The organism is Curtobacterium sp. MCPF17_046 (assembly GCF_003224295.1).
In the GTDB taxonomy this organism is placed as follows: domain Bacteria; phylum Actinomycetota; class Actinomycetes; order Actinomycetales; family Microbacteriaceae; genus Curtobacterium.
Genome location: NZ_QKLB01000006.1, coordinates 1 through 113,220 on the forward strand (window position 1 = coordinate 1; position 113,220 = coordinate 113,220).

Genomic DNA, 113,220 nt, shown 5'->3' on the forward strand with positions numbered 1-113,220 from the left:
AGATGTGTATAAGAGACAGGGGGCGGGGCGCCCGGGCCTCCTGGGACGACGAAGGGCCCCGGCGCAGTGCCGGGGCCCTTCGAACGAACCAGGAGGTCAGGCGGCGGGCTTGCCCGCGTTGTCCGCGTCGTCGGCGACCCAGAGGTCGTCGTCCGCACGGAGCGTCTGGTACGCGGCGTAGGCAGCGCCCGCGACCGCGACGACACCGACGACGATGAGGGCGACCCCACCGAACCCGATGCCCTTCTTCTCCGGGACGGGAGCCTGCTTGAGGAACTTCCCGCCGCGCTTCTGTGCTTCCTGCACGATCTTCTGCACGCGCGGGTCCTTCGCCAGGTCGCCGACGCTGAGCACGGAGCCCGCGGTCGAGATGAGGCCGGGCACGACCTCCGACTGGAACCGGTGCGAGGCACTCTGCGCTGCAGAGGTCGCGGCGTGCACACCGGTGGCCACCGCGGGACGGAGCCCGTTGTCGATGGCGTTCTGGACGCGGGGAGCGAGGTCCTTCCGGGCAGCATCTGCGGCGTGGCCACGAGCTTCGGCCAGGATCGCGTTCGCGTGCTCCAGGACCTTCCGCTGCTCACCGAGGAGCGTGGCGGTCTTGCCCTTGAGCTTCTTGATCTGCTTCCGACGCTTGCGCGGGATCTCGATCGACATTCGGTACCTCCATGGGTCGACGTGCCCCCATCCTGCCACCAGGACGCCTGACAGGTCACAGATCACCGGCTGTGCGTCCCGTGCACATCCAGCGGCACATGCGAGAATCGGGTCATGTCTCTGCACACCGCTGTCGCAACGATCCACACCAACAAGGGCGACATCCGCGTCAACCTCTTCGGCAACCACGCACCGAAGACCGTCCAGAACTTCGTCGGTCTCGCGACCGGTACGCAGGAGTGGACACACCCCGGCACCGGCAAGGTGTCGACCGACAAGCTCTACGACGGTGTCGTCTTCCACCGCATCATCAAGGACTTCATGATCCAGGGTGGCGACCCGCTCGGCCAGGGCATCGGTGGCCCCGGGTACCGCTTCGACGACGAGATCTCCCCCGAGCTCACGTTCCAGAACCCCTACATCTTCGCCATGGCGAACGCCGGCATCCAGGGCGGCCGTGGCACCAACGGTTCGCAGTTCTTCATCACCACGGTGGCGACCCCGTGGCTCCAGGGCAAGCACACCATCTTCGGCGAGGTCGCGGACGACGAGTCCCGCGCGGTCGTCGACACGATCGAGGGCGTCCAGACGGACGGCCGTGACAAGCCGGTCGAGGACGTCGTCATCCAGAGCATCGACGTCGAGGACGTCTGACCCGAGTGACCGATCCCACCTCGGCGTCGTCGAACACCTGCTACCGGCATCCCGATCGGCAGAGCTTCGTGCTCTGCCAGCGCTGCGGGCGGACCATCTGCCCGGAGTGCCAGACGCCGGCGGCGGTCGGGGTGCACTGCCCCGAGTGCGTCCGTGAGCAGCGGGCGAAGTTCACGGAGAACCGTCGGGCTTCCGGCCCGAGCAGCCTGACCGTCGCGCGGCGCCGCTTCGCGATGCTCGACCAGAAGGCGACGGTCGTCCTGATCGCCGTCTCGGTGGTCGTCTGGTTGCTCGACCGGCTGTCCGGGGGCTTCCTGGCGCAGTGGCTCGCGTACAACTCGGCGCTCCTGCCGACGCAGCCGTGGCGCATCGTCACCGTGCTGTTCGTGCACTCGGGTGTCTTCCACATCCTGTTCAACATGTGGGCGCTGTTCATCTTCGGACGGATGCTCGAGAACATGCTCGGCACGTGGCGGTTCCTGGCGCTGTACGTCATCTCCGGGATCGCCGGGTCGATGCTCGTGACGTTCCTGGCTCCCGGCACGTGGGTGGTCGGGGCGTCGGGCGCCGTCTTCGGTCTGTTCGCGGCGTTCTTCGTCCTGCAGCGCAGCCTGGGGAACAACGCGGTCCAGTTGCTCGTGATCATCGGCCTGAACCTGGTGATCGGGTTCCTGCCCGGCACCAACATCTCCTGGCAGGCCCACGTCGGCGGCGTCCTGGCGGGCTTCGTCACCGGGTTCGTCTTCGCGCGGACGCGGAACGTGCGCCAGCGCGGACTGCAGGCCACCCTGCTCGGCCTGGAGGCCGTGGTCGCCATCGCGCTCTGCTTCGTCGGGTACGCACTCACCTCCGCCTGACACAGCTCGGCACCATCTCGAGAACGCCCCGTCGCCTCGGCGACGGGGCGTTCTCACGTTCGCTGCCGGCTGTCCTGCCCGGCGCACTTCTCCAGAGGGACGGGATGTCGCGGTTGTCCACACCATCCGCAGGACTTCTCCACAGGTGTGGACAAATCAGTGAGTTACAGCGGTGTGATTATCCCCACTGTGGAAGAGGCTGTGGACAACTCCCTGACGGGGGTGTGGAGCGATGTGTGGAGAACCGGCTGATCTGTGGAGAAGCACTGCCGAGCCTCCCGTCCGGCGCGTGAAGAGCGACGAGCTTGTGGAGAAACGACGACGCCCGCCGCACCAGCGGGTGCGACGGGCGTCGATCGGGCAGTGGCGCTCAGCGCCACCGCGTGGTCATCAGGAAGCCGACGAACATGATGCCGAAGCCGATGAGGATGTTCCAGGAGTTCAGCGTCGGGACCGGGAGCGTGCCGCCGGAGACGTAGAAGACGATCACCCACGCGAGGCCGATGAGCATGAAGCCGAACATGACCGGCTTGAACCACACGGGGTTGGGCTGGTCCCCCGCGGTGTCCACCGAGTCGGCTCGGGTCGTCCGGGCGGGCTTGGTGCGGTCCTTGTCCATGGCCATGGCCGGTATCCTACCGTCACCAGGCGTGAGCGCGGGCCGACGGAGGCTGCTCACATCCCCCACGAGTACGGTGAACGGCCCATGACCAAGATCCTCGTCGTCGACAACTACGACAGCTTCGTGTACACCCTCAACGGCTACGTCCAGCAGCTCGGTGCCGACACCGACGTGGTGCGCAACGACGCCTTCCCGGAGGACGAGATCGCGGACCGGATCGCCGAGTACGACGGCGTCCTGCTGTCGCCCGGCCCTGGCACCCCGGCGGACGCGGGCGTCTCGATCCCGACCGTCCGTGCGGCCATCGCCGCCGACAAGCCCCTGCTCGGCGTGTGCCTCGGGCACCAGGCCATCGCGGAGGCGCTCGGAGCGACCGTCACCCACGCCGAGGAGCTCATGCACGGCAAGACCTCGCAGGTGGACCACGACGACAGCGTGCTGTTCTCGGGTGTCCCGCACCCCTTCACCGCGACCCGGTACCACTCGCTGGCCATCGTCGACGGCACCGTCCCGGACGAGTTGACCGTGACGGCACGGACCGCCGGCGGCGTCATCATGGGCGTGCAGCACAGCGGCGCCCCCGTGTACGGCGTGCAGTTCCACCCGGAGTCGGTGCTCACCGAGGGCGGCTACCGCATGGTGGGCAACTGGCTCGAGACGACCGGCCTCGGCGGCGCAGCGGAGCGTGCAGCCGGGCTCGGACCGCTCATCACGGGCCGCTAGTCAGACCGGGCGGTCAGTCGTCCCCGTCGTCGTCGCCCTGGAACCCGGCGCCGTTCCCACCGTCGTCCCCGCCCGACGGTGCCGCGGGTGCGTCCGGCCGACGGGTGGGCTGGACGGACGCCGCGCAGTACGTCAGGACGACCGTGCTGCCCTGTGGGACGTCGCCGCGCGGGACGCTCTGCTGCGTGACGGTGTTGCCCGCGCAGACGTTCGTGGGCGACCCCTGCACCGTGAGGCCGAGGCCGCGCAGGGTCGAGTCGGCCGTGGAGAACGGCTGCTGGGTCACGTCGGGGAGCTGGACCTTGCCGTTCGACACGACCAGGTCGATGACCGAGCCCTTCGGGAGCGTGCCGCCGGAAGCCGGGTCCGTGCTCATGACGGTGCCTTCGGGGATCGTGGCCGAGTAGTCGGAGGTGACGGCACCGACCACGAACCCGGCGTCCTCGAGCTGCTCCGTCGCGGCGTCCTGCGCGGCCGAGCCGACGTCCGGGACGGTGACCTCCTCGGGGCCGGTCGAGTACACGACGCGGACCTCCTGTTTGCGGGCGACCGACGTCCCCGATCCGGGCTCCGACCGGATGACGTCGTTCTTGGGGACGTCGTCGGAGGACTCCCCGACACCCACCGGTGTCAACCCGCGCGTGAGGAGTCGTTGGCGCGCGTCCTTGTAGGTCTGCCCGGCGACGGACGGCACCTTGATCGAGGAGCTGACCGGGGGCTTGCCCGGCTCGAGGTTCACGACGAAGTACGCGACCGCTGCGATGACGGCGATCGTCAGGAGGATGCCGAGCCAGATCCACGCCACCGGCGGGCGGTTCTGGGTGCGCTGGGGCGGCCGTTCCTGCGTCTCGTCGAGCTCACGGAACGCCACGTCGGCGGTGGCCGCGGCTCGCGGGTTGACCCCGAACAGCAGGGAGGCGTCGTCGGCAGCGGCCGCGGCGAGCTTCTTCGACGAGGTGGGCACGTGACCAGCGGCCGCCTGCTGCAGGTCACGACGGAACTCCGCCGCGTTCTGGAAGCGTCGGGTGCGGTCCTTCACGAGGGCGTGCAGTGTGACGGCATCGAGCGCCGGTGACACGGTGGTCGTGATGGTCGACGGCGCGACCGGCTGCTCGCTGACGTGCTGGTACGCGACCGCGACCGGTGACGCGCCGAGGAACGGCGGCCGGCCGGTCAGGAGCTCGAACAGCACGATGCCGGTCGAGTAGAGGTCCGTCCGGGCGTCGACGAGCTCGCCGCGCGCCTGTTCCGGTGAGAAGTACGACGCGGTGCCGAGGATCGACGTGGTCTGCGCCACCGTGGCCGACGTGTCGGTGATGGCGCGGGCGATGCCGAAGTCCATCACCTTCACCTGGCCGGAGTGCGTGATCATCACGTTCGCGGGCTTGATGTCCCGGTGGACGACGCCGGCCCGGTGCGAGAACTCGAGGGCGGTCAGGATGCCCTCGACGATGCGGGCCGCTTCCTCCTGCACGACCGGACCCTCGGCCACGATCTCGCTGAGCGGACGCCCCTCGACGAACTCCATGACGATGAAGGGGACCTGCACCTCCGAGCCCGTGGACTCGCGGACGGTCTCCTCGCCGGCGTCGTAGACGCGGACGATGGTCGGGTGCGCCATGCGGGCAGCCGCCTGGGCCTCCTGCCGGAACCGCGTGCGGAAGGCGGGGTCGTTGGCGAGGCTCGGCTTGAGCAACTTCACGGCGACCCGCCGACCCAGTCGAGTGTCGGTCCCGACGTGGACGGTGGCCATGCCCCCTCGACCGATGACCTCACCGATCTCGTAGCGGTTGGCGAGGAGCGTGATCCCCGCGGTCACACCTTCTGGCACGTACTCCTCCGAATGTCCGTCCGGGCAAGTGTACGGCAGGGGTTTCTGGTGAGACCCTGGCCGGCGGCCCCCCGGAGTCAACCGTTACCGGAACGTTCCGAGGCCCCGACACGGATCGTGTCGGGGCCTCGGAACGGCTCTTCCGTCGCGTCAGTCCTGCGGCGTCTCCGTCGGCGTCGGCGCGTCGGTCGGCTCCTGCGGCTGCACCCACGTGGCGGTCGCCGGGTCCGAGCTGCTGGACGCGGCGAGGTTGCCGCAGGTGACCGTGTACGACAGCGTCACGTCGTTGCCGGGCTGGTCGGCCTGGATGTCGACGGACGTCTCCGACGTGTCGCCGCTCGTCGCGCCGGACCCGTCCTTGCCGCCCGAGACCGTCCAGGAGTACTTCGAGACGGTGTACCCGGTCGGGCAGGTCGCGGTGGACCAGCTGAACGTCACGGCGCCGGTGGCCGAGACAGCGCCCGCGCTCGGGGTGTTCGGCTTGTTGACCGACGGCGGCGCGGTGTACTCCCGCAGGGTCACGAGCGCGCCCTCGGCGAGGCTCCCGGTGGGGCTGATCGACTGCACGGTGTTCGCCTGCTCGGCGGAGGCGGCCGGGTCGCCGTCCTGCACCTGCACGTCGAAGCCGAGCCCCTGGAGCTCCGAGCGGACCTCGGCGGTCGGACGTCCGACGTAGTCGCCGGGGTCGATCGTCGTCCGCACCACGGTCGGCTGGGGTGCCGTGGTCGGTTCCTGGCTGGGTGTCCTCGTCCGGCTGGGCGCCGATGACGGGGTCGGGTCGGGATCGGGACCGGCGTCCTGGTCCCGGTTCGCGAACACGACACCGCCGATGACGAGTGCCGCGACGACCACGGCCGCGATGACCCACCAGATCCAGGCGCGGCTCTTCCGCTCGTCGTCCTCGTCCTCCGGCCCGACGGGCGTCCGAGGGGCGCCGCCGACCACGGGGGCGTTCGGCTGGGTGCCGATCAGGGCCGTGGCGTCGTCGTTCCCGGCGGGCGGGTTGAAGGCGACGGTCCCGGCGCCGGCGAGGGCGGGCACGGCCACGGTCGCCGCGGCGACGTCACCGCGACGGAGGGCCTGGGCGGCGCGCGCGAGGTTCGCGGCCGTGGCCGGACGGTCGGCGGGCTTCTTCGCGATGCAGGACATCACGAGTGCCGCGACCGGCTCCGGGACCGTGCCCGGGAGCGCCGGCGGCTGCTCGTTGATGTGCGCCATCGCGATCGCGACCTGCGACTCGCCCGTGAAGGGTCGGCGTCCGGCCAGGCACTCGTACGCGACGATGCCGAGGGAGTAGATGTCCGTCGAGGGGGAGGCGGGGTGACCGCTCGCCTGCTCGGGCGAGAGGTACTGGACCGTGCCCATGACCTGGCCCGTGGCCGTCAGCGGGACCTGGTCCGCGATGCGGGCGATCCCGAAGTCGGTGATCTTCACGCGGCCGTCGGGGGTGATGAGCAGGTTGCCCGGCTTGATGTCGCGGTGCACCAGTCCAACCGCGTGCGCGGCCTGCAGCGCGTTCGCCGTCTGCGCGACGATGTCGAGGACCTTGTCCACCGGGAGGGTGTGCTCCCGCTCGATCATCGTGGAGAGCGCCTCGCCCGGGACGAGCTCCATCACGAGGTAGGCGCTGCCGTCCTCCTCGCCGTAGTCGAAGACGTTGGCGATGCCCTCGTGGTTGACGAGTGCGGCGTGCCGGGCCTCCGCGCGGAACCGCTCGAGGAACCCGGGGTCGCCGAGGTACTCGTCCTTGAGGATCTTCAGGGCGACGGTGCGACCGATGACCAGGTCGGTCGCCTGCCACACCTCTCCCATGCCGCCGATGGCGACGCGGGACGAGAGCTGGTACCGCCCACCGAAGGTGAGTCCGCTGGTGGGTCTCATTTGTTCAGCACCGCCTCCATGACTTTCTTCGCGACGGGAGCCGCGACCGTGTTGCCGACCCCGGACTGCCCGAGCCCGCCGCCGTTCCCGACGACCACGGCGACCGCGACCTCCGGGTCCTTCGCCGGGGCGAAGCCCGTGAACCAGAGTGTGTACGGGTCACCCGTGCCGCCCTCGGCGGTGCCGGTCTTGCCCGCGACGTCGACCCCGTCGATCTTCGCATTCGTTCCCGTCCCGGCGGCGACGACGCTCTGCATCGCCTCGGTGAGGTCGGCCGCCTGGCCGGACGACAGGGGAGCGCTGAACTGCTGGGGGGTGAAGGACTCGACGGTCTTCAGGTCGCTCGTCTCGATCGACTCGATGAGCGACGGCTTCATCACCCGACCACCGTTCGCGATGCCGGAGGCCACCATCGCCATCTGCAGCGGGGTCACCCGGTCGTTGGCCTGGCCGAACGCGCTGAGCATCAGCTGCGCGGTGGACTCCGGCTCCGGGTACTGGCTCGGTGTAGCTGAGGTCGGGATGTCGATGACGTCGCCGAACCCGTAGGCGTCGGCGGTCTTCTTGATCGTGTCGTACCCGAGCTTCTGACCGAGTTCCGCGAAGGGGATGTTGCACGAGTACTGGATCGCGACGCGCAGCTTCACCTCGTCGCCACCACCACAGCTGCCACCCTCGGCGTTGTTGATCCGCGAGCTCGTGCCCGGGAGCGTCAGGGTCGACGGGTTCGGCAGCGTCGAGTCGAGGGTGAAGTCCCCGCTCGCCAGCGCGGCCGAGGCCACGACGAGCTTGAAGACCGACCCGGGGGTGTACAGGTCACCGGCGATCGCACGGTTCTGCAGCGGCTTGGACGCGTCGGCCTCGAGTGCCTGGTACCGCGCGATCACCTCGTCGGTGTCGTGCGAGGTCAGCGTGTTCGGGTCGTACCCGGGCTTCGACACCATCGCGAGGATCTTGCCGGTCTTCGGCTGGATCGCGACGACCGCGCCGGTGTTCGCGCCGAGGGCGTCGTACGCGGCCCGCTGCACGTCCGGGTCGATCGTCAGGTTGACGTTGTCGCCCCGGACGTCCTGGCCGGTCAGGATCGCGTTGAGGTTCTGGAAGAAGGACTCGTCGGAGTTGCCCGACAGGACGGCGTTCTCGGCGCTCTCGATGCCGGTGTTGCCCTGGCCGATCGTGAAGTGCCCGGTGACCGCGGAGTAGAGCTCGCCGTCGGTGTACTCGCGCTGGTACTGGTATTGGTCGTCGACTGCAGTGGACTGCGCGATGGGCTTGCCGTCGACCAGGATCGCACCACGCCTGGTCGAGTAACTGTCCAGGATGGTTCGAGAGTTCCTGGAGTCCGCGCGGAGCGAGTCCGCCGAGAAGAACTGGATCGACGTCGTCGACACGAACAGGGCCACGAACATGAGCACGATCACGGTCGAGACGCCGCGGAGTTGGCGGTTCATCGGCGCTCCTTCCTGGGTCGGCGGCGGCCGGTGTCGCCCCGCTCGGCGACCGCACCCTGCTGGATGCGCTGCTCGGCGGGGATGGAGTCAGTCAGCCGCAGCAGCATCGCCGCGATGATCCAGTTCGCCACGAGGGACGAACCACCGGCCGCCATGAACGGCGTCGTGAGGCCGGTGACCGGGATGATCCGGGTGATGCCGCCGACGACCACGAAGACCTGCAGGGCGATCGTGAACCCGAAGCCGATCCCGAGCAGCTTGCCGAAGTCGTCCTGCGCCATGAAGCCGACGCGGATGCCGCGGGAGACGAGGACCACGAAGAGCCCGAGGATCGCGAAGACCCCGATGAGCCCGAGCTCCTCGCCGAGGGAGGCGATGATGTAGTCGGCGTTGGCGACCGGCGTGATGTACGGGCGGCCCTGGCCGAGGCCGGTGCCCGTGATGCCGCCGTTCGCGAAGCCGAAGAGCCCCTGCACGAGCTGGTAGCTGCCCTGGGTCTGCCGCAGGAAGATCTGCTGGTCGAACGGGTCGAGCCACTGCTCGAACCGGCCCTGCACGTACACGAGGGCGCTCGCCGCTGCGAGGGCACCGCCGATGAACAGCCCGAGCCCGATGACGACCCAGCCGAGGCGCGCCGTCGCGACGTAGATCATCACGAGGAACAGGCCGAAGTAGAGCAGCGCCGTGCCGAGGTCGCGCTGGAACACCAGCACGCTCATGGCGGCGCCCCAGACGATGAGGATCGGGCCGAGGTCACGGGCCCGCGGGAAGGTCATCCCGAGGAACTTCTTGCCGACGATCGACAGGCTGTCCCGCGCGGTCACCAGGTAACCGGCGAAGAACAGGGCCATCGTGATCTTCGCGAGCTCGCCGGGCTGGAACGAGAACGGTCCGATCTGGATCCAGACGCGGGCCCCGCCGATGTTCGTCCCGATCCCGGGCAGCATCGGCAGCAGGAGCAGCGCGATGGTGAGCAGCATGAAGATGTAGCGGTAGCGCTGCAGGAACCGGTGGTTCCGGACGAGCAGCAGCGTCGCGATGGCGAGCACCATGGCGAGCAGGGTCCAGACGATCTGCTTGACACCGATCGCGTCCCACCCGGTGTCGCCGTTGTGGATGTCGATCCGGTAGATCTCGGCGATCCCGATGCCGTTGAGCACGAGCGCGACCGGCAGGACGAAGGGGTCGGCGTTCTTCGCGACGACCCGGAGCACGACGTGCATCACGAGGGCGAGCCCGAGGATCGCCGCACCGGTCCACAACACCGACGTGTCGAAGACCCTGCCCTTCGTGCCGAGCTGCACCAGGACCATCGCGCCGGCGCAGATGCCGCACGCGATGACGAGCAGCACGAGTTCGAGGTTCCGGGCGCGCGCGGGCTCGCGGAGCTTGATCGTGATCGCCTGGGTCAGCGACGGTGCGGTCGTGGCGCTCATCGTGCGCTCCTGGACGGGGAGGGGGACGGCGACGGGCTGCGCGTCGACGACGGGCCGGGCGAAGGTGAGGACGACGGACGGTCACCGGAGCCGCCGGTGCCGCTCTGGTCCTGGCCGGTCTCGGCCGCGGTGCGCAGTCGCTCGACGATCTCGCGGGCGTCGTCGAGGGACGTCGCGTTGATCGTGGAGCGGACGTTGTCACGCGTGAAGTCGGGGAGTTCGGCGATCGCGATGTCGGTGTCCTCGTAGACCTCGGACAGGGACACCGGCCCGATGGTCTGCTGGACGCCCTTGTAGATCGCGACCGAGCCGCCGTCGGTGCCCACGTAGTAGTGGTCCTGCACGATGCGGTAGCCGATGAACACCGCTCCGACGAGGACCAGGACCGCCACGACGAGCGCGACCGACCACGAGATGCGACGGCGGATGCGGCGACGACGGTCCTCGGCGATGAGCTCGGCGAAGTACTGGTCCGACTCGGGCTCGAAGTGCGAGTCCTCCGGGGCGGTGGACACCTTGAGCGGGTGCAGCAGGATCGTGGGGAGGCGGATCGGCTTCCGGCCGGTGGGCGCCTCGAACGTCAGCGGGGCCGCGGCGGACCCGACGGTGGTGGCGGCGTCGTCGTCCTCGCCGGGCTCGGAGTCGGTGACGTCGAGCACGACGACGGTGACGTTGTCGGGCGCGCCGTGGTCGAGCGTCTCCTTGACGAGGCGCTGCGTCACCTGGTTCGCGTCCATCGAGGACGCGAGGGCGTGCCGGATGCGCTCCTCGGCCAGGTACGAGGACAGGCCGTCGGAACAGAGCAGCCAGCGGTCGCCGGGGCGGATGTCCATGACCGCCGTGTCGACCTCGGGCGCCGCGTCGACGTCGCCGAGGACGCGCATCAGCACGGAGCGCCGGGGGTGCACGGCGGCTTCCTCGGGCGTGATCCGACCGCTGTCGACGAGCCGCTGCACGAAGGTGTGGTCGGACGTGATCTGCTGCAGTTCGCCGTCGCGCCAGCGGTAGATCCGTGAGTCGCCGATGTGCGCGATCGCGAGCTGGTCGCCGACGCGGATCATGGCGCTCACCGTGGTGCCCATGCCGGTGAGCTCCTGGTGCTCGAACACGGTCTCGGTGATGAGCTGGTTCGCGGCGATCAGGGCGGACTGCAGGGCGAACTCGGCGTCGTGCGCGGAGGTGAACTCGCGGTCGACCTCGCGGATGCGACGGATCGCGATCGCCGATGCCACGTCACCGCCGGCGTGCCCGCCCATGCCGTCGGCCACCGCGAACAGGTGCTGCCCGGCGTAACCGGAGTCCTGGTTGTTCGCGCGGATGCGCCCCACGTGGGACACAGCGGCGCTCAGCGTGCGAGCCGGCATCCGGGCCTACCGCCGCAGCTCGAACGTCGTCGTCCCGATGGTGATCGGGGTGCGTTCCGCGACGGTGGTGGGGGCAGTGACCTTCTGTCCGTTGACGAAGGTGCCGTTGGTCGACCCGAGGTCGGTGAGGACCCATGCCCCGCCCTGCAGGTCGAGCCGGGCGTGGTTGGTCGACGTGTAGTCGTCGCGGATCACGACGTTGCTCTCGCTCGAGCGGCCGATCGTGATCGGACCGCCGCCGAGCGGCATCTCCATGCCCTCGCGTGCGCCCTCGGTGATGACGAGGCGGGTGGCGACCGACGCGGCGGGGGCGGCCGGGCCTCCTGTCTGACCGATCAGCTCGGTGAACGCGCTGGCGGAGGAGCTGTTCCGGGCGGCGGCAGCACCGGTCCCGGCGGGCACCGGCGGCGTGGTCGGCCCGGAGGGGCCGGCCTTCGGGTCGGTGGGGATCGCGCGCACACGCTGGCCGAAGAGGTCGCTCCGGAGCGCGAAGACGATCACGAAGACGAACAGCCACAGCACAGCGAGGAACGCGAAGCGCAGCACGAGCAGGGTCAGGCCTGTGGTCATCGCGCACCTCCGTCGTTCTCCGGGATCACCCGGAACACCATACGGGTACGACCGATCTCGATGGTGGAGTCCGGCTCGAGGATCGCCTGCTGGAAGCGTTCGCCGTTCAGCTTCGACCCGTTCGTCGAGCCGAGGTCGTTGACCTGCGCGTGCTTGCCGTCCCACAGCACCTCGACGTGCTTCCGGCTGGTCCCGGTGTCGGCGACCGTGATGTCGGCGTCCGTGCCGCGCCCGATGACCGTGCGTCCGCGGTGCAGTCGGTGCCGCTGGGAGCCGATGTCCAGGACGGCCACCCACGCGACGTCGCGCTGCACGGTGGTGGAGTCGATCTCGAGGATCCCCGTCGACAGCGTGCCGTCCTGCTGGAGGCGGATCGTCACCGGACCGGAGAACGAGTAGTTCTGCGCCACGGCGTGCTGCTGCACCCGCTGCGTGAGCTCGTCGATCAGGGGGCGTCCGACGTCGTTCATGCGCGTGTGGTCCGGCGGAGCCAGGCGCACCGTGAACTCGTTCGGCACGAGGATGCGCTCGCGCGAGACGACGGCCGCCTTGGTGTCGAGCTCGCGTCGGAGGGCCGCAGCGATCTCGACCGGCTGCACACCGGAGCGGAAGGTCTTGGCGAATGCACCGTTGACGGCACGCTCCAACCCTCGCTCGAAGTTGTCCAGTAGGCCCATGGTCTCCACGTTCTCGGTCGCTGACCACTGCATGGTAGTGGTTGGCTCCGGGGGCCGTCTGTGCGTGGTAGTGTTCTCGTCGCTGGCGCGAGTGGCGGAATTGGTAGACGCGCACGGTTCAGGTCCGTGTGCTGGAAACGGCGTGGGGGTTCAAGTCCCCCCTCGCGCACCAGGGCTCTCCGGTGGAGAGCAGCACGACGAAGGCCCCGGTCGGGAGACCGGGGCCTTCGTCGTTCCCGCCAGCCTCGTTCCGGCCGGTCGCTCAGGCTCGTCGGCCGGTGTCAGCGCCGCCGCTCGGCGAGAGCCGCGCTCGTCATGGCGCAGCCCGAGAGGACCAGCGCCAGGAACACGATCAAGACGAGGCCGGTGGCGATGTCGACGCCGGTGTCCTGGGCGAGTGTGGTCCAGACCCGGACGACCATGACCACCAGGGCGACGGCCGCACCGAGGAACGACGCCAGGGCGACGACGAGCAAGCCCAGGGCGCGGCCACGCCACGGCGCCGCTCGATCGGTGTCGGGCGCCGCCGGACGACGGTCTCCGTACGGGGCGGGTGTCCGGTCGCGGGCGTTCGAGGACATGGGCGGCTCCTCTGCGTCTCGGGTGGCAGCACATCGCTGCACGACGAGTCTCCCGCATCGTGGCCCGAGGACGGGCGAGCCCGCGGCAGGGTCCGAGGGCGCGCGAGCCCTGGTCAGACCGTTGCGCTCCCGAGGACACGGTGCGCCACGGAGATCGACTCCCCGGAGACGACCGACAGCGGGGACGACAGGAAGGCGACGAGGTCCGCGATCTGCTGCGGGCTGGACGCTCCACCGGCACCCGGGCGGACGTCCGCGCTCGGGGTGTCGGTGACCGCGCCGGGGTTGACGACGTTCACCGTGACGCCGGTGCCGGCGAGCTCGTCGGCCAGGTTCTTCGCGATGACGTTCGTCGCGGCGTTCCGGAGCGAGGTCGTGATGTTGCCGGTCAGGTAGGCGTTCTGTCCGCTGACGACGACGACCCGGCCGAAGCCCGCGGCCCGCTGCAGGGGCAGGACGGCGTTCGCGACGCGGAGGAAGCCGAGGGCCTTGCCGTCGATCGCGGACGCCACCTGGTCGGGGTCCGAGCGTCGCTCCGGGTCGAGGGTGCCCGCGGCCGGTGCCGCCGTCACGACGAGGACGTCGATGCGACCGTGCTGCTCGAGCACCGTGGCGACGGCGGTGTCGACGGAGGTCTGGTCCGTGGTGTCCACCGTCACGCCGTCCGTTGCGGTGCGCGAGGCGACGACCACCGTCGCACCCTCACGACGGAGACGGTCGGCGACGGCTGATCCGATGTACCCGGCGCCGCCGACGACGAGGGCGACCCGGTCCTGCAGTTGGAGGTCCACGAGCGTGACGGTACGCCGCGGTGCCCGCGGACGGACGGGAGGCCGGTACGGACGGGAGGCCCGGCCGCGTCCGACCGCCGCCGCTGCCCCGGCCGCGTGATCTGAACACTCTTGACGGGCACACAGCGAGCCCGGCCGACCATCGCCCTGGTACGACGAACCACATCCGTCACGAGGGAGCGACATGAGCGATCAGCAACAGCAACCTCCGGGTTCTGAGCAGGCGATGACGCCGAAGCCGGACCACGGCGAGACGAGCTACACCGGCTCGGGCAAGCTCACGGGCAAGCGCGCCGTCATCACCGGCGGGGACAGCGGCATCGGCAAGGCGGTCGCGATCGCCTACGCCCGTGAAGGAGCGGACGTCCTCATCTCCTACCTGCCGGAGGAGGAAGAGGACGCGCAGGAGACCAAGCACTGGATCGAGGAAGCGGGCCGGAAGGCCGTGCTGTTCCCCGGCGACGTGAGTGACCCGGCGTACTGCCGGAGCATCATCGAGACCGCGGTGTCCGAACTCGGCGGCATCGACGTGCTCGTCAACAACGCGGCGTACCAGATGACCCACGAGACGCTCGAGGAGATCTCCGACGACGAGTGGGACCGCACCCTCGCGACGAACCTCAGCGCGTACTTCCACCTCGCGAAGGCGGCACTCCCGCACATGACCGCGGGTGCCTCGATCATCGGGTCCAGTTCGGTCAACTCCGACAACCCGGTGCCGACCCTCCTGCCGTACGACGTGACGAAGGCCGGCATCGCGAACTTCTCGGCCGCGCTCGCGCAGCTCGTCGGGGAGCGCGGCATCCGCGTGAACAGCGTCGCCCCGGGGCCGATCTGGACGCCGCTCATCCCGGCGACCATGCCGCCCGAGCAGGTCGAGCAGTTCGGCAAGCAGACGCCCCTCGGTCGCGCCGGACAGCCGGCGGAGCTGGCTCCGGTGTACGTCCTGCTCGCGAGCGACGACGGCAGCTACGTCTCCGGTGCGCGGATCGCCGTCACCGGCGGCACGCCGATCCTCTGACCGCCCACCAGAACCGACACAGAAACAGGAGAACGATTTGTACTTCCACAAGCAAGAGCTCCAGTTCAAGTCCACCCCCGACAAGCCCGACGCGGTCTACGCCCGCAAGCTCCAGGAGGTGCTCGGCGGCCAGTACGGCGAGATCTCCGTCGCGATGCAGTACCAGTTCCAGGCGTGGAACATGCACATCCCGGGCAAGTACCGCGACATGGTGTTCGGCATCGGCGCGGAGGAGATGGGCCACGTCGAGATGCTCGCGACGATGATCGCGCAGCTGCTCGAGAAGGCCCCGCTCGGCATCACCGGCGACGCGGTGCAGGACGACCCGACGGTCGCCGCGGTCCTCGGCGGCACCGACATCCAGCACGCGATCGTCGCCGGCGCCGGTGCGCGCCCGGTCGACAGCATGGGCAACCCCTGGCAGGGCTCGTACATCACCGCCAGCGGCAACCTGCTCGCCGACTTCACGGCGAACGAGAACGCCGAGATGCAGGGCCGCGTCCAGGCTGCCCGGCTCTACCACATGACCGACGACCACGGCGTGCGGGACCTGCTGAAGTTCCTCATCGCCCGCGACACCATGCACCAGAACATGTGGGCGACCGCGGCTGCGGAACTCCGGGAGTCCGGTCTCGAGACCATGCCGGTGCCGAGCAACTTCCCGCAGCACAAGGAGAACCAGGAGGTCAACTACCAGTACCTCAACTTCTCCGACGGGGCCGAGGCGAAGAACGGCCCCTGGGCGAGCGGCCCGTCGTTCGACGGCAAGGGCGAGTACTCGTACCACGACGGCCCCACCACGTCGTCGCCGATGCCGCCGCCCACGCACCCGGACTCGCGCTTCTACGGCACGACCGAGCTGCCGAACACGATCGAGAAGATCGCCGGCACGGTGCAGGACAAGCTCAACAAGGAGTAGTCCGACCCCGGTCCACGCACGAGCCCCTCCTCACCACGAGGAGGGGCTCGTGTCGTTCCACCAGGCCGCCTGGTGGTTCGGCGCGCGAAATGTACAACGAGCCGAAAAGTTCGTTGACCACATAGTTCACAGTGTGAAAGAGTTTCCTCGTCCAGACGGACAGCAGTCTCTCGACGAGGAAGGCGCCATCATGCAGAGCACGTACCACACCACGTCACTCGACACTCGCTTCGGCGGCTCCCACCCACGCGTGGGCCTGACCGACCCGGCCGTGATCGAGGCCTACGTCGCCCGACGGATCCAGGACCCGTCGCTGCTGTCCCGCCGCTCGGAGGTCTCGTACGCCGACTTCTTCGTCGCCCCGGCCGCCTGAGCCGAGCACGGAGCACCAGCACGACCGCCCGAGTGGGTGAGGGAGACCACGACCCATGCCGTTGACCGTCGTCCGACGCGAACACGTCCACCTCTACGCCCGTGAGCCGCGCACCCGGTCCGCGAAGACCGCCGTCGACGCGCTCCTCCGCCTGCAGCACGCGGAGGAGGACCAGCTCGAACGCGCGCGGGTCGAGAGCGGCCTGACGAAGAACGAGTTCCTCACCGTCCGCTACATGCTCCAGGCGCACCGCGACGGCCGGAGCATGGGACCGAAGGACCTCGCCGTCATGCTCGGGGTGTCGAACGCCTCGGTGACGAAGATCGTCGACGGGCTCGTCGAGAAGGGCGACCTCGTCCGGTCGCCACACCCGACCGACCGTCGTGCACAGGTGCTCGAGCCGACCGTGCAGGCGGCGCGCAAGATCGACGTGTCGTACGAGACCTTCCACCAGGCCGTCGTCGAGGTCATCGACCACCTCTCCGCCGAGGACAACGAGGTCCTGACCCGGTGCCTCGGTCAGATCACGGCAGCGCTCGACGCGGGTGCGCCGAGACCGGTGGACGAGTACACGGTCGACGGGGTCGCCGTCCGCTCCCTGCCGGACCCGACGGCGGACGACGGCTCCTGACACGCACCGGACGGGAGGCCCGGCACCCGTGGTGATCCGGGCCTCCCGACCGGCACTGGCCGCGAAAACCTTCCAGCGGTAAGTTGGCAGGATGACCCACCCCGCCGACGAGGACGACGCGGCTCCGCCGCGCCGCGGCGGGTACCGCAAGGGCACCGAGCGACGTGCGCAGATCCTGGACGAGATGATCCGGATGGTCGCGGAACAGGGCGTCGACGCGTCCTCGCTGCGGTCCGTGGCGGACGCCCTCGGCATCACGCACGCGGCGCTCCGGCACTACTTCCCGAGCCGCGACGACCTGCTCCTCGCCGTCTACCGCGAGCACGAGGTCCGCGAGCAGGGTGCTCCGGAACGGATGAAGTCCGCGATCGGGGACATGCGGGAGAGCGCCGCCCGCAACCGAGCCGTCCCCGGACTCGTGCAGCTCTACACGACCCTCTCCGCCGACGCCGTGCAGGAAGGGCACCCGACCACGCGCGAGTTCATGCGTGACCGGTTCACCCGGTTACGCGCGGACCTGAGTGAGCTCATCCGCCGGGACCAGGCCGCCGGCCGGATCCGCGACGACCTCGACCCCGAAGACCTGGCGAGCCTGAGCATCGCGGCCTCGGACGGGCTGCAGGTGCAGTGGCTGCTCGACCCGGACGCCGTCGACGGGGAGCGGGTGCTGCGCCTGCTCGAGCGGATCGTGCCCGCGGGTGGCGCGGAGGAGCAGGCACCGCGCTGACCGGCCTCGACGGCCGTCGTCCTGCTCCGGGTCGACGGGCCGTGGAACGCGGAACGGCCGGCCCCCGGAGGGAGCCGGCCGTTGGCGTCGAGGAGCGGTGGTGCTACGCGGTGAGGACCGCGGCGGCCGGGTCGAAGTCCTCCGGCAGCGGCGGGACCGCGTCGACGGACGACGTGATCTCGACGGCCGACCCCGACTCAGCGGCGTCACGGATGCCGAGCAGCACGTCGAGGACGTGCAGCGCGACGGCACCGGAGGCGCGCTCCGGGCGGTCCTCGGCGATGGCGCGGGCGAGCTCGACGACACCGGTGCCACGGCCCCAGGTGGAGCCGACGGCCTCGAGCGTCTCGGGCTCCTCCTGGCCGTAGCGCCAGAGCTGCGAGGACCCCTCGAACGTGTTCGGGTCCGGGAGCGAGATCGTGCCGAGCGTGCCGTTGATCTCGACGAAGCCCATCCGCGGCAGCGCGTGCTGGAACGAGAACGTCGACTGGGCGGACTGCCCGCCGGCGAACTCGATGAGCGCGGCGTGGTGGGTGGGCACCTCGACGGGGAACGTCTCACCGGCGCGGTCACCCGACGCGATCGTGCGGCGGTCGAGCGACTTCGACGACACGGCCTGCACGCGGCTGGCGGTGCCGAAGGCGTGCACGAGCGTCGTGACGTAGTACGGCCCCATGTCGAACAGCGGGCCGGCACCGGTGGCGAACAGGAAGTCCGGGTTCGGGTGCCACGCCTCGGGTCCGGGCACGTGGAACAGCGTCGTCGCGGTGAGCGGCTCACCGATGTCGCCGCGGGCGATGGCCCGGAGCGCCGTCTGGATCCCGGCGCCGAGCACGGTGTCCGGGGCGGTCGCGACGCGCAGGCCCTTCGCCTGCGCCGATGCGAGCACGGCAGCGGCCGAGTCGTGGTCGGTGGCGATCGGCTTCTCGCTCCACACGTGTTTGCCGGCGTCGATGATCTGCTGGTCGACCTCGGCGTGCGCGGCCGGGATCGTCAGGTTGATCACGATGGCGATGTCCTCGCGGGCGAGGAGTTCCTCGACCGTGCCGGAAGCGGCGACGCCGTAGGCCTCCGCCTGGGCGGCGGCACGGTCGGTCAGGACGTCGGCGACGAAGCGGACCTCGACGTCGGCGAACTGCGTGAGGTTCTCGAGGTACTGGGTGGAGATGTTGCCGGCACCGATGATGCCGACCCCGACACGGCTCACGCGGCGTCCCCGGCGGTGTCGTTGGCCTGCAGCCAGGTGAGGGACTCGGCGATGCCCTCGAAGACGTCGCCCTTGTACGCGTCGAACTCGACGACGCGGATGGCCTGCGGCGCCGCGGCGAGGATGCCCGCCACGTCGACGTCGCCCTGGCCGGCCGGCGTCTGGTTCTCGAAGGCCCGCTGGAGGGCCTCGGGCACGATGAGTGCGCTCTCGGACGAGGGCAGCGCGGTGCGGATGTCACCGTCGACCTTGCCGTCCTTGACGTGGATGGCGACGACGCGCTCGCCGAGACCGCGGAGCACGGCGGGGGCGTCCGCACCGCCGACGGTCGCCCAGAAGGTGTCGACCTCGAGGACGGTCTCCGGGGACAGCTGCGACACGAAGAGGTCGTAGACCGTGCGGCCGTCGACCTTGTTCGTGAACTCCCACTGGTGGTTGTGGTACCCGAACTGCAGGCCGCGGGCGGCGGCCTCGGCGGTGAGGACGTTGACGCGCTCCGCGATGGCCTTGACGTCGTCGGCGGTCTGCCAGCGGTCGGTCGGGATGAACGGGTCGATGACCGTGCGGATGCCGAGGCGCTCGGCGGCGTCCCAGATCGGCGCGGTGTCCTCGGCGTCGATCACGGCGACGTGACCCGACGGTGCGTGCAGGCCGGTGGCGGCGAAGGCACGTTCGAGGTCGGCGGCACGCTCGACGAACGCGTAGGGCTCGACGTTCTCGTAGCCGATCTCGCGGACCCGCGCGATGGCCGCGTCGAGGTCTTCGGCGATGGCGTCGCGCAGTGAGTAGAGCTGCACAGAGGTGGTGGGCATTGCAGAGGCTCCTTCGATCCTGACTGGTGTGCGGCCGACGGAGACACTGCTCCACGGCGAGACGATGACGACGCTACCGCAGAAACCACCCGCTGTGTAGTTTTCGCTGTCGCGGAGTTCTCGGTGGCATGTATGCTCGCCCTCGAAAAACCGTGCGAGGTATGGTTTTCATCGACTCAAGGAGGCGTCATGAGCACACCCGAACCCGCGGAGACCCCGGTGCTGGTCCACCCGGAGCAGGGCATCACCCAGCCGGTCAGCACCCTGCGTGTCAGCGTCGGCTACCAGATCGCACTGTTCCTCGGGCAGTTCGGCCTGTTCGTGGCCCTCATGGCGCCGGTCTACGTGAGCATGCAGCTCAAGGCGGAGGCACTCGTCGGCAGCGACGCCGCGAACGTCATCGGCTCGGTGCTGCCGATCGGCGCGTTCGGCGCGCTCATCATGAACCCGCTCGCCGGCGCGCTGTCCGACCGCACCCGGACGCGCTGGGGTCGGCGGCGTCCGTGGATGCTCACCGGCGTGGTCGTCTTCGCGGTCGCCCTCGCCTGGATCGCGTACGCCCCGGACACCCTGCAGCTGACGCTCGGGTGGCTCCTCGCACAGCTCGCGGCCAACACCGTGCTCTCCACGCTCACCGCGAGCTTCGCGGACAACGTGCCCGAGTTCCAGCGCGGGAAGTCGTCGAGCATCATCGCACTCGCCCAGAACACCGCGGTCCTGGCCGGCACGTACCTGTCCGTGTTCTTCGTCGCGAACCTGCCCGTGCTGTTCATCGCGCCGGGCATCCTGGCGATCGTGCTCGTGGTCGTCTACGCCGTCGTCGCCCGGGACGAACTGCCGACGTACCCGCTGAAGAAGTTCACGTTCCTGAACCTGATCTCGTCGTTCTGGACGAACCCGGTCAAGAACCCGGACTTCGCGTTCGCGTGGTGGTCGCGCTTCCTCATCATCTTCGCGACGTTCATGTTCACCACGTACCGACTGCTCTACATGAAGGAGCACATCGGCCTGTCGAGCGACGCCGAGGCCACCGCCGCCGTCGCGTTCGGCGTCCTGCTGTACACGATCGCGCTCCTGGTCAGCGCTGCCCTGTCCGGCTGGGCCTCGGACCGGCTCGGGCGCCGGAAGGTGTTCGTCGCCGGGTCCACCGCGCTGTTCGCGGTCGGGCTCATCGTCCTCGCCCACGCCGAGACGGTGAACGGGTTCTACGTCGCCGAGGTCATCATGGGCTTCGCCTACGGCATCTACTCCGCGATCGACACCGCGCTCGTCGTCGACGTGCTGCCGAACGCCGACCGGCCGGGCAAGGACCTCGGCGTCATCAACATCGCGAACGCCCTGCCGCAGTCCCTCGCCCCCGCCGCGGCGCTGTTCTTCCTGAAGTTCGGCACCGGGGGCACGCCCGACAACTACGAGCTCATGTGCTGGGCGGCAGGAGGCGTCGCCATCATCGGCGCACTGGTGGTGCTGCCGATCAAGCGGGTCCGCTGACGCGACCCGGACCGGACGGGAGGCTCCCCACCGGTCACGGCCGTCCCGCCGCTGGCGCGTCGGTCCGGGACCGGCCGGCGAGGGCCCGGCGGCCACGCGGCCACGGGCCTCCCGTCCGTCATACGGTTGCGGGATGACCACCGCGCCGACCCGCACCTTCACCGCCCCCGTCGGCCGGATCGTCGGCCACCACGACGGCGCGGTCGTCCGCGCGCTCGGCATCCCGTACGCCCGGTCGGAGCGGTTCGCGCGTCCGGAGCCGGTGCCGCCGTCCACGGAGGACTTCGTCGCCGACACCCCCGCCCCTGTGCCGCCGCAACCGTCGACGCCCGTGCTCGAGGCGCTCATCCACCCCATCGAGGCCGAGGTCTCCGAGCAGTGCCAGGCGCTGTCGGTGACCGTGCCGGCGGACGTCCGCGACGACGAGCGGCTGCCCGTCATGGTGTGGATCCACGGCGGCTCGTACGTCGTCGGCGGCGGGGACATCCCGATCCACGACCCGCGCGCCCTCGTCGAGGAGCAGCGCGTGGTCGTCGTGGCCGTGACCTACCGGCTCGGGGTGCTCGGGTTCCTCGGCGACGGGGAGTGGGTACCGGCGAACCTCGGGCTGCTCGACATCGTCCAGGCGCTCCGGTGGGTGCGCGGGAACATCGCGGCGTTCGGCGGCGATCCGGAGTCCGTCACCCTGTTCGGCCAGTCCGCGGGCGGCGACGCGATCGCCCACCTCATGGCGGCAGACGGCACGGCCGGGCTCTTCCGCCGGGTGATCGTGCAGAGCGCGCCGCTCGGGTTGTCCCGCCGCCGTGCCCGGATGAACCGCGCCATGGTCCGGGCCGTCCGCACGGTCGGGCCGGAGACCGGACTCGACGAGGTGCTGGCGCTGCAGGCGGCGGCGGAGCGGGTCGCGCTGCCGTACGGCCTCCGCGGCGGGATGCCGTTCGGCACGCAGTACGGGCACGCGCCGCTGCCGGCCGAGCGCCACCTCGACGCGGCCTGGCGCCGGGCGGCACCGCACGTCGAGGTCCTGATCGGGTCCGCGTCGGACGAAGCCGCGCTCTACATCCCGATGATCCCCGGCCTGGCGGCGCTCTGCCGGACGCGCACCGGCCGTGCGCTCGTGCGCTGGCTGCTCGTCCGACCCCTCACCGCGGTCATCTACGGCCGGGACGCCCGGGCGTTCGCCGCACGACACCGAGCTGCCGGTGGCCATGCCGTCGTCTACCGGCTGCACCGCGGGGTGACGGTCCGACCGACCGGGGCTGTGCACATGAGCGACGTGCCGCTGCTGCTCGGCGACCGTCAGGCCTGGGCCGGCAGCCGCTTCGTGCCGGAGCGGGACTGGGCAGCCGTCGAGCGACGGGGTCCGGGGATCCGGGCGGTCTGGGCGGAGTTCGCCCGCACCGGACGCGTCACGGTCGCCGACGACGAGACGCTGACGTTCGACCGGGGCTGACCCGCCGCACCCCTCGAACTGGCGGTCGCGCCGTCGCCGCCCGCGACGGATGATCGTCCTCATGCCCGACGCCGATCTCCGCCACCGCATCGTCACGGCAGCGGTCGAGGCCTTCCGGCGGTCGGACTTCCACAGCGTCGGACCGGCCGAGGTCGCGGCGCTCGCCGACGTCACCGTCGCCCAGGTCACCGACGCGTACCCGGTCTGGGAGCTGCTCGTCGTCGCCGTCATGGACCGCTGGGACAACGGGGACCGCCGGCGGCTGTGGCACCTGGCCGAGGAACAGGGGGCAGCCGCCTACCTCCGCGCACGCCTGCAGTCCGGTCTCGCCGACCCCGCGCTCGTCCGGATGCGCATCGCCACGCTGAGCGCCGCCTCCGCGCCGTCACACCCCGCTGCCGGGTGGTTCCACACCCAGTACGAGCACGCGTTCGACGACGTCACCCTGGCCCTCGTCCGCGACGTCGTGGCCGGACGCGAACCGCGCGGGACCTCCCCGAGACACGCTGCCGAGCAGCTCGTCGCCCTGTACGAGGGGTTGCAGCTGCAGGCCATGCTCCGGGACGACGCGGACCTCCTCTCCGGTTGGGACCGGGCCGTCGCCCGGATGCGCGCCGGCTGGGGCGCGGTCGCGCTGGTCTGACCGCGCTACCCGGAGGCGTGCGGCTGTCGGAGCGCCGCGCCGAGGGCGGGAGCGTCCGCCTGCTCCCGCTCGGAGAGCCTTGGCCTGACGGGCCACTGCGGCAGCAGCTCGGCTCGGACTCCTCCGGCTTGCCGCGGCCGAGGTGGATGCGCTCCGGGACGACGTCAGTGCCGGCCGCGCTTCGCCGAGTCCACCGACCGCGTCCGCTGACGTGATCGGCCAGCAGCGCCTCAGTCCAGCGGGCGACGCTCGCCAGCGAACCGTCGCTCGAGGACCGCGCCACTCTCGGTTCCGTCGAGGTAGGTCCGGAGCGCGCTGACCAGACCGGTCATCTCGCTCCCGTCGAACATCACTCGTGCGCCGTCGTCCATGACCTTCTCGATCTCGCGGAGACGCGGGACGAGTTCGTGGCCTTCGTCGGTCAACCGGAGTGCGACGGCTCGCCGGTCCGACGCGTGCGTGGAGCGTTCGATGTAACCCCGACGGACGAGTGTGTCGACGATGCGGCTGGGGCTCGCTGTCTCGCACACGATGAGCTCGCCGAGCTCCTTGAGCGTGATGGGTCCGTACTGGGAGAGGACGAGGATGATCTCGAACTGCGAGGTCGTCAGTCCCAGGTCGGCGAGCTGACGGCCGAGCGCCCGGTTGCCCTCCCGCTGCGCCGCGAGGACCAGGTAGCGCAGCTCGAACTGCGCGAGCGTCGGCGCAGTGGGAGTGTGCGCTGGTACCGGAGTGGTCATGTGCGATCCAGTCGTGACGGGAGCAGAGGATGCTGCTCCCGTCCAGTTTGTCAGGTCGTCGCCCAGGGCCTGCGATCGGTCTGCGGGCCCTGGGCACGGGCGGCTGATCAGGTACCGACGAGCGCCCCGGACTCCGCCGGCGTCTCGGACGACGGCTCGCCCACCGTCGTGTCCGGCGCGGGTCGTGCTCGGCCGAAGGCCCGCGGACCGATGGCGCGCAGCACGCTCGGCATCACGACCATGCGGATGACGACCGCGTCCAGCGCGACGGCGATCGCGAGTCCGATCCCGATCTCGCGGACGATGCTGATCTGCGCCGTCATGAAGGAGAGGAACACGGCGACCATGATCAGCGCCGCACTGTTGATCATGCTGCGGGTCCGGTCCGCGCCCCCGAGGACGGCCTGCTCGTACGGGATGCCGGCCCGGTACATCTCCTGCATGCGGGACATGATGATGACCATGTAGTCCATGCTCAGGCCGAACATCACCGCGAACAGCAGGATCGGGGTCACGGAGTTGAGCGGGGCGTCCGAGACGGCGTGCTGCACCAGGGTCAGGGATCCGACGCTCGCGCCGACGACGAGGAGGTTGAAGAGGAGCGCGAGAGCCGGCAGGACGACCGAGCGCCAGGCGAACGCGAGCATGGCGAACGTCAGGAGCAGGACGACCGCTGCGACGAACGGGATGCTGCGGACGATGGTGGTGTCGAAGTCCACGCCCTGAGCGGTCGCGCCGGTGACCGCCACGCGCGTGCCGTCGGTCAGTTCGGCAGGGAGGTCTGTGCGGACCTCCTCGACCAGGTCGTGAGCGCTGACGGAGTCCGGACCCTGGGCCGTGGTGACCAACACCCGCGCGGTGATCACGTCGTCCCGTGCGTCCCACAGCTTCCGGAGGTCAGCGGGTGTGTCCGCCTGGTCGAGCAGGGTGGTGAGCTGTCCCGCGGGGAGTCCGAGGGAGGTGACAGAGGTGACGTCATCGGCACCGGGCCGCTGTGCGAGCCAGGTGCTGGCACGCTCGACCTGTCCCAGCGCCGCCGCGGTCCCGACATCGGCCGGGAGGGTGAGGACGACATCGACGGGGAACAGTCCTTCCTGACCGATCCGCTCGTCGAGGGTCTCCAGTCCCTGTCGGGCCGGGTCGGAAGCGGGCAGGACGGTGGCGCTCGCCACGGGGGACTGCAGGGAGAGACCAGCGATCGGGACGGCGCACGCGGCGAGTGCCATGATCCCGACCGTGCCGACGAGTGCCGGGCGCCGGATGCGCGACCGCACCGTGCGGACGGCTCGAGGCGCCGCAGGGCGCAGGAACGGGACGGCGAAGCGGTCGATCCTCGGTCCGATCAGGGTGAGCGCGGCAGGCAGGACGAGCATCGTGATGACGAGCGCGACCACCGCGACGACGATGCCACCGAGAGCGATGCTCGTCAGCGCCATCACCCGGGGGATGAGCAACGCTGCGAGGGCCAGGACCACTGCGACGCCGCTGAAGAGGACCGAATGCCCGGCGGTGGACATGGCCGCTCGCACGGCGACCGGGGTGGCCTTGCCCGTCGCGAGTTCTTCCCGGAACCGTTTGATGATGAACAGGGAGTAGTCGACGGCGACGGCCAGACCGATCATGGACACGATGTTCGTGTAGAGGTTCGACACCTCCGTCACGCGGGTCAGCAGGAAGCCGATGCCCAGGGCCAGGGCGAGTGACGAACCCGCGACGAGCAGCGGGAGGACGGTCGCGACGACCGATCGGAAGACGAACAGCAGGACGACGATCAGGAGCGGGAACACGATCAGTTCGGCTCGTGTGGCGTCGGCCTTCGAGTGTGCGTTGAGCTGGAAGTCGAGCGCTGGTTGGCCGGTGACGTACACGTCATCCACCAGCCGGGCGTCCTCCAGTCGTTCCTGCAGACCGGGCACGAGGTTCTGGGCGGCGGTCGCACTCCCGTCGAAACCAGCGATCACCGCCGCCGCGCGATCGTCCTCCGAGGCGAGGTCGGGGTCGTCCTCCGGGGTGGTGACGGAATCGACACCCTCCTGGCGGAGGATGCTGACCACCCGGGAGATCGTCCCGTCCGTCACCGTCGTGGCCCCGTCGAGCACGACGACCAGCTGGTTCGGTGACTGGGCGAAGCGCTCCTCGACCACCTCCTGCGTCACGAGTGCCTGTGCTCGAGGGTTCGTGAAGCCTCCCCCTGACAGGGCGGCATCGAGGTGCAGTGCGAGCGCCCCTCCCGCCACGAACAAGGCCAACCACACGGCGATGACTACGCGAGGGAAGCGGATCGGTACGTCGAGCAGACGTCGCATGGGGTCCTCCAAATCGTGACGTTACACGCATGCTACAGCACGGATGCTGTGTCATGTGTACGGCAGGTAACAACCTCGAATTTCGCGAGCCCACGTCTTGACCCGCTACCTCCCTGGCCGTACTTTCGGTGCTGTCGCAGTAGATGCGACAGCATGTAGTGCTATCGCATGCAATTGGGGGGCTGATCGCTCGATCGGTCCACGAGGACGGGGAACGGGACCATGACTCTGAACATCGACAGGACCAGTGCCATCAGCGAGCAGCAACTCCTCTCGCCCGCTGCGGACGCCATCGCCGCCATCGGACGAGGTGAGATCGTCGTGGTGGTCGACGACGAGGACCGTGAGAACGAGGGCGACCTGATCATCGCCGCCGATCACGTCACCCCGGCGGCGATCAACTTCATGATCACCCACGGACGGGGCTTGGTTTGCCTGGCGTTGACCGAGGAGCGCGCGCAGCAACTCGCGCTGCCGCCGATGATCCCGCGCAACGAGGACCACATGGGCACAGCGTTCACGGTGAGCATCGACGCGACTTTGGCCCACGGGGTGACCACGGGGATCTCTGCAGCGGAACGAGCGAAGACGATCGGGATAGCGATGTCGGGAGGAGCCGGCGATCTCCAACGCCCCGGTCACGTCTTCCCCCTCATCGCGCGAGCCGGAGGGGTGCTGTCCCGCGTCGGCCACACCGAGGCATCGGTGGACCTCGCGCGAGCAGCCGGGTGCCGCCCGGCCGGAGTGATCGTGGAGATCATCGGACCGGACGGGGAGATGCTGCGGCGCGACGGCCTGCGACTGTTCGCCGATCACCACGGCCTCGTGATGACCAGCATCGAACTCCTCCGTCAGCACCTCGCGTCCGCGGTGGCGTGACATGCGCGGAGAGAACACGGTCCGGTCGGTCTCACACGCCTTCGTCGCCGGGCGCGTCCGCCGCCACCTGCGATCCGTCGATGGACTCGAGCACCTCCCGACCACCGGACCCTTCGTCCTGGCCCCGAACCACCGCAGTTACTTCGACCACTTCGTGATGGAGATCCTCGTCCGCGCCGTGACCGGACGTCCCGTCTGGTTCCTCACCAAGCGGGAGAGCTTTGACCGGACGCTGCCCCGCCTGTGGACGCGGGCCTGGTACGGCATCCCGGTGGACCGCGACGCTCCCGCACCGGACACCCTCCGGACCGTCAAGCGCGTGCTGACCGGCGGTGACGTCCTCTGCGTCTACCCGGAAGGCACGCGGAACACCGATCGCGCGCTCCTGCCGTTCAAGAGCGGGGCGTTCCGCTTCGCGCTCGCCGCGGACGTACCGGTCATCCCGGTCGGCATCACCGGGACGGACGAGGTCCTGCCGAAGGGGCGCAGATGGTTCCGGTCGAGTGGCCGGGTGCACCTGGTCTTCGGCACGCCCCTGGTCGTGGACCGGTCGGCCGGGAAACAGCGGGCTGCCGACGAGATGGCCGCTGAGGCACGCCGTTCGATCGAGGACCTGGTGCAACGCGCCGAGGCGAGCAGGGACCTCGGCGCGCCGCACACGGCACACGAGGCCGCTGCTCGGCTCCTCGACGGGCGGATCACGGGTGCGCTGGACGAGCACGGGCAGCTCAGCCGCAGTGCACACCGGCGGATGCGGCTCCTCACGAGTCTGCTTGCGCCGCTCGAGACGCGGCCGCACCACATCAGCGTGCAACGGGCTCGGTTGCTCGGACTCCGGCTGCTCGCGCTCCCCGCGGTACTGCGCCCGCTGCCCGCCCGGTCGGTCCGCCGCACGGCCGAGGCCGTTCTGCACCACGACCCGTCGCACCGGGATGCGAACTACCTGCTCGGCCGGTGGCACTTGAGCATGCCCAGTGCCGTCGGGGGAAGTCCCCTCGTGGCAGTGGACGCGTTCCTCGCCAGCACTGCCGCATCGTCTCCTGGGGACACCAGGGCGCTTGCCGGCCTCGCAGAGGCGTACGCCGCTCTCGGACGTACCGACGACCTCGTTCGCACCCTCCGCACCCTCTGCGACATCGGCGCTGAACCGGGGACTCGGGACGCCGCGCGAGTCGAACGAGCGCGCGCACGGCTGTCGACACTGGAGGCGGAGGGCAGTGTGGAGTCCTCGGCGCTCGTCGGAGGTCGACGATGAGGGCGACCGTCAACGCAGAGAGTCTGGTGCTCATCGAGGACGTCGCCGTGGTGTTCGACGACGTCTCCCGGATCCGGTGGCGACGGACCACCACCGGTTGGATCCTCCGTGACCCCTGGCCCGACATCGAGGAACGCCGAGCCCTGCAGACGCATCTCGACAACGGGGGGACTTCGCTCGTCATCACCACCGATGAGCCGATCCGGGTGGAAGCACTGGCGAACGAGCTCCCCAATTCCCCGCCCGACGGCCAGAACACCGCCGACCCGGTCGAGGTCTGCGTCGACCACTACGACTGGCTCCCGTACGAGACCCGACGTCGCGGGGAGGCGTTCGCTGCAGAGCAGAAGGAACGGTGGACGGCACACCCCTCCCTCCTGCGACCACCGGTCACCTTCGACAGCGCTGATCCCTCGGCCGATCTCCGCCTCCCGGGACACGTGATGTTCGCGCTGATCGCCCCGGGCACCACGAAGAGCCGCGTCGAGCGTGACCTGGCCCAGTGCCTGTCGTACCTCCGCTCGCGCCCGACACCCGATCGACGGGCCTTGCTGTCGTGATGCACACAGCGGAACGACGCATCGCGGTCTCGCCGGCCGTGGTCGTCCGGGTCCTCTCCGATGCGCGGTCACTCGCTGCCTGGAACCCAGCGCTCGGGCCCATCCGTCCGGCAGACGCCCGTGTCGTCGTCGGGAGGCCGTACCGGACGGTCATCCGCGGGTTCCTCCCCGCGGTCGTGACCTTCACACGCGTCGACGAGACCGCCGTCGAGTACCGGCTCGAGGGAGCCGGCGCGCAGGAGACCGGGCGGTGGCTGATCGACCGAACAGCGGACGGGGCGTCCGTGGTCACGCACGCGTTCGAACACGCTGGAGCCCTGCTGGTCGTGTTCCGGCGTGCGTTCGTCCTCGTCGCGGACTGGCGTCTCGAGCGACTCGACCACGAAGCACGAGCGCTGGTCGCGTGACCGCGTGGCCGGGCCTCGCAACTCCGGGGTCCGGCCTGCCGGCGCAGCAGCACTGAACGCGTCGGGGTCGTCGTCCTGGCGGTACGCGACGGGAGGCGCGGTGCGGGCGAGCCGGTCGGCCCTCCTGCACCGCGCCTCCAGTCTGGTCCGCTGCGGACGCAGCGTCGCGGAGTCAGCCGCGGATGAACGCGAGGATGTCGGGGTCGATGACGTCCGCGTGGGTCGTCAGCATCCCGTGCGGGTAGCCCTCGTAGATCTTCAGCGTTGCGTCGCTGAGCAGTTCGGCCTGCTTCAGGGCGGCGTCCTGGTACGGCACGACCTGGTCGTCGTCGCCCTGCAGGACGAGGACGGGCACGGTGATGGCGCGGAGGTCCTCGGTCTGGTCCGTCTCCGAGAACGTTTTGATGCCCTCGTAGTGGGCGACGGCACTGCCCGTCATGCCCTGGCGCCACCAGTTGGCGATGACCGGCTCCGACGGCGTCACGCCGTCGCGGTTGAACCCGTAGAACGGGCCGGAGGCGACCGCCTGGAAGAACTCGGCGCGGTTCGCGGCGAGGGCCTGCCGAAACCCGTCGAAGACCGAGATGTCGGTGCCCTCGGGGTTCGCGTCGGTCTTCACCATCAGCGGCGGCACGGCGGAGACGAGGACCGCCTTCGCGACCCGCCCCTGCGGCTGGCCGTACTGCGCGACGTAGCGGGCGACCTGACCGCCACCGGTCGAGTGACCGATGTGGATCGCGTCGTGCAGGTCGAGGTGCTCGACGACGGCGGACACGTCGCTGGCGTAGTGGTCCATGTCGTGGCCGGTGCCGATCTGCGACGAGCGCCCGTGCCCTCGGCGGTCGCTCGCGATCACGCGGAAGCCCTCGGCGAGGAAGTACAGCATCTGCGCGTCCCAGTCGTCCGAGGACAGCGGCCAGCCGTGGTGGAACACGATCGGCTGGGCGTCGGGGTTGCCCCAGTCCTTGTAGTAGATCTCTGCACCGTCGTCGGTGGTCACGAATGCCATGGTCGTCCTCCTGTTGTGGGGTGGGGTGGGGTCGGGGTGGTCTTGGTGGGGTCGTCAGTCGAGGTCGGCGACGGCGTCCGTGATGAACGCGGCGACCTCGGCGGGGTGGGTCTGCATCAGCAGGTGCGGGCCGTCGATCTCGATGACCTTCCGGAAGCCGGCGCGCTGGTACCCGAAGCGCTCGACGTCGGGGTTGATGGTGTGGTCGGCGCCGGCGACGATGCCCCAGGACGGCTTGGTCTTCCACGCGGCCGCGGAGGCGGGCTCGCCGAACGCGACGGCGGACAACGGACGCTGCGAGACCGCGAGGACCCTCGCCTCGTCCAGGTCGAGGCCCCCGGCGAACACGGCGGGGAACGCGTCGATCACCACGGACACGTCGGTGCCGGGTTCCGCCCCCTCGACCGGGTAGGGCGCGTAGACGAGGTTCGCGGCGAGGGCACTGTCGGGGAAGCCGCCCTGGAGGGTGCCGAGGCTCTCACCCTCCTCGAGCGCGTACGCGGCGACGAACACGAGCCCGACGACGTTCTCGGCGACGCCGGCGACGGTGAGGACCGCGCCGCCGTAGGAGTGCCCGACGAGCAGGACCGGACCGTCGATCTGCTCGACGAACGACCTGATGGAGGCCGCGTCCCCGGACAGGCTCCGGTTGGGCACCGGCGGCACGCGGACCTGGTGGCCCTGGTCGAGGAGGAGCTTCGTGACGGGCGCCCAGCTGGCGGCGTCGGCGAAGGCCCCGTGGACGAGGACGATGGTGGGTGACGATGCCGGCATGACGCGAACCTATCCGCGGGGACGGCCGGCGCACATCGGTCACGATGACTGAGATCGTGACCGACCGACTCAGTCGTCGACGGAGGTGCGCGCGGCTCACTCGGTCCCGAGGACGTCCGACAGCTGCCGCCGGTCGGAGATCCCCAGCTTCTGGAACGCGGCATAGAGGTGTGCTCCGACGGTCCGGGGCGAGACGAAGAGGTGCTCACCGATCGCCCGGTTGCTCAGTCCCTGCCCCGCGAGCGTGCACACCCGGAGCTCCTGCGGGGTGAGCAGCTCGTCGCGTCGTCCGGGTACCGCCAGGCGTTCCCCGGTGGCGCGGAGGGCGTCGCGCGTGCGTTCTTCCCACGCGGGCGCGGGCATCTCCCCGAACAGGGCGAGGGCCGCGTGGAGGGCGGCACGGGCGTCCTCGCTCCGCCCCGCGGCGTGGAGACGCCGTCCGAGACGGAGGAGCGTCCGGGCCTTCGCGTACGGGATCGACCAGCGCGCGTCGCGGACCGCGGCCCAGGTGGTCGCGAGCTCGTCGTCGGGGACGAGTGCGGTCCTGACGTGGTCCAGGGCGGTCCGGACCAGCGGCGCGTGCCACCGTGCGTGGAGCTGCTCGAGGTCCGCGAGCCGCTGCTCGGCGTCCTCCCGTCTCCCGGCGTCCAGCGCGGCGTCGACGAAGTCGGGCGACGTGATCACCGCGAAGTCGGGGTGGTACGCGTCGTGTCCGGGGTCGGCGATGCACCGGAGGCGCTTGAGGGCCTTCGCGGGTCGGCCGGTCACCAGGTACGCCGCACCCTGACTCCCCAGGACGGTGGCACGCATCGCACTCGACCGGAGCACCTGCGCGCCGACCTCCGTCCCCCCGGAGATGACGTCGACGTCCGGCTGTCGGCCGTCGAGGGCGTCGAACCACGCGAGCGCGCACCGTGCCGCGGCGGAGAACCCGGCGTCGCCGAGGTCACGGCCCAGCGACACCGCCTGTTCGGCGAGGAGACGGGCCTTCGCGACGTCCCCGGCCAGGTACGTCGTCATCGACGTCCCCATGAGCGCCTGCGGGAACGTCCGCAGTTCGCCGCGCGCCCGCATGCTCGCGAGGGCCCGGTCGAGGAGCACACGAGCGGTGTCGATCTCCCCGACCAGGTTGAGCGCGTACCCGAGGAGCCACGCCGACTCCTCGTCCTCGGCGGACGGGGCCGCCGCGAGGGCGAGTTCCAGGACCCGGTCGCCCCGGACCACCGGCTCCGTCCGCGCGGCGAGGAGGATCGACCGCGGGTCGTCCTCCGGCAGCGCGAGCGCCTCGACGACGGCGAGCATCGGGTCGCCGGGGCTCGGCTCCAGGGTGTGGTCCCACGCGATCGCGGCGAGGTGGAGGAGCGCAGCGGTGGCGTGCTCCACACCGCCGGCAACCTGCATCTCCGAGACGGCGTGGAGTGCCGGGCCGAGGTCGCCCCTGGCCAGCCCCGTCCGACCGGTGGGCAGCGTCTCGGCGACCCATGCCGCCCGTGCGGCCAGCAGCCGGTCCGGGGCCTCCGAGCTGGCCCGGTGCGCCAGGAGCGACGCCTCCGACGTCCGCCCGGACAGACCCGCCAGCTCCGCCGCGACGATCAGCCGTTCCACGCGCACGGCCGGGTCCGAGGTGAGCTCCGCGGCCCGCTCGACCGCCCGGCCGGCGACGAACGGGTCCGACATCGCCGTCCGGGCGTCGGCGAAGGCGACGATCTCGTCCGCCAGGGGGTCGTCGTGACCGGTCGCGAGTTCGGCGCGCCACCAGATCGTCCGCGTCGGCTCGTCCTCGTGTTCGTGCACCAGGGCCGTGAGCACCGCGGCTCGTTCCGTTGGCGATGCCGCTGCCAGGACGGCGGACTGCACGAGGGGGTGCCGGAACCGGATGGCCCGCGGAGCGACCCATTCGAGGAGTCCGGACGCCGACGCCCGGTCCGTCCACGTCGGGGCCGGGACCCGCCCGAGTGCCCGACCGGCGGCCTGGGCGGCTTCCTCTGCGGTCGCACCGCTGGAGAGTGCCACGGCGAGGAGGGCGAGCCTGGTGGGCTGGTCCAGTTCCGCGTACCGATCGCCGAACTCCTGTTCCACCCGGCCGACGACGGGCCGCTGGCGCGGGCGGCCCCCCGGCCCGTGCAGACCGAGTTCGCGGAGCGCGAGTGGGTTCCCCGCGGCGCGGGCCACGAGCTCGCGCCGAGCCTGACCCGTGGGCGCACCGGGGACCGCGTCGAGCAGCTCCGCGGCGGCCGCGTCGTCGAGGGGCGCGAGGTGCAGGCGTCGCAGCGCGGGCTCGTCCAGGGCGTCCGTGTTCCGCGTCGACATCACCACGACGATCGGGTCCTGCACGATGCGGCGGGCGACCATCCGCAGTGCCCATGCGGACGGGGTGTCGACCCAGTGCAGGTCCTCCACCACGATCAGCAGCGGCTTCGCGGTGGCGGCGTCTGAGAGCAGGGTCAGCGCCGCGAGCCCGGCGAGGAGCGGTGACGGCTGCACGCCTGGTTCGACCCCGAACGCGACGTCCAACGCCCGCCGCTGCGGTGCCGGCAGGTTCGGGATGCCCGCACGCAGCGGGTACAGGAGCATGTGGAGGGCGGCGTACGGTTCCGCCGACTCGTCGAGCGTGCCGGTCGTCGTGAGGACCCGCACGCCACGGCTGTCCGCGTACTCGACCACGTCGGCGACGAGCGACGACTTGCCGATCCCCGCCTCGCCGTCGACCACGAACGCCGAACCTCCGCTGTCCACGTCCCGGATCGCGGTGCGGAGGGCCGCGATCTCCCGCTCGCGCCCGATGACGGGCTGCGCCATCGTCATGCCGTCAGTATGCCAGCGGCGCTGCCCCGGTCACGTCCGGGGCAGCGCCGCACTCCCGCTGACCCGTCACCGCCCCCGCGCGATCCGCCCCGCCACCGGCAGCACCCCCACGACCGCCACGACGACCGCCGCGAGCGAGAACCCGGCCCAGGACGCGAGGTCGAACCCGGCTGCCGGAGCACCGGCGAGCCCGAACCCGACGCCGACCAGCGCCGGCAGGACGGCGAGGGTCCCGATCACCACGGCTGCGACCGCGGTGTAGGCCGTCTCGACTCCGGCCATCCGCAGCAGCTGGACGCGGGTGGCGCCCGTCCGCTGCAGCAGCCCGAACTCGCCGCGGCGACCCCGGGTGGTGGTGAGCAACGTGTTGCCCGCGGCGGCAGCCACGAAGGCGAGGAGGGTGACGACGAGGACCAGGGACAGCCGCCGGTCGCCGTCCCCTGACCGGAGGGCGGTCGTGACGTACCCGTCGACCGAGGTGACGCCGACGCCGGTGGCGAGCAGGGCCTCCCGGACGGCGGCACGGTCACCGGCGGCCGTGTCGACGAGCAGCGTGCCGGCCGGGCCGCTCGTCCGGTCGCGCACGAGGACGTCACCGAACGCCAGGCCGCGGTCGTAGACCGCGACGACCCGCGCCGGGGCCGCCGGTCCGTCACCCGTCCGCATCCGGATGGTGTCCCCGAGGCCGGTCGGGGTGAGGGCGATGACGTCGGTGCTCACCGCGACGGTGCCCGGCTCGTCGAGCGCGTCGAGGGAACCGGCGCGGACGGCGGGGTCGACGCGACCGTCGTCGCCCGACAGTGCGCGGATCAGGGTCGGTTCCCACTCGAGGTCGCCGAGGGCGGGGAGGTCCTCGTCGGCCTGCTCGATCTGGACCGAGCCGGCGGTGTCCCGCATCGTCGTCGTCGCGCGGACGCCCGGCATCGCCGCGATCCGGTCCGCCTCGGCAGCGGTCACGCCGTCCGCTCCGGTCACGACGAGGTCGGCCTGGAGGCCCGCCCGCAGTTGGTCCCCCGTCGCACGCTGGACGGCGGCGTCCGTCCCGGTCTGCACCGTCCCGAGCGCGACGAGCAGCGCGAGCGGCACCACCGCGGCGCTGAGCCGGCGGGAGGCCCCGCGGGCGTTGAGGAGCGCGAGCGTGGCCGCCGGTCCGGAGGCCCCGCGGAGGGCGCGCCGCGCACCCCACTGCACGAGGAGCGGCCCGGCGAGGGCCGCCGCGACCACGAGCACGATCGCGGAGGTGGCGCCGGTCGCACTGCCGACCAGGCCGGGGGTGAAGAAGGGCGTGGTCGCGGTCGCGAGGCCGATGAGCGCGGTGACCCCGGCTGCGATCCGTCGACCGCGCGAGAGCGTGGGGACGTCGGTCGTGCTCGCACGGACGGCGTCGGTCGGGCTCGGGTGGGTCGCTGCGCGCGCGGCCATCGCCGCGGCCAGCAGTCCGGTGGGCACGAGGACGACCAGCGTGCCGACCAGCGGGACGACCGTCGGCGCGAGGGTGAAGCCCGCGGGGACGAGGTCGCTCGACGCCAGCAGCGGCGTGACGAGCGGTGCGACGAACGTGCCGACGACGGCACCGAGCGGGGCGACGAGTGCGAGCAGGACCAGGACCTCGGTGCGGACCGTGCCGCGGATCTGCCCGGCGGTCGCACCGATCGCCCGGAGCAGGGCGAACTCGCGGCGCCGTTCGCGAAGGACCCCCGTGAAGACGCTCGCCACCATGAACACCGTGATGAGCAGCAGCGTCCCGGCGAAGGAGCCCGCGACGGTGGAGAGGAACGGGGCGTCCGGGTGCCGGATGCCGGCCTCGAGCCAGGCGCCCGTGACCGCGAGGAGCACGGCAGCCAGGGCGACGACCACACCGGCGCCGACGACGGCCGCGCGGTTGACGACGAGCAGGGAGCGGAGAGCGGCGCGCACGGCTCAGCGCCCCAGGCCGAGGACGCGGGCGGTGACCGACTCGAGCGTGGGGGAGTGGAGCTCGTCGCGCACCCGACCGTCGGCGAGGAACACGACCCGGTCGGCGAAGGCCGCGGCCCGGGGGTCGTGGGTGACGAGCACGAGGGTCTGCCCGAGTGACCGCACCGCGTGCTGCAGGAGCTGCAGGATCCGTTCCGCGGTCGCGGTGTCGAGCGCACCGGTGGGCTCGTCGGCGAACACGACGTCCGGCCCGGCGACGAGGGCCCGCGCGATGGCGACGCGCTGCGCCTGGCCGCCGGACAGCTCCCCGGGCAGGCGGCCGGCCATGCCCCCCAGGCCGACGGCGTCGAGCAGCTCCGCGATCCGGTGCTCGTCGGCGCGGGTGCCGGCGAGTGTCAGGGGCAGCCGCACGTTCTCGCCGACGGTCAGGTGCGGCACGAGGTTGTAGCCCTGGAACACGAAGCCGACGTGGTCGCGGCGGAACCGCGTCACGGCGTCGGGGCGCAACGCGCCGAGGTCGACGCCTCCGATGACCACCCGGCCACTCGAGGGGGTGTCGAGACCGGCGGCACAGTTGAGGAACGTGGACTTGCCGGACCCGGACGCACCCATCACGGCCGTGAAGCTGCCGGAGGCGATGTCGAGCGAGACGCCGTCGAGCGCGGTCACGGTCGACGGGCCGTTCGGGTGCGTCTTGGTGACCCGGTCGAGGTGCACGGCGGTGCCGGTGCGGGCGGGTGAGAGGACTGTGGACACGAGGACTCCTGACGAGGACGGTGCGGGACGGCGTGCGTCGTCCACGCTAGGAACGCGAGCGCTCGCGGCCGAGGGCCGAAGGGTGGGACCCGGGGAGGTTGCATCCTCCGATGCAGGCGGCGGCGGTCGTGCGGCCGGACCAGCCACGATCCGCTGGACGGGAGGCACGGCGCGGCTCGCCGGCATCGGCCCGCCTGCTGCGATGGTCGGGTCATGGAGTACACGGACTACGACACCCGGCTGGCGTCCTACGCCGTGGTCACCGACGGCGACCGGGTGCTGCTCGCACGGCTGAGCTGGCCGGACGCGGGGCTCTGGACGCTGCCCGGCGGCGGGGTCGAGCTGGACGAGACGGTCGAGGAGGGTGCCGTCCGTGAGGTCCGCGAGGAGACCGGGTACGACGTCGTGGTCGAGGGGCTGCTCGGGATCCGGTCGCACGTCGTGCCGCCGGAGCGTCGGAAGCACCAGAACGGTCGACCGATGAAGGCCGTGCAGGTGGTGCACCGGGCTCGGGTGGTCGGGGGAGCGCTGCGCCACGAAGCGGTGGGGACGACGGACATGGCGCGGTGGGTGCCACTCGACGAGCTCGGGGCGCACCGGCACGGGCTGCTCGTGGTGCAGGCGCTCCGGTGGGCCCGGGTCGGCGGGGGCACCACGGTCTGACCGCGCAGGGCCGCCGGCACCGAGCGGTCCGGTGCGCTGGCCGGTCCGGGGCGCAGGCCGGTCCGGGCGGTGCCTAGGACCGGGAGACCTCGGGCTCCGGGTCGTACCGGATCGCGAGCACGGTGACGTCGTCCTCGTTGTGGCCGGCGCGACCGCGCTCCTCGAGCCGCTCGACGAGGTGGTCGGGGTCCGGGTCGGCGACGGCGAACTCCGCGAACCGGTCGACGGCGTCGAGGCCGTCGCCGAACAGGTCGAGGACACCGTCGCTGACGCTGAGGATCACGTCGCCCGGACGGAGCACCGTCTCCTGCGTCGTCCAGGACGTCCCGACACCGATCGGCAGGTCGACGCTCCGGAGCCACTGGTGGCTGCCGTCCGCACGGAGCAGCAGGGTCAGACCGTGCCCGGCGTCGACCCAGCGCGCGATCCCGTCGACGCTGACGTGCACGTGGAAGCAGGTCGTGAACTGTTCGGTGGCGGGCGCGTCCAGGCCCACGTCGAGGCCCGTCGCGGTGCGGCTCACCGCCTCGTCGGGCGCTCCCTCGCGGACGGACGAGCGCAGGACCGAACGCACGACGGCGGCGATCATGCCCGCTCCGACGCCCTTGCCCATCACGTCCCCGAGCGTGAAGGCGGCGCCGTCCGTGATCGGGAACCAGTCGTAGAAGTCGCCGCCGACCGAGCGTGTCGGGAGGCACACGGCCCGGACCGTCAGCACGGCCGGGATGTCCACGGCGGTGACGGGCAGCAGGGAGCGCTGCACGAGGGCGGCCTGGCTGATCTCCGCCTCCGCCTGTTGTCGCAGGTCCTGCATCGCCTGCAGCCGGACCACGGCCTGTCGGGCGAGCTCGTTCGTGACGCCGGCGACCCCGACGAAGACCACCAGGACGACCACCAGGCGCACGACCTCGCTGGCGCCGAGTTCGGCCTGACCGACGACCGTCGGCAGGAGGAACGTCACCGCGGTGCCGATCAGCGGGTAGACGACGTGCTGCCGACCCGGTCGGGCGGCGATCCAGATCAGCGGGAGGAGCACGGCCGCGAGGAAGGGCGACCGGGCGTCGCCGGTCCCGAAGCGCAGCAGGCCGATCGCGATGAAGTCGAGCGCGGGGACGAGCAGCTCGAACCGTGCGAGCCCGGGTCGCGCCACGAGCAGTCCGGTGAACGCCAGCCCGAGGAGCGCGAGTCCCGTCCCGGCCCACATGCTCGGCGCGTTCGTCACCGTGAGCCAGGGGAGCAGCACGCTGCAGACCGCGGCGACCACGGACACCGCGGCGATGACCGCCTGGTTCGTCAGCGGGGTCGTCCTGGCCGAGGACCGCACGGCCAGCGGCGCCGCACGGTCGGGAGCGGTGACCTGTGCGACGGCCGGGCCGGATGTCGTCTGCGCCATAGGTGACGAACGCTACCGGCCGTCCGCCGCGGGGGGAACGCGCCCGTTCGTGGGGCACGGCGCCCGGCGACGGCGAGCGGACGCGTCCGCGGGACCGCCCTCCGTCCGGGCACTCGATGCACGAGGATGGACCCGTGCGCACCCAGGAGACCCTGTCCGTCGACCAGGCCGTGGCGCGTGCGGTGGCGCTCGCCGAGGCGGGTGGTCGCAGCGTCGTCGGCATCGCCGGCGCTCCCGGGGCGGGCAAGTCCACGCTCGCCCGTCGGGTCGTCACCGAGGTCGTGACGCGGCTCGGTCCGGGCGTCGCCGTGCAGGTGCCGATGGACGGGTTCCACCTCGCGAACGCGGCCCTCGACACCCTCGGCCGGCGCGGACGCAAGGGCGCGGTCGACACCTTCGACGCCGCCGGGTACGTCGCACTCGTCCGGCGGCTGACCGCGACCGGGGGGACCGACGGCACGGTCTGGGCGCCCGACTTCGACCGTCGCGTCGACGAGCCCGTGGCCGGCAGCATCGCCGTCCCGCCGGAGACCGTGCTCGTGGTCTCCGAGGGCAACTACCTGCTCGACCAGACCGCCCCGTGGCGGGAGCTGCCCGACCTGTTCACCGAGACCTGGGCCTGCGTCGTCGACGACTCCGTGCGGATCGACCGACTGGTCGGTCGCCACATGCGGCACGGCCGCGACCACGAGGCCGCCCGACGGTGGGCCGTGGAGGTCGACGGCGTGAACGCCGAGCGGGTGACGGCGGACCTGCACCGGGCCTCCGTCCTGGTCCGGACCTGACCGGACCCACCGACGACAGCAGCACCGACCGACAGGAGCACGACGTGACCATCGCCATCACCGGGGCCACCGGCAACATCGGCGGCGCCGTCGCCCGCGCGCTCGCCGCGGACGAGGTGCCCTTCCGCATGGTCGTCCGCGACGCCTCCCGGGCCCCACGGCTGCCCGGGGCCGAGGTCGCCGTCGCGACGTACGCCGACGGCGACGCGGCCCGCGCCGCCTTCGAGGGCGTCGACGTCCTGTTCCTGGTGTCCGGTGCGGAGGCCCGTGACCGGCTCGACCAGCACCGCACCGTCGTGCGCGCAGCGGCCAGTGCCGGCGTGCAGCACGTCGTCTACACGTCCTTCCAGGGCGCGGCCCCCGACGCGACCTTCACGCTGGGCCGCGACCACTGGTGGACCGAGCAGGCGGTGCGCGACACCTCGATGGCGCACACGTTCCTGCGCGACTCGTTCTACCTGGACTTCGTCGAGGACCTCGTCGGCGAGGACGGTGTCATCCGTGGCCCGGCGGGCGACGGGGCGATGGCCGCCGTGGCCCGGGCCGACGTGGCACGTGTGGCGACCGCGGTCCTCCGTGCGCCGGAACGGCACATGGACCGCACGTACGACCTCACCGGACCCGCGGCGATCACGCTCGAGCAGGCGGCCGCGACCGTCAGCGCGGTCCGGGTCCGGCCGGTGAGCTACCACCGCGAGACGGTGGAGGAGGCCTACGCCTCCCGGCAGCGCTGGGACCCGGAGCCGTGGCAGGCCGACGCGTGGGTGAGCACCTACACGGCGATCGGCGAGGGCGCGCTGGCGAAGGTGTCCGGGGACGTCGAGCGCGTCACCGGGCAGGCGCCGATGTCGCTCCGCCAGGTCCTGGAGGCCCGGAGCGCCTGACCGCGCCGGTCGCGGCCCGCTCACGGTGCGCTGTGCGCGGTGCGCGGTGCGGGAGGCGATTCGCGGTGCGGGAGGCTCAGCGCACCTTCCGTGCGGACAGGGACCCGACGACGCCGAGGAGCAGCACCGCCACCAGGACGGTCAGCAGCGGTGCCGTCCAGCCGCCGGTCGCCCCGTGCAGGGCCCCGGCCACGAGCGGCCCCGCCGACCCGATCAGGTACCCGCCGCCCTGCACGAACGCGGACAGCCGGCGGGCGTCGTCGTCGTTCGACACGAGCCGCACGATGACGATGAAGATGATCGTGATGCCGCCGCCCTGGGCAGCGCCGCCGAGCACCGACCACAGCAACCAGAGTTGTGGGGCGACGAGCAGGCCGAGGGGCATCGCGAGCCAGAAGAACGCGACGAGGGCGATGATGGCGCGCGGCCGGAACCGGCTGGCGAGCACCGGCACCCCGAGCGCCCCGACGACCGCCAGGATCTGGAACACCGAGGAGCTCGCTCCGGACGACGCCGTGTCGAAGCCGATCTCGTCGTGCAGCAGCGTCGGGATCCAGGCGGTCAGCGCGTAGTACGAGAACGCCTGCCCACCGAACGCGAGCATGAGCCCCCACGTCACCCAGCGCTTGGCGGGGTGCGGCAGGGTCGCCACGACGGGGGCCGCCGGGACCGTGCGGACCGCGCCGGTGTCCAGGACCTGGTCGATCGGTCCGGTCGCCGGCACCGGTCCGGAGTCGCGGTCGACACCACGCCATGCGGCACCCGCCCCGACCGCGTAGGTCCACGCGGCACCGGCGACGACCGCGAGCACGGCCCAGATCGCGATCGCGACCGGCCAGCCCCAGACGGCTGCGATCGGTGCCGTGCCGAGTGAGGTCGTCATCGACCCGACGTTGAGCGCGGACGTGTACACGCCCGTGACCAGGCCGACCCGTTCCGGTGAGGTGTCCCGCCGGATGACGACCGGGATCACCACGTTGCCGATCGTGATGCCGATGCCGATCACCGCGGTGCCGACGAGCAGCGCGGCCTCGTGCGGGACCGACCGGAGGACGGTGCCGACGAGCACGATGAGCAGCGACAGCGACACGGCGCGCTCCGCGGTGAACCGGGCGATGACCCAGCTGGCGAACGGCGTCGCGAGGGCGAAGCAGAGCACCGGGATCGTGGTGAGGAGCCCGGCGACCGTCGCGGTCATGCCGAGGTCGACCCGGATGTCCCCGATGACCGGCGCCGGCGCGACGATCGGGCCGCGGAAGTTCAGCGCGACGAGGACGATCGCGGCGGGCAGCAACCACGCGGCCCCACGAAGTCCGGCACGGCGAGCTGCCGCGCCGGTGGTCTCGCCGCCGCCGCTCACGTGCTCGGCAGCAGGATCGGCAGCAGGTCGAGCGGGGTCGCCGCCTGCGCGACGGTGCCCGCGGCCTCGGCGGGGGAGCCGTACCCCCACTCGGCGAAGACGGTCGGGACGCCGTGCGCAGCCGCCCCCTCGACGTCGTGCAGGCGGTCCCCGACGAGCACCGGACGGCTGATGTCGAACCCACGGGCGTCGAGCCGGCGCAGGGCCTCCTCGACCACGTCGGCCTTGGCGGAGCGCACCTCGTCGTCGCTCGCCCCGGTGATGACGTCGATGTCCCCGGTCAGGCCGTAGTGCTCGAGGATGTAGGTCGCCGGGGTCTCGGGCTTGCTCGTCGCGGTCGAGATCGGCACGCCGGCCTCGTGCAGGGTGTGCAGGACGACGTCGATGCCCGGGTACATGCGGGAGTCGAGTGCTCCGTGCGAGAAGTAGTGCTCGCGGTACACGGCGAGGGTGCGCTCGGTGAGCTCGTCGTCCATGCCCATCGCGATGCGGAAGGTGTCGAGGATCGGCGGCCCCACGAACGACATGAGGGTGTCCTGGTCGGGCACGGGGACGCCGACCTGTCGGAACGTGTGCGTCAGGCTCTCGATGATGCCCGGCGCCGAGTCGCTGATGGTGCCGTCGAGGTCGAACAGGACGGCGGTGAAGGGGCGCTCCGGGCTGCTTGTCATGTCCCGCCCAGCCTAGCCGCGCCGCCGGAGCCACCCTGCGGCGGGGTGAGCCTCGCGCCGGGGATGGGTCAGGCCTCCCGGCCCGCGCTCGAGGAACCGGGCGCGGGTGCCGGCGCGCTCAGAAGAGGCGCGCGTGCCCGCCCTCGATGCCGCGCATCTCGTCGTAGTCGAGGACGAGGCAGCGGATGCCGCGGTCCTCGGCCAGGGTGCGGGCCTGGGGGGCGAACGACTGTGCCGCCAGGACGCCCTGCACCGGCCGCAGGTGCGGGTCGCGGTTCATGAGCTCGAGGTAGCGGGTGAGCTGCTCGACGGCGTCGATGTTGGCGTTCCGCTTCATCTCGACCGCGACGCTCGCGCCCGCGTCGTCCCGCGCCAGGATGTCGACCGGACCGATGGCGGTCATGTACTCGCGGCGGACCAGCGTGTGGCCGTCACCGAGGAGCTCGATCTGCTCGGCGAGGAGCTGCTGCAGGTGCGCCTCCACCCCGTCCTTGACCAGACCGGGGTCGACGCCGAGGTCGTGCGACTCGTCGGCGACCACCTCGTGGATGCTGACGATGAGGCGGTCCTGCGTCTTCTTCTGTGTGACCGTCCACACCTGCGTGATGCCCGCGGACGCCTGGTCGTCGTCGGGTTCTGCGATCGCGATCGAACACGGCGGGCTCATCCAGTTGAGCGGCTTGTAGCTGCCGCCGTCCGAGTGGACGAGGAGCGAGCCGTCGGCCTTCAGCATGAGGAGCCGGGTCGCGAGGGGCAGGTGGGCCGACAGGCGACCGGCGTAGTCGACGGAGCAGCGGGCGATGACGAGACGCACCCGGGAAGCCTAACGGGGATCGCAGGCGGCCCGGCGGGTCGCCCGCCGGCCCCTGTGCTCGCTGCTCGCTGCTCGCTGCTCCGGGCGGAGGCAGGCGGTGCCGGCGGCTCAGCGTCGCCGGTCGGCCGTGTCGGTCCGGTCGGCCCCGCCAGCCCTGCCAGCCGCGCCGCCCGGGAGGCCGGGGTCGCCGCCGGTCCGTCCGTCGCCCGGGCGGGTGGTCGCGGTCCGCTCCCGCGCGGCACCGGACGCGAGGCCGGCCGCGATGATGAACACGAACACGATGAGGAGCCCGTTGAGGAGGCCGACGTGCTCGCCGGCGAACCCGATGATCGGCGGTCCGGCGAGGAACGCCACGTAGCCGATCGTCGCGACGGCGCTGACCTTGGCGGCCGCGGTGCGGGGGTCGTCCGCGGCGGCCGACATCCCCATCGGGAACCCGAGCGAGGCACCGAGCCCCCAGAGCACGACACCGACGATCGCGATCGGGACGTTCGGCACGAAGATGAGCATGCCGAGGCCGACGACCGCGACCACCGCGCTCGCCCGGAGCACCGGGACCCGTCCGAACCGGTCGATGAGGGGGCTGCCGGCGACGCGACCGACGGTCATCGCGGCGAGGAAGACGGCGAGCACGGCCGAACCGCCGTCGTTCGCCAGACCGTGGCCGTCGATCATCGCGAGGGGCAGCCAGTCGTTCGCGGAGCCCTCGGCCAGGGCCATGCCGAGCACGACGACCCCGATGAGGAGGGTCGACGGCTGCTTCCAGATCGCCCACCGCGAGACCGGCAGTGCCACCGGGCTGGTGTCGGTCGGCTCGGGCTCGACGTGCCGGTCCTCGCCGAACCAGCGGATGGCGACGAGCATCGCCAGGCTCGTGATGACGCCGACGACCACGAAGTGCAGCGCGACCGGGACCTCGAAGCGCTCGGCGAGGGCGCCGATGCCCGCGCCGGCGAGCGTCCCGACGCTGAACGCCGCGTGGAACAGCGGCATGATCGTCCGGCCGCCGAGTCGCTCGGCGGTCGCTCCGGACACGTTCATCGACACGTCGCACAGGCCGTTGCCGAACCCGAACGCGATGAGGCAGATCCAGATCGCGGCGAAGCCCCAGTCCATCGTGACGGCGATGCCCGCGGCCACCATGCCGAGCGCCAGGCACGCGGCGGCCACGAGGACACCGCGACGGGCACCGAGCCTCGCGACGATGTGGCCGGCGAAGGTCAGGCCGGCGATCGACCCGACCGACATGCCGAGGACGAGCAGGCCCATCGTGAAGGTCGAGGCGTCCAGGGAGTCCCGCACGCTCGGCACGCGTCCGAGCCAGGTCGCGATGTCGAGCCCGGACAGGGTGAACACCACGAACACCGCGTTGCGCCAGGCGCGGGTCGTCGGAGCGGGGCGGGTGCCGGCCGTCGTCATGGAACTGTCCGATCGAATCGATTCGAGGAGGGGTAGCCGTTACGCTAACGAGCGATGGACGACACGGCAAGTGACCCCGGCGCGTCGGGCCCCCGCCCGGGCGTGGACCGCACCGACGGTCCGGACGACGCCCCCACGGCCGACGCTGCCCGGAGACCCGACGCTGCGGGCGCACCCCGGGCCTCCCGGTCCGGTCGCCCCACGCGCCCGACGCTCGCCGCCGTCGCCCGTGCGGCCGGCGTCGCGCCGTCCACCGCCTCCCTCGCCTTCAGCGGTACCGGCCCGGTGTCCGAGGACACCCGCCAGCGCATCCTCGCCGTCGCCGCCGAGCTCGGCTACGACGGACCAGACCCACGCGCCCGCTCCCTCCGGCGTGGGCGGTCCGGCGTGATCGGCGTCGTGCTCGACGACCGTCTGAGCGACGCGTTCCGCGACCCCGTGAACGTCCTCACCCTGGACGGCATCGCCGAGGTCGCCGGAGCCGCGGGGGTGTCGCTGCTCCTCGTCCGGAGCCCGCTCGACGACGAGCGCGGTATGGCACCGCTCGTCGACGCCCCGATGGACGCCGTCATCCTCATCGGGTGCAACGTCCGGATCGACCCGGCGGTCGCCGTCCTCCGGCGACGCTCGATCCCCGTCGTCGCGATCGAGGCGGACGCCATCGAGGGCGCCGTCCCCGTGCACCTCGACAACCGCGACGCGTCCCGACGGGCTGCCGCGTTCCTCCACGACCTCGGTCACCGGCAGGTCACCGTCGTGACCCTGCCCCTCGACAGCGCCCGGGAGCGCGGTCCCGTCAGCGCCGAGCGGGAGCGCGCATCGTCCGCGTTCACCACGACCGAGCGACTCCGCGGCGTCCGGGACGTCTACCCGGACGCACCGGCGATCGCGTCGGCGGGCAGCTCGGTCGAGGAGGGCCGCATCGCCGGAGCGGCGCTCTTCACCCCCGGCGTCGAGCCCCCCACCGCGGTCGTCGCACAGAGCGACCTGCTCGCGGTCGGGGTGATCTCGGCCGCGCTCGACGCCGGACTCCGTGTCCCCGAGGACGTCAGCGTCGTGGGCTTCGACGGCATCCACGTGGACGACAGCCTGCTCTACCGCTCCCCGATCCGGCAGTTGACGACGCTCGTGCAGCCGTTCGTGCCGAAGGGCGAAGCGGCAGCCCGCGCCGCACTCGCCATGCTCGAGGGGGAGTCGCCCGAGCCGGCGTCGTTCCGGTCCGAGCTGCGGATCGGCGACACGACGGGACCGCCGAGCGGGCGACAGCGCGACTGACGGCGTGGACCGCGTCCGGTCCGTCGGTGGGCGGATGGGCGGATGGGCGAGCGGCCCTCGGCCGTGCGCGTGCGTCCGCTCGCGCCCGCGCCGCGGGTCACCGCGACTACCCGTCGAACGCCTCGAAGTCCGGGACGTCGAACGGGTTGTCGAGGTCGCCGTCGTCGCGGTCCTCGTCGGGGACGTCCTCGACCTCGAACGTGATCGCCACGCCGGGGGTCACGACCACGTCGAGTGCCCGGTTCCCGTAGAGGGTCACCGTCACGACGTCGGCGCCGGCACGATCCGCCGCCACCACGGCTGCTTCCAGCGCGTGCAGGTCCTGGCCCTGCGCGAGCGCGTGCGACGTGCCGTCGACGGTCATCGTGATCCGGCGCAAGGGGTTCCCGTCTGTCGACCGTGCCCGAGTAGGCTGCGGCTACCGGCCATCCAAGCAACACGGCCCAGGAGCCATTCCCAGCTACCGGGTGGTTCGAGCAGCGGCGGCTCCCGTCATCACCCGGTGGCCTGGCGAGGTCGGCATGGGATCCATCAGCTACGACAGTCTGGTCGTCGTCGTGGACGACCGCACGCTCACCCATCTCCAGATCGTCATCGTCAACAAGCTGCGTCGGGGCGAGGCGTTCCTGATGTCGTGGAAGGACGCCGCGGACGTGGGGTCCGGGCGGAGTTCGATCTGGCTGCACCCGAACGTCCTCGTGCACTTCAAGTTCGACGGCAGTCGTGTCCCGGCGATCAACGAGCGGTGGTTGCGGGAACTCGCCGCTTCCGCTTCGAGTTCCCGGGGGCTGGTCGTCACGCGCGAGGACGGCGACGTGACGGACCTCCGTCCCAAGCCCGGTCCGCCACGCCGCACGACGGCACTCGCCGCCACCGCACCGGGCGACGAGACGGCGCCGTAGCGGGACCACCGCCCGCACAGCGCGGCGGTCCCGGGGGGAGCGGAGTGGGATCCGTGGTCAGAACTGCTGGCCCGTGCCCGACGCGTTCCGGGTCCTGCCGCTCGCCTGGTCGTGCGTGGCTGCGTCCGGGGCGTCCATCGCCGGACCGACGCCGACGGGGACGCCTGCCTCGGGGTGGTTGAGGTCGAAGGCCGGGGACTCCGAGCGGATACGAGGGACCGCGGTGAAGTTGTGCCGAGGCGGCGGGCAGGAGGTGGCCCACTCGAGCGAGCGGCCGTAGCCCCATGGGTCGTTGACCCGCACGCGCTGTCCGTGGCGCATCGTCTGCACGATGTTGAGGAAGAACGGCAGCATCGAGGCGGCGGTGAGGAACGCACCGACCGTCGAGACCTGGTGCAGCCAGGTGAACCCGTCGCTCGGCAGGTAGCTCGCGTACCGGCGCGGCATGCCGATCACGCCCAACCAGTGCTGGATGAGGAAGGTCATGTGGAACCCGATGAACAGCATCCAGAAGTGGATCTTGCCCAGGCGCTCGCCGAGCATCTTGCCGGTTAGCTTCGGCCACCAGAAGTAGAAGCCGGAGAACATCGCGAACACGACCGTGCCGAAGACGACGTAGTGGAAGTGCGCGACCACGAAGTAGCTGTCGTGGACGTGGAAGTCGAGTGGCGGTGACGCGAGGATGACCCCGGTCAGGCCGCCGAAGGTGAACGTGACGAGGAACCCGATCGCCCAGAGGATCGGGGTCTCGAACGTCACCGAGCCGCGCCACATGGTGCCGACCCAGTTGAAGATCTTCACGCCGGTCGGGACCGCGATGAGCATGGTGAGGAGCGAGAACCACGGCAGCAGCACGCTTCCGGTGGCGAACATGTGGTGCGCCCAGACCGTGACGGACAGTCCGGCGATCGAGATCGTGGCGTAGACGAGGGTCTTGTACCCGAAGATCGGCTTGCGGCTGAAGACCGGGAAGACCTCGGAGACGATGCCGAAGAACGGCAGTGCGATGACGTAGACCTCGGGGTGGCCGAAGAACCAGAAGAGGTGCTGCCAGAGCAACGGGCCGCCGTTGGCCGGGTTGTAGATCTGCGCGTCGAAGGCGCGGTCGAGGAGGAGCCCGAACAACGCCGCTGCGAGCACGGGGAACGCCATCAGCACGAGGATCGACGTGATGAGCACGTTCCACGTGAAGATCGGCATTCGGAACATCGTCATGCCGGGAGCGCGCATCGTGATGGCCGTCGTGATGAAGTTCACCGCACCGAGGATGGTGCTGAACCCGGTCATGCTCAGGCCGGCGACCCAGAGGGTGCTGCCGAGTCCGGGCTCGAAGGTGGTGTCGGACAACGGCGCGTACGCCGTCCAGCCGAAGGACGCCGAGCCCGCCGGTGTGAGGAAGCCGCCCATCGCGATGGCGCTGCCGAACGCGTACATCCAGTAGGACAGGGCGTTGAGTCGGGGGAAGGCGACGTCCGGTGCGCCGATCTGCAGCGGCATGATCGCGTTCGCGAAGCCCGCGAACAGTGGTGTCGCGAACAGCAGCAGCATGACCGTGCCGTGCATGGTCATGAGCTGGTTGTACTGCTCACGGGTGTCGATGACGTCGAGTCCGGGTGTCGCGAGCTCGGTGCGCATGACCACGGCCATCAGCCCGGCGACGCAGAAGTAGCCGAACGCCGTCACCAGGTACAGGTTGCCGATCGTCTTGTGGTCCGTCGACGTGTGCCAGTTGACGGCACGGATGCCGGTGCGCAGCGGACGACGTCCGAGGAGTTCGTCGGGTTCCTCGCCGAGGGCCGGCGGTGTCGTCGTCTGCGTCATCGGGATCCTCCGTCGATCGGTGGCTGCGTCGACGATCCGGCGGCAGTGGGGCCACTCTCGCCGTCATGTCCGCGGTTGCACAGGGGCACTGGTGGACGTGCCGCGTGATGCGGACTGCGGAGCGGCCTCCAGGGCGGAACCCGCGGGATCCGGCTCGGACCTGCTCCGGGCATGACGGGACGGGACGCGAGCGGTCGCGGCTCCCGGACGACGCACGCTGCGGTCGTCACCGTGGGGTCCGCACGGCGGTCTCCGGGAGGGTCGACGGGGTCGGCTCCGCGCCTGCGGCTCGGACGGCGACCTGCCCGAGGTCCCCGGACGTGGCATGGACGGCGCGCTGCCGGGTCGCCCCGTTGCCCGAGACGAAGGCCTGGTGGACGGCGTGCTCGACGAGCTGGTCGTCACCGTTCGCCGTCAGGGCGGGTCGGAGGTGCTCGAGCAGCATCAGGACGACCTCGTGCGCGGGGAGCGGCCGGTTGGTGAGCGGTTCGACGAGGTGTCCGTCGAGCCCCTCGATCGCGGCACGCCAGTTCGCGAGCCGGATGATGCAGGCAGGCGTGGCGGCAGGCGGCTTCCCGGCGTGCCACTCGTCGACCGCGGTGTCGACGAGCGCCCGCACGAGCCCGGCCACGGCGACCGTCATCGTCGGGTCGAGCGGTACGTCCGTCACCCGCACCTCGACGGTCGGGTGGTTGCGGGACAGTCGGGCGTCGAAGTAGAGCATCGCGGGGTCGAGGAGGGCTTCGGTCCCGTTGATCGCGGCGGTGAGCCCCCGGTACCCGGCCACCGACTCGTACCGTTCCGCTGGTCCGGCGGTCGGCCACTGGTTCCACGTCACCGACCGGAAGCTGGCGTGACCGGTGTCCTCACCGGCGTGGAACGGCGAGTTCGCGGTCAGGGCGATGAGGATCGGCAGCCACGTCCGGATGCGGTCGAGGACGGCGACGCCCTCGTGGTCGGACTCGACGGCCACGTGGACGTGCAGTCCGCAGGTGAGACTGTGCCGGGGCACCGCGCCGAACCGCTGCACCATCCGTTCGTACCGGTCGGAGGAACGCAGGTGGGGGACGGTGGGCAGCGGCGAGCTGGCGAGCGGCGCCGCGAGGGCACCGTGCTCGCCGGCGAGTCGCATCGCGAGGGCACGGTTGTCGAGGACCTGTCGGCCGAGCGTCGCCAGCGTCGAGTGGGGACGTGTGATCACCTCGAGCATCTCCAGCTGCATCTCACCGGCGAACTCCGCGCCGTCGAGCGGCAGCCGCTCCGCCCGGGCACGTTCGAGCACCAGGTCCGCGATCGGGACCGGCGCTCCGGTGGTCCCGTCCACGAGGAGCAGTTCTTCTTCGACGCCGATGGTCCGCATGCCCTCAGCCAAGGCGTCCGACACCGTGTCCCCTCCCCGTTCCCGCGTTCGGTGGCCCATGTCCGCCGTGCGAGCCGTCTGTGACGCCTCGGCCCCTGACGGGGGGACCGTGTGCGAGGAACACCCTCGACGTCAGGACCGAACACCATGGACTCCACGCCCTCCCTGCCCCTGCCCGGACCGTCCGACCCCTCGGGTGTCGGTCGCTTCCTGGCCGACAACCGCGAGGAGGTGCTCGGCCAGCTCGAGCACTGGGTGCGGATCCCGTCGGTGGCGTCCCAGCCCGAGCGCTCCATCGACGTGGAGCGATCCGCCCGGTGGCTCGCAGCGGCCATGCGCGAGGTCGGGCTCACCACGGACATCCTCTGGGCGGGCCCGTCACCCACTGTGGTCGGCGAGTGGATCGTCGATCCGGCGAAGCCGACGGTCCTGGTCTACAGCCACCACGACGTCCGGCACGCCAAGCCGGAGGAGTGGGCCGAGACGGAGCCGTTCCAGCCGGTGCTGCGCGACGGGCGGTTGTACGGGCGGGGTGCCTCCGACGCGAAGGGACAGGTGATCGCGCACCTCTGGGGTCTCCGCGCGCACCTCGCCGGACGGGGCGACGCCGGTCCGGCGGTGAACCTGAAGTACGTCGTCGAGGGCGAGGAGGAACTCGGATCGACGCACTTCGCGTCGCTGCTCGACCAGGAACACGAGCGCCTGTCGTGCGACGTCGTCGTCTTCTCGGACACCCTGCAGTGGAAGGACGGGGACCCGGCGGTGGTGACCTCGATGCGTGGGATGACCGGTGCGACCCTGACCGTGACCGGGCCCCTGCGCGACGTGCACAGCGGAGCCGCGTCAGGACCCACACCGAACCCGGTCCACGCACTCGTCACCGTGCTGGCCGCGTTGCACGACGACGACGGACGCATCGCGCTGCCCGGTTTCTACGACGACGTGGAGGAACTCACCGACGAGCGCCGGGAGCAGCTCGGCGACCTGTCGTTCGACACCGACGTGTGGCTCGAGCGCACCGAGACCCGGAGCGTCACCGGTGAGTCCGGTCACACGGTCGAGGAACGTCTCTGGGCACGACCGGCCATCGAGGTGCTGACCCTGCTCGCGGGCGACCCGACCGGGTTCCCCCGGGCGGTGATCCCCCGCGAGGCAACGGCGGAGATCAGCATCCGCACCGTCCCCGGACAGCACGTCGCGGCCGTCGCCGACCAACTCCGCCGCTTCGTCGGATCGACGATGCCCGACGGGTTCGAGTACGAGCTGACCATCCCGGAGGAGTCCGGCCAGGACCCCTACGTGACCCCGGACGGGCCGGCACTGGAGGCACTCGTCCGCGCCATGGAACGAGGTCACGGTGGTGGGACGGCCGGACGCATGGGGAACGCGGGCGGCGGTCCGGCGGAGCTCCTCGGGCGCACCTTCGACGCACCGGTCCTCTTCATCGGCACCGGCCTGCCCGAGGACCACTGGCACTCGAGCGACGAGAGCATCGACGTCGGGATGCTGCTCGACGGCGCCGCGTCGATCGCACACCTCTGGGAGGGGCTCGCAGCCATCGAGCGGGAGTGAGAGTCCCGACCTCGCGGGCACCGGCGTGTCGACCGGTCGGCCCGCAGCCGGCGGACCGCGTCGTCACCGTGCCAGAGCCGCCGCGATCCACCCCGGCCGGTGCGCCCGGACCCCGAGCGTCACCGCCCGCACGCCGATGTACCCGAACGAGAACACCGCCCACAGCGCCGCCAGCCCGTCCCCGAGCCACCACAGCAGCGGCAGGTACACGACCAGGTTCACGACGCCCGCGAGCGCCAGGTAGCGGGCGTCACCCGCACCGATGAGCACCCCGTCGAGCACGAACACGTAGCCGGCGACCGGCAGCCCGACCGCGATGAGGACGAGCACGAGGGGGAGGGCCGCCCGGACGTCGGCGGAGTCGGAGAAGACCGGCCCGAGCACGCCGCTGGCAGCGGCGGTCAGCACCCCGAGCAGGACGCCGCCGACGATCCCGAGCACCACGAGCCTCCCGGTCACCAGGCGCACCCGCTCGGCGTCCCGGGCGCCGAGGGCGTGCCCGACCAGCGCCTGTCCGGCGATCGCGAGCGCGTCGAGTGCGAACGCGAGCGTGCTGAACACCGTCAGCCCGATCTGGGTCGTCGCGAGACCGATCGTGCCGAGGCCGGCCGCGGTGGCGATCGTCGCGAGCATCGCGACCCGCAACGACGCGGTCCGGAGGAACAACCACGCGCCGGACCGCAGCGCCCGTACGACCCCGGACGCGCCGGGCCGGAGCGGTGCGCCCGATGCCCGGGCGGCGCGGACGGCGATGCCGACGTACACGGCTGCCATCGCCCACTGGACGACGACCGTGCCCGCGGCCGACCCCTCGACGCCCCAGCCGAACCCGTAGATGAGGAGCGCGTTGAGCAGACCGTTCGCGACGAAGCCGACGCTCGCGACGACGAGGGGGGTGCGTGTGTCCTGCAGTCCGCGGAGCAGCCCGGTCGAGGCCGTGACGACCAGGATGCCGGGCAACCCGATCAGCGAGACGGTGAGGTACGCCGTGGCGGCCGCGGAGACCCCGGGCGTCGCCCCGAACAGGTCGACGAGCGGCCCGGCGAGCGGCCAGCCGACGAGCGCGAGCACCACCCCGAGCGCGAGCGCCAGCCACATCCCGTCGATGCCGGCGTGCACGGCGCCGCGGCGGTCACCGGAGCCGAGCGCCCGGGCCACGGCCGGCGTGGTGGCGTAGGCGAGGAAGACCAGGAGGCCCGTCACCGTCTGCAGGACCGCGCTCGCCACCCCGACGGCGGCGAGTGGTGTCGCGCCCAGGTGCCCGACGAGTGCGGTGTCGGTCAGCAGGAAAAGCGGTTCGACGACGAGCGCGCCGAGTGCGGGCAGCGCGAGCCGGACGATGTCGCGGTCGACGGCTCGACGCACGTGGCGGGGGTCGGTGTCGGACGCGGAGGGCACCAGGACATCCTGCCGTCGCTCCGGCCGGGCTGGTGACCCCGCCGCTCCGGGCCGAGGGCCACCCCTCCAGTGGGACGACTCTCGTCGAGGACCTGTCAGCGCGCGGTCGCTGCTGACGCTGTGACACCGGCGCGGTGGGCGTCCGGCTCAGCCGGGCAGGAGATCCGGGTGAGGACGGCGTCGCCCTCGAAACTCTCGACGCCGCCCGCCCAGACGGTGAGGGGGACGTCCTCGTGGAGCTCGACGGGGATCACGAGGTCGTGCGGGTTCCCGGTGGCGCCGTAGCCGTCGTACACGGCGAACTGCACGTCGGCTCGCGCGCAGTCGCGGCCGGGGATGACGTCGAAGCCGACGCAACCGAGGTCCCAGCACCCTTCGGGCTGGGCCTCGTGGTCCAGGGTGGGGAACCAGGTCGCGACGTGGTCGTCGATCTCCGGTCGCGGTCGGCACCCGGCGGCGTCGATGCTGCTCCACGACTCCGCACCGACCGAGGCGATGAACGCCGGTGTCCCCGGTCGGACACGCACCGATCGCTCTTCGGTGCGAGCGATCGGCCCGGTCTCGGTGTCGGCGAAGCTGACCGTCACTTCGAGGTCGCACTCGACGGCAGCGACGACGCCCCACGCCAGACAGTCGGAGTCGCCCATGGCCGCTCCGCAGAGTGCCCACCAGGCGTCCTCGTCCTCGACCTGCCCGATGCGCACGGCACCGCCCTCGACGGCGAACGGCGGGACGGGGAAGCCGCGGGCGCCGCGGGTCGCGGCGACGGTCGGTGTCGGTGTCGGTGTGGGCTCGTCCACGACGGCGGAGCGTGCTGCCGTGGACTGTGCGGGGACGGGCGCCGGGAGGCCCTGACCACCGATCCCCACCACGAGCGCCAGGACCGAGAGGGTCGCGCTGAGCACCAGCGCGATCCGCCGCGCGCTGCTCACGGCGGCGACGGAGACCGTCGGGTGGGCAGCCAGCGGCCGGGTCCGGAGGTCGTCCTGGGCGCGGATCGCCCGTGCGGTGTCGACGGCGAGCTTCCACCACCGGACCGACGACACGGTGAACAGCGCGCCACCGCCCAGGACCGGGACCACGGCGAGCACGCCGACGATCCCCGTCCCGAGCACGGACAGGACGACACCGACCACGACGAGCCCGAGTCCGACCCACCGCAACGTCTCGTACTGCCATCGGTAGGCCGGCATCATCGCACGCACGACGTGGACGGAGGTTCTCAGCGCCGGGCGACTCACGCGGCGAGGCTAGTGAATGCGCCGTTGCCGCTGCAGGCCCCTGTTTGGGTCGGACCGACGGCCGCGAGCATCTGGCGTGCTCGCTTCTCCGTCAGTCCCTCCGGTCCGGACCCGCACGCGACCGGCGGAGCCTCCTCGGCGAGAACGACCCGTCCACGGGTTACCTGCACGAGTGGTCGAGTGGTCGCTCGGTGACGGGTCCTCCTACCGATGGTGGCGGGTGGTGGCGATCACGAGGTCACCTTGTCGATCATGGCGAGCACGTGCGGCGTACTCCAGCGCAGGAGGTCGTCGGAGGGCGAGTCCTCGAGGTCCTCTCCCCAGATCGCGACCGCCGCGCCCGCCATCGGAGCAGCGAGGAGCGCACCCGAGTCGCCGTCCCACGTCCGCAGTGACCAGTTCTCGCGGAGATCGGCGACCGTGTAGTCGCTGTCGGCCTCGTCGAGGTCGCTCGGCACCTCGTAGAGGTAGTACGAGTTGTAGTTGAGCAGCTCGATCCCCGCGGCGTACAGGTCGGTGGCACCCGCTCGCCGCTGTCGGCGTTCGCGGCGCTCCGCAGGGTCCTCGGTGTCGCCGTCGAAGCTCCAGTACGTGACGTGGATGCGCGGATCCAGTCGCTTCACCGCAGCCCGGTCGATGCCGTCGTTCCAGGCCCAGACCTCACGATCGCCGAGAGCGGCCGCCATGGCGTTCAACCACCCGACGCGGTCAGCGGCAGTGACGCCACCGCCCCATTCGTCACCACCGATGTGCACGGTGCGGCTGGACGGGAACGTCCGCGTCACCTCCGCTGCGAGCTCGGTCGCGAGCGTGAGACTGGCGGGCGCGGATGTGTCGAGCTCACTCTCGCCCGAACGGATGCGATCGACCCACTCCTTGCCGTGTCGCGCCTCGAGGAGGGCGAACGCGGCAGCCATGTGGCCGGGAGTGTCGACCTCGGGCACGATCGCGATGCCTCGCTGGGCGGAGTACGCGGCGATCTTCCGCGCCTGTGCGGCGCTCAGGAACGGACGGCCGGTCACGCGGCTCGTGTAGACGCCGTCGTGGAGATCGGCGTTCGCGGGGGTCTGGCCGAGGACGTCGCTCTCGATCCCGACGTTCTGGTCGTCGGTGAGGTGCAGGTGCAGGAAACGGCCGCCGTTGTCGGCCAGCAGGTCGACGTACCGCTTGATCAGCGCCACCGGGTAGTAGGCGCGAGCGACGTCGAGCATCACACCCGGTTCGGGACGTGCGCGGGACGCGGGTCTGCTCGTGACGGTCGTGGCAGACGTGCGGCATCGCTGTACGGAGTAGACCCCGGTGCAGCCGAGGACCCTGTACTTGCCGGCTTTCGCGCGGAGGGGTGACCTGTGGATCGCGCGGACCGTGGTGCTCGCGCCGGCGGCGAGCGGCTTCACGGTCACGTGGCCGAGCGTGTACTTCTTGCTGCCGGCGGACAGGTAGAGCCAGGCGTGGGCAGCCGGCTTCCGCACCGAGCTGGTGTTCTTGACCGTCAGGGTGGTCCGCACGGCCGTGCCGGTGGAGGTGACGGTGTTGGTCGCGGTGACCTTGGTGACCGTCACTGCCGAGGTGTTCGACTCGATGGCGACTGCCTGCACAGCAGGGGCGTCGGGCGTCGCGCCCTCCGCCGGTCCCGCGGTCGCACCGATCCCGACCAGGGCTCCTGCCGACATCGCGATGGTCAGACCGACGGCGGTGATCCAGCCGACGCGTTCACGCGGACGCACTTCCGGCATCGGGGACGGGTTCGGTTCCTGACGCATCGCGACGTTCTTCCCCTCGACCATGCGGAACGTCCACCGCGCTACCGGGCCGGCTCGGATGGACCGGATGGCGCAGATCGTACCGGAACCGCTGGGGCCGCACTCCGAGCACCCGGTACTCGACCTGTGGCCTAGGCTCCGGGCCGTGGCTGACGAACTCCCGCGCTGCGCGACACGCCGACGAGGGAACCGATCGCGGGTCTGTGGACAACTCAGGACATGAACGAGATCGCGGGGGACCGGGCCGATTGGGCGCTGAGTACCGCGGGTGACGGGCAGGCGTTCGGGAGGGTGTTCGACCGGCACGCCGCACGCCTCCGGCGTCACGCGGTCGGACTCGTCCCCAGCCCAGCTGACGCCGACGACGTCGTCGCCGTCGCGTTCCTCGAGGCGTGGCGACGACGTGATCACGTCCGCTTCGTCGACGATTCGTTGCTGCCGTGGCTGCTCGTCACCGCGACGAACGCAGCGCACAACCTGACACGATCGACCACGCGACACCGCCGCTTCCTCGGCCGGTTCCCTGTCGATGACCCGGCGCCGGACCCCGCTGATCAGTACACGGACGGCGACGCCGTCGCGGCCCTGCGCGGACTCGGGCTCGCCGATCAACGCGTGCTCACCCTCTGCGTCATCGAGGGGCTCAGCGAACGCGAAGCCGCCGTCGCCCTCGGCGTCGCGGCCGGGACCGTCAAGTCCCGACTCCACCGAGCGAAGACTCGGCTGCACCAGCAGTACACAGCCACAGCGGAACCCCTCGGAGGCGCACTGTGAACGACGACATCTCACCCCGCTTGACCGCCATGCGCGAAGCCCTCATCACCGACGTCGCGTCGACCGGGACGGCCAGCACGACGGGCCGCCGCCGTCCCACCCGCGGCGCGGTCGTCGCCGTGGTCGCGGCTTTCCTGGTCGGCGGGACGATGACCGGTGGGCTCACCGCCGCGGCACTCCCGGGCAACGACCCCGACACCGCCATCCAGGCCTCCCTCGCCACGACGACGCGCTACATGGTCGAGGACGCCAACCACGGCCGTGTGGTGGGGACACCGAGCTTCCGCGTCGCACGCGGTGACACCGCCTTGACCTTGTCCGATCGCCCCGCTGGCGCGGACAGTGTCACGGTCGCGTGGGCGTGCCTCGACGGAGACGCGCCGACCGTCGAAGTCGACGGGCACCGCACGGAAGGCACCCTGTGCGGTCGACGAGACGACCCGACTTCCGAAGCGACCGGATGGGCGCTGTCCCCGATGGCCTCGACCGGTGCGACCGTCGTGACCCTCTCCGCCGATGACACTGACCGGTACGCCGTCTGGGTCTCCTGGGCGAAGGCACCGAGCATCGCCACACCGTCACCGCAGCAGGACGCCGAGACCGCCGACGGTGCCGTCACCCTGGACGAGTACAGGACGGCGTTCAACCGTCTCCTCGCATGCCAGGCACAGGCAGGACAACCGATGGGGGACGTTCCACTCACCTGGTACGCGGATGGAGCGTGGAACGGCAGCGGACGAGGGACCGGGCCCTGGTACCTGTACGCGACGCCGGCGGCCGGGAGCGAGGTGTTCGACATGCAGTGCTACCCGCGAGAGTTCGACGCCGTGGACAGGATCTGGCAGGAGGAGCACCCCGAGCCCGAAGACCCACCGGTCGAGCCCGCCGTCGGCTGACGCGGGGCGTGCCTCGTCCTGAGCCTCGACGCCGAGTAGCGGACGCGGGATCTCACCGCACCTCGCGGGAACGGTGCGCTGCGTGGCGCACTGCGGCGCTCGGACCGCCAGCTGCCTACTGCGACGGTTCCCGCCACCATGTGGCACGAGGCAAGCGTTCGAACGTGGCGGGATCAGCACCCACGAAGACGGTCTCGGCGCACGCCTCGGCGACGGGCAGATCATGCACCGAGTCCGTGAAGAACCGTGCTCCAGCGAGCGGGATGCCCGCCGCCCGGAGCGTCGCGTGCTTCTGTGCGCCGACGTTGTGGAGCCCGAATCGCAGACCCTCCGGGGTCGACTCGAGTTCCGACCCGAGCACACGGACGTCGTCGATCCCCATCGCCTCGACGAGTGCGCGCACGAGCCCTGCCTCGCTCGCCGTCGCGACGACTGCCCTGCCCGAAGCCGCTTCCGTCCGGAGCTCGGTGACGAACGCAGCCCGGAGCCAGTCCGAGGCGATGAACCGCGACACCACCCGTCGGACCAGTTCGTCGTACGTCCGGCGGTCGAGGCCGACGAGAGCAGCCTCGACGAGCGCTGCGTCCGCTCGCTGACGGGCGCGCGAATCTCGGGCGACCACGCGACGCACGAGTGACGGCACGGCCGCGACGAGCCGGCGCGGGTCGCTCAGCAGGCGGAGCCGACACACGTAGGCCATCGTGTCGCGGCTGGTGATCACTCCGTCGAAGTCGAAGACGACCACACCGACGGTACGCACGGTCATCTGTCGGGCCGACGACCGGGACGGCCGGTCAGCCCTTCCGGTGTCCGTCGATCCGCGGCTCGACGGGGGTGCCACCCGTCGCGGCCCGCTCGGCCTCGGTCGCGTCCGGGGTCACCGGATCGGTGCCCCGGGCCCGGCCCACCAGGTCCATGAGGTGGTAGACGACGATCGCGGCGATGGTGCCGATGATGATCCCGCCGAAGGTCGCGCCGCCGAACGAGAACGTGAAGTCCGCGATGCCCATGATGAGCGCGATGCCCGCGGTGAGCTGGTTCTTCGGCTTGGCGAAGTCGACCCGGTTCTCGACCCAGATGCGGATGCCGATCACGCCGATGAGTCCGTACAGCGCGGTGGTGGCGCCACCGAGCACGCCGGCCGGCACCGTCGAGATGACTGCACCGATCTTCGGCGACAGCCCGAGCAGCACCGCCGCGATCGCCGCGACCCAGTACGCCGCGGTGGAGAACACCCGCGTCGCCGCCATGACCCCGATGTTCTCGCCGTAGGTCGTCGTGGCCGAACCGCCGCCGACGCCGGCGAGCACGGTCGAGACCCCGTCGGCGAGCAACGCGCGCCCGGTCAGCGGGGTCAGGTCACGTCCGGTCAGTTGCCCGACGCCCTTCACGTGGCCGACGTTCTCGGCGACCAGGGCGAGCACGACGGGCAGGAAGCCGAGGTAGACGGCGGTCTGGGACAGGTCGAAGGCCGGAGCCGTGAAGGTCGGCAGTCCGACCCAGGCGGCGTCCTGCACGGCGCCGAGGTCCACCTCGCCGGCGACGAGTGCGACGAGGTAGCCCACGACGACACCGACGACGATCGACAGGCGACCGACGAGCCCCTTGAACAGCACGGTGCAGAGGACGATCGCGGCGAGCGTGACCGCGGCGATCACGGGCGCCTCCACGAAGTTGTCGCGGGCGGCCGGCGCGAGGTTGAACCCGATCAGCGCGACGATGGCGCCGGAGACCACCGGCGGCATGAGACGGTCGATCCAGCCGGCGCCGGCCAGGTGCACGATCAGTCCGACCACCGCGAGCAGCGCCCCGACGACGATGATCCCGGACAGTGCGAGCGGGATGCCGCCGATCTTCGTCGCGGCCCCGATCGGCGCGAGGAACGCGAACGACGAGCCGAGGTAGCTCGGGAGCCGATTGCCGGTGATGAGGAGGAACAGGATCGTGCCGATGCCGCTGAACAGCAGGGTCGTCGACGGGGGGAAGCCGGTGATGAGCGGCACGAGGAAGGTGGCGCCGAACATGGCGACCACGTGTTGCACGCCGAGGCCGACCGTCCGGCCCCAGGTGAGTCGTTCGTCCGGCGCCACGATCGCCGAGGCGGACACGGTGCGGCCGTCGCCGTGCAGCTTCCAAGGGAGTCCCATGCGATGACCGTAGCGGGCGCACGGGCGTCCGTGGGTCCGCAACCCGCCCTGTGGAGAACCGTGACGGACGGCCGGAATGCTGGATATGGTGTGCGGGACACCACGAGGAGCACCATGCGAACCACCAGCCCCGTCCTTGTCCCCGTCCTCGCCGCACTCGCGGTCGGCGCAATGACGGCCGCGCCCGTGCTCGTCGCCGACCCCGCCCTGGCCGCGGGTGTCGACCGGCACGCGACGGAGACCTCGCGGTCGCCGGCGTCCGACCCGCCTGCCCCCGTCGACTTCACCGCCGGGGTGCGGTCGATCGCACACGGCACCGGCGTCGTCACCGTCACCGGCACCGTTCCCACAGGCGAGAGCGTCCAGGTCGCCGGGGACGTCGTCGAGCCCGTCTGGACCGAAGGGGACGCGGACGGTCGCTGGACGGCGCGGGTCCGGGTGCATCCGGGCGACCACGTCATCCGAGCCACGTCCCAGGTGTCCGGGCAGTCGATCGACATCCCGGTCCGGATGCTCGTGCTGCTGCCCCCGGACATGACCGCGACCGTCGACGGCATCGGACGGACCATCACGATCGACGGCTCGGGCCATCCCGGAGCGCACCTCGTCGTCCGGGACCGCGGGACGGAGCGCGCCGAGACCGACGTCGCCGACGACGGCACCTGGCACGTCGTGCTGCGTGGTCTCGCGTTCGGTCGCCACCACGTGGAGGTCGGCCAGTACTTCGACGGCACCCTGAACGGCGGGGTCGACGACGTCTACGAGCTCTCGGGCACCCCGACCGTCGAGCACGCGACGGCTTCCCGGCAGACGGAGCACCTCGTCCTGGACGGACGTGCTCCCGCCGGCAGCACGCTGACCTTCGCGGACCGCCGGGGTCCGGTCACGGGAGCGGACGGCGAGCCCGTGGTCGTCCACGTCGGGGTCGACACGTCGTGGCGGGCGGAGCTCCCGATCCCCGACGACGTCCGTCTGCACGTGGTCTCGGTCATCGCCTCCGACGGAGGGGACGAGATCGGTCGGACGGACGCGCACGTCACGATCCCGTCCGTGCTCACCGGCGCGGTCGAGCGACTCGACGACGGCCGCCTCCGGTTCAGCGGCACGGGAGAGGTCGGCGGCACGGTGACGCTCGAGGACGAGGCCGGGAAGACCCTCACCGCCGCGGACGGCGAACCGCTCCGCACCACGATCGGTCGGTCCTGGGAACTCGTCGTCCCGCGCGACACCCTGCCCGCCGCTGCCGTCGTCGCACAGCAGCGCGTGCAGGACGTCGAGCAGGGCGCCCTCCGGCTCGTGCTCCCCGGCGCACCGGGACGCCCCGGTCCGGGCACCGGGAGCGCCGGGAGCGACGGTGGCACTCCGACGGGAGGCGGCGTCACCAGCGGGGAGGAGGCCCGTCATCCGGCCGCGGCCCGCCTCCGGACCGCGGGCGCGCGTGCTGCCGCTGCCGGACGACTCGCCTACACGGGTGCGGACGTCGTGCACCCGGCCGTCGCGTCCCTCGTCCTGCTCGTGCTCGGAGGCAGCACCCTCCCGCTCGCCCGGGTCGTGCGCCGGCGTGCGACTCCCCATCGGTGAGGGGCTGACGACGTGGACAGGTCGGTGAGCGAGCACCGGGTGGCGGAGGAGGGACCGGTGGCTATCGTGGAGCCCATGACCGACGTCGCAGGCACCACCGGAATCCGCACCGACGAACTCGACGAGTCGGTGCGACCGCAGGACGACCTCTACCGGCACGTCAACGGCAGGTGGATCGCCGACACCCCGATCCCGGACGACAAGGCCCGCTACGGGTCCTTCACGGTCCTGGCGGAAGAGGCCGAGGCCGCCGTCCGGACGATCATCGAGCGCGCGCAGACGGCTGAGCCGGGCACCGAGCAGCGGAAGGTGGGCGACCTGTTCACGTCCTTCACGGACGAGGTCGCCCTCGAGTCCGCGGGCTCCGGGCCGATCGAGCCGCTCCTGGCCGACATCGCCGCGATCGAGGACAAGAACGACGTGCTCCGCATGGTCGGTCGCTTCGAGCGGCTCGGGCTGCCGAGCTTCATCCAGCTCTTCGTCGACAACGACCCGGGCGACCCGGACGCCTACATCGTCTTCCTCGAGCAGTCCGGCCTCGGTCTGCCCGACGAGTCGTACTACCGCGAGGACCGGTTCGCCGACATCCGTGAGAAGTACCGCGAGTTCGTCGGGTCGATGTTCCCGCTGGCCGGCTACGACGAGAGCGGCGACCGCACCGAGCACGTGATCGCCCTCGAGACGGCCATCGCGTCGGCACACTGGGACAACGTCGCCACCCGCGACAGCCAGAAGACCTACAACAAGATGCCGTGGGACGAGGTCTCGGCGCTCGCCGAGGGCGTCGACCTCCGCATCTGGTGGGACGCCATCGCCGCACCGGCGGGTGCGTTCGACACGGTCGTGGTCCGGCAGCCCTCGTTCATCACCGGCCTCGCACAGCTCTTCCGCGAGCAGCCGCTGCCCGTCTGGAAGGACTGGCTCTGCTGGCAGGTGATCCGGGCCTCCGCCCCGTACCTGACCAGCGCGTTCTCCGCGACCAGCTTCTCGTTCTACGGCACGGCACTGACGGGTGCGCCGAAGCAGCGTGACCGCTGGAAGCGCGGAGTCTCCCTGGTCGAGGGTGCGATGGGTGAAGCCGTCGGACGGATCTACGTCGAGGAGCACTTCGACGAGACCTCCAAGGCGACGATGGACGACCTCGTCGCGAACCTGGTCGAGGCCTACCGGCAGAGCATCACCGGGCTCGAGTGGATGACCGACGAGACCCGTGCCCGCGCGCTGGACAAGCTCGAGAAGTTCACGCCGAAGATCGGCTACCCCGTGAAGTGGCGCGACTACAGCGCCCTGCCCATCCGGGCGGACGACCTGCTCGCCAACGTCCGGGCGATCGCGTCGTTCCAGGTCGACCGCGAGCTCGGCAAGATCGGGAAGCCGATCGACCGCGACGAGTGGTTCATGACCCCGCAGACGATCAACGCGTACTACAACCCGGGCTTCAACGAGATCGTGTTCCCCGCGGCGATCCTGCAGTTCCCGTTCTTCGAGGCGACCCGCGACGCCGCCGCGAACTACGGAGCGATCGGCGCCGTCATCGGGCACGAGATCGGCCACGGCTTCGACGACCAGGGTTCGCAGTACGACGGCGACGGCCGCCTGCAGAACTGGTGGACCGAGGCCGACCGCCAGGCGTTCGAGGAGCGCACGAAGGCCCTCATCGCGCAGTACGACGCCCTCGTCCCGACCGAGGTGCCGGACGGCCACGTCAACGGCGCCCTCACCATCGGTGAGAACATCGGCGACCTCGGCGGCCTCTCGATCGCGTGGAAGGCGTACCTGATCTCGCTGGACGGTGCCGAGCCCCCCGTGATCGACGGCCTGACGGGTGCCGAGCGGTTCTTCCTGAGCTGGGCGCAGGCCTGGCGCATGGCGATCCGCCCCGAGGAGGCCGCACGCCTGCTCAGCATCGACCCGCATTCGCCGAACGAGTTCCGCTGCAACCAGATCGTGCGCAACATCGACGTGTTCTACGACACCTTCGCCGTCTCCGACAGTGACGCGATGTACCTGGCTCCGGCCGAGCGCGTCGCCATCTGGTGATGGTGGAGCCGGACGCGCCGAACTCGTCGCGCCGGCGCCGCCCGGGACGCCCCTCCGACGACGGCACCACCGCGGGAAGCGGGGGTGCCGCTCGGTCCGGCGGTGGCCGCGCCGGTGGTGGCGGTCGCAGCCGCGGCAAGCACCGGGGAGGTGCGGACGAGCGCTTCACAGCGACGACCGAAGCGCTCGGCGCGATCGCCGTCGACGGCGCCGGGGTGAGCGCGTCGATCATCGACACGTCCACCGGTCGGGCGCTGCTCGCGATCGACGACCGCCTCGTGCAACCGGTGGCGAGCCTCGGACGGGTGCTGCTCCTCATCGAGGTCGCCGCGCAACTCGAGGACGGTCGCCTGCACGGTGACCGCCTCCAGCGGATGGCCCGCGACACCGCGACCGGCGCGGGCCTGTGGCAGTTCCTGCAGGAACCGACCATGCAGGTGTCGGACCTGGCGACCCTGGTCGGCGCCACCGCCGACGCCTGGGCGACGAACGCGCTGCTCACCACGGTCGGGATGGACGCCGTGCGGTCCCGCGCGGAGTCGCTCGGCATCGAACGGACGGCCCTGATCGACCGGGTGCGCGACCGGCGCGGACCCGACGACGCCCCCGACGTGTCCGTCGCCGCCGCGGGTGAACTGAGCTGGCTGTTCCGGGGCCTCGCGCTCGGTGAGGTCGTCGACGAGGCGGTGTCGAACCGGGTGCTCGGCTGGTTGTCGCTCGCCGCCGACCTGTCGCTCGTCGCGGGGTCCTTCGGGCTCGACCCGCTCGCGCACCGGGCCCTCGACCACGGCCTGCAGTCCGTCGCCGTCACCGGTTCCGGACCCGGCGTCCGCGCGGAGGCCGGGGTCCTCCGTGGGCCGGCGTCGTCGGTCTGCTACGCGGTCACGATCCGGTTCGAGGACGACTCGCTGCAGCGCCGTCTCGCGGTCGTCGACGCCCTGCGCACCTTGGGGACCGAGGTGCTCGAGGTCGTGCACGCCCCCGCCGAGCGCTGACCCCGTGGGCCTCGCGCATCCTCGCCCCGGCCATCACCCGCGTGACGCGGCCGTCGGCCTTGCGCGTCAGGCCGTGCCACACCCCGACGATGCCGCACACGACGGGGATGCTCACCACGGCGAAGAGCACCGGGCATGGAGTCGGGTTCGAGCGGCGTGGGCACGAGGTGCACGAGCCCGAAGACGGCAGGGCACTCCCGTGGCGCACGTCCTCCCAGGAGCACACCGCCGCACAGCGACATCGGGCAGGATCGGCAGCGTGCACGCCGACGACGACGTGCCGGACGGAAGGACAGACCCATGGCAGCAGGCAAGCACGAGGCAGCACGCGGCGACGAGGACCGCGCGGACGGCGTGGACGAGCGCGCCGGCGAGTTCGTGGACAGCGAGATCCCCGGCGAGCACCGCGTCGCCGATGACGAACCGGTCGGTGAGTTCGTGTCGAGCGACATCCCCGGCGAACGGCGTCCGGAGTCCGAGGGTGAGCGCGGCGAGTACGTCGAGTCGGACATCCCCGGCGACGTCGAGCCCGGCGGCCCGGAGACGGCCGGCGAGTACACCGACCGCGACCAGTAGCAGGGAGGCGGGCCGACCTCAGTCGACGAGGTCGGCCTGCGTGAGCAGGCGCAGCGTCTCGACCCCGGCGGGCGGGCACCGCCCGGCGTCCGCGGAGGTGACCCACTCCACCTCGTCGACCTCTGCGGAGGCGAGGGGCGTGGCGGTGTCGAGCGCGCCTCCCGGCCGGGCGAGGAACAGCGTCATCGCGACGATCGTCCCCGGTGCCTGCCCGTGCGCCGGCTCGGTCACGGTCGCGAACTCGTCGACGTCGGCGGGCGTGAGCCGCAGCCCGGTCTCCTCGAACGCCTCGCGGACCGCGGCGTCCACGCTGCTCTCGCCGGGCTCGACCTTGCCGCCGGGCAGGTAGAGGACGTCGCGCCCGCGGGCGCGCACCATGAGCACGCGACGGTCGCGGACGAGCAGGAGGGCGCTGACCCGCAGCAGCGGGGCGGCGGCCGGGAGGCCCGGATCGTCCGACCCGGTCAGCTCACGTCCGCCTCGTCGTCGCGCACACGCGCGGCCCGATCGGCGAGGGGCACGACGGCGGACGGCACGTCCGCGACGGGCTCGGGGCGCACCCCGAAGAGTGCGTCGAGCGCGCCGGTGAAGTCGTCGCCCCGACCGGCACGGCCGAGTTCGCGGGCCCGGACCGAGGGGCGGTGCAGGAGCACGCCGACCAGGTGCCGGAGTGCCCGCTCGGTCTGCTCGGCGGACTCGGGGGTGGTGTCGCCGCGCCGCTTCACGCGGTCGATCTCGTCGTCCAGGATGTCGAACACGTGCTTGCGGAGGGCGACGAGGGCGGGGGTGGTCGACTGCTCGAGGGCCTGGGCGCGGAAACGGGACACGGCGTCGTCGACGATCGCGCGTGCTTCGGTCTCGGCGTTCAGCTCGGCGATCGGGGCGTGGATGCTGATCGTCTCGAGGTCGAGCAGTTCGACGCCCTCGACGTCGGCGGCGTCCGGGTGCACGTTGCGGGGGAGGCCGAGGTCGATCACGATGCGGCGGGCACCGTCGTCGAGGTCGCACGCCTCGACGACCGGGACCTCGCTCGACGTGCAGGTGATGACGACGTCGCTCGTGCCGATCGCGGTGCGCAGGTCGGTGGCGGCGACGAGGTCGTGCTTGGCGGCGAACCACGGCGCCCGGCCGGACGGCGAGAAGACCTGGATGTGCTGGGCCCCGCGGTCACGGAGGGCCGCGATGGTGGTGGCGGCGTAGCTGCCGGTCCCGACCAGGAGCACGCGCGTCGCGGCCCAGTCGGTGATCCGCGAGGACGCGAGCTCGAGCCCCAGGCGGACGAGCGACCGGCCGGCGGCGCCGATCCGGGTGCGGGTCTTGACGCCGCGGGAGGTGTGCGCGGCCTCCTGGAAGAGCCGTTCGAGGTCCGAGGTGGTGGTGCCGTTCCGGCGCGCGTCCTCGAGGGCCCGGCGGACCTGTCCGGAGATCTCGGTCTCGCCGACGACGACGGACTCGAGCCCGCTCGACACGGCGAAGAGGTGCTGCACGACGTCTCCGCCGCCGAGCACCTGCACGGCGTCGAGGACCTCGTCGGCCTGCAGCTCGCTCGCTGCCGAGACGGCCTCGACGGTGGCGCGGACGGCTGCGTCGTCGTCGTCGGCGATGTCGAGGTAGGCCTCGAACCGGTTGCACGTGGCGAGGACCACGGCGCCGTCGAGGACGTCCGAGTCCGTGACGAGGTGGCTGGCGGCCGCGGGTGCTCCGATGCTCAGACGCTCCAGGAGGTCGAAGCTGGCGTTGCGATGCGACGCCGTGAGACAGATGAGCACGTGTTCAATGGTAACCCCGGTGCCCCGAGCACCGGGTCGGGGAGCCGTCCTGTTCGCGGTGCGAGAATCATCCGGTGACCGACGCGCTCCCGACCACCCATCCGCTCGCCGACGGCCGCACCACGGGCTCGCGGCTCGTCCGTGCCCTCCGTGGGGACCGGCCGGAGACGCTGCCGGTGTGGTTCATGCGGCAGGCCGGCCGGTCGTTGCCGGAGTACCGGGAGCTCCGCGTCGGGACGGCGATGCTCGACGCGTGTCTCGACCCGGCCCTCGCGTCCGAGATCACCCTGCAGCCGGTCCGTCGGCACGGGGTCGACGCCGGCATCTTCTTCAGCGACATCGTCGTGCCGATCAAGCTCGCGGGCGTGGACGTCGAGATCGTCCCCGGTCGTGGTCCGGTCCTCGGGTCGCCCGTCCGGACGGCGGCGGACGTGGACGCCCTGCGTCCGCTCGAGGCGGAGGCCCTGGCCCCGATCACCGAGGCGGTCGCCCGGACGGTCGCCGAGCTCGGCAGCACGCCGCTGATCGGCTTCGCGGGCGCGCCCTTCACACTGGCCGCGTACCTGGTCGAGGGCGGCCCGTCGAAGGACCACATCCGGGCCCGCACGATGATGCACGCCGAGCCGGAGACCTGGGCACGGCTGCTCGACTGGGCCGCCGACGTGTCGGGGGCGTTCCTCCGTGCCCAGGTGCTCGCCGGTGCCTCGGCCGCGCAGCTCTTCGACTCGTGGGTCGGGTCGCTGTCCCGCGCGGACTACGTCTCCCGCGTCGCTCCGCACTCGGCGCGGGCACTGTCCCACGTGACCGACCTCGGCGTCCCGCGCATCCACTTCGGCGTCGGCAGCGGCGAGGTCCTGGCCGACATGGCGACCGTCGGCGGCTCCATCGGTGCGGTGGACGCGGTCGGCGTGGACTGGCGGCTGCCCCTCGACGAGGCCGTGCAGCGCGTCGGCGGTGACGTGACCGTGCAGGGGAACATCGACCCGGCGATGCTCTCGGCCCCGTGGCCGGTCCTCGAGGCGCACGTCCGTGACGTCGTCCGCCGCGGAGGCGTTGCCCGTGCGCACGTCGTGAACCTCGGCCACGGCGTCCCGCCCGAGACCGACCCGACCGTGCTGACCCGCGTCGTCGAGCTCGTGCACGCACTGGGCGACGGCACCGACGTCGGGACCGACGGGACCGACCGGGCCGCGTCGTGACCGACGTCGTCGTGGTCGGCGGCGGGGTCGCCGGGCTCGTCGCCGCTCGTGACCTGGCGAAGGGCGGCGCCCACGTCGTGCTGCTCGAGGCCTCGGGCGTGCTCGGCGGGATGATCCGACGGCACACGGTCGCGGGCCTCGACCTGGACATGGCGGCGGACTCGTTCGCGACCCGGACGGACGCCGTGTCCTCGCTCGCGGTCGAACTCGGTCTCGGCAACGACATCGTCTCCCCGGACCCGCGGGGTGCGTGGCTGATGACCCGCGACGGTCGGACCGCGCCGATCCCGTCGACCGGCCTGCTCGGGATCCCGGGCACTCCGATGGCCGCGGACGTCATCGCGGTGGTCGGCGGTGCCGGCGCCCTCCGCGCACAGATGGACGCGCTGCTGCCCTCGCCGGTCGGCGCACGGGCGACGTCGCTCGGCGCGATGGTCCGGAGCCGGATGGGCGCGAAGGTCCTCGACGACCTCGTCGTCCCGGTCGTGGCCGGCGTGCACTCGACGCACCCCGACGACCTCGACCCGGACCGCGTGGCGCCCGGGCTCCGTGCCGCCCTGCAGCGCGAGGGGTCGTTGGCCCGTGCGGTGCTCGCGCTCCGGAAGCGTGCCGTCGCCGGGTCCGCCGTGCAGGGGCTCCGAGGCGGCATCGCGCGGCTCGTCGACGAGCTCGTCGCTGATCTCGACACGTACCGCGTCGACGTGCGGCTGCACACCCGGGCCACCTCCGTCGGACGAGCGGCGGTCGAGACCGTGTCGGCGGACGGCACGACCGAGCGGCTGGCGGCGGACCACGTCCTCGCGACGGTCGCCGACCCGGCCCGGACGGCGGCTCCGCGTCGGTCCGGCATCGAGCTCGTCACCCTGGTCGTGGACCGGCCCGAGCTGGACACGGCTCCGCGTGGCACCGGCATGCTCGTGCACCCGGCAGCGACCGGTGTCGCCGCGAAGGCGCTCACGCACGCGACGGTCAAGTGGCCCTGGCTGGCGGAGCGGGCGGCCGGGAGGCACGTGCTGCGGCTCAGCTACGCCCTGCCCCCGGCAGGCGCGGACCAGGCGACCGGCGCTGCCGGCGCGACGGACGCGGACGAGGTGGCCACGAGCCTCCCGGTCGACCCCGCCGGTGCGGTGAGCGCACGGGCGACGACGGACGCGACCGCGCTGCTCGGCCTGCCCGTCCGTCCGGAGCACGTCGTCGGCGCGGCCCGCGTCCGCTGGCACGGACCGGACGCCGAGGCCGCCGGGCTGGCGGAGGGCGTGGTCGGGATCGGTGAGGCGTCCTCCGGACGTGGCGTGTCCGGCATCGTCACCGCTGCCCGGGCGGCTGCTGAGCGCATCCTGGATTCCTGAGCGGACCGCTGACCCTCCGAGGGCTACTGTTGGGGGAACCGTCGGACACATGCCGATCGGTGCATGACCACGCACGGTGCCTTCACAGCACACTTACCCAACGGAGGAATCGCTCATGCGAGGAAAGCTCCTGTTCGTCGCCGGCGCAGCACTCGGGTACGTCCTGGGATCGCGAGCCGGACGGGCGCGGTACGAGCAGATCAAGACCGTCAGCGGCAAGATCTGGAACAGCAACGGCGTCCAGAAGAGCGTGAACCAGGTCGAGGACTTCGTGTCCGACCGCACCCCCGACGTCGCCGACTTCATCGGTGAGCAGACCAAGAAGGTCGTCCGCAAGGTGAGCTCGAAGGCGTCGTCCGGCAAGGGCTCGCAGATCTCATGACCGACACACGCGACCGGAAGTCGCGGTCGCTGTTCGGCCTCGTGAAGGACGTCCCCGACCTCGTCAAGGACCTGGTCAAGGGGGAAATCGCCCTCCTCAAGGCCGAGATGATCGGCAAGGCGAAGGTCTTCGCGGTCGCCGCGGGCATCCTCGTCGCCGCGCTGGTGATCGTGCTGTACGCGATCGGCGTGCTCCTCACCGCAGCGGTGATGGGCCTCGCCACCGTGATGCCCGCGTGGCTCGCCGCGCTGCTGCTCGCCGTCCTCATGCTGATCGTCGCGGCGATCCTCGGGTTCATCGGATGGAAGCGGCTCAAGAAGGGCCTGCCGGTCACGCCGAAGCGCACCATCGCGAGCGTCAAGAACGACGTCAACGCGGTGAAGGGCCTCGGCCGGAAGCCCACCCCCGAGACGCTCCGTGCGTCACGGAAGCCGGACGTCGACGGCCGGTTCTGACGCCCGTCATCCCCACGACTCCCTCGGAGGACCAGTGACCGACCCCCAGCACGACGACCAGTCGAAGATCGCCGACCGCGTCGCTGCGACCCGTGCCCAGCTCTTCGACACCCTCGACGCGATCGAGGACAAGCTGAACGTGCCGAAGCAGCTCGGCATCGCCGCGTCGAAGGTCAAGCGTGGCGTCGACGCGAACCCGGTGCCGTACTTGGCCGGGCTCGCAGCGGGAGTGGCAGTGGTCGGGGGTATCGTCGTAGCGGTGCTCCGACGGCGGTGATCCACACGCGGCGAGCCTTCGCGAGCCGCAGTGGACGATCGTCCCGGACACCCGCTCGGCGAAGGGGGCCGGCGAACCACACCCCCGGCGAACGTGGAGGACGACCGACCCATGAGCACTGACGTGCCCACCCCAGCAACTCCCGCAGCACCAGCGGCCAGCACAGCGCACGAGACGGACCCGGCTTCCGGGATCGACCCGAACCTGCTCACGGCCTACGCCCTCTGGGCGGTCTTCCGCCGCCCGGTCGGCGCCGTCCGACCCGGCGGTGCGGATGCGGTCGCGGAACTCGACGCGGTCGTCTCCGCGGCTGCCGAGCGCGGCGTCACCATCCGCGGCTTCTACGACGTCTCCGGCTTCCGGGCCGACGCGGACGTCATGATCTGGTTGCACGGCGACGACGCACAGGCGATCCAGGCGGTCCTCCGCGAGATCCGCCGCACGGCCCTCTTCGCCGAGGCCGAGCCCGTCTGGCACGCCATGGCCATGCACCGGGAAGCCGAGTTCAACAAACGGCACACCCCGGCCTTCCTGCGCGGCAAGGACCCGGAGCCGTGGATCACGGTGTACCCCTTCGTGCGCTCGTACGAGTGGTACCTGCTGCCCGAGGAAGAGCGTTCGAAGATGCTGCGCGACCACGGCATCGCCGGCGCGAAGTACCGCCGCGTCCTGACGAACACCATCGCGTCCTTCGCCCTCGGTGACTACGAGTGGATCCTGCCGCTCGAGAGCCCGGACCTGGTCGACCTCGTCGACCTCATGCGCGACCTCCGCTACACCGAGGCCCGCATGCACGTCCGCGAGGAAGTGCCCTTCTACACGGGTCGTCGCGTGACGACCGCCGAACTCCCGGAGGTGCTGTCATGACCGACACCAGCATGATCACGAACGGCCAGCCCGTCCTCGCCGCCACCGCTGCGGCCGCGTCCGGCCCGGAGCATGTCGAGGTGCCGACCGCGTACGACGCGATCCTGCTCGCCGGCTTCGGTGGGCCCGAGGGTCAGGACGACGTCATCCCGTTCCTCCGCAACGTCACGCGCGGTCGCGGCATCCCGGACGAGCGTCTGGAAGAGGTGGCGCACCACTACCGCCACTTCGGCGGCGTCAGCCCGATCAACGCCCAGAACCGTGCGCTCAAGGCCGCGCTCGAGGCCGAGCTCGCCTCGCGGGGCATCGACATGCCCGTCCTCTGGGGCAACCGCAACTGGGAGCCCTACCTCGAAGAGGCGTTCACCGAGGCGGCCGACAAGGGCTACAACAAGCTCATCGCGATCGCCACGAGCGCGTACTCGTCGTTCTCGAGCTGCCGGCAGTACCGCGAGGACTACGCCCGCGTGCTCGACGAGACCGGTCTGATCGACACGATCCAGATCGACAAGGTCCGCCAGTTCTTCGACCACCCCGGCTTCGTCCGGCCGTTCATCGACGGGGTCCGCGACGGACTGGCCCGCGCGATCGCCGAGAACGACGGCCTCGACGTCGCGACGGAGCTCCAGGTGCTGTTCTCCACGCACTCGATCCCGTCGACCGACGCCGCCCGCTCCGGCCCCGACTACCGGGGCTTCGACGAGCACGGTGCGTACGAGGCGCAGCACCTCGCCGTCGGGCAGGTCGTCCTCGACCAGGCGTGGGCGGAACTGCTCGAGCAGCCCGAGCACGCGCACCTGCAGGGCACGTCGAAGCCCGCCTGGAAGCTCGTCTACCAGTCGCGCTCCGGTCCCCCGACGCAGCCGTGGCTCGAGCCCGACATCAACGACTACATGAACGAGGAGCTCAAGGGCGGCCCCACCCGCGCCGTGCTCATCGTCCCGCTCGGCTTCGTGAGCGACCACATGGAGGTCATGTGGGACCTCGACGAAGAAGCCACCGAGACCGCCGGCGAGCTCGGCTTCTGGTCGCTCCGCACGCAGACCCCCGGCGTCGACCCGGCCTACGTGGCCGGTCTCGTCGACCTCGTGCTCGAGCGGGTCAACGGCACGCCGACCGCTGAGCGTCCGCACATGACCGACATCGGCCCCTGGTACGACGTGTGCCGTCCGGGGTGCTGCGAGAACGTGCGAGCGGGGTTCAAGCCCGCAGCCGCCGGCGTCGCTCCGTGACCGAGGCGACCGCGGACCACCCCAGCACCCCGGCGACCGACGGTCCGGCCCCGATCCGGCTCGGCACCCGTGCCAGCCGACTGGCGGTCGCCCAGTCGCAGGACGTCGCCGACCGCCTGGCGAAGGCCGCCGGCCGTCCGGTGGAACTCGTCACCGTGACGAGCGAGGGCGACACGAACCGGGCCTCCCTGGCGTCCCTCGGCGGTACCGGCGTCTTCGCGTCCGCGCTGCGGGAGGCGCTCGTGGCGGGCGAGGTGGACGTGCTCGTGCACTCGCTGAAGGACCTGCCGACCGCGCCGTACCCGGGCCTGACGATCGGCGCCGTGCCGAAGCGTGCCGACGCTCGTGACGTCCTCGTGGCGCGGAACGGTGCGACGGTCGAGACCCTGCCCGAGGGCGCGAAGGTCGGCACGGGGTCGCCCCGCCGTGTCGCGCAGCTCAAGGCGGACCGGCCGGACCTGGACGTCATCGACATCCGCGGCAACATCGACACGCGGCTCGCCCGTGTGGAGGACGACCTGGACGCCGTCGTGCTCGCGGCCGCCGGGCTCGGACGCATCGGACGGCTCGATGCCGCGACCGAGCTGCTCGACCTCGGGTTCTGGCCGAGTGCTCCCGGTCAGGGTGCGCTCGCGGTCGAGATCCGCACGGACGAGGACGACCGCAACCTGCTCGCCGCGCTGCGGAAGATCGAGCACGCCCCGACCCGCCTGACGGTGACCGCCGAGCGCGAGGTGCTCGCCAAGCTCGAGGCCGGCTGCTCCGCCCCGATCGGCGCGACCGCGGTCGTCGACGCCGAGATGCTCCTCGTCTCGGCGACGGTCTACCGCCCCGACGGCTCCGAGTACCGGACCGCGTCGCACGCGGCCGTGCTCGACGGGTCGGCGCAGGACCGCCTCGACGAGGCCCTGTCCGTCGCCGACCGGGTCGCCGCCGAGCTGCTCGAGAACGGTGCCGCCGAGCTGGCCGACCTGTCGAACTCCGCCGGGTCGGACTCGGCCGAGCACGACGCCGGGCACACCGTCGGCCCCGGCCTCGACACCCCCGGTACCGAGGGGCCGTCCGACACGTCCGCCACCACGACCGAGTAGGGCGACGATCACCACGGACACCACGCGGGACGACAGGACCGGGCACCGGCCCGTGGTCGTCGTCCCGCGCGGTGGCTCCTGGGGTGCGCGGGTCGCCGCGGCGGCCGCAGCCCGCGGGCTCGACCCGCGCATCGTCCCGCTCGTCACCGACGCGCCGCCGCTCGACGCCGGTCCCCTCGACCGGATGGTCGCCCGGCTCGCGGCCGGCCGCCCCGCCCCGGCTCCGGAGCGGGACGGAGCGGCTCCCAGCGCCGGCCGCCCCGCGCCGGTTCCGGAATTCCGGGACCTCGAGGCGTCAGGTTCCGACATCGTGGAACCTCGACGATCCGCAGGCGGTGAGTCGTCGCACCTCGACGGCGAGGGCGCCGAGCGAGCGGGCGACGACTGGCTCGTGGTGACCAGCGCGACCACCGTGCGGGTGCTCGCGGAACGCCTGCCGGGCCTCCCGGCCGGGGTCCGCGTCGCCGCCGTCGGCGAGCCGACCGCCCGCGCGGCCCGCGCCGTCGGATGGACCGTCGACTTCGTGCCGGCCGACCACTCGGCAGCCGGACTCGTGCGGGCGCTCCCGGCGGACGCCCGACTCGTCCTCCACCCGCGCTCCGACCTGGCCGCACCCACCCTCGTCGACGGCCTGCGGGCCAGGGGCATCGACGTGTCAGAGGTGGTCGCGTACCGTACGGTCGGGACCGGTGACGCGCCGATCCCGGGCGACCCCGCGCCGGACGTCGTCCTCGTGACGAGCGGCAGCATCGCCCGCGAAGTCGCTCGTCGTCTCACCCCCCTCGACCCCCGCACCCGGATCGCCTGCATCGGCCCCGGCACCGCCGACGAGGCCCGCGCCGCCGGCCTGCCGGTGGACGTCGTCGCCGCCGAACGGTCCGCAGAAGCCCTCCTCGACGCCGTCGTCGAGGCCCTCGTCCCATCCACCCCCGAACAGGAAGGCCACCCGTGACCGGCCGCTTCCCCCAGGTCCGCCCCCGACGTCTCCGCGCCACCCCCGCGATGCGTCGTCTCGTCGCCGAGACCCGGCTCCACCCCGCCGAGCTCGTGCTGCCGATGTTCATCCGCGAAGGCGCCACCGACGCGATCGACATCTCGAGCATGCCCGGGGTGCAGCAGCACTCCCTCGACTCGTTCCGCCGTGCACTGCACGAGGCCGCGTCGGTCGGCATCGGCGGCGTGAACCTGTTCGGCGTCCCGCAGCACAAGGACGCGGTCGGCTCCGGCGCGACCGACCCGGACGGCATCCTCAACGTCGCGATCCGGGTGGCGAAGGAAGAGGTCGGGGACGCCCTCGTCGTGCAGTCCGACCTGTGCCTCGACGAGTTCACCGACCACGGGCACTGCGGTGTCCTCGCGGCGGACGGCTCGGTCGACAACGACGCGACGCTGCTCCGCTACCGGGACATGGCGGTCGCCCAGGCCGAGGCCGGCGCCGAGCTCGTCTGCCTGAGCGGCATGATGGACGGCCAGATCGCCGCCGCCCGGGACGCGCTCGACGTCTCCGGGCACTCCGGCACCGCGCTGCTCGCCTACGCGGCCAAGTACGCCTCGGCCTTCTACGGGCCGTTCCGGGAGGCCGTCGCGAGCACCCTGCAGGGTGACCGCCGCACGTACCAGCTCGACTCCGGCAACGGGCGCGAGGGCCTCCGCGAGGTCGAGCAGGACATCGAGGAGGGCGCCGACATCGTCATGGTGAAGCCCGCGATGAGCTACCTCGACGTCCTCGCCCGCACGGCCGACACCTCACCGGTGCCGGTCTGGGCGTACCAGATCTCCGGCGAGTACGCGATGATCACCGCCGCCGCCCAGAACGGGTGGATCGACCGGGACGCCGCCGCGATGGAGGCCCTCATCGGCATCAAGCGCGCCGGCGCCGACGCGATCCTCACCTACTTCGCCGTCGACATGGCCCGCAAGCTCAACGAGGAGGCCGGCCTGCGCACCTCCGGCAGCTCGGCGGACGTCGCCGGCATCGCACCGACCGGGAAGGCACCCGAATGACCACGACGACGACCACCAACGACGACCTGTTCGGCCGCGCGAAGGACAGCATCCCCGGCGGCGTGAACTCGCCGGTGCGTGCCTACGGCTCGGTCGGCGGGACGCCCCGCTTCCTGGTGTCCGCGAAGGGCGCCACCGTCACCGACGCCGAGGGTCGCGAGTACGTCGACCTCGTTGCCTCGTGGGGCCCGGCGATCCTCGGCCACGCGCACCCCGGCACGGTCGAGGCCGTGCAGCAGGCGGCGGCCCGGGGTCTGTCGTTCGGTGCCTCCACGCCCGGCGAGACCGAACTCGCGGAGCTCGTGAAGCAGCGCGTGCAGGTGGACGGCGACGGTCCGATCGAGAAGATCCGCATGGTGTCGACGGGCACCGAGGCGACCATGACGGCGATCCGCCTGGCCCGCGGCTACACCGGCCGGGACCTGCTCGTGAAGTTCGCCGGGCACTACCACGGCCACTCGGACTCGCTCCTGGCCGAGGCCGGTTCGGGCGTCGCCACGCTCGCACTCCCCGGCAGCGCGGGCATCACCGCCGAGACCGCTGCGCAGACGCTGGTGCTGCCGTACAACGACCTGGACGCCGTCCGTCGCGCCTTCGACGAGCACTCGGAGCGCATCGCGGCCGTGATCGTCGAGGGCGCCCCCGCGAACATGGGCGTCCTCGCCCCGGAGCGCGGGTTCAACCGGGCCCTGGCGCAGATCACGCAGTCGCACGGCGCGCTGCTCATCGTCGACGAGGTCCTGACCGGCTTCCGTGTCGGCCCGGCCGGCTGGTGGGGGCTCGAAGCGGACGGCACCGTGCCCGAGGGGACGGGGTGGAAGCCCGACCTCGTCACCTACGGCAAGGTCATCGGCGGCGGCATGCCCCTCGCCGCACTCGGCGGGCGCCGCGAGGTCATGGACTTCCTCGCCCCGCTCGGCCCCGTGTACCAGGCGGGCACGCTGTCCGGGAACCCGCTCGCGGTGGCCGCGGGCATCGCCACGCTCCGGGCCGCGACCACCGACGTCTACGCGCACCTCGACCGGACGGCGGACGTCGTCTCCCGGGCCACGAGCGAGGCGCTCGCGGCCGAGGGCGTCGCACACACCGTCCAGCACGCCGGGAACCTGTTCTCGTTCGCGTTCCTGGACACCCCGCCGCGGGACTACGACGACGTCCGCGCGCAGGAGGCCTTCCGGTACGCGGCGTTCTTCCACAGCATGCTCGACTCCGGCGTGACCCTGCCGCCGAGCGTGTACGAGGCGTGGTTCCTCACCGCCGCGCACGACGAGCGCGCGGTGTCGCGGATCCTCGACGCGCTGCCGGCTGCCGCGAAGGCGGCCGCTGCCGCGACCGAGTAGCCAGCCGACGACGGACGGGAGGCGCGGTCCGGAGGGGCCGCGCCTCCCGTCGGCCCGTCCGCGAGGTGCGCGAGACGCCGCCGTCTGCCCGTGACGCCGCCGAGTGCGCGAGACGCCGCCCTGTTCGACGGCGTGCTGCGACGAAGGCGGCGTCCGTCACTGACGGGGGCGTCTCGTGGCCACGCGACGACCGCGGTCGCGCGACCGGTCCGCGCCAGCCGGGAGGCCCGCCCGCCTCAGTCGGCCCGTCGTGCGTGCCAGCGCCCACCGCTGCGCTCGACCGCCAGCGGGAAGTCGAACGCGGCCGACACCAGCGCCGAGGTGATGACCTCGTCCGCCGGCCCCTGCGCCACGACGCCCCCGTCGCGGAGGAGCATCGCGTGCGAGGTCGAGGCCGGCAGGTCCTCCAGGTGGTGGGTGACCATCACGCTGCCGAGCTCCGGCTGCCGGACGCGGAGGGCGTCGACGGTCTCGAGCAGGTGCTCCCGTGCGGCGACGTCGAGTCCGGTCGCGGGTTCGTCGAGCAGCAGCAGCCGCGGGTCGGACAGCAGCGCCCGGGCGATGAGCGCACGTCCCCGTTCGCCCTGCGACAGCACCGGCCATCGGGCGTCGCGGCGCGCGGTGAGTCCGACGTCGGCGACGAGCTGCTCGGCACGGACGAGGTCGTCGGCCGTCGGCTCCCACCGCGTCATGAGGTCGGTCGTCCCGGTGCGCCCGGTCAGCACGGTCTCGAGGACGGTCAACGGCGACAGCATCCGGTGCCGGGGGTCGACGTGCCCGATGTGCTCACGGAGTTCACGGACGTCGACACGTCCGAGCTGTCGACCGAGCACCTCGACGTGGCCGGCGGTCGGGTGCCCGGTGGCGCCGAGCACCGCGAGCAGGGTCGACTTGCCGGCGCCGTTCGAGCCGAGCAGCGCCCAGTGCTCCCCGCTGCGGACGGTGAGGTCCACGTCGTGCAGCAGGTCGCGTCCGCTGCGGGTGACACGGAGGGCGGTGGCGCGGAGCAGGACGTCGGTCACGTCTCCATCCTCGCGCAGGACGTACGACGCAGGACGCAGGACGGCCCCGCCACATGTGGGTGGCGGGGCCGACCGGTCGCCGGATCAGGCCTCCGCGGCCTTCGCCGCCCGTGCGGTGGCGAGGTGCTCGGCCATGGCGCGTCCGAGCCCGCGCACGAGTGCGCCGCCGGCCTCACCGTCGCGGCCCTTCGCGGCGGCACGGAAGCCGTCGAGCGCGTCCGCGACGTCCCAGAACACGAACTCGGGCTCACCGATGCGGACGAACTTCGCGCGGTTCAGCAGCGATTCGCTCGTCTTCACGAGGAGCTCGTTGCCCGACTTGGCGACCATGAACGCGATCGCCTTGTCGATGTCGTCGTTCAGGGCGCGGTCCTCGGCCTCGGCGTGCGCGCGCATGTCGTCGAGGATCTTGCCGAACGCCTTGACGTCGGCGTCCTCGAAGCGGGGGAACGACCAGCGGGCGGCGAGCTCACCGATGCCGAACAGCACCTGGAAGGCGTCGTCGTACTGCTCGCGGGTGGGGGAGGCGACGCGCGTGTAGCGGTTCGCCTCCATCTCGACCAGGCCGTAGTCGACCAGCTTCGCGATCGCCTCGCGGATGGGGGTGCGGCTCACACCGAGCCAGGCGACCAGCTCGTCGTCGTTGAGGCGTTCCCCGGCCTGCAGGGTGCCGTCCTGGATCGCGGCGAGCATCTTCTCGAGGACGACGTCGCGGAGGAGCTTCCGGGGCGAGTTCTCGACGGTCGACTTGGGTACCGGCATCCGGGTCTCCTCAATGAAGGTGTTCGGTACTCAAATCCTAACGTGACATTGTGCAAACGCTTGCTAAGGAGCGGGCGCAGGAGCGGGGGCCGCCGCCGCCCGTGCCCGCCCGGGTGCTGACCGGTGCAGCCCCGTCGGCACCGCCGGCCGGGAGGCCCGGATCACCGCGTGACGTCGACCACCGTCCGCCCGTGCACCCGTCCGGCGACGACCTCCGCGCCGACCTCGATCGCCTCGGTGAGACCGACCGTGCGGGTCACCGCCCGGAGCAGCGCCGGGTCGAGGTCCGTCGCGAGCCGTGCCCAGGCCCGCTGCCGCAGGTCGAGCGGCGCCGCAACCGAGTCGATGCCGAGCAGGGACACCCCGCGCAGGATGAACGGCAGCACCGTCGTCGGCAGGGAGGTGTCCTGCGCCAACCCGCACGCCGTGACCGAGCCGCCGTACTGCGTCGCCGCGAGGACGTTCGCGAGGGTCGCACCACCGACACTGTCGACCGCGCCGGCCCACACCGCGCGCTGCATCGGCTTCCCCGGCTCCGCGATCGTCGCGCGGTCGATGACGTCCGCCGCGCCGAGGGCCCGGAGCGCGTCGCCGTTCTCCGGCCGACCGGTCGACGCGGTCACCCGGTACCCGCGGGCCGCGAGCAGGGCGATCGCCACCGTGCCGACCCCGCCCGAGGCTCCGGTCACCAGGACCGGCCCGTCCTCGGGGGCGACTCCGCGCTCGAGCGCCAGGACGCTGAGCATCGCGGTGAACCCCGCGGTGCCGATCGCCGCCGCGAGATCGTCGTCGATCGTGTCCGGCAGCGACACGAGCGCGTCCACCGGGACGACGCACTGCTCCGCCCACCCGCCGTGCCGGGTCTCGCCCGCACCCGCGCCGGTCAGGACCACGCGCTCGCCGACCGCCAGGTCCTGCACGTTCGGCCCGACCGCGGCGACGGTGCCGACGACGTCGATGCCGGGCACGAGCGGGTCGGTCCGCACGACGCCGGGGTCGCCGGCGACGGCCAGGCCGTCCTTGTAGTTGACGCTCGACCGCGTGACGGTGACCAGGGCCTCCCGGTCGCCGGGGGCGGGCAGGTCGACGTCGGTGACGATGGGGGCGGCGGAACGGGACACGAGGACGGCGCGGGTCATGCGCGCGACGCTACCCCGGGCCTCCGGTCGGGCGCGGGCGCAGCCGCCGCGGGTGGGCCACACGCTCCAGGTCGCACGACATGCCGCTCGTCTCCGGAGCGGACGGCATGTCGTACGACCTCGGCGAACGGCCGGCGGCGTGTTGTGCGACCCCGGTGGCCGAGGACTGATCGAGGTCCCGGCGCCCGGCGTCAGCCGAACATGATGGCGGCTTCGTCGTACCGGTCCTGCGGCACGGTCTTCAGCTCGCCGAGCGCGTCCTCGAAGGAGACGTGCACGATCTCGGTGCCCTTCAGGGCAACCATCCGGCCCCAGCGCTCCTCGACGACGGCGTCGATCGCCGCCAGGCCGAGCCGGGTCGAGAGCACCCGGTCGTAGGCCGTCGGGGTGCCGCCGCGCTGGATGTGCCCCAGGGTCGTGGCGCGGGTCTCGATGCCCGTCATCTCCTCGATGAGCGGGGCGAGGCGCTCGCCGATGCCACCCAGGCGCGGTCGACCGAAGGCGTCGAGGCCGCGCTCGGTGTGGGCGGTGTCCTCGTGGTCGGGGACGAACCCCTCGGCGACCACGACGAGCGGTGCACGCCCGCGGTCGTAGGCGGCCTGGACCCACTCCGCGATCTGCGCGAGGGAGGTCTTCTGCTCGGGGATGAGGATCGCATGCGCGCCCGCCGCCATGCCCGAGTGCAGGGCGATCCAGCCGACGTGCCGGCCCATTACCTCGGCGACCATGCAGCGCGAGTGCGACTCACCGGTGGTGCGGAGGCGGTCCATGGCCTCGGTCGCGATCGCCACCGCGGTGTCGAAGCCGAACGTGTAGTCCGTGGCGCCGAGGTCGTTGTCGACCGTCTTGGGGACGCCGACGATCTTGAGCCCGGCGTCGGTGAGGCGCTTCGCGGCGGCCAGTGTGCCCTCGCCACCGATCGCGACGATGGCGTCGATGCCGTGCCGCTCGAGCGTCGCGGTGATGTTCTCGACGCCGCCCTTCGGGCCCTCGAACGGGTTCGTCCGGCTCGTGCCGAGGATCGTCCCGCCCTGCTTCGCGATGCCCTGGATGTCCTTGCGGCCGAGCGGCACGATGTCACCCTCGACCACGCCCCGCCAGCCGTCCCGGAAGCCGACGAACTCGTGGCCGTGGATCGCGATGCCCTTGAGCACGATGGCCCGGATGACCGCGTTGAGACCGGGGCAGTCGCCGCCGGAGGTGAGGATGCCGATGCGCATGGAGAGGACTTCCGATGTCGGGTTCGGTGGACTCCCTCATCATGGCCGACGCGGGTCCGGTATCGCCATGCTGTGACCCGAGGTCGTGGACAACCGCCGTGGGGTCGTCCGCCGCGGTCGCCGGTGTCCGTGCCGACGCTTACGATCCCTGCATGGCTTCCGTCCGATCCGCTGCGGCGTCGACCGGCGACGCCGAGCAGGATCGCGACCCGCTCGTCGACCTACGCCGCGTCGACACCGTGTACCGGCCGGGAGGCCCGGTGGACGTGATCGCGACGCTGCGGCCCCTGTCGCGCGGCTCCGGTGACCCGGCGCACCGGGTGGTCGGGTCCGACGTCTGGCTCGCGTTGCGCACCCCGGAGGGGCCGGCATCCGTCCTCGTCCGCGCCGTCGGCGACGCCGTCGCGATCAGCGCGTGGGGTGCCGGAGCCGCGTGGGCCGTGTCGCACGGACCGGACCTCGTCGGCCGCGGTGACGACTGGTCCGAACTCGACGTGTCCGCGCATGCGTTCCTGGAGCAGGCGCGACACCGCCAGCCGGGGTTACGGCTCCTCCGGACGAACACCGTCGTCGCAATGCTCGTGCCCGCGATCATGGAGCAGAAGGTGACTTCGCGGCAGGCCTGGCGTGCGTGGCGGTACCTCGTCCGACGCTTCGGCACGCCCGCACCCGGCCCGGCTCCCGAGGGCATGGTCGTCCCGCCGGACGCCGACACCTGGGCGCGCATCCCGAGTTGGGAGTGGCACAAGGCCGGCATCGAGCCCGGGCGCTCGGCGACGGTCATGCGCGTCGTGAAGGTCGCGCCCGCCCTCGAGCGGACGCTGACGCTCGGCCGCGGCGGGGAGCTCGTCGCGAGTCGGCTGCAGTCCATCCCCGGCGTCGGACCCTGGACCGCTGCCGAGACGGCGCAGCGGTCGCACGGGGACCCGGACTCGCCGAGCGTCGGGGACTACCACGTGCCCGCCCTCGTCGGATGGGCACTCACCGGAGGGCCGGTCGACGACGACGGGATGCTCGAACTGCTCGAACCGTGGCGGGGGCACCGCGAACGGGTCGTGCGGCTCATCTCGGGGTCGGGGTTCCGGAAGCCGGCGTTCGGGCCGCGGATGACGATCCAGGACCACCGGGGACACTGAGACCGGACTGGCCGAACTCGATCCTCGACCCTCGACCCTCGTCCGCGGTCAGCGGTGCCGTGCACCCTCGCCGGCGAGCACCGCGCGGTAGCCCTCGCGGAAGGTCGGGTAGCGGAACGTGAAGCCGGTCGACCGCAGGAGCGCGTTCGACAGCCGCTTGTCACCGCCGGCCTGCCGGTCGGACGCCGGGCCGGGCTGCGGTGCCGGAAGCTGCAGTTCGTCGGCGAGGAACCGGAGCACGTCGTCGAGCCGGACCGGCTCGTCGTCGGTGCCCAGGTAGGTCGGTGCCGGGTCGCCGAGTGCCGCGAGGTGCACGATCGCGGCCGCGGCGTCGTCGCGGTGGATGCGGTTCGTGTGGGGAGACGCCCCCGGGCTCGGCGCGAGTCGGGCCGCGCCGGATCGCACCTGGTCGATGAGCCGCTCGCGCCCGGGCCCGTAGATCCCCGAGAGTCGGAGGAGCACCGCACCCGGAGCTCGCTCGCGGAGGAGCGCTTCGGCCTCCACGAGGACCTGCGCCGTGGGCGTCCCGCCGGTCGCCGGGGTCTCCTCGGTGACTTCGCTGCCGTCCGACACGTCGTACACCGCGGTCGAGGACACGACGACGATCCGTGGGCGCGCTCCCGACCGGTCGATGCCGTCCAGCACGTTCCGGAGGCCGTCGACGTAGGTCGCCCGGTACTCGTCCGGGTCCCGGCTGCCCGCGGCCAGGGCGACGATGACGATCGCGGTGTCGGCGTCGATCTCGGGCACGTCCTGGCGCAGGTCGGTGCTCCGGCCCTCGATCGGTGCGGGCAGGAGTTCCGCGCGACGACGGAGTCCGACGACGCGGTACCCGAGATCGGCGAAGCGGAGGGCGGCCTCGGTGCCGAGGTCGCCGCAGCCGGCGATGACGACGGTCTTGGGGTGCAGCATGTCTCGACCCTCGCACGGATGTGGTGCAGAAGACCACCGGCTTGACCTCCGGGTCGTCTCGGGCTCCGGCGGGTCCGGTCGTAGACACGACGACCCTCGACCGCCGGGTCGGACGTGCTTGTCTTCGGCCGCGCGTTCTGAGCGGCCTCATCCCCGTCTCGCCGGTTGAAGGAGCACTTGTGCATGTTGTGCGCAGAGATATTGCGCGCTTCGAGCAATCCTGGCAGACTGACCTCCTCGCAACCCGAGCCACGAGGACCCTTCCGGGGTCGAACGCCGCGGGTTGCAAGGGACGTTCACTGAAGAACTGCACCAGGTACTGGTGCCCACCGTCATCGTCGACTGGAGGACCCCCGCATGAGTGACTTCGATGGGCTCTTGCGAGCCCGGTCCGACGGGGGCGCCGAAGCGCTCCTGCCCACACCGACGGTGCAGTGCCACGCGGCGAACCTCGCCTTCCTGCCCGGGGGAGACCTCGCCTGTGTGTGGTTCGGTGGCACGCAGGAAGGCGTCTCCGACATCTCCGTCCACCTCTCGCGGCTCCCCGCCGGGACGGATCGCTGGCTCGACCCGGTGCAGCTGAGTTTCGACTCTGCGCGCTCCGAGCAGAACCCGATCCTCTTCACTGCGCCGGACGGCGCCGTCTGGTTGCTCTACACCGCACAGATCGCCGGCAACCAGGACACCTCCGAGGTGCGGCGGCGGACCTCCCTCGATGGCGGCGTGACCTGGAGCGAGCCGACGGCGCTCCTCGGCGACGACGCGCCCGTCGGCGTGTTCGTGCGGCAGACCCCCGTCGTGCTCGAGAGCGGTCGGATCCTGCTGCCGGTGTTCAACTGCCGGACCGTCCCCGGGGAGAAGTGGGTCGGCAACGACGACACCGCGTCGGTCTGGTACTCGGACGACACCGGGGAGACCTGGTCCGAGGTCGCCGTTCCCGAGTCGAGCGGGTGCGTGCACATGGACATCGTGCCGCGCGAGGACGGCGTGCTCTGGGCGTGCTTCCGCTCCCGCTGGGCGGACCACGTGTACGAGTCGTCGTCGACGGACGGCGGGATGACGTGGGAGCCGTGCCGGCCGATCGACCTCCCGAACAACAACTCGTCCATCCAGGCGCGCGCACTCGACGACGGCCGGATCGCGATGGTGATGAACCACGCGAGCAAGGACGACGCGACGAGCCGCCGGGTCTCCCTGTACGACGAGATCGACGACGACGGCCTGGCGGCCGATGCGGCCGACGGTGTTCCGCCGGTCGCGGAACCGTCGCTCGACGCCGACGGACGGAGCGCGTTCTGGGGCGCCCCGCGTGCGCCGATGACGCTCGTGGTCTCGAGCCCCGACGGGCGGTCCTGGCCGACCGCCTACGACATCGAGAACGGCGACGGGTACTGCCTCTCGAACAACAGCCGCGAGAGCCTCAACCGCGAGCTGTCCTACCCCTCGGTGCTCCCCGACCCGGCCGGGGGACTGCACATCGCCTACACCTGGCACCGCAAGTCGATCAAGCACGTGTACCTGCCTGCCGACGTCCTCGCGGCGATCGTGTCGACGCGATCCACCTCCGCCGGTCCGGCCCTCTCTGCGAAGGAGCAGCGAGCATGACCCTCCCCATGGTCTTCGCACTCGCGATCACCGTCCTCATGATCGTGCTGATCATGATCGACCGCCTGCCGTTCGGCGTCCCGCCCTTGATCGCCTGCCTCCTCATGGTGGTGTTCAACGTCGTCCCGATCAACGTCGCCTTCAGCGGCTTCGCGAACGCGACGATCATCATGCTCGCCTCGTTCATGGCGGTGATCGCCGCGTTGCAGAAGACGGACCTCGTCTCGGGCTTCAAACGCATGATCACCCGACTCGGGACGAAGGGCGGCTTCCGGGCCTACGTGCTCATCGTCGTGTTCGTCATGCTCGGCTGCAGCATCTTCGGCACGGGGTCCACGGCCTACTACGTCCTCGTCATCGGCCTCCTGTCGACGCTCGCGTACAACAAGAAGCTGCCGCCGTCGAAGGTCCTCATGCCGGCCGGCTTCGCCGCGAACCACCCGATGCTCCCCTTCAACGTGGCGCTGCAGTACGGCATCGTCGTCGCGGTGCTCGAGGCGGCTGGCGTGCGGGAGAACATCGACCTGGTGCGGTTCTCGATCGTCAACCTCGTGCTCAGCCTCGGGTTCCTGATCTGGTGCCTCATCGCGTACCGGATGCTGCCCGACCACCCCATCACCGACGACGAGACCGGCGCGACGACCCCGACCGGGGCGAAGGAGCCGGCCCTGGCCGGTGCTCGCACGACCGCCGCAGCCGGAACGGACGCCTCCGGGGTGCACGCCGACACGGCGACCGACCCCGCGGCACCGGGCCCGCACGCCGCCGAGGCGAACGCGACCGCGATCGCCGCGTCGAGCGCGACCGCGACCGTGGCCGCGCCGAGGCTCGACCGCCGGAAGCAGCTGGCGACGTACTTCTGCTTCGTCCTGGCCATCGCCGGGATGATCTCGTACAGCTCCATCGGTGACGCGGGCTACGCCATCACGGGACTCGCCGTCGCGGTCCTGCTCATCACGCGTGTCCTCGACTTCACCGAGATCCGCGACGCCATCAGCCAGCCGATCATCATCATGTCCGCCGGCGTCATCGGCATCGCGGAGGCGCTCGGTGCGACCGGGCTCACGAAGCTCGTCGGCAAGTCGGTCGCCGGGCTGCTCGGCGGCGACGTCAGTCCCTTCCTGCTGGTGTTCGCGTTCTGCGTCCTGACGAGCGTCCTCGCGACCCTCACGGGGTCGACGATCGGCACGGTGTACGTCTTCGCGCCACTGGCGATCGCGACCTGCGTCAGCCTGGGGCTCAACCCCGCGGCCGCTGCGGTCGCCATCGTCATCTCCGGCTGGAACGGCCACTTCTTGCCGATCGACGGGCTCCCCGCGATGGTGATGGGCGTCGGGAAGTACTCGCTCATCCAGTTCTGGAAGTTCACGATCCCGATGTACGTCATCCGCCTGCTGGCCCTGACCGCCGGCGCGCTCCTCCTCTTCCCGATGTGACGGAGAACCCGACATGGAGAACACCTTCGAGCTCGCGCACGTGGGCATCAACAACTCTGACGCAGCAGCCGCGCAGGAACTGTGTGACCTCTTCTGCCTCATGTTCAACCTCGATCCCCGCCAGGGGAAGAAGTCCGCGTTCGCCGGCACCTTCTTCGAGTGCGTACGTTCGCAGTACCTCGGGACGCACGGTCACATCGGGATGTCGACCGGTGACCTCGAGGCAGCGGTCGAGGAGCTCACCGCGAAGGGCTTCGGGTTCGACCAGGAAACGGCAGCCCACTTCGACGACGGGCGTCTGCAGAACATCTACCTCGCGGGTGAGTTCGGCGGCTTCGCCGTCCACGTGATGCAGCAGCCCCGCCCCTGACCTCCCACCGGCCGCCCAGGCCACCCCGCCCACAAGGAGCACCTGAAGTGACCACCACGATCCGCGGCAGCATCCACGCCCTCGTCACCCCGTTCCACGACGACGAGTCGCTCAACCTCGACCAGATGCGTGCGCACACCGACCGCGCCGTCCGAGCCGGTGCCGACGGCGTCTTCTGCCTCGGGACGAACGGCGAGTTCTTCCAGCAGACGGAGGACGAGCGCCTCGCCGTCCTCGAGGCGGTCGTCGACGCCACTGCGGGCCGCGTGCCGGTCTACGGCGGCGCCGGTGCCGTCGGGACGAGGGAGACCGTGCGGATCGCCAAGCGCATGCAGGCAGCGGGCGCCGACGTGCTGTCCGTCATCACGCCCTACTTCGCGGCTGCGTCGCAGGACGAGCTGTACCGGCACTTCGCCGTGGTCGCCGAGGCCGTCGACATCCCGGTGCTCATCTACAACATCCCCGCTCGCACCGGGAACACCATCAGCCCCGCGACCGTCGCCCGGCTGGCGGAGATCGACAACATCGCCGGCGTGAAGGACTCCTCGGGCAACTTCGACGCGATCCTGCAGCTCATCGAGCTCACCGACCCCGAGCACTTCGCGGTGCTCGCCGGGACCGACTCGCTGGTCCTGCCGACGCTGCAGGCCGGCGGCGCGGGCGGCATCACGGCCGTCGCGAACGTCTACCCCCGCACGATGGTCGAGATCCACCAGCGGTGGGCATCGGGTGACCTCGACGGCGCCCGCGCGGCGCAGGCGTCGATCCGCCCGCTGCGGAACCTGTTCGCGCTCGGCAACCCGAACACGATCGTCAAGGCGGCCACCAACGCAGCCGGCGAGGCCGTCGGCCCCTGCCGGGCACCGTTCAACCTGCTGAGCGATGCAGCCCTCGCGAAGATCGCGGACACGGTCCGCGCGGACCAGGCGGCGGGCTTGGGCTGAGCGGTCCTGGACGCGACCACGGCACGTGCCGGGAGGCCCGGTGCGAGTTCATCGGCACCGGGCCTCCCGGCACGGCCGTGGCGCCGGTGCCAGCTGATGGGTCTCACGCCCAGGCCGTCGTGTGGTTGCGTCGCGACGGTCTCGTCAGCGGTTGTACGCCGGCATCGGACCACGCAGTGCAGCGGCGACGTCGTCGACGGCCCGCTGTACGTCCTCGGGCAGCGCACCCGCGGCCAGCGCGGCGAGGTTCGCCTCGATGTTCGCGACGCGCGACCCACCGATCAGGACCGCGTCGACGACGGGACGGCCGATCGTCCACCGCAGCGCGAGCTCGGCCATCGGCATCCCCGCGTCCTCGGCGACCGCGCGGAGCTGCTCCACGGCGCCGAAGACCTCGTCGTTCCAGTACCGGGTGCGGTACATGCCTGCGAGGGGCGAGGAGCCGAAACGCCCCTCCGCTGGCTGCTCGTCCGGGCGGTGCTTCCCGGTGAGGAGCCCGCCGCCGAGCGGGTTGTAGACGACCGTCCCGAGTCCGGTGGTCCGGGCGAACTCGGCGTACTCGTCGTCGATCCGCGTCGCGATGACGCTGTAGACCTGCTGGCCGAGGACGGGTGCGGCCAGCCCGAGGCCCGAGGCCGTGTGTCGCAGTTCCGCGATCTGCCAGGCCGCGTGGTTCGAGACGCCCCACGTGCGGACCGCGCCGGAGTCGACGAGCGTCCGGACGGCGGTGAGCGTCTCCTCGTGCGGGGTCGAACGGTCGGGCTGGTGCAGGTAGAGCACGTCGACGTGGTCCGTCCGGAGCCGACGCAGGCTCGCGTGCACGCATCGGTCGATCGCGGCGGCGGACAGGGGAGCGACACCGTGGGCGTCCGGGTTCGCGATGCCGACCTTCGTCGCGAGCACGACGTCGTCGCGCCGACCGGCGAGCACCGAGCCGAGGATCTCCTCGCTGCGGCCGCCGGCGTACCCGTTCGCGGTGTCGATGCCGGTCCCGCCGGCCTCGAGGAACCGGTCGACCATCTCGGCCGCGGTCGGCTCGTCGACGCTGTCGCCGAAGGTCATGGTGCCGAGGACGGCGGGGGCGAGCCGACGGCCTCGGATGTCGATGTCGCGCAATGGGTTCCTTCCGTTCGGTCGCCGTCGGGCGACTCGTCGTCGAGCTGCGGGCAGACCACGAGCAGATCACGCTTGCGTGTTTCACGCAACTGACATAGCGTGTTTCGTGCATGATGCCGCATGCCGAACCGCCTACCGAGCCCGAGGAGGGGTCCGATGTCGAACCGCCTCGCCGCGATCGCTGACGACCTGTCCGGAGCCGCAGAGGTCGCGGCCGTCCTGGGCAGCGGTTCGGCGACCGTCGCCCTCACGCTCCCCGCCGCGCTCGAGCACGTCGCGCGCGCCTCGTCCGACGTCGTCCTGGACTGTGACACGCGAGCGCTCGACCCGTCCTCGCGACGAGCGGTGATCGCGCAGGCCACGCTCCGCATGCGTGCGGCCGGCGCACCGGTCCGGCTGGTGAAGACCGACTCGCTGCTGCGCGGCGGTGTCGGCGACGTCGTCGACGGCCTATCCGACGCCGGCGCGCGCGTCGTGCTCGCCTCCGCGCTCCCGGCGCTCGGACGTACGGTCGTCGACGGTCGGCTCCTCGTCCACGGCAGGCCCGTGGCGGACGCGGGACTCCACGGCCTGGAGGCCCGGGTGGTCCCCGGTCCGCTGGCTGCGGTCGGACGTCGCGCCCGGTCCGTCCCACTCGCGGTCGTCCGTGCCGGCTCCGATGCCGTCCTCGACGCGGTCGTCCGAGCACATGCTGCCGACGCGGTCCCCGTGCTCGACGCCGACTCCGACGAGGACCTCGACCGGATCGCAGTGGCGCTCGACGGTGCGGACTGCACGGTCGTCGGTTCGGGCGGGATCGCTGCGGCCATCGGTCGGCTCCGTGGAGCGCGGGCCCCGTCCGCGGCCGCACCCGGATCCGGAGATCCGACGGGGGCGCCGGGAGAGCGTCAGTCCGTGCTGCTCGTCGTCGGCACGGCCAGCACGGAGGCCACCGAGCAGCTCGAGGTCCTCGCGGCGAACGGCGTCCCGGTCACGCCCGTGCCCCGTGACGTCCTGCTCCGTGCCGTCGACCGCCGGGAGGTCGACGACATCGACCACCCTGCACTCCACGCTGTGCGGGCCGCCTTACGCAGCGGGAGCGCCGCGATCTGCGTCGAGGACCGACACGAACCGGTCCCGCACCTCGCCCGACGGCTCGCTGACGGCCTCGGCATCGTGGCTGCGGCCATCAGCGGGCGCGCCGCCCTGGTGCTGACCGGCGGAGAGACGGCCCGGTCCGTGCTCACCCGCCTCGAGATCACGGCCATCGTGCCGGAAGGTGTCGTCGAACCCGGATGCATCGTGTCCCGCGCGGACGACGGCCGCCGTGTGGTCACGCGACCCGGCAGCTTCGGGACCGTCACCAACCTGCTCGACGCCGCCACGTTCCTCCAGGCCGCTCGAGAAGACCCCTTCACGGCCGGCGGCCGTGTGCAAGCGGCCGCACGCCGCACGAACGAAAGGCAGCACTGAAGATGAACGCAACTCCGATCATTGCCGTCACGATGGGCGACGGGGCCGGTGTCGGCCCCGAGGTCGTCGTCGAGGCCGTCGTGTCACCGGACGTCCTGGCCGTGTGCCGGCCCGTCGTCATCGGGGACCTCGGTCGCCTCCGCCAGGCCGCAGCGATCCGGGGCGTCGAGGTCACGTTCAACGCTGTCGAGGACGTCGCGGACGCCACGTACCAGGACGGCGTCATCGACGTGGTGGACCTCGGACTCCTCCCGGAGGACCTGCCGTGGGGGCAGCTCTCGCCGGTCGCCGGCGATGCGGCCTTCCAGTACATCCGGGTCGCGTGCGAGGCGGCGATGGCCGGGAAGGTCCAAGCCATCTGCACGGCTCCACTGAACAAGGAAGCCCTGCACGCCGGTGGCCATGTCTTCCCGGGGCACACTGAACTCCTCGCCGAGCTCATGGGCGTCGAGGAGGTGTCGATGATGCTCTCGACAGCCAAGCTGAAGGTCGTCCACGTGACGACCCACCTCGGTCTCATCGACGCTGTCGCGCGGATCGAGCCCGGACTCGTCGAGCGGACCATCCGGCGGGGCAACGAGGCCCTGGTGCGCGCGGGCAACCCGCACCCGAAGATCGGCGTCGCGGCGATCAACCCGCACGCCGGCGAGAACGGCCTGTTCGGGTACGGCGAGGAAGCGGAGAAGATCGCTCCGGGCGTCGAGGCCGTACGCGCCGACGGGATCGACGCCGTCGGACCGCTGCCCGCCGACACCCTCTTCTTCCTCGCCGGTCGCGGGGACTACGACCTCGTCGTCGCGATGTACCACGACCAGGGTCACGGCCCCGTGAAGGTGCTCGGGATCGAGGCCGGCGTCAACATCACGGTGGGTCTGCCGGTCATCCGCACGTCGGTCGACCACGGGACAGCGTTCGACATCGCGGGCACCGGCAGGGCCGATGTCGCTAGCATGATCGAAGCGCTCCGCCAGGCGGCCGAACTCGCCCCGACAGCGGGGGAGCCGAGCCCGGCCCAGGGCGTCTGACACGTCCCAAGTCCCTGCCGTCCGGAGGTGCCCGGTGTCCATCTCGGCCAGAGCGCGGCGCGATGCCATCGTCACGCTCGCAACGACGGTCGGACTCGCGAGCGTCGACGAACTCTCCGAGCGGTTCGGGGTGACGGCGTCCACCATACGGCGCGACCTCGCTGCCCTGCAGGAGCAGCGGAAGTTGACCCGGACGTTCGGGGGGGCGATGGCGGTGGCCGCGCACCCCGAGGCATCGTTGCGCCAGCGGCTCGGCGAGCACTTCGACGCGAAGCGCGACATCGCCCGCCGGGCCGCTGCGACCGTGGCACCCGGGGCGTCACTGTTCCTCGACAACGGCTCGACCGTCGCGGCGTTCGCTCATGCACTGCCGATCGACGCCGACCTCACCGTCACCACCACCAGCGTCGGGGTCATCACCGACATGGCCGACCGCGACGACGTCCGACTCGTCATGCTCGGGGGCGAGTACCGGTCGTTGAGCAACGGGTTCGTCGGTCCCCTGACGGAGGCTGCGCTCGAGTACCTGACCTTCGATGCCGCGTACCTCGGTGCAGATGCGGTGTCGCCGGAGCGCGGGATCTGCGAAGCGGACCTCGGTCAGATCCGGCTGAAGGAACTCATCGCTCGTCGTGCGGCAGCCGTGTACGTCCTCGCTGACTCGTCGAAGCTCGCGCAGTCGGAATTCCACGCATGGACCCGACTCGGGAACGGATGGACGCTGATCACCGACGACGGCATCGCACCGGACCTCATCGAGCGCTTCGGAGCAGCGGGCGTCACCGTGGGCACGGCCTGACCTCCGCCACACGGAGTCAACGACTGCGGGAGCTCGCAGGGTCGCGACGCGCGCCGATGATGGAAGTCATCTCGGACACGACGCCCGCGTTCCCCGACGACCAGCGCGACGAGCGGCGTCAGCGTGCAGTCGTGGACGCACAGGTCTGCCGTGGTCCGTCGAGAAGTGCCCGATCCTCACCGCGGAGCCCGAGGGAGGTGTCGCCGACGACGCGGAGCCACCGGGTGAGAGCGCACGCGAGACAGTCGACGTCGGCCTCCGGTACGCCACGACGACTGCCCTCCCGCCGTCGTTCACCGCCCGGCGAGATCGGGCGTCGGCCGGAGCACGTTGGCTGTTGCATCGATGTGGACCTCTGACTCCCGTCCAGAGTCGAGGACCACATTGTGCACTGCGGTGGGGTCGATCATCACTGCGAGCACCGCGAGTTGGCTGATTCCGGTGGCCAGGAGCGCGTCTACCTGACCGGAGAACGCGGACGCATTCGAGCGCGAGTGAGCGTCCTTGGCCACGACGTGATTCGTCGCGACGGAGTTGCCGGAGCCACGTACGAGCCGGATGATGACGGGCGCTTCGCCGGGGGGCGTCACGCGCTGCGAGTCGACGACTTCCGAGAAGTGGTTGCTGACGATGGTGTTGTCGCTGCCATCGACGCGGAGCAGGCCGTACTGGTCGTCGAGGCCGTTGTCGATGTCGAGGAACGGCGTCCACGGCTCATGGTCGCGGAGGAGGTGGTTCGCGGCGATGAGGTTCTCAGAGCTGTTCTCGGCGAGGACGACCATCCCCGGGTAGAACGAATGCAGCCGGTTGTTGGTGATGCTCGACCGAGTGACGCTGCTGAGGCGGACGCTGCTCGCCCCGCGGGGGAACACGTTGTTGGCCGTGATCAGGAGCCCGCCGTGGTGTTCGGCGTAGATGGAGTGGCCTTTGAAGCCGGCACCGATGAGGTTGTCGGTGACCTTCGATGCTTGTCCCCATCCGCGGAGCTCGATGCAGTTGCCGCACTCGGCGATGAAGTTGTCGTGGATGGAGAGGGCGTCGGCGTTGTGGATCGTGAGGCCGTGTTCGAGGTAGACCAGTCCCATCCCGTTGAAGCGGAAGGAGTCGTTGGCGCTGGCGACGTGGACCCCGGTCTTGCCGTTGACGTAGGTGTTCTCCGGGAGCAGGTCGGAGCCGTCTGCGATGAAGTGCATGCCGTCGATGCAGAAGTCCTCGAACTCGACGGAGCTGATCCGAGGACTGCCCTCGCGCTCCACGAGGAACGCGGCGCCGGCCCGCTCGTCCGCATCCTCCGGGAGCGGCATGTCGACGAGGATGCGGCTTCCGCCGGGCCAGAGCTCGTGCAGGTCTGGCCACTCTTCCTCGGGGACGTTGAACCGGATGCTGGAGGAGGTGAATCCGTGCCCGGCGCCGCGGATCTTCAAGAAGCTGATGTCGATGAGGACCTGTGTGCGGAGGCGGTAGTCCCCCGGCGGGAGGTAGACGACAGCGCCAGGCTTGCCGCCGTCGCCGTCGGTGCCACTCTGTCGGCTCTTGACGTCGGCGATGATGCTGTTGAGCACCTCGCCGATGTCCTCGGCCGGATCGCCGACCGGCCAGGTGGTCACGTCGTAGTCGTTGCTGTTCGGCATGGTTGTTGGATCCTTTCGTCTCGTCGTTGCTGTGGCCACTGCGCGCAGCGGAACAGCAGGATCAGTTCGAGGGCCGCTACCGCGTGACAGCGACCGGGGCACGCAAGGGTGCGGCGAACAGTCCGGCTCTGGTGCTGAGCTCGAGGACCGGTCCGTCGAGGAGGATCTCCACGACCCCATCACCTGCCGGCACCGTTCCACCTGCACCGGTCGCTGCCGCGATGTGCAGGTCGTCCCCGGTGCGGTTGATGGTGAGGATCGGTTCCTCATCTCTGGTGACGACCAGCTGTCCGAGATCGGGGTCCCAGTTGATGATGTCAGCGCGGCCATCGCTCGTGAGGTCGATCCGATCGAACGCGGTGTGCGTGTTGACGCCATCGCCGCTGACGACGTCAGGGTGCGGCCGCGCGACGAGCTCATCGCCGTCCAGCGTGAGCACGTGGGGCACGCTCATGGCACCGGTCCAGGTGTCCCCGGCGTGATCGCGGATCTCGCGGAGCCAGAAGACCAGCCCGGGCCGACCGTCGGAGTCGCGGTAGAAAGAAGGTGCGTAGTAGCTGTTCCCCCACGTCAGCCGACCCCATCGCTCGACCCCGAAGACGCCGTCCCGCCACTCCCCGAGTCCGTAGGCGACGTAGTGGAGCTCGTCGTCGTTCCAGACGGAGGTGATGAGCACGTCGACACCATCGATGGTGAAGACCTGTGGGCACTCCCAGAGCTTGCCGGTCCAGACCGGTTCGGTCAGCGAGGTGTTCCGCTGCGCGGCGACGCCGTCGTACTGCCAACTCTGGAGATCCGGCGAAGAGTACGACAGTGCAGCGGCGGTGGTGCCGTCGATGTTCGCTCCGACGAGCATCCGCCATCGGTCACGATCACGGAAGACGAACGGGTCGCGGTAGACCTGCACATCGATGTCCTCGGGGGGAACGGCGACGACGTCCCCCTTGGTCCACGTTGTCCAGTCCGAAGCGGTGGGCGTAGCGGTACGGATATGGCCGATGCTGAAGTCCGGCGTCTGGATCGACGTGTAGAAGATCGTCGCACGATCGCCGTCGATGGCGAGGGAGCCTGACCAGATCCCGTCGTCGCCCTCGCCGGGCACCAACGCCACCGGCTGTTCCGTCCACGTCCGCAGGTCGGTGGACGTCGCGTGCCCCCAGTGGCAGGACGGGGCCCAGCTGGTCTGTTCCGGCACGTACTGGAAGAAGACGTGGTACCTGCCGTCGTGCCAGGTCAACGACAGGGGGTCGTTGATCCAGCCGGATCGAGCGGTCAGGTGGATGCTGGGGCGATCGTCGTCGATCATGCGCAAGGGGTCCCCTCGGAGCGATGGGCCGTTCGCTTGACGGCCTCTGCGTAGATGTATATCTTGGGCCAAGTCGTTTTGGCAAGACGCTTTGTCATTGACACCGTACCCGATCGCAGCGCTGCTGCTGCAGACGAAGGAGACGAAGTAATGATGCTTCGTAGGAAGTCCGGCACGCGTGCCGGCAACAGAGGTCGCATCCTCGCCGGTACTGCCGTGGCCGTGGCATCGGCGCTGGTCCTCAGCGCGTGCGGTGCTGGTGGCGGCGACGGTGGCGGGTCGGCGAAGAGCTTGACCGTCCTCGTCGAAGCCGGGGGGCACGGCGAGCTCCAGCCGATCGCCGATCGCTACAAGAAGGAGACCGGGACGAAGGTCCAGTTCGTCGAGCTGCCCTACGACGGCCTCTACAACCGCGTCAACAGCGAGCTCAACTCCGGGTCGGTGTCCTTCGACGTCGCCGCGCTCGATGCGATCTGGCTGCCCACCTTCAAGGAAGGGCTGACGCCGCTGAACTCGCTCTTCACCGAGGACGTGGAGAAGGACCTCTTCCCGGCGGAGTTGCAGGAGGGCAAGATCGGCGGCGACTACGTCGGTATGCCCGCGTGGACCAACACGGAGATCCTCTACTACCGCAAGGACCTCCTCGACGACCCGGCGAACAAGACTGCGTTCAAGGAGAAGTACGGCTACGACCTCAAGCCCCCAACGACATGGGAGCAGTACCAGGACGAGGCCGAGTTCTTCACGAAGGACGGCATGTACGGCACTGCCACGAAGGGCGCTGTCGAGACCGAATACCTCGCTGCCCTCTCGCAGGCCGGCGAGAAGGACATGGTCGTCGACGACAAGGGGAACGTCACCCTCGGTGACGCTGCCAGCTTGAAGGCGTTGGACTTCTACACGAGCATGCTGAAGTCGTCGGCACCCGGTGCGGCGCAGACCGACTGGGCGGCAGCGCAGAACCTCTTCTACCAGGGCAAGACCGCGCTCATGCTGTTCTGGGGCCACGCCTACCGGCAGATCCCCGAGGACTCGAAGGTCTCCGGCAAGGTCGGGGTCGCCCCGATGATCGCTGGCCCCGCCGGTGTTGCTGGCGTCCCAGGCCCCTACTACCTCAGCGTCCCGAAGGCATCGCCGAACCAGGACGCAGCCGAGGAGTTCATCAAGTTCGCGTACGAGCACAACGACCTGAGCGCGACCACGGACCTCGGGCTCGCCGCGCGGGTGTCCGCGTTCGAGAAGTACCAGGACAAGCCCGGCTACGAAGCGTTCAAGCCGATGGTCGAGACCCTGCAGGCGGAGGGCACCATCCCGCGTCCGTCGAACCCCAAGTGGCAGCAGATCGTCGACAACGCGCTCGTGCCGATGCTGCAGCAAGCCGTCCGACCGGGTGCGGACAACCAGCAGCTCCTCGACCAGGCCAAGACCAAGGTCGAAGACATCCTCAAGTAGAGCGTGGTGGCCCTACGGGGCCACCACCTCCCCCGAACCGAAAGTCGCTCGTGCGCATAACCGACCGACGCTTCGCCGTGCTCATGATCCTGCCGGCGGCGCTGTTCCTGCTCATCTTCATCGGCTGGCCGCTCATCCAGTTCGTGACCAACAGTTTCTTCGACATCAACCAGCTCGCAGGCACTCGCCGGTTCGTCGGTTTCAGCAACTACATCACCGCGTTCACCGACCCGGACTTCGGCAACTCCGCCTGGCGCACCGCGGTGTACACGGCGATCGTGGTGTTCTTCGAGTTCGCCATCGGCCTGCTCGTCGCACTGCTCTTCGCCACGATCGGTGACCGCTCACGCGTCTTCCGCACGATCTTCCTCTATCCCCTGATGATCGCGCCGATCGTCGCGGGCCTGCTCTGGAAGTTCCTGCTCAGCGACAACTTCGGCATCGTCGGGCAGCTGCTCTACAGCGCCCACCTGCTGCCGTCCCCCAACGCGATCCAGTGGCTGAGTGACCCGAAGATCGCTCTGGTGTCGGTCTCCATCCCGGACGTCTGGCTGACAACGTCGTTCATCACGCTCGTGCTGTTCGCCGGTCTGCAGAACATCCCCGGCGACGTCCTCGAGGCGGCCCGCCTCGACGGAGCCCGATACCCCACACTGCTGTTCCGCATCGTGATCCCGCTGCTGCGTCCCGTGATCGCCGTCGCGCTCATCGTCCGTGGTGTGGACGCCGCTCGCGCATTCGACGTGATCGTGCTGCAGACCAACGGTGGCCCACAGAACGCCACCGAGACGATGTCACTGCTGGTGTACCAGACCCAGATCCGCTACGGCGACCCCGGCCTGGCAAGCGCAATGGGCACCATCTACCTCATCGCGATGCTGGCCGTGGCCATCTTCGCGATCTTCAAGATCTGGCGACCCGGGAGTGACCAGTGAACGGCCTCGAAACACAGCGCATCGGCACGAAGACCATCCTCTGGATCGCCCTGATCCTGCTCGTCGTGCTCTACGCGTTCCCCTTCCTCTACATGGTGCTCACCTCACTGAAGGTGCCGGTCGAGACGATCGCGGTGCCGCCGACCATCTGGCCGCGGAACTGGACGCTGGAGAACTACAGCTCGGCACTCGGCACCAGCGGAGTTCCAGCGTCCTTCATCAACAGCATCGTCACCGCGGCGATCAGCACCGTCATGTCCCTCGTGCTGGCAGTGCCAGCCGCGTACGCAGTCACCCGGTACCGGACCCGCTTCGGGCAGGTGTTCATCCTCGTCGCCCTCGTGACCCGCATGGTTCCGGCGATCGTCGTCGGGGCCCCCTTGATCACGATGTTCCGTAGCGTGGGCATCCAGGACACGTCATTCGCCCTCGCGATCGCCCACACCACGATCTCACTGCCACTGTCGATCTGGCTGCTGTCGAGCTTCTTCCAGGCTGTTCCAGAAGAACTCGAGGAAGCTGCCCGTGTTGACGGCGCTTCCAGGATCGGCGCGTTGATCCGCGTGATCCTGCCGGTGACCGCCGGCGGCCTCGCGGTCACCGCGATCTTCGCGTTCCTGGCATCGTGGAACGACTACATCTTCGCCCTGCTGCTCACCTCGGTGCGTGCGCAGACGACTCCACTCATGATCGCCGACTTCCAGACGCAGTTCGGTCTCGACTGGGGAACGATGACCGCCCTCGGCATCGTGTACTCGGTACCCGTCATCCTGCTGACGTTCGTTCTGCAGCGGCACATCGTCGCTGGCCTCACACTGGGCGCAGTCAAGGGGTGATCATCGCCCACTCGGAGATCCCGCTTCCGGTGGACTTAGGGTGATGATGCTCGCGTTTCACACCGGGAGCGGGACCTTCCCACGGCCGCGAGCATCAGCGATGGTGTGCTCGGCCAAGACGGATGCCGCCGACCAACGCAGGGCCGGACGCGATCCGACCTCCCACGGAACGAAAGGATCGATGGTGGCTCCGAGACGCGTCGGCATCAAGGACGTCGCAGCCGAGGCCGGGGTGTCCGTCACCACCGTCTCCCACATCCTCAACGACGTCGACTTCCTCCGAGCCAGCGACGAGACCCGCGAGCGGGTCAAGGACGCTGCACGCCGCCTGGGCTACGGCCCGAACCGGATGGCGCGGGGCCTGCGCATGCAGCGCTCTGAGATGATCGGCCTGCTCAGCGAAGAGATCGCCACGACCCCGCACGCTGGTCGGATCATCCTCGGCGCGCAGAACGCGGCCCGTCGCCACGGGTTGACGCTGGTCATCATCAACACCGAGCGGGACGACGTCGCCGCGAACGCCACCGCCCTCATCCGGCAACAGGTCGATGGTGTCCTCTACGCCACGATGTACCACCGCGAGATCACTCCCCCGACCGAACTCGATGTCATACCGACCGTGGTCATCGACGCGACCGACAGCACCAGGAAGCACCCCGCGGTCGCCCCAGATGAACGCAGCGGTGCCCGCGCCGCGATGGAAGAGCTCCTCACTGCCGGGCACCGACGCATCGGCTTCATCAACAACGTGGACGACGTTCCCGCCACCCGTGAACGCTTGGCGGGGTACACGGAGAGCCTGCTGGAAGCCGGTCTCGACGTCGACGAGTCGCTCGTCCGCGCGGCCCCGTCCGAAACCCCGGGCGGCTACGACGCTGCGCGTGCGCTGTTGCAGCGTCCTGACCGGCCGACCGCCCTGTTCTGCTACAACGACCGCATGGCGATGGGCGCTTACCGCGCTGCAGCAGAGCTGCAACTCCGCATCCCCACCGACCTCTCAGTGGTGGGCTTCGACAACCAGGAGCTCATCGCAGAGGGGCTCTTCCCCGCGCTGACCACTGTGGCGCTGCCGCACTACGAGATGGGCGAGTGGGCCCTCGAACGCCTCGTCGAGCTGCAGAACGACCTTCCGACCCGCGAGCAGCAGCAAGCCGTCGGACCGGTGTTCTTGACCTGCCCGATCGTGCGTCGCGAATCCGTCGCCGCACCATCTCAGTGACGTCCGGACGGTGACATCACCGTTCGAGGAAGGATCGCCATGACCACCTCCTACCGCCCTGTGATCGTCTTCGGCGAAGCGCTCATCGACGCCGTCGCCGACGGGTCGGAGACCCGCCTCACACCAGGCGGGAGTCCCATGAACGTCGCAGTGGGGCTCGCCCGCCTCGGCGTGCCCGTGACCCTCGCCACGCAGTTCGGTGACGATGAACACGGGCGTCTGATCGCCGAGCACCTCGCTCACGACGGCCTGACGGTCGACCGCGCCGACGGGCCGACCTCAGTGGCGCGTGCGGAGCTCCAAGCCGACGGGTCTGCTCGGTACGACTTCGACATCGTCTGGGACCGGGAAGCGCCCGTGCTCCCGGCCGGGGCTGCGCCAGCTGTTGCGCACACCGGCTCGTTGGGGGCCTTCTTGCAACCCGGCGGCCGCGCCGCAGTGCAGCTGTTCCGTCAGCTTCCCGCGGCGACGGTGCGCAGCTTCGATCCGAACATCCGGCCGGCGCTCCTCGAGCAGGCCGATGCGCTGCAGCAGTTCGACCGCATCGTCAAGCGGACGCACGTGGTCAAGCTCAGCGATGAGGACGCCGACTGGCTCTACCCGAACGTGGACCCCGATGGCGTCCTCGACCGTCTCCTCGACGGCGGGGTGCGCCTCGCCGCCATCACCCGTGGTGCAGCCGGATCGATCGTCGCCGGCCGGGACACTCGTGTGCAGGTCATGGCGCCCGCGGTGACGGTTGCCGACACGATCGGAGCAGGGGACGCCTACATGTCCGGGCTGCTCTTCGCGTTGCTGCAGGGCAGCGGACTCCAACGGATACAGCAGTCCGCTGTCGACACGACGCTGCTGAACCGCGTGGGGGGCGTGGCGGCAGCATCGGCGGCGGTCGCGATGAGCCGTGCTGGCGCGAATCCTCCATCACCGGTCGAGCTCTTCGCAGCGACGACCGGCGACCATGACTGATCACGTCCGCACGGAGAGACAACGGGCCCGTCACGATGCGTGACGGGCCCGTTGTCTGCAAACGGTCCTACGGAGTGGGTCGGAACCCGTAGCTCGTGGAGGCGGCGGCGAACTGCGCCTCCGTTCCGCTGTCGAAGACGTGCGAGTTGGTCGTGCCCGCGTCGAGGACCACAGTGTGCAGCGTCAGGTTGCTGATCACGTGATTGGCGCCGATGAGGTTCTGATCGCCGCTCGCGACGCGGAACACCGCTGCGGTCGCGCCGGCGGGTGCGACCTGCTCTGGCGGGATGATCACGGTCACGTGGTTGCCGGTGATGGTGTTGCCGTCACCGTTCACCTGCACGACACCGAAGTCATCCGGTCGGCCGTTGCCGACTCCGATGAACGGCCCGTACGTCTCCACCTGCCGCTCGAACATGTTCGAGCCGATCAGGTTCTCCTTGCAGTTCCCCTCGAGCGTGATCATGCCCGGGTAGAACGAGTGCAGTCGGTTTGCGGAGATGGTGCACCTCGTCGAGTTCTTGAGGTGCACCGAGTCGATCCCGCGAGGGAAGATGTTGTTGCCGGTGACGAGGAGACCGTTGTGCTGCTCGGCGAACAGCGAGAACCCGATGGGTCCCGCTCCGAGGTGGTTGTCGGTGACCTTCGACGCCTGGCCGGACCCGGTGAGCTCGATGCAGTTGCCGCACTCAGCGATGAAGTTCCCGGAGACGTCCAGCGCGTCCGCGTCCTGCACGATCAGGCCGTGCTCGAGGTACACCATCCCCATCCCGCGCACCCGGGTTGCGTCGGTCGCGGACGCGAACCGGATCCCGACCTTCCCGTTGCGGTACGAGTTCTGGTTGCCGGTGAACGACACCCCGTCGAGGCAGAAGTTCTCGAACTCGATCGAGCTCAACCGCGGGTCTCCCGATCGCTGCACGAGGAACGCCTCGGACTTGCCGTCGGCGTTCTCCACCGTGATGTGGCTGCCCCCCGGGTTGATCTCGTGCCACGTGGACGTGCCGCCGGAGTTGTAACGGATGCTCAACGAAGTGAAGCCGTGTCCGGATCCGCGGATGCAGAGGTAGCTGATGTCGACGACGACCCGCGTCTTCAGCGAGTAAGTTCCCGGCGGGATGTAGATCACGGCGCCGGGCTTGTCCGCCTGGTTGGTTTGGCGGCGCTTGATGTCCCCGATGATGCTGTTGATGACGGCGCCGATGTCCCGCACCGGATCGAGAGCGCCGGTCGGGTTCCAGTCGGTAACGTCGTAGACGTTCGGCTCTGGCGGGATGGCCACCGGCTTCTTCTTGTCGGCGGGCATCAGAGCAGCCCCACCGGGACGCGACGACGGCGAGGCTCGAGCTTCCCGCGGTGCCCGGCAGAGGGGCTCTGTCCCGCGGTCGCCTGCAGAGCGGGCACGTTGTGTGCGGCCACGGCGAGAACCGCCATCCCCGTCAGCACCGTGCGCCGAGACATCACGAGGTGTTTCGTCATTGCTGCTACCCCTTCGTAGTGTGCCAAACCGATTTGGCACCTCGCGAACATGGTACTGCGACCTCAGCCGCAGGGAAAGGAGCGGACTGCAACTCGTTCTCGGAGGCGCGCATCCGGCAGGGACGTTGCATCGTCAGCCCATGCGAGGCACCGGCAACGAGACGAGCCTCCCGTCCGTCGCGATGACGGCCAGGAGGCCCGGTGCACTCGGGTGGGCTGCTCAGGCCATCGGCTCGCGCACCTCGTCGACGTCGACGACCTCGTGCCGGAGGGTCTCGTCGACGACCACGTCCTGCGTGACGGTGTGCGTGGTGAGTGTGACGCGCTCGACCGGCACGACGGTCTTGGTCACGACGAGCTGCTCCTCGTGCAGGACGACCACGATCGGTTCGCGGACGGTGTCGCCGGCGCCGGCCGGCAGGCGCGTCCCGCCGGTGATCGGCTCGCGGGTCAGACGGATCTCCTCACGGCTGACGTCGACCGTGACGGTGCGCTGCTCGGTGACGACGTACCGCTCGAGTCGGACGCGTTCCGTGGCGTGACGCTCGGTGGTGACGGCGATGCGCTCCTCGCTGCGGACCACCTCGACGTGGTCGTCGGCGTCGGACACGTGCTGCTGGTCTCGGTTCATGCTCTGCTCCGTTGGGCCGTGCGGTGCTCCGGTGAGGGAACGGGAGGGGCGGGTACGCCTGTCGGCCCCGCTCGTCATGATCGGGGCCGACAGGTGTGAGCGGGCTCAGTCCCGGCGACGGAGGGGGTCCTCGCCGGTGGTGCTCAGGAGCGGAGGTCGCGGTCGGTGGTCCCGGTGGCGCTGCGGACCTCGCTGTCGTCGAGCTCGATCTCCTCGTGGGCGACCTCCTCGTCGACGGTCTGCTGCTCGGTGACGGTCTCCGTGCCGAGGCGGAGGCGTTCGACGGGGACGGTCTCCTTGGCGGTCACGACGCGCTCCTCGGAGAGGACGACCTCGTGCTCCTCCTCGCTGAGCTCCGGGCCGGCGAGGGCGTCGGCGGCGTTCGCGTCGGTGATCGGCTCGCGGGAGAGGGTGACCTCCTCGTGGCTGACCGGGACGGTCTTGGTGACCTGCTCGGTGACGACGTGCTTGCGCAGACGGGCACGGCCGGTCCGGACCTGCTCGGTGCCGACGTGCAGACGCTCCTCGGAGCGTGTCATGGCGTCGTCGGTCGTGGGGCCGGAGGTGTCGTGGCCCTGGGTGCCGTGGGTGTTCACACCACGGTCGGCGTCCTGGTCGTACAGGGGCTGCTCGTCCGCCGCGGAGGTGTCGGTCATGCCGTAGTACGAGTAGAGCGCCTGCTCCTCCTCGTCGCTGAGGGCACCGGCGGCCTCGACGCGCGGTGCGTCCTTGACGAACGCCTTCTCGTACGCGACGCGGACGATGCCGGCGTCGAAGTTGGCGTCGGTCAGCGGGGCGAAGGTCTCGGACGAGCCGAAGAGCCCCGTGCGGATCGTCACCCAGGTCGGCGCCTGCGTGTCGTTGTCGACGTAGACCTGTCCGACCGTGCCGATCTTCGCCTCGCCGCTGCCGTAGACGTCGGCGCCGATGAGGTCGTTGATGCTGTTGCTGTCGATCATGGTGGTGCTCCTGTTCCCCGGCGTGGTCACCGGATCCGATGAGGAGTGCGTCCGAGATGGAGGTGCGGGATCACCTCGGCGGACTTACGGCGTAAGCCCGCGTCGGAGCTTACGACGTAAGCGCGCGTACGATCTCAGGTACGGCGGCGTCGCATCACGAGGACGCAGTCGGGGCCGGACGCCACCCACAGCGAGGGAGATCCGCCATGGCGGCACGCGACAGGACGACCGCACCCGGGCTGAGCCGGGACCTCATCGTCGCGACCGCGCTCGGGCAGATCGACCGGTCGGGCACGCAGGGGCTCTCGATGCGCTCCCTCGCGCAGGAGCTCGGCGTCGAGGCCATGTCCCTCTACCGGTACGTGCACGGGAAGGAGGACCTGCTCGAGGGCATCGTCGCCTCCCTGATGAGCGACCTCGTCTCCCACCTCGAGGAGGCCGAGGGCACGCACTGGCAGGCGTTCCTCCAGACGGTCGCGCATGCGGTCCGCCGGATCGCGACGGACCACCCCAAGGCGTTCCCCCTCGTCGCCACCCGCCACCCGGCCGCACCCTGGCTGCGTCCGCCGCTCCGGAGCATCGAGGTCGTCGACACGTTCCTCCGGGCCCTCACCGGGAACGGGTTCTCCGACGCGCAGGCCGTCAACGCCTACCGCGCGTTCAGCAGCTTCCTGCTCGGCCAGCTCCTCCTGCAGTCCGTGGTCAGGGGAGCCGAGGCAGGACCCGCGGAGGAGCCGCTCGACGAGGGCGGCGCCGCCGTCCCGGAGGGCGACGGGAACCTGTCCCTCGACATCGCCCCTGAGGTGCAGCGGCTGCGTGCCCTGCTCAGCGAGGACCGCAGCGACGAGGAGTTCGAGGTCTCGCTCGAAGCGCTCCTCGACCGCCTGGACCGCGAGCTCTCGCAGTAGGTCGGGAACCGCTCCCGCACCCGTCCGGGTGGACATGTGCCGGGTGGTTCACTCGAAGCATGTTCCTGCTCTTCGGCACCCGCGCGGTCGCGGCGCTCCTGTTCGTCGTGACCTTCGTGTGCGGGCACTGCGGGGTCGCGGCACCGCAGCAGATCGTCCGCGAGCGGCAGAAGGTGACGCTGTTCTTCATCCCGCTGTTCTCCCTGGGCACGTCCTACCTGATCGAGTGCAGCAACTGCGGCATGGTGACGGGGTTGTCCCGGCAGCAGGCGGAACACTCGATGCAGTGGGCCGACGCACACGGCATCGCCGTCAGCCCCTGACGCGCACGGGGTCAGCGGAAGGGGTCGCTGCCGAAGATCTCCTCTGGGCTCGGGAAGCGCGGGGCGCGGCGTGGCGGCGGTGCCACGGTCCGCGGTGGCGCGTACGACGGACGCGGCCGCGCCTCCGGCCGCCGCGGGGTCGCGTCCGCGGGCACGAAGCCGGGCGGCAGTTGCTCGCCACACGTGCTGCAGGTGCGGCCGCCGCGGTTGACGCCCTCGCACACCGGGCAGCGCCAGACGGCCGGCATCTCAGCCACGGTCGGGCCTCCGGTCGCGCGGTGTGCGACCGAGCAGTTTGCCCTTGAGCCCGCTCGACGGCGCAGGAGGCGGGGTCGCCTCGGACGGTTCGGCTGCGGGAGCGGTGGAACCGCTCGTCCCGACGGGAGGCGCGGCATGCGTCGGCGTCGCAGCCGGCCGGACGAGCTTCCCGCGGAGGCCCCCGGAGGCGGCCGGCGCTGCGGCTGGAGCCGGAGGGGCGGGCGCCGCGGCCGGCGCGCTCACCGACGGAGCCGGCGTCACCGTCGGCGCGACCGCCTCGCCGGATCCACGGAGGCCCATGAGTCCGGCGTGCACCTGTCCGATCGTGGGTCGTGCCGCCGGATCGGCCAGCAGCATCCGGTCGACGAGGTCGGCGAGTGCGGGGTCGAGCGAGGTGCGGTCGACCCGGAGGACGACGCCGCTCCGCGCAGCCACGGCCGGTTCGCCGTACGCACGGTCGTAGGCGGGCAACTGCCCCGTCAGGAACTCGCTGAAGATGAGTCCGAGCGCGAAGATGTCCGCAGCGGTCCCGAGGTCGGCGGCCGCGACCCCGTCCTCCTGGATGTAGCCGAGGAGCTCCGGCGAGTAGTAGTTGATCGTGCCGACGATCTCCGCCGGGGGCGGCGGGTCACCCGCGACGTAGGCGTTGTCGAAGTCGATGAGCTTGCTCGTGTACCCGAGGTCCGTGCGCTTCACCAGCACGTTGTCCGGCTTGAGGTCGCCGTGCACGATGTGCAGGTCGTGCAGGATCTTCAGGCTGTGCGCGGCCGACTTCAGCAGCACGAGTCGCTGGCGGAACGGCAGGGCGGCGATCCCGGCGACGCCGAGGTCCTCGGACTCCACACGCTCGGTCGTCTTGTAGTACTTCGCACCGGCGCGGAAGAAGTCGAGCGTGACGATGAGGTTGCCGCCGTACGTGGACAGCGGAGCGAGCGCCGCCTGCATCGCGGTGTGCCGTGCCTCGAAGGCCGCGCACCGCTCACGCTTCCGTGCCTTGACCCGGTCGCTGCCCGGGGAGCTGTCCTCCGGGTAGGTCGGGCTCAGGAACTCCTTGACGAAGTACTCCCGCCCGCCCTTCGTCGCGAAGGTCCAGCGGCTGAGCCCGGCTCCCACGACGCTGAAGTCGGCGAGCAGCGTGTACCCGTTCAGCACGTCTCCGGCCTGCATCAGGAGGCCTCCCCTTCGCGCGTCGGGGCACCCTCGGGTGCCGGTGTCTCATCGGTGTCCGGCACTTCGTCGGTGGTCGCTGCCGCGACGACGTGCCCGGTGGCGATCCGCTTCGCGGGCTTCCAGATCTGGCGCGAGGGCGTCTCGTCGACAGGGTCGACCGACGCGTCCTGGTCGTCCTGCAGCATCCGCTCGTACCCGGTGCGGTAGCGCTGCCACTGGTCGGCCTGAGCGGCGACGTAGCGCGCCTGCAGGTCGGTGAGGTCCCGCTGCGCGCGCTGGATCTCGTCGGCCATCGCGTCGAGGGGTGCGACCACCAGGTCGGCCATCTCGGCCCGTCGTGGCGCCAGTGCGGCCCGGAAGTCGGCGAGGTCGGCACCGACGACGATCGTGGCCATCGACGCATCGTCCCCGGTCACGGCGCTGATCGATCGCTGGACGGCGAGTGACCAGTCCTCGTCGGTCTCGGCCTCGGCCAGTCCGTCGAGCACCAGCTGCTCGAAGTGCATCGGGGACGGGACGTACCCGAAGCACCCGTCGGTGGCACAGACGAGGGCGAACGGCGCCTCGAGCGTCACCCGGCGGTGGTTCACCTGGAACTCGGTGTCCGCGGAGATCGCGTTGCTGATGACCGAGTCGCGCTGCAGGTTCGTCATGGCGTCGCTCGGGTCGCGCAGGTCGTCGACGCTCAGTTGATGCAGCCCGGAGGCGTCGAGCGCGTAGACACGGGAGTCCCCGGCCCAGAGCACCTCGCAGACCCAACGGGACCCCTCCGGCTCGCTCCGCTGGAGTGCGCCGAGCGCCATCGTCGTGGGGAGCGCCCGCAGCAGCCGGGACCGCAGTCGGCTCACCGGGGCGTTGAGCCCGGTCAGCGCGTCCTGCAGCACGGTCTCGATCGCGTCGTGCAGCTCGACGGCCGTGGCCGGCAGCGGCAGCGGCCGGTCGGGAGTGAGCGTACGGAGGAGGTGCTCCTCCACCACGTCGCGGACGAGCCGGGAGGCCAGGTAGGCGCCGGAGCGCGCGCCGTCCGGCGTGTCGTAGACGGTGCCGCCCGCGCCTCCCATGCCGTCGAAGACCGCTGCGAGCCCGAGGTCGGGACCTTCGCGGAGGATCGGGTCGGAGTCCTCGCCGTGGTCCGGCACCTTGGCCAGGTTGAACCCGAAGGACGCGGTCGGGCCCGCAGCGGTCTCGCTCACACCGAGTTCCCGATGGAGTCGATGATCGTGCCGTAGTCGACGTCGGACAGGCCACCACCGGCGGTCGAGGGGTTGTGCACGACGTTCTCCCACTCGGCGGAGATGTCGCTCCAGCCGGGACCGTCCGGGGCGAACAGGATGAGGCGCTTCGTGCTGGACCCCATGACGCCCTGCTCGTCCTCCCACGCGTCGGTGAGCGCGCTGAAGTCGGCGGGAATGCGGGAGCGGAGGTCCGCGGGGACGACCGTGGGGTCGAGCGGGTGCGCGGGCTGGTCGCTCCACACCACGATCACCTGACGGCGGCGGTCACCGTTCCGAGTCCACGGCGACGCGATGGCCAGGGCCACGGCTTCGAGGCCGGACTCGGGTGCGTCGCCACCGCCCTCGGCGACGAGGCCGCCGACGAAGTCGGAGAAGCGGGCGCGGTCGTCGGGGAGGCCGTAGAAGGGCGACTCCTCGATGGCGGCAGCGCCGTCGGCGACGAGGTCACGGAACGCGATGACGCGCACGCGGAGCTCGGTGACGTTCTTGCCCTTCGCAGTGAGGTTGGTCTGCACGTCGTCGTAGAACCCGAGCGCGTTCGCCTTCACGGCGTCGAGGATCGGGTCCATGCTCCCGGTCACGTCGATGCAGAAGACGATGTCGACGGCGTAGTTCACGCCACGCGACGCGAGGCTCGTCTGCGGCGGCACGACCGGGGCGACCGGCACGGCAGCGGCAGGGGTCGCAGCCGGAGCGGCCGTCACCGGAGCGGGAGCCTCTGCGGGCACGGCTTCGGCGGCCGGTGCATCGGTCGCAGGGGACTCGGGCGTGGCCTCGACGGGCGGGACGGACGCGGCGTTCGGGTCGACGGGCTCACTCGGAGCGGCCGGGGTGGTGTCGGACATGACACTCCTTCGATCGGGGACGGCGGTGTGCCGACGGCGGGGTCGCCTGGCTCGGAACCTACGCGGTGGCGGATGCCGGGACGTCGAGGGAAGGCTGTGCTCCGTCGTCGAGTCCGAGTAGACGATGATGATTCTCATGTGCATGTAAGGTTCCCGGAGCAGCGCGCCGCGCTGCGCTCCCGTCTCCCACCTGACCAGGACCCCCATGCAGACCCGTCTCGTCATCGGTGCGCTCGCGCTCGCCGTGCTCGTCCCCGGCGCGCTCCTCGCGCGCCCCGCACCACCAGCCGCGGACACGCGGACCCTCTCCGACTCCGTCCCGATCTGGGTCGCCCACGCCGAGCGTGGTGCCCCGGTGACCACCGACACCCTGCACTTCTCCGTCCTCCTCGATCCCGCGCGCACCGACGCCGCGCCGGACGTGGCCGCGTGGCTGCGCGGGGCGGGCCTCCAGGTCGACGACCTGCGCGAGTCGGTCGCGGTCCTGCCGGTCTCCGGTCCGGCCGACCGCGTCGGCGACGCGTTCGGGACGTCCTTCGCCTCCTGGACCACCGCCGGTGCGACCGCGGTCGCACCGGACCGTGCCCTCTCGGTGCCGCGTGCGCTCGACGCCGTCGTCGGCGTGGCCGGTGTCGTCGACGCCGACGGGATGCGACCGACCGTCGCCGGTCCGACCGACGATCCGACTCCCGGTCCGGGCGAGACGGACGCCCGGCCTCCGGTCCTGGCGGACGACGGCCAGTGCGCCGCCTACTGGGGTGAGCGGGTGACCGATGCGTGGCCCGCCTCGGTGGACGTCACCCACCGCTCGAACGCCCTGTGCGGGTACCAGCCGCAGCAGCTCCGCGAGATCCACCACGTCCCGGCGGAGTACACCGGCGAGGGTGCACGGATCGCGATCGTCGCCGCGTACGACGACCCGGACGTGGAAGCGAACACGAACACGTACTTCCGCGCGGCCGGCGCCCAGCCGTTCCGCAGCGGGCAGTACCAGCACCACGCACCGGCCTCGCCCGACGTGGACCGGTGCGGCGGCCCGCAGAGCTGGACCGAGGAGCAGCACCTGGACGTGCAGGCGGTCCACGCGATGGCGCCCGATGCCTCCGTCGCCTACTGGGGTGCCGACGACTGCAGCACCACAGCGCTCTTCACACGGATCCTCGACGTCGTCGAGGACGACCAGGCCGACGTCATCAGCCTGTCCTTCGGGTCGACCGAGGACCTCGACAGTGCTGACGACCGCGAGCTCCTGAACCGGGTGCTCGTCGAGGCGGCGTCGCGGGGCATCTCCGTCTTCGCGTCCTCGGGCAACGACGGCGACCACAGCGACTTCGGCGACCACGACGAAGGTGCTGACGTGACGTCCCCGGCCTCGAGCCCGTACATCACCGCCGTCGGCGCGACGAGCACCGGTCTGGCCGCCGACGGGTCCGTCGCGGTCGAGGCCGGGTGGGAGACCGAGACCCGGTTCGCCGGCAACGGTGCCCTGATCCCGCCCGGCTTCGCGTACGGCGCCGGCGGTGGGGAGTCCGACGTGTACGACCGTCCGACGTGGCAGCGTCAGCTGCTCGACGAGCCGGGGACGGGGCGCCTCGTCCCGGACGTCGCCTCGATCGGCGACCCGAACACCGGGTTCGTCGTCCACGGCCCGCACAACGGCCGCGTCGAGTACGCCACACATGGCGGGACGAGCCTCGCGACGCCGATGGTCGCCTCGATGGTCGCGCTCGCGAAGGCCGCGACCGGAGTCGAGGTCGGGCTCGCCACCCCGGCGCTGTACGACCTGCTCGGCACCGACGCGATCCGTGACGTCACGCCCGCGTCGGCGGCCACCTGGTCACCGAAGGGCCCCGACGCCGGAGCCCTCTGGCCGGAGACCGTCTTCGTCTGGGACACGAAGCCGCAGAGCCTGCAGTCCGCCCCCGGCTGGGACGACGTGACCGGCGTCGGTGTGCCCGACGGACGCGCCTTCATCGAGGGCTTCGGCAAGGAGGACGACCGATGACCGCACGCACCAGCACCCGCAGCAGGACCAGCACGAGGGCCGCCGTCGCGCTCGCCGCGACGATGCTCCTCGGACTCGGGATCGCCACCCCGGCGCTCGCCGCCCCGGCGCTCGCCGCCGACGGGGCACCGCTCGCGAAGGCGTCCGGTGTCGAGGTCGTCGACATCGACGGCGGCACGCTCACCCGTCCGACGCCCGCCGTCGAGTGGCGTTCCGGCGAAGCCGTGGAGGCCCGTGCCGACGGGACGACGGACGTCCTGAAGCTCAACACGACCCAGACGACCGGGCTGCGGACGACGGCAGGACCGGACGGCGCCGTGTCGACGATCGAGTCGGGGACGTTCACGCTCCGTGACCGCCCGGCGGTGACCTTCCGGGACCTCCGGGTCGCCTGCACCCCGGGTGCCGATCCGGTCGTCACCCTCGGCAGCCTGTCGATCGGTGGCACCGACGTCACCGCGGAGGCGACCGCCCGACCCGGGTGGAGCACCGACCTGCCGGACTCCCGGTACGGCCCGACGCGGGTCCTGGTGGGGACGACCACGACCAGCGCGGACGGGACGGCGACGACCGTCGGTCTGCGGATCGACGGCGACTCGGGTGCCTCCGAGATCTCGCGCGTCCGGGCCGGCTCCGTGTCCTGCGCACCGGCGACCAGCTGGCCGACGCCGACGCCGACACCTGCCCCGTCACCGGAACCGGCGCCTGCTCCGACACCCGCCCCGTCACCGGAACCGAGCGCTCCGCCGACCGCTGACCCGGACGACGCGACACGCGCCCGGTCCGTCTCCGGGGTCAGCGTCACCGCCGTGGACGGCACCGTCCTCGTCGACGGCCAGCCGGCACTGACCGGGACCGGTACCCGCACCGCGGAGCGGGTCGCAGCGGCCGACGGATCCCCGTCCACAGGCCGCGGTGTCACCGTCACGACGACGGCCGAGGGCACCTCGGACATCGGCATCGACTCGTTCGAGCAGATCCCCGACGCCGCGACCGACCCCGTCGCCGCGTACCGCTGGCCGGCGCTGCGCGTGTACGGCCTGCACGCACACGTCACGCCCGAGGGCACGATGACGGTCGGGTTCGACGACGAGTCGAGCGCGGTCTTCGTCAACGGCGTCTGGATCAACACCGCCACCGACCTGTACACCGGGGTCGACGCCGAGGGGGAGGAGCGGGTGCGGATGCGCTTCGGGGAGCGCGTCGTCAACCCCGACGGCAGCACGACCCTCACCGCCCTGCACTACACGGACCTCACCGGCACCCACCCGGAGGTCGCACTCGGGATCGTCACCCTCCCGCCACCCGCCGCGAGTCCCGCTCCCGAGGCGCGGGTCACCGAGGCGTGGGGCGTCGGTGTCACGGCCGCGGACGGCAGCACCCTGGTCAGCCCGCAGCCGCGGGTGACCGCAGCCGGCGACCGACGGTCAGCCGAGCGGATCGGAGCCCTGGACGGCTACCCCGCCCGTGCCACGGACGTGACGGCGACGATCGGCGCGACGGGCGACACCGCCACCCTCTCGGTCGGACACTACGAACAGGTCCCGGGCGAGGGCGACGACCCCGTCGCCGAGTACCGGTGGCCCGCCCTCAAGGTGAACGGGCTGCACGCCGAGGTCACGGCGGGCGGCACGATGGACGTCACGTTCGACGACGAGGCGAACGCCGTGTTCGTCAACGGCGTCTGGATCAACACCGCCACCGATCTGTACACCGGCCTCGACGGGGACGGGGACGAGCGGGTCCGCGTGCACGTCGGGGAGCGGGTCGAGAACGCCGACGGCACCGTCACGCTCACCGCCCTGCACTACGAGGACCTGACCGGCACGTACCCGGAGGTCCGACTCGGCCAGGTCACCATCGCCTCGACCGCGGGCGGTGACCCCGGCGACGGCGACGGCGACGGCGACGGGGCGCCCGCACCGGCTCCCGGCACCGACGACCCGGCACCCGGACGTTGGTACGCCTACGGGCTCCGGAGCACGGGAGCCAGTGACGTCGGCGCGCAACCCCTCGCGGCACCGGCTGCCTCCGGTGGTCCGGTCACGGCCCGCGCGGACGTGGTCGGCGACGGTGGTGCCGGGCAGCTCCGGGTGACCGGGGCCTCCGTCCGGTCCGCACAGGACCGCGGTGCGGTGCGACTCGATCGGGTCGTGCTCTTCCCCGGCACCCGCCTTGCGGGTGAACTGCGCGACGTGCAGGTCACGGTCACCGGGACGGCCACCACGGTGACCACCGGCGGCGGTCGGATCGCCGGCACGACGATCCCGGCCGGTCCGGTCGCAGCGGACACCCGGATCGCGGTGCCGGGAGGCGCGGGCACGCTCGTCCTCAACGAGCAGCGCACCACGGGTGCCGACCGGTCCGTCACGGCCGTCCACTTCACGGACCGTTCCGGACTCGGTGCCGACGTCTCGGCAGCCGTCGTCACCACCGAGCGGGTCGATCCGCCGGTCGGCGGCGGGGCTCCGGGAGGCGGGGACGCCGGTCAGGACGACGGCGCGCCCGGGCAGGGCGGCGGCAACGAGGCAGCGCCCGGCGCGCTCTCGCCCGACGGGTCCAGCCCGGCCGGTACCAGCGGAACCAGCGGGACCAGCGGGACCGGCGGGACCGGCGGGCAGGCCCTGGCCTTCACGGGTGCGTCCGTCCGGTCGGCGCTGATCGCAGCGGCGCTCCTGCTGACGGCGGGAGTGGCCACGATCGCGCTCCGCCGCCGTCGTCACTCCTCGTGACCAGCAGCAGCCCGACCGCGTCCCCGCGACTCCTGGGGTGGCCCCGACCGCGTCGGTCAGCGCCGTCAGCGGGCGGCGCCCACGAGTCGACACCCGGCGGAGCGGTTCAGCCGTCGGATCTCGCGTCGTCGCGCTCGCCGGCCCGGCGGATCGCGTCCGCGAAGCGGGAGGCGAACCGGGTGACCACGGCGGCCTCGTCGTCGGAGAGCTCGTCGATGACGGTGATCAACGGCGTGTGGATGTGCCCGTACGCCCGGGTGAGGTCGGCGGTCGCGCTCTCGGTCGGCACCAGCACGACACTGCGACGGTCGCGCGGG

At 71.2% G+C, this 113,220-nt stretch carries 105 protein-coding genes and 1 tRNA gene (1 of these 106 only partly in view); 56 read left to right on the forward strand and 50 right to left on the reverse strand.

The window, feature by feature from the left end:
- Positions 1–96: 96 nt before the first annotated feature.
- Entirely contained in the window at positions 97–657 is a 561-nt protein-coding gene (locus DEJ32_RS07115) for a hypothetical protein (RefSeq protein ID WP_110900774.1), read from the reverse strand.
- Between the two features lie 114 nt (positions 658–771).
- Between DEJ32_RS07115 and DEJ32_RS07120 the strand changes: the two genes are divergently transcribed.
- Positions 772–1,311 (forward strand): peptidylprolyl isomerase, encoded by a 540-nt coding sequence (locus DEJ32_RS07120; RefSeq protein ID WP_110825766.1) that lies wholly within the window; start codon positions 772–774, stop codon positions 1,309–1,311.
- A gap of 5 nt (positions 1,312–1,316) precedes the next feature.
- Complete coding sequence (locus tag DEJ32_RS07125; RefSeq protein ID WP_110825765.1) at positions 1,317–2,168, forward strand: rhomboid family intramembrane serine protease; 852 nt, start codon at positions 1,317–1,319, stop codon at positions 2,166–2,168.
- Between the two features lie 370 nt (positions 2,169–2,538).
- On the opposite strand, the gene DEJ32_RS07130 is transcribed toward DEJ32_RS07125, so the two are convergent.
- Positions 2,539–2,793: a cell division protein CrgA gene (locus tag DEJ32_RS07130; RefSeq protein WP_110825764.1), complete on the reverse strand. Its 255-nt coding sequence runs from the start codon at positions 2,791–2,793 to the stop codon at positions 2,539–2,541.
- Positions 2,794–2,874: 81 nt separating this feature from the next.
- On the opposite strand from DEJ32_RS07130, the gene DEJ32_RS07135 reads away from it, so the two are divergent.
- Positions 2,875–3,513: an aminodeoxychorismate/anthranilate synthase component II gene (locus DEJ32_RS07135; RefSeq protein ID WP_110900775.1), complete on the forward strand. Its 639-nt coding sequence runs from the start codon at positions 2,875–2,877 to the stop codon at positions 3,511–3,513.
- 13 nt (positions 3,514–3,526) lie between these two features.
- On the opposite strand, the gene pknB is transcribed toward DEJ32_RS07135, so the two are convergent.
- From pknB to DEJ32_RS07170, 7 genes are all read right to left on the reverse strand, one after another.
- Positions 3,527–5,344, reverse strand: a complete 1,818-nt coding sequence (pknB, locus tag DEJ32_RS07140; protein WP_258368921.1) for a Stk1 family PASTA domain-containing Ser/Thr kinase — start codon at positions 5,342–5,344, stop codon at positions 3,527–3,529.
- Between the two features lie 150 nt (positions 5,345–5,494).
- A complete protein-coding gene (locus tag DEJ32_RS07145) occupies positions 5,495–7,225 on the reverse strand; it encodes a serine/threonine-protein kinase (protein WP_110900777.1) in 1,731 nt (576 codons plus the stop codon).
- Positions 7,222–8,676 carry a penicillin-binding protein 2 gene (locus DEJ32_RS07150; protein ID WP_110825760.1) on the reverse strand — a complete coding sequence of 485 codons (1,455 nt, stop codon included), beginning with the start codon at positions 8,674–8,676 and terminating at the stop codon, positions 7,222–7,224. Before DEJ32_RS07150 ends, DEJ32_RS07145 begins: the two co-directional genes overlap by 4 nt.
- Positions 8,673–10,112 (reverse strand): FtsW/RodA/SpoVE family cell cycle protein, encoded by a 1,440-nt coding sequence (locus DEJ32_RS07155; RefSeq protein WP_110825759.1) that lies wholly within the window; start codon positions 10,110–10,112, stop codon positions 8,673–8,675. The genes DEJ32_RS07150 and DEJ32_RS07155 overlap by 4 nt, the downstream gene beginning before the upstream one ends.
- Positions 10,109–11,476 carry a Stp1/IreP family PP2C-type Ser/Thr phosphatase gene (locus DEJ32_RS07160; protein WP_110825758.1) on the reverse strand — a complete coding sequence of 456 codons (1,368 nt, stop codon included), beginning with the start codon at positions 11,474–11,476 and terminating at the stop codon, positions 10,109–10,111. Before DEJ32_RS07160 ends, DEJ32_RS07155 begins: the two co-directional genes overlap by 4 nt.
- A 6-nt stretch (positions 11,477–11,482) precedes the next feature.
- Positions 11,483–12,046, reverse strand: a complete 564-nt coding sequence (locus tag DEJ32_RS07165) for an FHA domain-containing protein (protein WP_110900778.1) — start codon at positions 12,044–12,046, stop codon at positions 11,483–11,485.
- Entirely contained in the window at positions 12,043–12,723 is a 681-nt protein-coding gene (locus tag DEJ32_RS07170) for a DUF3662 and FHA domain-containing protein (protein WP_110825816.1), read from the reverse strand. Before DEJ32_RS07170 ends, DEJ32_RS07165 begins: the two co-directional genes overlap by 4 nt.
- An 85-nt stretch (positions 12,724–12,808) precedes the next feature.
- On the opposite strand from DEJ32_RS07170, the gene DEJ32_RS07175 reads away from it, so the two are divergent.
- Positions 12,809–12,895, forward strand: a tRNA-Leu gene (locus DEJ32_RS07175).
- A 109-nt stretch (positions 12,896–13,004) separates the two neighbouring features.
- On the opposite strand, the gene DEJ32_RS07180 is transcribed toward DEJ32_RS07175, so the two are convergent.
- Together DEJ32_RS07180 and DEJ32_RS07185 are read right to left on the reverse strand one after the other, a co-directional pair.
- Positions 13,005–13,304 (reverse strand): hypothetical protein, encoded by a 300-nt coding sequence (locus DEJ32_RS07180; RefSeq protein ID WP_110900779.1) that lies wholly within the window; start codon positions 13,302–13,304, stop codon positions 13,005–13,007.
- 113 nt (positions 13,305–13,417) lie between these two features.
- Positions 13,418–14,095, reverse strand: coding sequence for an SDR family NAD(P)-dependent oxidoreductase (locus DEJ32_RS07185; protein WP_110900780.1), 678 nt, complete (start codon positions 14,093–14,095; stop codon positions 13,418–13,420).
- Between the two features lie 184 nt (positions 14,096–14,279).
- Between DEJ32_RS07185 and DEJ32_RS07190 the strand changes: the two genes are divergently transcribed.
- From DEJ32_RS07190 to DEJ32_RS07210, 5 genes are all read left to right on the forward strand, one after another.
- Positions 14,280–15,116 (forward strand): SDR family oxidoreductase, encoded by an 837-nt coding sequence (locus tag DEJ32_RS07190; RefSeq protein WP_110900781.1) that lies wholly within the window; start codon positions 14,280–14,282, stop codon positions 15,114–15,116.
- 37 nt (positions 15,117–15,153) lie between these two features.
- Positions 15,154–16,035, forward strand: coding sequence for a manganese catalase family protein (locus DEJ32_RS07195; RefSeq protein ID WP_110825753.1), 882 nt, complete (start codon positions 15,154–15,156; stop codon positions 16,033–16,035).
- 190 nt (positions 16,036–16,225) lie between these two features.
- Complete coding sequence (locus tag DEJ32_RS07200; RefSeq protein WP_110825752.1) at positions 16,226–16,408, forward strand: hypothetical protein; 183 nt, start codon at positions 16,226–16,228, stop codon at positions 16,406–16,408.
- 55 nt (positions 16,409–16,463) lie between these two features.
- Positions 16,464–17,039: a MarR family winged helix-turn-helix transcriptional regulator gene (locus DEJ32_RS07205; protein WP_110825751.1), complete on the forward strand. Its 576-nt coding sequence runs from the start codon at positions 16,464–16,466 to the stop codon at positions 17,037–17,039.
- 91 nt (positions 17,040–17,130) lie between these two features.
- Positions 17,131–17,766 (forward strand): TetR/AcrR family transcriptional regulator, encoded by a 636-nt coding sequence (locus DEJ32_RS07210; RefSeq protein WP_110825750.1) that lies wholly within the window; start codon positions 17,131–17,133, stop codon positions 17,764–17,766.
- A 103-nt stretch (positions 17,767–17,869) separates the two neighbouring features.
- Here the strand turns inward: DEJ32_RS07210 and DEJ32_RS07215 are convergent, their stop codons facing one another.
- Both DEJ32_RS07215 and DEJ32_RS07220 read right to left on the reverse strand, forming a co-directional pair.
- On the reverse strand, positions 17,870–18,973 hold the full coding sequence (locus DEJ32_RS07215; protein ID WP_110889437.1) for a Gfo/Idh/MocA family protein: 1,104 nt from the start codon (positions 18,971–18,973) through the stop codon (positions 17,870–17,872).
- Positions 18,970–19,785, reverse strand: a complete 816-nt coding sequence (locus tag DEJ32_RS07220; protein ID WP_181419481.1) for a sugar phosphate isomerase/epimerase — start codon at positions 19,783–19,785, stop codon at positions 18,970–18,972. The genes DEJ32_RS07215 and DEJ32_RS07220 overlap by 4 nt, the downstream gene beginning before the upstream one ends.
- Positions 19,786–19,974: 189 nt before the next feature.
- Between DEJ32_RS07220 and DEJ32_RS07225 the strand changes: the two genes are divergently transcribed.
- From DEJ32_RS07225 to DEJ32_RS07235, 3 genes are all read left to right on the forward strand, one after another.
- Positions 19,975–21,276, forward strand: coding sequence for an MFS transporter (locus tag DEJ32_RS07225; RefSeq protein WP_110889438.1), 1,302 nt, complete (start codon positions 19,975–19,977; stop codon positions 21,274–21,276).
- Positions 21,277–21,409: 133 nt separating this feature from the next.
- Entirely contained in the window at positions 21,410–22,729 is a 1,320-nt protein-coding gene (locus DEJ32_RS07230; protein ID WP_110900782.1) for a carboxylesterase family protein, read from the forward strand.
- A gap of 61 nt (positions 22,730–22,790) precedes the next feature.
- Complete coding sequence (locus DEJ32_RS07235; RefSeq protein ID WP_146232829.1) at positions 22,791–23,372, forward strand: TetR/AcrR family transcriptional regulator; 582 nt, start codon at positions 22,791–22,793, stop codon at positions 23,370–23,372.
- Between the two features lie 230 nt (positions 23,373–23,602).
- Here the strand turns inward: DEJ32_RS07235 and DEJ32_RS07240 are convergent, their stop codons facing one another.
- Positions 23,603–24,112 carry a MarR family winged helix-turn-helix transcriptional regulator gene (locus DEJ32_RS07240; RefSeq protein WP_110900783.1) on the reverse strand — a complete coding sequence of 170 codons (510 nt, stop codon included), beginning with the start codon at positions 24,110–24,112 and terminating at the stop codon, positions 23,603–23,605.
- A gap of 107 nt (positions 24,113–24,219) precedes the next feature.
- Entirely contained in the window at positions 24,220–26,418 is a 2,199-nt protein-coding gene (locus DEJ32_RS07245; RefSeq protein ID WP_110900784.1) for an MMPL family transporter, read from the reverse strand.
- A gap of 222 nt (positions 26,419–26,640) precedes the next feature.
- Between DEJ32_RS07245 and ribB the strand changes: the two genes are divergently transcribed.
- From ribB to DEJ32_RS07265, 4 genes are read left to right on the forward strand one after another with little or no spacing between them, the layout of a single operon-like run.
- On the forward strand, positions 26,641–27,297 hold the full coding sequence (gene ribB, locus DEJ32_RS07250) for a 3,4-dihydroxy-2-butanone-4-phosphate synthase (protein WP_110900785.1): 657 nt from the start codon (positions 26,641–26,643) through the stop codon (positions 27,295–27,297).
- A 1-nt stretch (position 27,298) separates the two neighbouring features.
- Positions 27,299–28,552, forward strand: coding sequence for a lysophospholipid acyltransferase family protein (locus DEJ32_RS07255; RefSeq protein ID WP_110900786.1), 1,254 nt, complete (start codon positions 27,299–27,301; stop codon positions 28,550–28,552).
- The gene (locus tag DEJ32_RS07260) at positions 28,549–29,112 is read left to right on the forward strand and encodes a hypothetical protein (RefSeq protein WP_146234098.1); all 564 of its coding nucleotides are present in this window, start codon (positions 28,549–28,551) and stop codon (positions 29,110–29,112) included. The genes DEJ32_RS07255 and DEJ32_RS07260 overlap by 4 nt, the downstream gene beginning before the upstream one ends.
- Positions 29,112–29,519 (forward strand): SRPBCC domain-containing protein, encoded by a 408-nt coding sequence (locus tag DEJ32_RS07265; RefSeq protein ID WP_146234099.1) that lies wholly within the window; start codon positions 29,112–29,114, stop codon positions 29,517–29,519. Before DEJ32_RS07260 ends, DEJ32_RS07265 begins: the two co-directional genes overlap by 1 nt.
- Positions 29,520–29,691: 172 nt before the next feature.
- Here DEJ32_RS07265 and DEJ32_RS07270 read toward each other — a convergent pair whose 3' ends face one another.
- The 5 genes from DEJ32_RS07270 to DEJ32_RS07290 all read right to left on the reverse strand — a co-directional run bounded on the left by DEJ32_RS07270 (position 29,692) and on the right by DEJ32_RS07290 (position 36,780).
- Positions 29,692–30,528, reverse strand: coding sequence for an alpha/beta fold hydrolase (locus DEJ32_RS07270; protein ID WP_110900789.1), 837 nt, complete (start codon positions 30,526–30,528; stop codon positions 29,692–29,694).
- 54 nt (positions 30,529–30,582) lie between these two features.
- Positions 30,583–31,302, reverse strand: a complete 720-nt coding sequence (locus DEJ32_RS07275) for an alpha/beta fold hydrolase (RefSeq protein ID WP_110900790.1) — start codon at positions 31,300–31,302, stop codon at positions 30,583–30,585.
- Between the two features lie 96 nt (positions 31,303–31,398).
- On the reverse strand, positions 31,399–34,107 hold the full coding sequence (locus DEJ32_RS07280) for a LuxR family transcriptional regulator (RefSeq protein ID WP_110900791.1): 2,709 nt from the start codon (positions 34,105–34,107) through the stop codon (positions 31,399–31,401).
- A gap of 66 nt (positions 34,108–34,173) precedes the next feature.
- Entirely contained in the window at positions 34,174–36,024 is a 1,851-nt protein-coding gene (locus DEJ32_RS07285) for an FtsX-like permease family protein (protein ID WP_110900792.1), read from the reverse strand.
- A 3-nt stretch (positions 36,025–36,027) separates the two neighbouring features.
- Entirely contained in the window at positions 36,028–36,780 is a 753-nt protein-coding gene (locus DEJ32_RS07290) for an ABC transporter ATP-binding protein (RefSeq protein ID WP_258368923.1), read from the reverse strand.
- 213 nt (positions 36,781–36,993) lie between these two features.
- Here DEJ32_RS07290 and DEJ32_RS07295 point away from each other — a divergent pair, with 213 nt between their 5' ends.
- Positions 36,994–37,443 carry an NUDIX hydrolase gene (locus DEJ32_RS07295; protein WP_110900794.1) on the forward strand — a complete coding sequence of 150 codons (450 nt, stop codon included), beginning with the start codon at positions 36,994–36,996 and terminating at the stop codon, positions 37,441–37,443.
- 73 nt (positions 37,444–37,516) lie between these two features.
- Here the strand turns inward: DEJ32_RS07295 and DEJ32_RS07300 are convergent, their stop codons facing one another.
- Positions 37,517–38,836: a PP2C family protein-serine/threonine phosphatase gene (locus DEJ32_RS07300; RefSeq protein ID WP_110900795.1), complete on the reverse strand. Its 1,320-nt coding sequence runs from the start codon at positions 38,834–38,836 to the stop codon at positions 37,517–37,519.
- Between the two features lie 134 nt (positions 38,837–38,970).
- Between DEJ32_RS07300 and DEJ32_RS07305 the strand changes: the two genes are divergently transcribed.
- Positions 38,971–39,621: a nucleoside/nucleotide kinase family protein gene (locus DEJ32_RS07305; protein ID WP_258365844.1), complete on the forward strand. Its 651-nt coding sequence runs from the start codon at positions 38,971–38,973 to the stop codon at positions 39,619–39,621.
- A 44-nt stretch (positions 39,622–39,665) separates the two neighbouring features.
- Positions 39,666–40,505, forward strand: a complete 840-nt coding sequence (locus DEJ32_RS07310; protein ID WP_181420608.1) for an SDR family oxidoreductase — start codon at positions 39,666–39,668, stop codon at positions 40,503–40,505.
- A gap of 76 nt (positions 40,506–40,581) precedes the next feature.
- On the opposite strand, the gene DEJ32_RS07315 is transcribed toward DEJ32_RS07310, so the two are convergent.
- From DEJ32_RS07315 to DEJ32_RS07330, 4 genes are all read right to left on the reverse strand, one after another.
- The gene (locus DEJ32_RS07315; protein ID WP_110900796.1) at positions 40,582–41,865 is read right to left on the reverse strand and encodes a CynX/NimT family MFS transporter; all 1,284 of its coding nucleotides are present in this window, start codon (positions 41,863–41,865) and stop codon (positions 40,582–40,584) included.
- Positions 41,862–42,536: an HAD hydrolase-like protein gene (locus DEJ32_RS07320; RefSeq protein ID WP_110825737.1), complete on the reverse strand. Its 675-nt coding sequence runs from the start codon at positions 42,534–42,536 to the stop codon at positions 41,862–41,864. The genes DEJ32_RS07315 and DEJ32_RS07320 overlap by 4 nt, the downstream gene beginning before the upstream one ends.
- A gap of 118 nt (positions 42,537–42,654) precedes the next feature.
- Complete coding sequence (gene nucS, locus DEJ32_RS07325) at positions 42,655–43,350, reverse strand: endonuclease NucS (protein WP_110825736.1); 696 nt, start codon at positions 43,348–43,350, stop codon at positions 42,655–42,657.
- Between the two features lie 108 nt (positions 43,351–43,458).
- Entirely contained in the window at positions 43,459–44,769 is a 1,311-nt protein-coding gene (locus tag DEJ32_RS07330) for an MFS transporter (protein ID WP_110900797.1), read from the reverse strand.
- Between the two features lie 54 nt (positions 44,770–44,823).
- On the opposite strand from DEJ32_RS07330, the gene DEJ32_RS07335 reads away from it, so the two are divergent.
- Entirely contained in the window at positions 44,824–46,044 is a 1,221-nt protein-coding gene (locus DEJ32_RS07335; protein ID WP_110825734.1) for a LacI family DNA-binding transcriptional regulator, read from the forward strand.
- Between the two features lie 106 nt (positions 46,045–46,150).
- On the opposite strand, the gene DEJ32_RS07340 is transcribed toward DEJ32_RS07335, so the two are convergent.
- Complete coding sequence (locus DEJ32_RS07340; RefSeq protein ID WP_110900798.1) at positions 46,151–46,408, reverse strand: hypothetical protein; 258 nt, start codon at positions 46,406–46,408, stop codon at positions 46,151–46,153.
- A gap of 157 nt (positions 46,409–46,565) precedes the next feature.
- On the opposite strand from DEJ32_RS07340, the gene DEJ32_RS07345 reads away from it, so the two are divergent.
- Positions 46,566–46,946 carry an ATP-dependent DNA ligase gene (locus DEJ32_RS07345; RefSeq protein ID WP_181420301.1) on the forward strand — a complete coding sequence of 127 codons (381 nt, stop codon included), beginning with the start codon at positions 46,566–46,568 and terminating at the stop codon, positions 46,944–46,946.
- Between the two features lie 57 nt (positions 46,947–47,003).
- Here the strand turns inward: DEJ32_RS07345 and ctaD are convergent, their stop codons facing one another.
- Together ctaD and DEJ32_RS07355 are read right to left on the reverse strand one after the other, a co-directional pair.
- Positions 47,004–48,767: a cytochrome c oxidase subunit I gene (ctaD, locus tag DEJ32_RS07350; RefSeq protein WP_110825732.1), complete on the reverse strand. Its 1,764-nt coding sequence runs from the start codon at positions 48,765–48,767 to the stop codon at positions 47,004–47,006.
- Between the two features lie 226 nt (positions 48,768–48,993).
- Positions 48,994–50,127 (reverse strand): glutamate--cysteine ligase, encoded by a 1,134-nt coding sequence (locus DEJ32_RS07355; protein ID WP_181420609.1) that lies wholly within the window; start codon positions 50,125–50,127, stop codon positions 48,994–48,996.
- Between the two features lie 147 nt (positions 50,128–50,274).
- Between DEJ32_RS07355 and DEJ32_RS07360 the strand changes: the two genes are divergently transcribed.
- Positions 50,275–51,699, forward strand: coding sequence for a M20/M25/M40 family metallo-hydrolase (locus tag DEJ32_RS07360; RefSeq protein ID WP_110900800.1), 1,425 nt, complete (start codon positions 50,275–50,277; stop codon positions 51,697–51,699).
- Positions 51,700–51,762: 63 nt separating this feature from the next.
- Here the strand turns inward: DEJ32_RS07360 and DEJ32_RS07365 are convergent, their stop codons facing one another.
- The 3 genes from DEJ32_RS07365 to DEJ32_RS07375 all read right to left on the reverse strand — a co-directional run bounded on the left by DEJ32_RS07365 (position 51,763) and on the right by DEJ32_RS07375 (position 56,125).
- Positions 51,763–53,097, reverse strand: coding sequence for an MATE family efflux transporter (locus DEJ32_RS07365; RefSeq protein ID WP_258368924.1), 1,335 nt, complete (start codon positions 53,095–53,097; stop codon positions 51,763–51,765).
- A 95-nt stretch (positions 53,098–53,192) separates the two neighbouring features.
- Entirely contained in the window at positions 53,193–54,338 is a 1,146-nt protein-coding gene (locus DEJ32_RS07370) for a hypothetical protein (protein ID WP_146234100.1), read from the reverse strand.
- A gap of 230 nt (positions 54,339–54,568) precedes the next feature.
- A complete protein-coding gene (locus tag DEJ32_RS07375) occupies positions 54,569–56,125 on the reverse strand; it encodes a family 20 glycosylhydrolase (protein WP_110900802.1) in 1,557 nt (518 codons plus the stop codon).
- Positions 56,126–56,320: 195 nt separating this feature from the next.
- On the opposite strand from DEJ32_RS07375, the gene DEJ32_RS07380 reads away from it, so the two are divergent.
- Together DEJ32_RS07380 and DEJ32_RS07385 are read left to right on the forward strand one after the other, a co-directional pair.
- Entirely contained in the window at positions 56,321–56,875 is a 555-nt protein-coding gene (locus DEJ32_RS07380; RefSeq protein WP_110900803.1) for an RNA polymerase sigma factor, read from the forward strand.
- Positions 56,872–57,771: a hypothetical protein gene (locus DEJ32_RS07385; RefSeq protein ID WP_110900804.1), complete on the forward strand. Its 900-nt coding sequence runs from the start codon at positions 56,872–56,874 to the stop codon at positions 57,769–57,771. The genes DEJ32_RS07380 and DEJ32_RS07385 overlap by 4 nt, the downstream gene beginning before the upstream one ends.
- 115 nt (positions 57,772–57,886) lie before the next feature.
- On the opposite strand, the gene DEJ32_RS07390 is transcribed toward DEJ32_RS07385, so the two are convergent.
- Complete coding sequence (locus DEJ32_RS07390) at positions 57,887–58,537, reverse strand: HAD family hydrolase (protein WP_110900805.1); 651 nt, start codon at positions 58,535–58,537, stop codon at positions 57,887–57,889.
- Positions 58,538–58,565: 28 nt separating this feature from the next.
- Positions 58,566–59,918, reverse strand: a complete 1,353-nt coding sequence (locus tag DEJ32_RS07395; RefSeq protein ID WP_110900806.1) for a uracil-xanthine permease family protein — start codon at positions 59,916–59,918, stop codon at positions 58,566–58,568.
- 114 nt (positions 59,919–60,032) lie between these two features.
- On the opposite strand from DEJ32_RS07395, the gene DEJ32_RS07400 reads away from it, so the two are divergent.
- The 4 genes from DEJ32_RS07400 (at position 60,033) to DEJ32_RS07415 (ending at position 65,110) form a co-directional block, all read left to right on the forward strand.
- Complete coding sequence (locus DEJ32_RS07400; RefSeq protein ID WP_146234101.1) at positions 60,033–61,499, forward strand: hypothetical protein; 1,467 nt, start codon at positions 60,033–60,035, stop codon at positions 61,497–61,499.
- Positions 61,500–61,574: 75 nt separating this feature from the next.
- The gene (locus tag DEJ32_RS07405; protein ID WP_110825724.1) at positions 61,575–63,539 is read left to right on the forward strand and encodes a M13 family metallopeptidase; all 1,965 of its coding nucleotides are present in this window, start codon (positions 61,575–61,577) and stop codon (positions 63,537–63,539) included.
- Positions 63,539–64,534 (forward strand): serine hydrolase, encoded by a 996-nt coding sequence (locus DEJ32_RS07410; protein WP_110900808.1) that lies wholly within the window; start codon positions 63,539–63,541, stop codon positions 64,532–64,534. The genes DEJ32_RS07405 and DEJ32_RS07410 overlap by 1 nt, the downstream gene beginning before the upstream one ends.
- A 300-nt stretch (positions 64,535–64,834) precedes the next feature.
- Positions 64,835–65,110 carry a hypothetical protein gene (locus DEJ32_RS07415; RefSeq protein ID WP_110889459.1) on the forward strand — a complete coding sequence of 92 codons (276 nt, stop codon included), beginning with the start codon at positions 64,835–64,837 and terminating at the stop codon, positions 65,108–65,110.
- A gap of 18 nt (positions 65,111–65,128) precedes the next feature.
- Here the strand turns inward: DEJ32_RS07415 and DEJ32_RS07420 are convergent, their stop codons facing one another.
- Both DEJ32_RS07420 and DEJ32_RS07425 read right to left on the reverse strand, forming a co-directional pair.
- A complete protein-coding gene (locus DEJ32_RS07420; RefSeq protein WP_258368936.1) occupies positions 65,129–65,578 on the reverse strand; it encodes an NUDIX domain-containing protein in 450 nt (149 codons plus the stop codon).
- Entirely contained in the window at positions 65,575–66,879 is a 1,305-nt protein-coding gene (locus tag DEJ32_RS07425) for a glutamyl-tRNA reductase (RefSeq protein ID WP_110900809.1), read from the reverse strand. The genes DEJ32_RS07420 and DEJ32_RS07425 overlap by 4 nt, the downstream gene beginning before the upstream one ends.
- 74 nt (positions 66,880–66,953) lie before the next feature.
- Here DEJ32_RS07425 and hemE point away from each other — a divergent pair, with 74 nt between their 5' ends.
- The 11 genes from hemE (at position 66,954) to hemL (ending at position 77,075) form a co-directional block, all read left to right on the forward strand.
- On the forward strand, positions 66,954–68,078 hold the full coding sequence (hemE, locus tag DEJ32_RS07430) for a uroporphyrinogen decarboxylase (RefSeq protein ID WP_110900810.1): 1,125 nt from the start codon (positions 66,954–66,956) through the stop codon (positions 68,076–68,078).
- Positions 68,075–69,427: an NAD(P)/FAD-dependent oxidoreductase gene (locus tag DEJ32_RS07435; protein ID WP_110900811.1), complete on the forward strand. Its 1,353-nt coding sequence runs from the start codon at positions 68,075–68,077 to the stop codon at positions 69,425–69,427. Before hemE ends, DEJ32_RS07435 begins: the two co-directional genes overlap by 4 nt.
- A 115-nt stretch (positions 69,428–69,542) precedes the next feature.
- Positions 69,543–69,809, forward strand: coding sequence for a hypothetical protein (locus tag DEJ32_RS07440; protein ID WP_110825717.1), 267 nt, complete (start codon positions 69,543–69,545; stop codon positions 69,807–69,809).
- Positions 69,806–70,264, forward strand: coding sequence for a phage holin family protein (locus tag DEJ32_RS07445; protein WP_110825716.1), 459 nt, complete (start codon positions 69,806–69,808; stop codon positions 70,262–70,264). Before DEJ32_RS07440 ends, DEJ32_RS07445 begins: the two co-directional genes overlap by 4 nt.
- A 34-nt stretch (positions 70,265–70,298) precedes the next feature.
- Positions 70,299–70,541, forward strand: a complete 243-nt coding sequence (locus DEJ32_RS07450; protein ID WP_181419485.1) for a DUF3618 domain-containing protein — start codon at positions 70,299–70,301, stop codon at positions 70,539–70,541.
- Between the two features lie 111 nt (positions 70,542–70,652).
- Positions 70,653–71,408 carry a hydrogen peroxide-dependent heme synthase gene (gene hemQ, locus DEJ32_RS07455; protein WP_110825714.1) on the forward strand — a complete coding sequence of 252 codons (756 nt, stop codon included), beginning with the start codon at positions 70,653–70,655 and terminating at the stop codon, positions 71,406–71,408.
- A complete protein-coding gene (locus tag DEJ32_RS07460; protein ID WP_181420610.1) occupies positions 71,405–72,640 on the forward strand; it encodes a ferrochelatase in 1,236 nt (411 codons plus the stop codon). The genes hemQ and DEJ32_RS07460 overlap by 4 nt, the downstream gene beginning before the upstream one ends.
- Positions 72,637–73,731, forward strand: a complete 1,095-nt coding sequence (hemC, locus tag DEJ32_RS07465) for a hydroxymethylbilane synthase (RefSeq protein ID WP_110900812.1) — start codon at positions 72,637–72,639, stop codon at positions 73,729–73,731. The genes DEJ32_RS07460 and hemC overlap by 4 nt, the downstream gene beginning before the upstream one ends.
- A gap of 52 nt (positions 73,732–73,783) precedes the next feature.
- On the forward strand, positions 73,784–74,683 hold the full coding sequence (locus tag DEJ32_RS07470; RefSeq protein WP_110900813.1) for a uroporphyrinogen-III synthase: 900 nt from the start codon (positions 73,784–73,786) through the stop codon (positions 74,681–74,683).
- Positions 74,680–75,735, forward strand: coding sequence for a porphobilinogen synthase (gene hemB, locus DEJ32_RS07475; RefSeq protein WP_258368925.1), 1,056 nt, complete (start codon positions 74,680–74,682; stop codon positions 75,733–75,735). The genes DEJ32_RS07470 and hemB overlap by 4 nt, the downstream gene beginning before the upstream one ends.
- Positions 75,732–77,075: a glutamate-1-semialdehyde 2,1-aminomutase gene (gene hemL / locus DEJ32_RS07480; protein WP_110900814.1), complete on the forward strand. Its 1,344-nt coding sequence runs from the start codon at positions 75,732–75,734 to the stop codon at positions 77,073–77,075. The genes hemB and hemL overlap by 4 nt, the downstream gene beginning before the upstream one ends.
- 236 nt (positions 77,076–77,311) lie before the next feature.
- Here hemL and DEJ32_RS07485 read toward each other — a convergent pair whose 3' ends face one another.
- From DEJ32_RS07485 to DEJ32_RS07500, 4 genes are all read right to left on the reverse strand, one after another.
- On the reverse strand, positions 77,312–78,097 hold the full coding sequence (locus DEJ32_RS07485) for an ABC transporter ATP-binding protein (RefSeq protein WP_110825710.1): 786 nt from the start codon (positions 78,095–78,097) through the stop codon (positions 77,312–77,314).
- 84 nt (positions 78,098–78,181) lie between these two features.
- Positions 78,182–78,859: a GntR family transcriptional regulator gene (locus tag DEJ32_RS16195; protein WP_110900815.1), complete on the reverse strand. Its 678-nt coding sequence runs from the start codon at positions 78,857–78,859 to the stop codon at positions 78,182–78,184.
- Positions 78,860–79,020: 161 nt separating this feature from the next.
- Positions 79,021–79,998 (reverse strand): MDR family oxidoreductase, encoded by a 978-nt coding sequence (locus DEJ32_RS07495; protein WP_110900816.1) that lies wholly within the window; start codon positions 79,996–79,998, stop codon positions 79,021–79,023.
- A 191-nt stretch (positions 79,999–80,189) separates the two neighbouring features.
- Positions 80,190–81,218, reverse strand: coding sequence for a 6-phosphofructokinase (locus tag DEJ32_RS07500; protein WP_110889469.1), 1,029 nt, complete (start codon positions 81,216–81,218; stop codon positions 80,190–80,192).
- Positions 81,219–81,370: 152 nt separating this feature from the next.
- On the opposite strand from DEJ32_RS07500, the gene DEJ32_RS07505 reads away from it, so the two are divergent.
- Complete coding sequence (locus tag DEJ32_RS07505) at positions 81,371–82,354, forward strand: DNA-3-methyladenine glycosylase (protein ID WP_181420611.1); 984 nt, start codon at positions 81,371–81,373, stop codon at positions 82,352–82,354.
- 48 nt (positions 82,355–82,402) lie between these two features.
- Here DEJ32_RS07505 and DEJ32_RS07510 read toward each other — a convergent pair whose 3' ends face one another.
- Positions 82,403–83,266 carry an NAD-dependent epimerase/dehydratase family protein gene (locus DEJ32_RS07510; RefSeq protein ID WP_110900817.1) on the reverse strand — a complete coding sequence of 288 codons (864 nt, stop codon included), beginning with the start codon at positions 83,264–83,266 and terminating at the stop codon, positions 82,403–82,405.
- Positions 83,267–83,623: 357 nt separating this feature from the next.
- Here DEJ32_RS07510 and DEJ32_RS07515 point away from each other — a divergent pair, with 357 nt between their 5' ends.
- The 4 genes from DEJ32_RS07515 to dapA are packed head-to-tail and all read left to right on the forward strand — an operon-like array spanning position 83,624 to position 87,621.
- The gene (locus tag DEJ32_RS07515) at positions 83,624–84,871 is read left to right on the forward strand and encodes an exo-alpha-sialidase (RefSeq protein WP_110900818.1); all 1,248 of its coding nucleotides are present in this window, start codon (positions 83,624–83,626) and stop codon (positions 84,869–84,871) included.
- A complete protein-coding gene (locus tag DEJ32_RS07520; protein WP_110900819.1) occupies positions 84,868–86,307 on the forward strand; it encodes an SLC13 family permease in 1,440 nt (479 codons plus the stop codon). The genes DEJ32_RS07515 and DEJ32_RS07520 overlap by 4 nt, the downstream gene beginning before the upstream one ends.
- Before the next feature lie 13 nt (positions 86,308–86,320).
- Complete coding sequence (locus tag DEJ32_RS07525; RefSeq protein WP_110889473.1) at positions 86,321–86,677, forward strand: 2-dehydro-3-deoxyphosphogluconate aldolase; 357 nt, start codon at positions 86,321–86,323, stop codon at positions 86,675–86,677.
- A gap of 47 nt (positions 86,678–86,724) precedes the next feature.
- Positions 86,725–87,621, forward strand: a complete 897-nt coding sequence (gene dapA / locus DEJ32_RS07530; protein ID WP_110900820.1) for a 4-hydroxy-tetrahydrodipicolinate synthase — start codon at positions 86,725–86,727, stop codon at positions 87,619–87,621.
- 144 nt (positions 87,622–87,765) lie between these two features.
- On the opposite strand, the gene DEJ32_RS07535 is transcribed toward dapA, so the two are convergent.
- Complete coding sequence (locus DEJ32_RS07535; protein ID WP_258368926.1) at positions 87,766–88,737, reverse strand: aldo/keto reductase; 972 nt, start codon at positions 88,735–88,737, stop codon at positions 87,766–87,768.
- A gap of 156 nt (positions 88,738–88,893) precedes the next feature.
- Between DEJ32_RS07535 and DEJ32_RS07540 the strand changes: the two genes are divergently transcribed.
- From DEJ32_RS07540 to DEJ32_RS07550, 3 genes are read left to right on the forward strand one after another with little or no spacing between them, the layout of a single operon-like run.
- The gene (locus DEJ32_RS07540; RefSeq protein WP_110910741.1) at positions 88,894–90,189 is read left to right on the forward strand and encodes a four-carbon acid sugar kinase family protein; all 1,296 of its coding nucleotides are present in this window, start codon (positions 88,894–88,896) and stop codon (positions 90,187–90,189) included.
- Between the two features lie 2 nt (positions 90,190–90,191).
- Complete coding sequence (gene pdxA, locus DEJ32_RS07545) at positions 90,192–91,214, forward strand: 4-hydroxythreonine-4-phosphate dehydrogenase PdxA (RefSeq protein ID WP_110889475.1); 1,023 nt, start codon at positions 90,192–90,194, stop codon at positions 91,212–91,214.
- Between the two features lie 34 nt (positions 91,215–91,248).
- On the forward strand, positions 91,249–92,013 hold the full coding sequence (locus tag DEJ32_RS07550; RefSeq protein ID WP_110889476.1) for a DeoR/GlpR family DNA-binding transcription regulator: 765 nt from the start codon (positions 91,249–91,251) through the stop codon (positions 92,011–92,013).
- A gap of 293 nt (positions 92,014–92,306) precedes the next feature.
- Here the strand turns inward: DEJ32_RS07550 and DEJ32_RS07555 are convergent, their stop codons facing one another.
- Complete coding sequence (locus DEJ32_RS07555) at positions 92,307–93,644, reverse strand: NosD domain-containing protein (protein ID WP_110900822.1); 1,338 nt, start codon at positions 93,642–93,644, stop codon at positions 92,307–92,309.
- Between the two features lie 76 nt (positions 93,645–93,720).
- Positions 93,721–94,950, reverse strand: a complete 1,230-nt coding sequence (locus DEJ32_RS07560; protein WP_110900823.1) for a glycoside hydrolase family 32 protein — start codon at positions 94,948–94,950, stop codon at positions 93,721–93,723.
- A 150-nt stretch (positions 94,951–95,100) separates the two neighbouring features.
- Between DEJ32_RS07560 and DEJ32_RS07565 the strand changes: the two genes are divergently transcribed.
- From DEJ32_RS07565 to DEJ32_RS07585, 5 genes are all read left to right on the forward strand, one after another.
- Entirely contained in the window at positions 95,101–96,402 is a 1,302-nt protein-coding gene (locus DEJ32_RS07565; RefSeq protein ID WP_258368927.1) for a sugar ABC transporter substrate-binding protein, read from the forward strand.
- A gap of 50 nt (positions 96,403–96,452) precedes the next feature.
- The gene (locus tag DEJ32_RS07570) at positions 96,453–97,337 is read left to right on the forward strand and encodes a carbohydrate ABC transporter permease (RefSeq protein WP_110900824.1); all 885 of its coding nucleotides are present in this window, start codon (positions 96,453–96,455) and stop codon (positions 97,335–97,337) included.
- Entirely contained in the window at positions 97,334–98,173 is an 840-nt protein-coding gene (locus tag DEJ32_RS07575) for a carbohydrate ABC transporter permease (protein WP_110889480.1), read from the forward strand. Before DEJ32_RS07570 ends, DEJ32_RS07575 begins: the two co-directional genes overlap by 4 nt.
- 181 nt (positions 98,174–98,354) lie before the next feature.
- Positions 98,355–99,392 (forward strand): LacI family DNA-binding transcriptional regulator, encoded by a 1,038-nt coding sequence (locus DEJ32_RS07580; protein WP_110900825.1) that lies wholly within the window; start codon positions 98,355–98,357, stop codon positions 99,390–99,392.
- A gap of 39 nt (positions 99,393–99,431) precedes the next feature.
- Positions 99,432–100,358, forward strand: a complete 927-nt coding sequence (locus DEJ32_RS07585) for a carbohydrate kinase (RefSeq protein WP_110900826.1) — start codon at positions 99,432–99,434, stop codon at positions 100,356–100,358.
- A gap of 67 nt (positions 100,359–100,425) precedes the next feature.
- Here DEJ32_RS07585 and DEJ32_RS07590 read toward each other — a convergent pair whose 3' ends face one another.
- The 3 genes from DEJ32_RS07590 to DEJ32_RS07600 form a co-directional block, all read right to left on the reverse strand.
- The gene (locus DEJ32_RS07590; RefSeq protein ID WP_110889483.1) at positions 100,426–101,664 is read right to left on the reverse strand and encodes a NosD domain-containing protein; all 1,239 of its coding nucleotides are present in this window, start codon (positions 101,662–101,664) and stop codon (positions 100,426–100,428) included.
- Between the two features lie 393 nt (positions 101,665–102,057).
- Positions 102,058–102,468 carry a YsnF/AvaK domain-containing protein gene (locus DEJ32_RS07595; RefSeq protein ID WP_181420613.1) on the reverse strand — a complete coding sequence of 137 codons (411 nt, stop codon included), beginning with the start codon at positions 102,466–102,468 and terminating at the stop codon, positions 102,058–102,060.
- Positions 102,469–102,611: 143 nt separating this feature from the next.
- Positions 102,612–103,427, reverse strand: a complete 816-nt coding sequence (locus tag DEJ32_RS07600) for a DUF2382 domain-containing protein (protein ID WP_110900828.1) — start codon at positions 103,425–103,427, stop codon at positions 102,612–102,614.
- Positions 103,428–103,633: 206 nt separating this feature from the next.
- Between DEJ32_RS07600 and DEJ32_RS07605 the strand changes: the two genes are divergently transcribed.
- Positions 103,634–104,335 carry a TetR/AcrR family transcriptional regulator C-terminal domain-containing protein gene (locus DEJ32_RS07605; protein ID WP_110825700.1) on the forward strand — a complete coding sequence of 234 codons (702 nt, stop codon included), beginning with the start codon at positions 103,634–103,636 and terminating at the stop codon, positions 104,333–104,335.
- A gap of 59 nt (positions 104,336–104,394) precedes the next feature.
- The gene (locus tag DEJ32_RS07610; protein ID WP_110889486.1) at positions 104,395–104,658 is read left to right on the forward strand and encodes a zinc-ribbon domain-containing protein; all 264 of its coding nucleotides are present in this window, start codon (positions 104,395–104,397) and stop codon (positions 104,656–104,658) included.
- 249 nt (positions 104,659–104,907) lie between these two features.
- Here the strand turns inward: DEJ32_RS07610 and DEJ32_RS07615 are convergent, their stop codons facing one another.
- From DEJ32_RS07615 to DEJ32_RS07625, 3 genes are read right to left on the reverse strand one after another with little or no spacing between them, the layout of a single operon-like run.
- Positions 104,908–106,083, reverse strand: a complete 1,176-nt coding sequence (locus tag DEJ32_RS07615) for a protein kinase (protein ID WP_110900829.1) — start codon at positions 106,081–106,083, stop codon at positions 104,908–104,910.
- Positions 106,083–107,279 carry a PP2C family serine/threonine-protein phosphatase gene (locus tag DEJ32_RS07620; protein ID WP_110900830.1) on the reverse strand — a complete coding sequence of 399 codons (1,197 nt, stop codon included), beginning with the start codon at positions 107,277–107,279 and terminating at the stop codon, positions 106,083–106,085. The genes DEJ32_RS07615 and DEJ32_RS07620 overlap by 1 nt, the downstream gene beginning before the upstream one ends.
- Complete coding sequence (locus DEJ32_RS07625) at positions 107,276–108,166, reverse strand: vWA domain-containing protein (RefSeq protein WP_220033000.1); 891 nt, start codon at positions 108,164–108,166, stop codon at positions 107,276–107,278. Before DEJ32_RS07625 ends, DEJ32_RS07620 begins: the two co-directional genes overlap by 4 nt.
- 205 nt (positions 108,167–108,371) lie before the next feature.
- Here DEJ32_RS07625 and DEJ32_RS07630 point away from each other — a divergent pair, with 205 nt between their 5' ends.
- Positions 108,372–110,171 carry a S8 family serine peptidase gene (locus DEJ32_RS07630; protein ID WP_110900831.1) on the forward strand — a complete coding sequence of 600 codons (1,800 nt, stop codon included), beginning with the start codon at positions 108,372–108,374 and terminating at the stop codon, positions 110,169–110,171.
- Complete coding sequence (locus tag DEJ32_RS07635; RefSeq protein ID WP_110900832.1) at positions 110,168–112,903, forward strand: hypothetical protein; 2,736 nt, start codon at positions 110,168–110,170, stop codon at positions 112,901–112,903. Before DEJ32_RS07630 ends, DEJ32_RS07635 begins: the two co-directional genes overlap by 4 nt.
- Before the next feature lie 106 nt (positions 112,904–113,009).
- Here DEJ32_RS07635 and DEJ32_RS07640 read toward each other — a convergent pair whose 3' ends face one another.
- Positions 113,010–113,220: the end of a MarR family winged helix-turn-helix transcriptional regulator gene (locus DEJ32_RS07640; protein ID WP_181420614.1), read on the reverse strand. The gene runs 314 nt beyond the window's last position; the window shows 211 of its 525 coding nt (coding positions 315–525); its start codon lies beyond the right edge, outside the window; its stop codon occupies positions 113,010–113,012.

What these genes read in the sequence shown, in the direction of transcription:
- DEJ32_RS07340 (WP_110900798.1), bottom strand. Translation starts at nt 46,408, where the DNA reads ATGACCGTCGACGGCACGTCGCACGCGCTCGCGCAGGGCCAGGACCTG.
- DEJ32_RS07555 (WP_110900822.1), bottom strand. Translation starts at nt 93,644, where the DNA reads ATGCCGAACAGCAACGACTACGACGTGACCACCTGGCCGGTCGGCGAT.
- DEJ32_RS16195 (WP_110900815.1), bottom strand. Translation starts at nt 78,859, where the DNA reads ATGCCGGTACCCAAGTCGACCGTCGAGAACTCGCCCCGGAAGCTCCTC.
- DEJ32_RS07225 (WP_110889438.1), top strand. Translation starts at nt 19,975, where the DNA reads ATGAGCACACCCGAACCCGCGGAGACCCCGGTGCTGGTCCACCCGGAG.
- DEJ32_RS07145 (WP_110900777.1), bottom strand. Translation starts at nt 7,225, where the DNA reads ATGAGACCCACCAGCGGACTCACCTTCGGTGGGCGGTACCAGCTCTCG.
- DEJ32_RS07335 (WP_110825734.1), top strand. Translation starts at nt 44,824, where the DNA reads ATGGACGACACGGCAAGTGACCCCGGCGCGTCGGGCCCCCGCCCGGGC.
- DEJ32_RS07300 (WP_110900795.1), bottom strand. Translation starts at nt 38,836, where the DNA reads ATGGCGCAGACGACATCCGGCCCGGCCGTCGCACAGGTCACCGCTCCC.
- DEJ32_RS07610 (WP_110889486.1), top strand. Translation starts at nt 104,395, where the DNA reads ATGTTCCTGCTCTTCGGCACCCGCGCGGTCGCGGCGCTCCTGTTCGTC.
- DEJ32_RS07210 (WP_110825750.1), top strand. Translation starts at nt 17,131, where the DNA reads ATGACCCACCCCGCCGACGAGGACGACGCGGCTCCGCCGCGCCGCGGC.
- DEJ32_RS07265 (WP_146234099.1), top strand. Translation starts at nt 29,112, where the DNA reads ATGCACACAGCGGAACGACGCATCGCGGTCTCGCCGGCCGTGGTCGTC.
- ribB (WP_110900785.1), top strand. Translation starts at nt 26,641, where the DNA reads ATGACTCTGAACATCGACAGGACCAGTGCCATCAGCGAGCAGCAACTC.
- DEJ32_RS07190 (WP_110900781.1), top strand. Translation starts at nt 14,280, where the DNA reads ATGAGCGATCAGCAACAGCAACCTCCGGGTTCTGAGCAGGCGATGACG.
- DEJ32_RS07400 (WP_146234101.1), top strand. Translation starts at nt 60,033, where the DNA reads ATGCGAACCACCAGCCCCGTCCTTGTCCCCGTCCTCGCCGCACTCGCG.
- DEJ32_RS07130 (WP_110825764.1), bottom strand. Translation starts at nt 2,793, where the DNA reads ATGGCCATGGACAAGGACCGCACCAAGCCCGCCCGGACGACCCGAGCC.
- DEJ32_RS07595 (WP_181420613.1), bottom strand. Translation starts at nt 102,468, where the DNA reads ATGAACCGAGACCAGCAGCACGTGTCCGACGCCGACGACCACGTCGAG.
- DEJ32_RS07585 (WP_110900826.1), top strand. Translation starts at nt 99,432, where the DNA reads ATGACCACCTCCTACCGCCCTGTGATCGTCTTCGGCGAAGCGCTCATC.
- DEJ32_RS07165 (WP_110900778.1), bottom strand. Translation starts at nt 12,046, where the DNA reads ATGACCACAGGCCTGACCCTGCTCGTGCTGCGCTTCGCGTTCCTCGCT.
- DEJ32_RS07495 (WP_110900816.1), bottom strand. Translation starts at nt 79,998, where the DNA reads ATGACCCGCGCCGTCCTCGTGTCCCGTTCCGCCGCCCCCATCGTCACC.
- DEJ32_RS07625 (WP_220033000.1), bottom strand. Translation starts at nt 108,166, where the DNA reads ATGTCCGACACCACCCCGGCCGCTCCGAGTGAGCCCGTCGACCCGAAC.
- DEJ32_RS07240 (WP_110900783.1), bottom strand. Translation starts at nt 24,112, where the DNA reads ATGACCACTCCGGTACCAGCGCACACTCCCACTGCGCCGACGCTCGCG.
- DEJ32_RS07500 (WP_110889469.1), bottom strand. Translation starts at nt 81,218, where the DNA reads ATGCGCATCGGCATCCTCACCTCCGGCGGCGACTGCCCCGGTCTCAAC.
- DEJ32_RS07415 (WP_110889459.1), top strand. Translation starts at nt 64,835, where the DNA reads ATGGCAGCAGGCAAGCACGAGGCAGCACGCGGCGACGAGGACCGCGCG.
- DEJ32_RS07295 (WP_110900794.1), top strand. Translation starts at nt 36,994, where the DNA reads ATGGAGTACACGGACTACGACACCCGGCTGGCGTCCTACGCCGTGGTC.
- DEJ32_RS07380 (WP_110900803.1), top strand. Translation starts at nt 56,321, where the DNA reads ATGAACGAGATCGCGGGGGACCGGGCCGATTGGGCGCTGAGTACCGCG.
- DEJ32_RS07590 (WP_110889483.1), bottom strand. Translation starts at nt 101,664, where the DNA reads ATGCCCGCCGACAAGAAGAAGCCGGTGGCCATCCCGCCAGAGCCGAAC.
- DEJ32_RS07200 (WP_110825752.1), top strand. Translation starts at nt 16,226, where the DNA reads ATGCAGAGCACGTACCACACCACGTCACTCGACACTCGCTTCGGCGGC.
- DEJ32_RS07525 (WP_110889473.1), top strand. Translation starts at nt 86,321, where the DNA reads ATGGAGAACACCTTCGAGCTCGCGCACGTGGGCATCAACAACTCTGAC.
- DEJ32_RS07135 (WP_110900775.1), top strand. Translation starts at nt 2,875, where the DNA reads ATGACCAAGATCCTCGTCGTCGACAACTACGACAGCTTCGTGTACACC.
- DEJ32_RS07410 (WP_110900808.1), top strand. Translation starts at nt 63,539, where the DNA reads ATGGTGGAGCCGGACGCGCCGAACTCGTCGCGCCGGCGCCGCCCGGGA.
- DEJ32_RS07395 (WP_110900806.1), bottom strand. Translation starts at nt 59,918, where the DNA reads ATGGGACTCCCTTGGAAGCTGCACGGCGACGGCCGCACCGTGTCCGCC.
- DEJ32_RS07565 (WP_258368927.1), top strand. Translation starts at nt 95,101, where the DNA reads ATGATGCTTCGTAGGAAGTCCGGCACGCGTGCCGGCAACAGAGGTCGC.
- DEJ32_RS07440 (WP_110825717.1), top strand. Translation starts at nt 69,543, where the DNA reads ATGCGAGGAAAGCTCCTGTTCGTCGCCGGCGCAGCACTCGGGTACGTC.
- DEJ32_RS07580 (WP_110900825.1), top strand. Translation starts at nt 98,355, where the DNA reads ATGGTGGCTCCGAGACGCGTCGGCATCAAGGACGTCGCAGCCGAGGCC.
- DEJ32_RS07115 (WP_110900774.1), bottom strand. Translation starts at nt 657, where the DNA reads ATGTCGATCGAGATCCCGCGCAAGCGTCGGAAGCAGATCAAGAAGCTC.
- DEJ32_RS07260 (WP_146234098.1), top strand. Translation starts at nt 28,549, where the DNA reads ATGAGGGCGACCGTCAACGCAGAGAGTCTGGTGCTCATCGAGGACGTC.
- DEJ32_RS07235 (WP_146232829.1), top strand. Translation starts at nt 22,791, where the DNA reads ATGCCCGACGCCGATCTCCGCCACCGCATCGTCACGGCAGCGGTCGAG.
- DEJ32_RS07275 (WP_110900790.1), bottom strand. Translation starts at nt 31,302, where the DNA reads ATGCCGGCATCGTCACCCACCATCGTCCTCGTCCACGGGGCCTTCGCC.
- DEJ32_RS07515 (WP_110900818.1), top strand. Translation starts at nt 83,624, where the DNA reads ATGAGTGACTTCGATGGGCTCTTGCGAGCCCGGTCCGACGGGGGCGCC.
- DEJ32_RS07375 (WP_110900802.1), bottom strand. Translation starts at nt 56,125, where the DNA reads ATGGTCGAGGGGAAGAACGTCGCGATGCGTCAGGAACCGAACCCGTCC.
- DEJ32_RS07280 (WP_110900791.1), bottom strand. Translation starts at nt 34,107, where the DNA reads ATGACGATGGCGCAGCCCGTCATCGGGCGCGAGCGGGAGATCGCGGCC.
- DEJ32_RS07160 (WP_110825758.1), bottom strand. Translation starts at nt 11,476, where the DNA reads ATGCCGGCTCGCACGCTGAGCGCCGCTGTGTCCCACGTGGGGCGCATC.
- DEJ32_RS07445 (WP_110825716.1), top strand. Translation starts at nt 69,806, where the DNA reads ATGACCGACACACGCGACCGGAAGTCGCGGTCGCTGTTCGGCCTCGTG.
- DEJ32_RS07460 (WP_181420610.1), top strand. Translation starts at nt 71,405, where the DNA reads ATGACCGACACCAGCATGATCACGAACGGCCAGCCCGTCCTCGCCGCC.
- DEJ32_RS07630 (WP_110900831.1), top strand. Translation starts at nt 108,372, where the DNA reads ATGCAGACCCGTCTCGTCATCGGTGCGCTCGCGCTCGCCGTGCTCGTC.
- DEJ32_RS07560 (WP_110900823.1), bottom strand. Translation starts at nt 94,950, where the DNA reads ATGATCGACGACGATCGCCCCAGCATCCACCTGACCGCTCGATCCGGC.
- DEJ32_RS07615 (WP_110900829.1), bottom strand. Translation starts at nt 106,083, where the DNA reads ATGCAGGCCGGAGACGTGCTGAACGGGTACACGCTGCTCGCCGACTTC.
- DEJ32_RS07605 (WP_110825700.1), top strand. Translation starts at nt 103,634, where the DNA reads ATGGCGGCACGCGACAGGACGACCGCACCCGGGCTGAGCCGGGACCTC.
- DEJ32_RS07320 (WP_110825737.1), bottom strand. Translation starts at nt 42,536, where the DNA reads ATGACAAGCAGCCCGGAGCGCCCCTTCACCGCCGTCCTGTTCGACCTC.
- DEJ32_RS07205 (WP_110825751.1), top strand. Translation starts at nt 16,464, where the DNA reads ATGCCGTTGACCGTCGTCCGACGCGAACACGTCCACCTCTACGCCCGT.
- DEJ32_RS07180 (WP_110900779.1), bottom strand. Translation starts at nt 13,304, where the DNA reads ATGTCCTCGAACGCCCGCGACCGGACACCCGCCCCGTACGGAGACCGT.
- DEJ32_RS07150 (WP_110825760.1), bottom strand. Translation starts at nt 8,676, where the DNA reads ATGAACCGCCAACTCCGCGGCGTCTCGACCGTGATCGTGCTCATGTTC.
- DEJ32_RS07220 (WP_181419481.1), bottom strand. Translation starts at nt 19,785, where the DNA reads ATGCCCACCACCTCTGTGCAGCTCTACTCACTGCGCGACGCCATCGCC.
- DEJ32_RS07230 (WP_110900782.1), top strand. Translation starts at nt 21,410, where the DNA reads ATGACCACCGCGCCGACCCGCACCTTCACCGCCCCCGTCGGCCGGATC.
- DEJ32_RS07360 (WP_110900800.1), top strand. Translation starts at nt 50,275, where the DNA reads ATGGACTCCACGCCCTCCCTGCCCCTGCCCGGACCGTCCGACCCCTCG.
- DEJ32_RS07520 (WP_110900819.1), top strand. Translation starts at nt 84,868, where the DNA reads ATGACCCTCCCCATGGTCTTCGCACTCGCGATCACCGTCCTCATGATC.
- DEJ32_RS07270 (WP_110900789.1), bottom strand. Translation starts at nt 30,528, where the DNA reads ATGGCATTCGTGACCACCGACGACGGTGCAGAGATCTACTACAAGGAC.
- DEJ32_RS07390 (WP_110900805.1), bottom strand. Translation starts at nt 58,537, where the DNA reads ATGACCGTGCGTACCGTCGGTGTGGTCGTCTTCGACTTCGACGGAGTG.
- pdxA (WP_110889475.1), top strand. Translation starts at nt 90,192, where the DNA reads ATGAACGCAACTCCGATCATTGCCGTCACGATGGGCGACGGGGCCGGT.
- DEJ32_RS07600 (WP_110900828.1), bottom strand. Translation starts at nt 103,427, where the DNA reads ATGATCGACAGCAACAGCATCAACGACCTCATCGGCGCCGACGTCTAC.
- DEJ32_RS07155 (WP_110825759.1), bottom strand. Translation starts at nt 10,112, where the DNA reads ATGAGCGCCACGACCGCACCGTCGCTGACCCAGGCGATCACGATCAAG.
- DEJ32_RS07505 (WP_181420611.1), top strand. Translation starts at nt 81,371, where the DNA reads ATGGCTTCCGTCCGATCCGCTGCGGCGTCGACCGGCGACGCCGAGCAG.
- DEJ32_RS07120 (WP_110825766.1), top strand. Translation starts at nt 772, where the DNA reads ATGTCTCTGCACACCGCTGTCGCAACGATCCACACCAACAAGGGCGAC.
- DEJ32_RS07355 (WP_181420609.1), bottom strand. Translation starts at nt 50,127, where the DNA reads ATGCGGACCATCGGCGTCGAAGAAGAACTGCTCCTCGTGGACGGGACC.
- DEJ32_RS07255 (WP_110900786.1), top strand. Translation starts at nt 27,299, where the DNA reads ATGCGCGGAGAGAACACGGTCCGGTCGGTCTCACACGCCTTCGTCGCC.
- DEJ32_RS07170 (WP_110825816.1), bottom strand. Translation starts at nt 12,723, where the DNA reads ATGGGCCTACTGGACAACTTCGAGCGAGGGTTGGAGCGTGCCGTCAAC.
- DEJ32_RS07345 (WP_181420301.1), top strand. Translation starts at nt 46,566, where the DNA reads ATGGGATCCATCAGCTACGACAGTCTGGTCGTCGTCGTGGACGACCGC.
- DEJ32_RS07635 (WP_110900832.1), top strand. Translation starts at nt 110,168, where the DNA reads ATGACCGCACGCACCAGCACCCGCAGCAGGACCAGCACGAGGGCCGCC.
- hemL (WP_110900814.1), top strand. Translation starts at nt 75,732, where the DNA reads ATGACCACGACGACGACCACCAACGACGACCTGTTCGGCCGCGCGAAG.
- DEJ32_RS07330 (WP_110900797.1), bottom strand. Translation starts at nt 44,769, where the DNA reads ATGACGACGGCCGGCACCCGCCCCGCTCCGACGACCCGCGCCTGGCGC.
- DEJ32_RS07405 (WP_110825724.1), top strand. Translation starts at nt 61,575, where the DNA reads ATGACCGACGTCGCAGGCACCACCGGAATCCGCACCGACGAACTCGAC.
- DEJ32_RS07540 (WP_110910741.1), top strand. Translation starts at nt 88,894, where the DNA reads ATGTCGAACCGCCTCGCCGCGATCGCTGACGACCTGTCCGGAGCCGCA.
- ctaD (WP_110825732.1), bottom strand. Translation starts at nt 48,767, where the DNA reads ATGACGCAGACGACGACACCGCCGGCCCTCGGCGAGGAACCCGACGAA.
- DEJ32_RS07510 (WP_110900817.1), bottom strand. Translation starts at nt 83,266, where the DNA reads ATGCTGCACCCCAAGACCGTCGTCATCGCCGGCTGCGGCGACCTCGGC.
- DEJ32_RS07245 (WP_110900784.1), bottom strand. Translation starts at nt 26,418, where the DNA reads ATGCGACGTCTGCTCGACGTACCGATCCGCTTCCCTCGCGTAGTCATC.
- hemQ (WP_110825714.1), top strand. Translation starts at nt 70,653, where the DNA reads ATGAGCACTGACGTGCCCACCCCAGCAACTCCCGCAGCACCAGCGGCC.